Annotated in this window: 83 protein-coding genes and 2 pseudogenes (2 of these 85 running past the window's edge); 44 read left to right on the forward strand and 41 right to left on the reverse strand. The window is 70.6% G+C overall.

Going from position 1 to position 115,343, the window contains the following annotated elements:
- Positions 1-854, reverse strand: the 5' portion of a protein-coding gene (locus SY2F82_RS19940) for a 6-phospho-beta-glucosidase (RefSeq protein ID WP_200420452.1). 484 nt of this gene lie to the left of the window's left edge; the window shows 854 of its 1,338 coding nt (coding positions 1-854); its start codon is at positions 852-854; its stop codon lies off the left edge, out of view.
- Entirely contained in the window at positions 851-1,615 is a 765-nt protein-coding gene (locus SY2F82_RS19945; protein WP_200420604.1) for a DeoR/GlpR family DNA-binding transcription regulator, read from the reverse strand. Before SY2F82_RS19945 ends, SY2F82_RS19940 begins: the two co-directional genes overlap by 4 nt.
- Positions 1,616-1,744: 129 nt before the next feature.
- Here SY2F82_RS19945 and SY2F82_RS19950 point away from each other — a divergent pair, with 129 nt between their 5' ends.
- From SY2F82_RS19950 to SY2F82_RS19980, 7 genes are all read left to right on the forward strand, one after another.
- Positions 1,745-2,797 (forward strand): carbohydrate kinase family protein, encoded by a 1,053-nt coding sequence (locus SY2F82_RS19950; RefSeq protein ID WP_200420453.1) that lies wholly within the window; start codon positions 1,745-1,747, stop codon positions 2,795-2,797.
- A gap of 49 nt (positions 2,798-2,846) precedes the next feature.
- The gene (locus tag SY2F82_RS19955; RefSeq protein WP_200420454.1) at positions 2,847-4,121 is read left to right on the forward strand and encodes an ABC transporter substrate-binding protein; all 1,275 of its coding nucleotides are present in this window, start codon (positions 2,847-2,849) and stop codon (positions 4,119-4,121) included.
- A gap of 124 nt (positions 4,122-4,245) precedes the next feature.
- Positions 4,246-5,130, forward strand: a complete 885-nt coding sequence (locus tag SY2F82_RS19960) for a carbohydrate ABC transporter permease (RefSeq protein ID WP_200420605.1) — start codon at positions 4,246-4,248, stop codon at positions 5,128-5,130.
- Entirely contained in the window at positions 5,127-5,996 is an 870-nt protein-coding gene (locus tag SY2F82_RS19965) for a carbohydrate ABC transporter permease (RefSeq protein WP_200420455.1), read from the forward strand. The genes SY2F82_RS19960 and SY2F82_RS19965 overlap by 4 nt, the downstream gene beginning before the upstream one ends.
- A gap of 84 nt (positions 5,997-6,080) precedes the next feature.
- Positions 6,081-7,013, forward strand: coding sequence for an alkaline phosphatase family protein (locus SY2F82_RS19970; protein ID WP_200420606.1), 933 nt, complete (start codon positions 6,081-6,083; stop codon positions 7,011-7,013).
- Positions 7,010-9,928 carry a glycoside hydrolase family 2 TIM barrel-domain containing protein gene (locus SY2F82_RS19975; RefSeq protein ID WP_200420456.1) on the forward strand — a complete coding sequence of 973 codons (2,919 nt, stop codon included), beginning with the start codon at positions 7,010-7,012 and terminating at the stop codon, positions 9,926-9,928. The genes SY2F82_RS19970 and SY2F82_RS19975 overlap by 4 nt, the downstream gene beginning before the upstream one ends.
- A gap of 41 nt (positions 9,929-9,969) precedes the next feature.
- Positions 9,970-11,832: a LamG-like jellyroll fold domain-containing protein gene (locus SY2F82_RS19980; protein WP_200420457.1), complete on the forward strand. Its 1,863-nt coding sequence runs from the start codon at positions 9,970-9,972 to the stop codon at positions 11,830-11,832.
- Positions 11,833-11,846: 14 nt separating this feature from the next.
- Here SY2F82_RS19980 and SY2F82_RS19985 read toward each other — a convergent pair whose 3' ends face one another.
- From SY2F82_RS19985 to SY2F82_RS20005, 5 genes are all read right to left on the reverse strand, one after another.
- The gene (locus SY2F82_RS19985) at positions 11,847-12,563 is read right to left on the reverse strand and encodes a DUF4232 domain-containing protein (RefSeq protein WP_200420458.1); all 717 of its coding nucleotides are present in this window, start codon (positions 12,561-12,563) and stop codon (positions 11,847-11,849) included.
- 261 nt (positions 12,564-12,824) lie between these two features.
- Complete coding sequence (locus SY2F82_RS19990; protein WP_200420459.1) at positions 12,825-13,280, reverse strand: MaoC family dehydratase; 456 nt, start codon at positions 13,278-13,280, stop codon at positions 12,825-12,827.
- Between the two features lie 23 nt (positions 13,281-13,303).
- Positions 13,304-14,809, reverse strand: coding sequence for an o-succinylbenzoate--CoA ligase (menE, locus tag SY2F82_RS19995; RefSeq protein WP_200420460.1), 1,506 nt, complete (start codon positions 14,807-14,809; stop codon positions 13,304-13,306).
- A 12-nt stretch (positions 14,810-14,821) separates the two neighbouring features.
- Entirely contained in the window at positions 14,822-15,697 is an 876-nt protein-coding gene (locus tag SY2F82_RS20000; RefSeq protein ID WP_200420461.1) for an amidohydrolase family protein, read from the reverse strand.
- Complete coding sequence (locus SY2F82_RS20005; RefSeq protein ID WP_308437777.1) at positions 15,697-16,614, reverse strand: SDR family NAD(P)-dependent oxidoreductase; 918 nt, start codon at positions 16,612-16,614, stop codon at positions 15,697-15,699. The genes SY2F82_RS20000 and SY2F82_RS20005 overlap by 1 nt, the downstream gene beginning before the upstream one ends.
- 261 nt (positions 16,615-16,875) lie before the next feature.
- On the opposite strand from SY2F82_RS20005, the gene SY2F82_RS20010 reads away from it, so the two are divergent.
- Positions 16,876-17,301 carry a MarR family winged helix-turn-helix transcriptional regulator gene (locus SY2F82_RS20010; protein ID WP_200420608.1) on the forward strand — a complete coding sequence of 142 codons (426 nt, stop codon included), beginning with the start codon at positions 16,876-16,878 and terminating at the stop codon, positions 17,299-17,301.
- A 10-nt stretch (positions 17,302-17,311) separates the two neighbouring features.
- Positions 17,312-18,088, forward strand: coding sequence for an IclR family transcriptional regulator (locus SY2F82_RS20015; RefSeq protein ID WP_200420462.1), 777 nt, complete (start codon positions 17,312-17,314; stop codon positions 18,086-18,088).
- 17 nt (positions 18,089-18,105) lie between these two features.
- Here SY2F82_RS20015 and SY2F82_RS20020 read toward each other — a convergent pair whose 3' ends face one another.
- Both SY2F82_RS20020 and SY2F82_RS20025 read right to left on the reverse strand, forming a co-directional pair.
- Positions 18,106-22,305: a serine protease gene (locus SY2F82_RS20020; RefSeq protein ID WP_200420463.1), complete on the reverse strand. Its 4,200-nt coding sequence runs from the start codon at positions 22,303-22,305 to the stop codon at positions 18,106-18,108.
- Positions 22,302-22,643 (reverse strand): CU044_2847 family protein, encoded by a 342-nt coding sequence (locus SY2F82_RS20025; protein WP_200420464.1) that lies wholly within the window; start codon positions 22,641-22,643, stop codon positions 22,302-22,304. Before SY2F82_RS20025 ends, SY2F82_RS20020 begins: the two co-directional genes overlap by 4 nt.
- 296 nt (positions 22,644-22,939) lie before the next feature.
- Here SY2F82_RS20025 and SY2F82_RS20030 point away from each other — a divergent pair, with 296 nt between their 5' ends.
- Complete coding sequence (locus tag SY2F82_RS20030) at positions 22,940-24,343, forward strand: glycoside hydrolase family 16 protein (RefSeq protein WP_200420465.1); 1,404 nt, start codon at positions 22,940-22,942, stop codon at positions 24,341-24,343.
- A gap of 65 nt (positions 24,344-24,408) precedes the next feature.
- Here the strand turns inward: SY2F82_RS20030 and SY2F82_RS20035 are convergent, their stop codons facing one another.
- Positions 24,409-25,296 (reverse strand): AraC family transcriptional regulator, encoded by an 888-nt coding sequence (locus tag SY2F82_RS20035; protein ID WP_200420466.1) that lies wholly within the window; start codon positions 25,294-25,296, stop codon positions 24,409-24,411.
- Positions 25,297-25,441: 145 nt separating this feature from the next.
- On the opposite strand from SY2F82_RS20035, the gene tkt reads away from it, so the two are divergent.
- The 7 genes from tkt to SY2F82_RS20070 are packed head-to-tail and all read left to right on the forward strand — an operon-like array spanning position 25,442 to position 34,379.
- On the forward strand, positions 25,442-27,517 hold the full coding sequence (tkt, locus tag SY2F82_RS20040) for a transketolase (RefSeq protein WP_200420467.1): 2,076 nt from the start codon (positions 25,442-25,444) through the stop codon (positions 27,515-27,517).
- Positions 27,518-27,536: 19 nt separating this feature from the next.
- Positions 27,537-28,682 carry a transaldolase gene (gene tal / locus SY2F82_RS20045; protein ID WP_200420468.1) on the forward strand — a complete coding sequence of 382 codons (1,146 nt, stop codon included), beginning with the start codon at positions 27,537-27,539 and terminating at the stop codon, positions 28,680-28,682.
- Positions 28,679-30,292 carry a glucose-6-phosphate dehydrogenase gene (zwf, locus tag SY2F82_RS20050; protein WP_236041633.1) on the forward strand — a complete coding sequence of 538 codons (1,614 nt, stop codon included), beginning with the start codon at positions 28,679-28,681 and terminating at the stop codon, positions 30,290-30,292. Before tal ends, zwf begins: the two co-directional genes overlap by 4 nt.
- Entirely contained in the window at positions 30,289-31,227 is a 939-nt protein-coding gene (gene opcA, locus SY2F82_RS20055) for a glucose-6-phosphate dehydrogenase assembly protein OpcA (protein ID WP_200420469.1), read from the forward strand. Before zwf ends, opcA begins: the two co-directional genes overlap by 4 nt.
- On the forward strand, positions 31,220-32,878 hold the full coding sequence (gene pgi / locus SY2F82_RS20060; RefSeq protein ID WP_200420470.1) for a glucose-6-phosphate isomerase: 1,659 nt from the start codon (positions 31,220-31,222) through the stop codon (positions 32,876-32,878). Before opcA ends, pgi begins: the two co-directional genes overlap by 8 nt.
- Position 32,879: 1 nt before the next feature.
- The gene (gene gnd / locus SY2F82_RS20065) at positions 32,880-33,761 is read left to right on the forward strand and encodes a phosphogluconate dehydrogenase (NAD(+)-dependent, decarboxylating) (protein ID WP_200420471.1); all 882 of its coding nucleotides are present in this window, start codon (positions 32,880-32,882) and stop codon (positions 33,759-33,761) included.
- A 6-nt stretch (positions 33,762-33,767) separates the two neighbouring features.
- The gene (locus SY2F82_RS20070) at positions 33,768-34,379 is read left to right on the forward strand and encodes a histidine phosphatase family protein (RefSeq protein ID WP_200420472.1); all 612 of its coding nucleotides are present in this window, start codon (positions 33,768-33,770) and stop codon (positions 34,377-34,379) included.
- A 13-nt stretch (positions 34,380-34,392) separates the two neighbouring features.
- Here the strand turns inward: SY2F82_RS20070 and SY2F82_RS20075 are convergent, their stop codons facing one another.
- A complete protein-coding gene (locus SY2F82_RS20075; protein WP_200420473.1) occupies positions 34,393-36,183 on the reverse strand; it encodes a bifunctional sugar phosphate isomerase/epimerase/4-hydroxyphenylpyruvate dioxygenase family protein in 1,791 nt (596 codons plus the stop codon).
- 13 nt (positions 36,184-36,196) lie between these two features.
- Positions 36,197-37,072 carry a shikimate dehydrogenase gene (locus SY2F82_RS20080; RefSeq protein ID WP_200420474.1) on the reverse strand — a complete coding sequence of 292 codons (876 nt, stop codon included), beginning with the start codon at positions 37,070-37,072 and terminating at the stop codon, positions 36,197-36,199.
- A 157-nt stretch (positions 37,073-37,229) separates the two neighbouring features.
- Between SY2F82_RS20080 and SY2F82_RS20085 the strand changes: the two genes are divergently transcribed.
- The 4 genes from SY2F82_RS20085 (at position 37,230) to SY2F82_RS20100 (ending at position 41,792) form a co-directional block, all read left to right on the forward strand.
- Positions 37,230-37,895, forward strand: coding sequence for a TetR/AcrR family transcriptional regulator (locus SY2F82_RS20085; RefSeq protein ID WP_200420475.1), 666 nt, complete (start codon positions 37,230-37,232; stop codon positions 37,893-37,895).
- 173 nt (positions 37,896-38,068) lie between these two features.
- Entirely contained in the window at positions 38,069-39,427 is a 1,359-nt protein-coding gene (locus tag SY2F82_RS20090) for an MFS transporter (RefSeq protein ID WP_200420476.1), read from the forward strand.
- A gap of 201 nt (positions 39,428-39,628) precedes the next feature.
- The gene (locus SY2F82_RS20095; protein WP_200420477.1) at positions 39,629-40,492 is read left to right on the forward strand and encodes a glycosyltransferase; all 864 of its coding nucleotides are present in this window, start codon (positions 39,629-39,631) and stop codon (positions 40,490-40,492) included.
- 160 nt (positions 40,493-40,652) lie between these two features.
- Entirely contained in the window at positions 40,653-41,792 is a 1,140-nt protein-coding gene (locus SY2F82_RS20100) for a PP2C family protein-serine/threonine phosphatase (RefSeq protein WP_200420478.1), read from the forward strand.
- On the opposite strand, the gene SY2F82_RS20105 is transcribed toward SY2F82_RS20100, so the two are convergent.
- Entirely contained in the window at positions 41,789-42,394 is a 606-nt protein-coding gene (locus SY2F82_RS20105) for a TetR/AcrR family transcriptional regulator (RefSeq protein ID WP_200420479.1), read from the reverse strand. The genes SY2F82_RS20100 and SY2F82_RS20105 overlap by 4 nt on opposite strands.
- Positions 42,395-42,505: 111 nt before the next feature.
- Between SY2F82_RS20105 and SY2F82_RS20110 the strand changes: the two genes are divergently transcribed.
- Entirely contained in the window at positions 42,506-43,390 is an 885-nt protein-coding gene (locus SY2F82_RS20110) for an NAD(P)-dependent oxidoreductase (RefSeq protein ID WP_200420480.1), read from the forward strand.
- 19 nt (positions 43,391-43,409) lie between these two features.
- On the opposite strand, the gene SY2F82_RS20115 is transcribed toward SY2F82_RS20110, so the two are convergent.
- Positions 43,410-43,859: a PPOX class F420-dependent oxidoreductase gene (locus tag SY2F82_RS20115; RefSeq protein ID WP_200420481.1), complete on the reverse strand. Its 450-nt coding sequence runs from the start codon at positions 43,857-43,859 to the stop codon at positions 43,410-43,412.
- A gap of 273 nt (positions 43,860-44,132) precedes the next feature.
- On the opposite strand from SY2F82_RS20115, the gene SY2F82_RS20120 reads away from it, so the two are divergent.
- Positions 44,133-45,389, forward strand: coding sequence for a serine hydrolase (locus tag SY2F82_RS20120; RefSeq protein ID WP_200420482.1), 1,257 nt, complete (start codon positions 44,133-44,135; stop codon positions 45,387-45,389).
- Positions 45,390-45,445: 56 nt separating this feature from the next.
- Here the strand turns inward: SY2F82_RS20120 and SY2F82_RS20125 are convergent, their stop codons facing one another.
- The 3 genes and pseudogenes from SY2F82_RS20125 to ribA all read right to left on the reverse strand — a co-directional run bounded on the left by SY2F82_RS20125 (position 45,446) and on the right by ribA (position 47,395).
- Complete coding sequence (locus SY2F82_RS20125; protein ID WP_200420483.1) at positions 45,446-46,501, reverse strand: saccharopine dehydrogenase; 1,056 nt, start codon at positions 46,499-46,501, stop codon at positions 45,446-45,448.
- Positions 46,498-46,641: pseudogene (locus SY2F82_RS39020) on the reverse strand (sarcosine oxidase subunit beta); the annotation flags it as partial. The gene SY2F82_RS20125 and the pseudogene SY2F82_RS39020, both read right to left, overlap by 4 nt.
- A gap of 70 nt (positions 46,642-46,711) precedes the next feature.
- The gene (gene ribA / locus SY2F82_RS20130; protein ID WP_200420484.1) at positions 46,712-47,395 is read right to left on the reverse strand and encodes a GTP cyclohydrolase II; all 684 of its coding nucleotides are present in this window, start codon (positions 47,393-47,395) and stop codon (positions 46,712-46,714) included.
- 55 nt (positions 47,396-47,450) lie between these two features.
- Here ribA and SY2F82_RS20135 point away from each other — a divergent pair, with 55 nt between their 5' ends.
- On the forward strand, positions 47,451-48,263 hold the full coding sequence (locus SY2F82_RS20135; RefSeq protein WP_200420485.1) for a creatininase family protein: 813 nt from the start codon (positions 47,451-47,453) through the stop codon (positions 48,261-48,263).
- A 215-nt stretch (positions 48,264-48,478) separates the two neighbouring features.
- Here the strand turns inward: SY2F82_RS20135 and SY2F82_RS20140 are convergent.
- The 5 genes and pseudogenes from SY2F82_RS20140 to SY2F82_RS20160 form a co-directional block, all read right to left on the reverse strand.
- Positions 48,479-49,462, reverse strand: a pseudogene (locus tag SY2F82_RS20140) (YbhN family protein); the annotation flags it as partial.
- Positions 49,459-50,391 carry a class I SAM-dependent methyltransferase gene (locus SY2F82_RS20145; protein ID WP_200420486.1) on the reverse strand — a complete coding sequence of 311 codons (933 nt, stop codon included), beginning with the start codon at positions 50,389-50,391 and terminating at the stop codon, positions 49,459-49,461. The gene SY2F82_RS20145 and the pseudogene SY2F82_RS20140, both read right to left, overlap by 4 nt.
- A complete protein-coding gene (locus SY2F82_RS20150; RefSeq protein WP_374707184.1) occupies positions 50,388-51,599 on the reverse strand; it encodes a glycosyltransferase family 4 protein in 1,212 nt (403 codons plus the stop codon). Before SY2F82_RS20150 ends, SY2F82_RS20145 begins: the two co-directional genes overlap by 4 nt.
- On the reverse strand, positions 51,596-51,994 hold the full coding sequence (locus SY2F82_RS20155; protein WP_200420487.1) for a 6-carboxytetrahydropterin synthase: 399 nt from the start codon (positions 51,992-51,994) through the stop codon (positions 51,596-51,598). Before SY2F82_RS20155 ends, SY2F82_RS20150 begins: the two co-directional genes overlap by 4 nt.
- A 165-nt stretch (positions 51,995-52,159) precedes the next feature.
- Entirely contained in the window at positions 52,160-53,140 is a 981-nt protein-coding gene (locus SY2F82_RS20160) for a zinc-binding alcohol dehydrogenase (RefSeq protein WP_200420488.1), read from the reverse strand.
- Positions 53,141-53,247: 107 nt separating this feature from the next.
- Here SY2F82_RS20160 and SY2F82_RS20165 point away from each other — a divergent pair, with 107 nt between their 5' ends.
- Positions 53,248-54,027, forward strand: coding sequence for a CDP-alcohol phosphatidyltransferase family protein (locus tag SY2F82_RS20165; RefSeq protein WP_200420489.1), 780 nt, complete (start codon positions 53,248-53,250; stop codon positions 54,025-54,027).
- A gap of 22 nt (positions 54,028-54,049) precedes the next feature.
- Here SY2F82_RS20165 and SY2F82_RS20170 read toward each other — a convergent pair whose 3' ends face one another.
- Entirely contained in the window at positions 54,050-54,505 is a 456-nt protein-coding gene (locus SY2F82_RS20170; RefSeq protein ID WP_200420490.1) for an RpiB/LacA/LacB family sugar-phosphate isomerase, read from the reverse strand.
- Positions 54,506-54,594: 89 nt separating this feature from the next.
- Here SY2F82_RS20170 and SY2F82_RS20175 point away from each other — a divergent pair, with 89 nt between their 5' ends.
- Positions 54,595-55,209, forward strand: coding sequence for a DNA polymerase ligase N-terminal domain-containing protein (locus SY2F82_RS20175; protein ID WP_200420491.1), 615 nt, complete (start codon positions 54,595-54,597; stop codon positions 55,207-55,209).
- Between the two features lie 158 nt (positions 55,210-55,367).
- Here the strand turns inward: SY2F82_RS20175 and SY2F82_RS20180 are convergent, their stop codons facing one another.
- Complete coding sequence (locus SY2F82_RS20180; RefSeq protein ID WP_200420492.1) at positions 55,368-56,804, reverse strand: MFS transporter; 1,437 nt, start codon at positions 56,802-56,804, stop codon at positions 55,368-55,370.
- A 305-nt stretch (positions 56,805-57,109) separates the two neighbouring features.
- Between SY2F82_RS20180 and SY2F82_RS20185 the strand changes: the two genes are divergently transcribed.
- Positions 57,110-57,691 carry a TetR/AcrR family transcriptional regulator gene (locus tag SY2F82_RS20185; RefSeq protein ID WP_200420493.1) on the forward strand — a complete coding sequence of 194 codons (582 nt, stop codon included), beginning with the start codon at positions 57,110-57,112 and terminating at the stop codon, positions 57,689-57,691.
- A 61-nt stretch (positions 57,692-57,752) separates the two neighbouring features.
- Here SY2F82_RS20185 and SY2F82_RS20190 read toward each other — a convergent pair whose 3' ends face one another.
- The 6 genes from SY2F82_RS20190 to SY2F82_RS20215 form a co-directional block, all read right to left on the reverse strand.
- A complete protein-coding gene (locus SY2F82_RS20190) occupies positions 57,753-58,514 on the reverse strand; it encodes a TIGR03943 family protein (RefSeq protein WP_200420494.1) in 762 nt (253 codons plus the stop codon).
- Positions 58,511-59,524, reverse strand: coding sequence for a permease (locus SY2F82_RS20195; RefSeq protein ID WP_200420495.1), 1,014 nt, complete (start codon positions 59,522-59,524; stop codon positions 58,511-58,513). The genes SY2F82_RS20190 and SY2F82_RS20195 overlap by 4 nt, the downstream gene beginning before the upstream one ends.
- A 155-nt stretch (positions 59,525-59,679) precedes the next feature.
- Positions 59,680-61,521 carry a phosphatidylglycerol lysyltransferase domain-containing protein gene (locus SY2F82_RS20200; RefSeq protein ID WP_374707185.1) on the reverse strand — a complete coding sequence of 614 codons (1,842 nt, stop codon included), beginning with the start codon at positions 61,519-61,521 and terminating at the stop codon, positions 59,680-59,682.
- 211 nt (positions 61,522-61,732) lie between these two features.
- On the reverse strand, positions 61,733-62,386 hold the full coding sequence (locus tag SY2F82_RS20205; RefSeq protein WP_200420496.1) for a hypothetical protein: 654 nt from the start codon (positions 62,384-62,386) through the stop codon (positions 61,733-61,735).
- A gap of 144 nt (positions 62,387-62,530) precedes the next feature.
- The gene (locus tag SY2F82_RS20210; protein ID WP_200420497.1) at positions 62,531-63,334 is read right to left on the reverse strand and encodes an XRE family transcriptional regulator; all 804 of its coding nucleotides are present in this window, start codon (positions 63,332-63,334) and stop codon (positions 62,531-62,533) included.
- A gap of 226 nt (positions 63,335-63,560) precedes the next feature.
- Positions 63,561-64,055 carry an SH3 domain-containing protein gene (locus tag SY2F82_RS20215; protein WP_236041635.1) on the reverse strand — a complete coding sequence of 165 codons (495 nt, stop codon included), beginning with the start codon at positions 64,053-64,055 and terminating at the stop codon, positions 63,561-63,563.
- Positions 64,056-64,556: 501 nt separating this feature from the next.
- Between SY2F82_RS20215 and SY2F82_RS20225 the strand changes: the two genes are divergently transcribed.
- From SY2F82_RS20225 to SY2F82_RS20245, 5 genes are all read left to right on the forward strand, one after another.
- On the forward strand, positions 64,557-65,111 hold the full coding sequence (locus SY2F82_RS20225; RefSeq protein ID WP_236041636.1) for a Gfo/Idh/MocA family oxidoreductase: 555 nt from the start codon (positions 64,557-64,559) through the stop codon (positions 65,109-65,111).
- A 112-nt stretch (positions 65,112-65,223) separates the two neighbouring features.
- Positions 65,224-68,103, forward strand: coding sequence for a SpoIIE family protein phosphatase (locus SY2F82_RS20230; RefSeq protein ID WP_374707186.1), 2,880 nt, complete (start codon positions 65,224-65,226; stop codon positions 68,101-68,103).
- Positions 68,090-69,757 carry a sugar ABC transporter ATP-binding protein gene (locus tag SY2F82_RS20235; protein WP_236041679.1) on the forward strand — a complete coding sequence of 556 codons (1,668 nt, stop codon included), beginning with the start codon at positions 68,090-68,092 and terminating at the stop codon, positions 69,755-69,757. Before SY2F82_RS20230 ends, SY2F82_RS20235 begins: the two co-directional genes overlap by 14 nt.
- Positions 69,754-70,833 carry an ABC transporter permease gene (locus SY2F82_RS20240; protein ID WP_200420500.1) on the forward strand — a complete coding sequence of 360 codons (1,080 nt, stop codon included), beginning with the start codon at positions 69,754-69,756 and terminating at the stop codon, positions 70,831-70,833. The genes SY2F82_RS20235 and SY2F82_RS20240 overlap by 4 nt, the downstream gene beginning before the upstream one ends.
- Positions 70,834-70,885: 52 nt before the next feature.
- Positions 70,886-72,031 carry a substrate-binding domain-containing protein gene (locus SY2F82_RS20245; RefSeq protein WP_374707187.1) on the forward strand — a complete coding sequence of 382 codons (1,146 nt, stop codon included), beginning with the start codon at positions 70,886-70,888 and terminating at the stop codon, positions 72,029-72,031.
- A 50-nt stretch (positions 72,032-72,081) separates the two neighbouring features.
- Here the strand turns inward: SY2F82_RS20245 and SY2F82_RS20250 are convergent, their stop codons facing one another.
- Genes SY2F82_RS20250 through SY2F82_RS20260 form a run of 3 tightly spaced genes read right to left on the reverse strand, consistent with a single transcriptional unit; the run spans position 72,082 to position 76,504 of the window.
- Positions 72,082-74,136 (reverse strand): Hsp70 family protein, encoded by a 2,055-nt coding sequence (locus SY2F82_RS20250; protein ID WP_200420501.1) that lies wholly within the window; start codon positions 74,134-74,136, stop codon positions 72,082-72,084.
- Entirely contained in the window at positions 74,133-74,942 is an 810-nt protein-coding gene (locus SY2F82_RS20255) for a hypothetical protein (RefSeq protein ID WP_200420502.1), read from the reverse strand. Before SY2F82_RS20255 ends, SY2F82_RS20250 begins: the two co-directional genes overlap by 4 nt.
- Complete coding sequence (locus SY2F82_RS20260) at positions 74,942-76,504, reverse strand: hypothetical protein (protein ID WP_200420503.1); 1,563 nt, start codon at positions 76,502-76,504, stop codon at positions 74,942-74,944. Before SY2F82_RS20260 ends, SY2F82_RS20255 begins: the two co-directional genes overlap by 1 nt.
- A gap of 679 nt (positions 76,505-77,183) precedes the next feature.
- Between SY2F82_RS20260 and SY2F82_RS20265 the strand changes: the two genes are divergently transcribed.
- The 5 genes from SY2F82_RS20265 to SY2F82_RS20285 all read left to right on the forward strand — a co-directional run bounded on the left by SY2F82_RS20265 (position 77,184) and on the right by SY2F82_RS20285 (position 92,387).
- On the forward strand, positions 77,184-77,573 hold the full coding sequence (locus SY2F82_RS20265; RefSeq protein WP_200420504.1) for a hypothetical protein: 390 nt from the start codon (positions 77,184-77,186) through the stop codon (positions 77,571-77,573).
- 154 nt (positions 77,574-77,727) lie between these two features.
- Positions 77,728-84,018 (forward strand): protein kinase, encoded by a 6,291-nt coding sequence (locus tag SY2F82_RS20270; protein ID WP_200420505.1) that lies wholly within the window; start codon positions 77,728-77,730, stop codon positions 84,016-84,018.
- Between the two features lie 29 nt (positions 84,019-84,047).
- Positions 84,048-87,014 carry a DEAD/DEAH box helicase gene (locus SY2F82_RS20275; RefSeq protein ID WP_200420506.1) on the forward strand — a complete coding sequence of 989 codons (2,967 nt, stop codon included), beginning with the start codon at positions 84,048-84,050 and terminating at the stop codon, positions 87,012-87,014.
- On the forward strand, positions 87,014-91,069 hold the full coding sequence (locus SY2F82_RS20280) for an Eco57I restriction-modification methylase domain-containing protein (protein ID WP_200420507.1): 4,056 nt from the start codon (positions 87,014-87,016) through the stop codon (positions 91,067-91,069). Before SY2F82_RS20275 ends, SY2F82_RS20280 begins: the two co-directional genes overlap by 1 nt.
- A gap of 67 nt (positions 91,070-91,136) precedes the next feature.
- Positions 91,137-92,387, forward strand: coding sequence for a hypothetical protein (locus SY2F82_RS20285; RefSeq protein WP_200420508.1), 1,251 nt, complete (start codon positions 91,137-91,139; stop codon positions 92,385-92,387).
- 115 nt (positions 92,388-92,502) lie between these two features.
- Here the strand turns inward: SY2F82_RS20285 and SY2F82_RS20290 are convergent, their stop codons facing one another.
- Together SY2F82_RS20290 and SY2F82_RS20295 are read right to left on the reverse strand one after the other, a co-directional pair.
- A complete protein-coding gene (locus SY2F82_RS20290) occupies positions 92,503-92,688 on the reverse strand; it encodes a DUF397 domain-containing protein (RefSeq protein ID WP_200420509.1) in 186 nt (61 codons plus the stop codon).
- Entirely contained in the window at positions 92,685-93,551 is an 867-nt protein-coding gene (locus SY2F82_RS20295; protein WP_200420510.1) for a helix-turn-helix transcriptional regulator, read from the reverse strand. Before SY2F82_RS20295 ends, SY2F82_RS20290 begins: the two co-directional genes overlap by 4 nt.
- A gap of 183 nt (positions 93,552-93,734) precedes the next feature.
- Between SY2F82_RS20295 and SY2F82_RS20300 the strand changes: the two genes are divergently transcribed.
- The gene (locus SY2F82_RS20300; protein WP_200420511.1) at positions 93,735-94,211 is read left to right on the forward strand and encodes an ATP-binding protein; all 477 of its coding nucleotides are present in this window, start codon (positions 93,735-93,737) and stop codon (positions 94,209-94,211) included.
- Positions 94,212-94,274: 63 nt separating this feature from the next.
- Here SY2F82_RS20300 and SY2F82_RS20305 read toward each other — a convergent pair whose 3' ends face one another.
- The 3 genes from SY2F82_RS20305 to SY2F82_RS20315 form a co-directional block, all read right to left on the reverse strand.
- The gene (locus SY2F82_RS20305) at positions 94,275-100,448 is read right to left on the reverse strand and encodes a hypothetical protein (protein WP_200420512.1); all 6,174 of its coding nucleotides are present in this window, start codon (positions 100,446-100,448) and stop codon (positions 94,275-94,277) included.
- A 129-nt stretch (positions 100,449-100,577) separates the two neighbouring features.
- Complete coding sequence (locus SY2F82_RS20310; RefSeq protein ID WP_236041638.1) at positions 100,578-102,845, reverse strand: hypothetical protein; 2,268 nt, start codon at positions 102,843-102,845, stop codon at positions 100,578-100,580.
- A 502-nt stretch (positions 102,846-103,347) separates the two neighbouring features.
- The gene (locus tag SY2F82_RS20315; RefSeq protein ID WP_200420514.1) at positions 103,348-103,845 is read right to left on the reverse strand and encodes a DUF262 domain-containing protein; all 498 of its coding nucleotides are present in this window, start codon (positions 103,843-103,845) and stop codon (positions 103,348-103,350) included.
- Positions 103,846-104,336: 491 nt separating this feature from the next.
- Between SY2F82_RS20315 and SY2F82_RS20320 the strand changes: the two genes are divergently transcribed.
- Positions 104,337-105,329, forward strand: a complete 993-nt coding sequence (locus SY2F82_RS20320) for a phospholipase D-like domain-containing protein (protein ID WP_200420515.1) — start codon at positions 104,337-104,339, stop codon at positions 105,327-105,329.
- 24 nt (positions 105,330-105,353) lie between these two features.
- Positions 105,354-105,926, forward strand: coding sequence for a YceI family protein (locus tag SY2F82_RS39935; protein ID WP_374707188.1), 573 nt, complete (start codon positions 105,354-105,356; stop codon positions 105,924-105,926).
- On the opposite strand, the gene SY2F82_RS20330 is transcribed toward SY2F82_RS39935, so the two are convergent.
- Positions 105,923-106,426: a hypothetical protein gene (locus SY2F82_RS20330; protein WP_200420516.1), complete on the reverse strand. Its 504-nt coding sequence runs from the start codon at positions 106,424-106,426 to the stop codon at positions 105,923-105,925. The two genes, SY2F82_RS39935 and SY2F82_RS20330, sit on opposite strands and share 4 nt — an antisense overlap.
- A gap of 98 nt (positions 106,427-106,524) precedes the next feature.
- Positions 106,525-106,923, reverse strand: a complete 399-nt coding sequence (locus tag SY2F82_RS20335; RefSeq protein ID WP_200420517.1) for an EVE domain-containing protein — start codon at positions 106,921-106,923, stop codon at positions 106,525-106,527.
- A 167-nt stretch (positions 106,924-107,090) separates the two neighbouring features.
- On the opposite strand from SY2F82_RS20335, the gene SY2F82_RS20340 reads away from it, so the two are divergent.
- The 3 genes from SY2F82_RS20340 (at position 107,091) to SY2F82_RS20350 (ending at position 112,923) form a co-directional block, all read left to right on the forward strand.
- Positions 107,091-109,178 carry an AAA family ATPase gene (locus SY2F82_RS20340; RefSeq protein ID WP_236041639.1) on the forward strand — a complete coding sequence of 696 codons (2,088 nt, stop codon included), beginning with the start codon at positions 107,091-107,093 and terminating at the stop codon, positions 109,176-109,178.
- Positions 109,171-110,445, forward strand: a complete 1,275-nt coding sequence (locus SY2F82_RS20345; RefSeq protein ID WP_200420519.1) for an McrC family protein — start codon at positions 109,171-109,173, stop codon at positions 110,443-110,445. The genes SY2F82_RS20340 and SY2F82_RS20345 overlap by 8 nt, the downstream gene beginning before the upstream one ends.
- Before the next feature lie 240 nt (positions 110,446-110,685).
- On the forward strand, positions 110,686-112,923 hold the full coding sequence (locus SY2F82_RS20350) for a serine/threonine-protein kinase (RefSeq protein ID WP_268980399.1): 2,238 nt from the start codon (positions 110,686-110,688) through the stop codon (positions 112,921-112,923).
- Between the two features lie 34 nt (positions 112,924-112,957).
- On the opposite strand, the gene SY2F82_RS20355 is transcribed toward SY2F82_RS20350, so the two are convergent.
- The gene (locus SY2F82_RS20355) at positions 112,958-113,638 is read right to left on the reverse strand and encodes a DUF6308 family protein (protein WP_200420521.1); all 681 of its coding nucleotides are present in this window, start codon (positions 113,636-113,638) and stop codon (positions 112,958-112,960) included.
- A gap of 183 nt (positions 113,639-113,821) precedes the next feature.
- Here SY2F82_RS20355 and SY2F82_RS20360 point away from each other — a divergent pair, with 183 nt between their 5' ends.
- Positions 113,822-115,343: the 5' portion of a DUF4357 domain-containing protein gene (locus SY2F82_RS20360; protein ID WP_200420522.1), read on the forward strand. Its footprint extends 299 nt past the window's final position; 1,522 of the gene's 1,821 nt are visible here — the first part of the coding sequence; the start codon lies at positions 113,822-113,824; the stop codon falls past the right edge of the window.

Genomic DNA, 115,343 nt, shown 5'->3' on the forward strand with positions numbered 1-115,343 from the left:
GCGTCCGGCCGCGCGACCTGTTCGTAGAACTGCGCCTGCTGGTCGCGCAGGAAGGCGCCACGGGTCTTCTCGGCGTGCTGGTAGGCGCGGACGGCTTCACGGTTGAAGTAGTAGTAGTGCAGATACTCGTTGGGGATCGCGCCCAGCGACTGCAGCCACTCCGTCCCGAAGAGCTTGCCCTCCTCGAAGGAGCCGAGCAGGTCGGGGTCGGCGAGCAGGCGCGGGAGTTCGTCCCGGCCGGCGATGCGCAGGCCGCGGACCCAGCCGAGGTGGTTGAGCCCGACGTAGTCGATCCACGCCTCCTTCGGGTTCGCGCCGAGCACACGGGCGATACGGCGGCCGAGGCCGACGGGTGAGTCGCAGATGCCGATGACGCGGTCGCCGAGGTGGCGGGACATGGCCTCCGTGACGAGGCCCGCCGGGTTGGTGAAGTTGATGACCCAGGCGTCGGGGGCGAGCCGGGCCACCCGCCGGGCGATGTCGACGGCGACCGGGACCGTGCGCAGCCCGTAGGCGATGCCCCCGGCGCCGACCGTCTCCTGGCCGAGGACGCCCTCCGCGAGGGCGACGCGCTCGTCGTTCGCCCTGCCCTCGAGGCCGCCGACGCGGATCGCGGAGAAGACGAAGTCGGCGCCGCGCAGGGCCTCGTCGAGATCGGTCGTGGCGGTCACCTCGGGCGCGTCGGGCACCCCCGCGGCCTGCTCGGCCAGGACCCGGGTCACGGCCGAGAGCCGGCCCGCGTCCAGGTCGTGCAGCACGACCCGGGTGACGCGGCCCTCGGCGCGGTCCGTCAGGAGCGCCCCGTACACGAGCGGGACGCGGAAGCCGCCACCGCCCAGAATCGTCAGCTTCACGCTTGCACCTTTCCTGCCACGATCACCTCGACGCCCGCCTCGTCCAGCGAGGAGCGGGTCGCCGCGTTCACCGGCGCGTCCGACACCACCACGTCCAGGTCCTCGGGACCGCACACCTTCGCCATACCAGTGCCCGGGAACTTGGCCGAGTCGGCGAGCAGCACGACCTTGTCGCTCGCCTTGATCATGGCGCGCTTGACCGGCACCTCGACGACCGTCGTGTCCATCACCTGTCCGCCGGGCCGGACCCCGCTGGTGCCGAGGAAGAGCCAGTCCGCGTGGAGCTGGCGCAGGTTGTCCTCGGTGAGGAAGCCGACCAGCGAGCGGTACTCGCGGCGGACCATGCCGCCGAGCAGCACCAGCTCGATGCCCTCGTCGTCGGCGAGCTCCTCGTAGACGACGAGATTGCTGGTGATCACGGTGAGCCGGCGGCCGTGCAGCCGGCGGGCCAGGCGGTAGGCGGTGGTGCCGATGTCGAGCAGTACCGACTGCCCGTCCGTGATCATCTCGGCGGCGTGCGCGGCTATCGCGTCCTTCTCGGACACGCGCACCTCAGCGACCTCGGCGAAGGGCTGGTCGCCCTCCTCGACGACCGCGCCGCCGTGCACCCGCGTGAGCAGGCCGTCCTCCTCCAGCTTGACGAGGTCGCGCCGGATGGTGGCCGGGCTCACGCCGAGCTGCTCGGAGAGGTCGGTCACTGACGCGGGCCCGCCGGAGCGCAGGACCCGCAGGATGAGTTGGTGTCGTCGTTCTGCCAGCACGCCGCGAACACTACTCGTCATCTTCAATCATTTCTATGCTCACTTCTGCTTGAGTATTGACCAATCTCGTCGATGAGCGCACGATTCCGTGCACCGAGTTTGAGCAGTTCTGACGAGAGGACCCACGCGGTGGACGACGACCGGCCCGAGGTGCTGTTGACCGGGCTGCTCTTCTACGACCTCGTTCTCACGGGCCTGGGCAAAGCACCGACGCCGGGCGAGGAGATCTGGACGGCGGGCATGGGCTGCGGCCCGGGCGGCATCGCGAACCTCGCGGTGGCCGCCGCCCGTTTCGGCCTGCGGACCTCCCTGGCCACGGTCTTCGGCGACGACTTCTACGGCGCGTACTGCCGGGAGGTCATCGGCGACCAGGAACGCATCGACCTCTCGCTCTCCCGCACCGCGAACGGCTGGCCCACCCCCGTCACCGTCTCGCTCGCGCACGGTGACGACCGGGCCCTGGTCACGCACGGCCAGGAGCCCCCGTATTCGCAGGACGAGCTGATGGGTGAGGTGCCCGAGGCGCGCACCGCCCTGGTGCACCTGGAGGCCGAGCCCCGCGCCTGGCTCGCCAAGGCCGCCGCGAACGGCACCCAGATCTACGCCGACGTCGGCTGGGACCCCACCCAGCGGTGGTCCCGGGACCTGCTCGACCAGCTCTCCCTGTGTCACGCCTTCCTCCCCAACGAGACCGAGGCGATGGCCTACACCCGCACCGGCAGCGCGGTCGCGGCGCTCGGCACGCTCTCCGAGCTGGTGCCGGTCGTCGTGGTCACGCGGGGCGGCGACGGCGCCATAGCCGTCGACCAGACCACGGGCGAGTACGCCGAGGCCCCCGCCCTCGACGTGGACGTACTGGACGCGACGGGCGCCGGCGACGTGTTCGGCGCGAGCTTCGTCGCCGCCTCGCTCGGCGGCTGGCCGCTCCAGGAACGGCTGCGGTTCGCCGTGCTCGCGGCCGGCCTGTCCGTACAGCACCACGGCGGGGCCCTCGCCGCCCCCGGCTGGTACGGCGCCGACCGCTGGTGGCGCTCCCTGACCGACCCCGGCCTCAAGCAGGCGTACGGCTTCCTGGCGGACCGCCTCCCGGCGGACGTCGGCCCACCCGTACGCCGCGCCCCCGTCACCCCGCCGATCCCTCGCACGCCCGTCGGCCCACGGGCCTCCGCACGGCAGCACTGACTCTCATCACGCCCCTCAGCACCACGTACAGGAACAACAGGAGTGACCCGTGGACCTTTCTCGTAGAGGCTTCCTCCAGGCCGCCGCGCTGACCGCGGCCGCGTCCGGCCTGACCGTCGCATGCGGCGGCTCCGGATCGAGCGGTACCAAGAACGGCAAGGACCTCACCTTGTGGTACTGGGGCGGCGCACTCAGCGACAAGGTGGTCGCGGAGGCCAGGACGCACTTCAGCAGCCAGGTCAAGCTGACCGTCTCGTCCATCGGCGGCGACTTCAAGCAGAAGCTCACCACCACCCTCGCGGCGGGCACCTCCGTGCCGGACATCACCGGCATCAAGGGCGAGGACATGGCGTCCTTCCTGCCCAACGCCGGCCGCTTCCTCGACCTCAACGACCTGGGCTTCAAGAAGATCTCGTCCCAGTACCTGGACTGGAAGACCAAGCTCGCCCAGACCACCGACGGCAAGCAGATCGGCTTCCCGATCGACATCGGTCCCACCGCGCTCTTCTACCGCGCGGACCTGTTCGCCAAGGCCGGGCTGCCCACCGACCCCGACAAGGTCGCCGCCCAGGCCAGGACGTGGGAGGACTACTTCGCGCTCGGCACCGAGCTGAAGAAGAAGGTCCCCGGCACCTACCTGGTCAACAACATCAGCTCGGTGTTCACCATGACCGTCGGCCAGGGCACCCAGCGGTTCATCGACAAGAACAACCACTTCATCGGCGACCAGGACCACATCCGCACCGCGTGGACCACGGCGGTGCGCCCCTGCACCCTCGGCCTCGACGCCAAGATCAACGACAACACCTGGAACGCCGCCATCGGCAAGAGCCTGACCACCGAACTCGGCGCGGCCTGGCACGCGCTGGACATCGAGCAGGCCGCCCCGGGCACCAAGGGCAAGTGGCGGGTGTGCGCCATGCCCGGTGGACCGGCCAACCAGGGCGGCTCCTACCTGGCCCTGCCCAAGCAGTGCCGCAACCCCGAAGAGGCGTTCAAGATCATCAGCTGGATCCTCAGCCCGGCCAACGACGCCCGCGGCTTCACCGACGCCGCCATCTTCCCCGCTGCCCCGGCCGCGTACGCCATGCCGGCCATGACGGGCCCCGACGCCTTCTTCGGCGGGCAGAAGATCATCGAGGTCTTCGGCCCGGCCGCCAAGGCCATACCGGACAGCTACGAGGCGCCCGCCGACGCCGCCGTCATGGCCCCCTACATGACGGAACTGACCAACATCGAGGCCAAGGGCAAGAAGCCCGACGACGCCTGGAAGGACGCGGTCAGCCAGGCCAAGCAGATCGCCCGGCGACAGGGGGTGAACTGAGGTGGCGTCACCTCCGGTCACCGGCCCCGCCACGGTGCGCGAGCACCGTGGCGGGCCGGGCCCGGCCCGGTTCCGCCCGCGGCGCGCCACGCCCGCGGGCACCGCTCGGCCCAGGCGGGGTGGGCTGTTGTCGTACTGGCGGCAGTACCTGGCGATCTCGCCCTTCTACCTGATCTTCATCGCCTTCTCCTTCTTCCCCGTCTTCTACTCGCTGTATCTGGCCTTCCAGCGCTGGGACGGCATGGGCACCATGCAGTTCGTGGGCCTGCAGCAGTTCCGGTTCCTCTGGTCGGACCCGGTCTTCTGGCTGTCGATCCGCAACACCCTGGTGATCTGGGTCCTGTCCACCGTTCCCACGCTCTTCGGCGCCCTGGTGCTGGCGACGCTGCTGCACTCGGTGCGCCGCTTCAAGGGCTTCTACCGCATCGCCCTGTACGTCCCGAACGTCACCTCGATCGTCGCGGTGGCGATCTTCTTCGGCGCGGTGTTCAGCAACAACTTCGGTCTGGTCAACGCGATCCTGGGCACGGTCGGCATCTCGCCCGTCCCGTGGCTGAGCAACCCGTGGCTGATCAAACTGGTCATTGCGCTGCTGATGACCTGGATGTGGACCGGCTACAACATGATCATATATCTGGCCGGTCTCCAGGCGATCCCGACGTCGATCTACGAGGCCGCGAAGATGGACGGCGCCGGGCCCGTCCGCACCTTCTTCCAGATCACCATCCCGATCATGCGGCCCATCATCCTGTTCACCGTCATCATCTCGACCATCAACGGCCTGCAGAGCTTCAGCGAACCCCAGGTCCTGTTCGCCAACAACGCCGCCAACGCGAACCTCGGCGGCCCGGGCCAGGCCGGTCTGACCACGTTGCTGTACTTCTACCAGTCGGCCTTCCTGAACAACGACTACGGCTACGGCGCGGCCATCGTGTGGGCCTTCTTCGTACTGATCCTCGTGCTGGTCGCCGTCAACTGGCGCATCACCCGAGGAGGGAGGAAGTCATGACGACAGCGGACACGACGCGGCCGGCCACGCGCGCGCGGCGGCTGCGCCGCCCCAAGGGCCTGACCGCGCACATCATCCTCATGCTGGCCGTCCTGATCTCGGTCTTCCCCTTCGCGTGGACGATCGTCATGGCGACCAACACCACCGAGGAGATCTACAAGAGCCCGCCGAAGCTGACGTTCGGCTCCCACCTGCTGGAGAACATCCGGCATGTGCTGAACACCATCGACTTCTTCGGGTCGATGCTCAACACGGTCATGGTCGCGTGCGTCACCACCGCCCTGGTGCTGTTCATCGACTCCCTGGCGGCCTTCACCTTCGCCAAGTTCGACTTCCCCGGACGCAAGGTGCTCTTCGGCACGCTGCTGTTGTTCATGATGCTGCCGCTCCAACTGGCCATCCTGCCCCAGTTCATCCTCATGTCGAAGATCGGCTGGGTCGGCATGCTCAAGGCGCTGGCGCTGCCCTCCCTCGCCAACGCCTTCGGCATCTTCTGGCTGCACCAGTACATCCAGAACGGGGTGCCCGACGAACTCCTCGACGCCGCGCGCATCGACGGCGCCGGGTTCTTCCGCCAGTACTGGAACATCGCGCTGCCGATGATCAGGCCCGCGCTGTCCTTCCTCGCCATCTACGCCTTCGTCAACTGCTGGAACGACTACATCTGGCCGCTCGTCGTGCTCACCAACCCCGACCATGTGACGCTCCAGGTGGAGCTCGCCCAGCTCAACGTCGGCCACACCACCGACTACAGCATGGTCATGGCCGGTGTGCTCATGGCGGCCCTCCCGCTGGTCGTGGTCTTCAGCATCTTCGCCCGCGGGTTCATAGCGGGCGCCACCGAAGGAGCGGTACAGGGCAGCTGAACCGGTGTCGCGAGGAGGAGGTGACCAGTGACGTACGACGTCGGCGGAGGGCGACCGGGGCGCGGCAAGGTGCTCGTGGTGGGCATGGACGGGGTGCGCTTCGACCGGCTGCCCCTCCCCCGGCCTCCGGCCGGGGGAGCCCCCGTCTCGCTCCGCCCGCCGTCCACGGCACCCGTGCTGCACGGCCTCATGGCAGCGGGCGCCTTCGGCAACAGCCTGCTGCCCTACGGCGAGGTGGACGGTCAGGCCGAGAACGGGCCGTCGACCGGCATGGCCTACACCGACTCCGGGCCCGGCTGGTCGAGCGTGCTGGCCGGGGTGTGGCCCGACCGCCACGGGGTGCGGGGCAACGACTTCGCCGGCGCCGACTACGCCCGCTACCCCGACTTCCTCAGCCGCGCCGTCACCGCCCGGCCCGGTCTGCGCACCGCGGCCGCGGTGTCCTGGCCCGAACTGGTCCACCGCGGCGCCCTCGGCCCCGCCATCGGCCGGCGTGTGCACCACGACGGCGAGTCCGACGGTTACGACACCGCCGACCGCCTCGTCGCCCGAACCACCGCACGCTGGCTCACCGAGGACGACCCGGACGTCGTGTTCGTGTACTTCGGTGCCACCGACGAGGCCGGCCACGCGACAGGCCCCCTCAGCCCCGCCTACGACCACGCCCTCCTCACCCAGGACACCCACCTCGGGCGGCTGCTGGAGGCCATCGACGCCCGGCGCTCCGACCCCGCCCGTGCGGACGAGCACTGGACCGTGCTGGTCACCACGGACCACGGACACCTCGACGCCGGTGGCCACGGAGGCGACACGCGTGCCGAGCGAGAGGTCTTCGTAGTTCTCGCCGAGCCCGGTGTGCCCGGCGGCACCCGGCTCCCCACGCCCCGCCTCATCGACATCGCCCCCACCGTCCTCGACCGACTCGGCATCCCCGCCGGCCCCGCCTGGGGCATGCAGGGCCGTGTCCTGCCCGGCTCCACGTCACTCACGTCACCACCGACTTCGGAATGGTCATGACCGACGCACTCTTCGCCCTGCGCCCCTGGCGGGCCCCCGAACTGACCTCCTGGGGGCGCCTGCCGATGAACGCCGTCGACCGGCGCTCCGGAGCGCTCCCCCTGGACGGCGACTGGCGCTTCCAGTTGCTGCCCACTCCGGACGCGCCGGTCGGCGGTCCCTGGTCCTCGGCCCACGTGCCCGGCGCCTGGACCCTGCAGGGCACGGACGACCTGCCGCAGTACACCAACGTGCGCATGCCGTTCCCCGACTTCCCGCCCGGCTCGCCGGACGCCGACCCGACGGGCGTGTACGAGCGTGAGGTGGACGTGCCCGCCGAATGGGCCGGGCGGCGGATCGTGCTCCAGGTCGGGGCCGCCGAGAGCGTGCTGCTGGTGCACGTGGACGGGCGGCCCGTCGGCCTCTCCAAGGACTCCCACCTGGCCGCCGAGTTCGACCTGAGCGGGGTCGTACGGCCCGGGGAGCGCGCCACCGTGCGCCTGACCGTCGTCAAGTGGTCCGACGCCTCCCACATCGAGGACCAGGACCAGTGGTGGCACGGGGGCGTCACGCGGTCGGTACTGCTGTACGCCACCGACCCCCTGCACCTCGACGACGTGACCGTGCGGGCGCGGCAGGACGGCGAGCTGCGCATCGACTGCCGGGTGCGCGACGCGCGCGGGGCGCTGCCCGAAGGGTGGTACGTCAGCGGCGAGCTGGAGGGCCACCTCCTCACGCAGGACACGGAGTTCGACCGCCTCAACGCCGAGGACGACCGCGTCTCCGACTTCCTCGGCGAGGCCCGCATCCACACCACCGTCCCCGGCGTGCGGACCTGGAACGCCGAGACGCCGGAGCTGTACGACCTCACCGTCCGCCTGCACCGCGCCGACGGAACGGTCGCCGACACCTCGCGGCACCGCGTCGGCTTCCGCGACGTCGAGATCGTCGGCCGGGACCTGCTGGTCAACGGCGAGCGCGTGTTCATCCGGGGCGTGAACCGGCACGACTTCCATCCGCTGACCGGCCGCTCGGTGTCGTACGACGACATGCGCGCGGACCTGGTGCTGCTGAAGCGGTTCGGCTTCAACGCGATCCGCACCTCCCATTACCCGAACGACCCCACCCTGTACGACCTCACCGACGAGCTCGGCTTCTACGTCGTCGACGAGGCCGACATCGAGTCCCACGACCACGCCCACGAGATCGCCGACGACCCGCGCTATCTCAACGCCTTCGTGGACCGGGTCTCGCGGATGGTGCTGCGCGACAAGAACCACCCGTCGATCATCATCTGGTCGCTGGGCAACGAGTCCGACTACGGCGCGAACCACGACGCGGCGGCCGGGTGGGTGCGGCGGCACGATCCGACGCGGCCGATCCAGTACGAGGGCGCCGCCAAGCTCGACTGGGCGGCGACCGACGACGCCTCCGACATCGCCTGTCCCATGTACGCGCCGCTCGAGGACTGCGTGGCCCACGCCCTGTCGGGCCGGCAGACCCGGCCCCTGATCCAGTGCGAGTACTCGCACGCCATGGGCAACAGCAACGGCACGCTGGCGGACCATTGGGCGGCCATCGAGTCCACGCCGGGTCTTCAGGGCGGGTTCATCTGGGAGTTCTGGGACCACGGAATTCTGCAACGCGTGAGCGACGGCAGACCCGCCGGGCGCGCGGGCGCCGGGCTGTACGACAACGGTGTCGCCGCGCCCGGTCATCGCTGGGCGTACGGCGGCGACTTCGGCGAGACCATCCACGACGGCGCGTTCATCGCGGACGGTGTCGTCTTCCCGGACCGCACCCCGAAGCCCGCTCTGTACGAGCACCGGGAGATCGCGGCGCCGGTGCGCATCGAGTGCTTCAAGCACGAGGGCATCGTCCTCGGCAACCACCAGCACTTCCGGGGCCTGGACTGGCTGACCGGCCAGTGGGAGCTGTCCCTGTCGGACGGCCGTACGCTGACCGCGCCCGCCGAACTGCCCGCGCTGCGGCCCGGCGAGACGGCGGCGGTACCGCTGCCCTTCGAGGTGCCCAGCGACGGCGGCGAGGCCTGGCTGACGCTGCGGGTGACCGTGGCCGAGGACCAGCCGTGGGCGCCGCGCGGCACCGAGGTGTGCGTGCCGCAGGTCCGGCTGCGGGGGCCCGACCTGACCGGGGACGCCGCCGTGGACCGGCTCGTGGAGGTCGACGGCGAGGGCCTGCTGGTCCATCCCCTGCTGACGGCCGCCCCGACGCTGTCGCTGTGGCGGGCGCCCACCGACAACGACGAGCTGGGCGGCATGGCGCTGCGCTGGCGGGCCTGGGGGCTCGACTCGCTGGTCCGCAAGGTCGTGTCGGTGCGGCAGGACGGCGGCCGGGTGACCGTGGACGCCGAGTACGCCGGCACCGTCGGGGTCGTGCGGCACCGGCAGGTGTTCACGTCGGTCGAGGGCGGCGTCCGGGTGGACGAAGAGGCCGAGCTGCCCGAGGAGTTCGACGACGTGGCGCGGGTCGGTTCGGTGTTCGAGACGACGCCGGGTCTGGACCTGCTGGAGTGGTTCGGGCAGGGGCCCTGGGAGTCGTACCCCGACCGCGGCGCGGGCGCGCCGGTCGGCCATCACTCCGTCCGTGTCGACGACCTGTTCACCCCTTATCTGCGTCCGCAGGAGAGCGGCGGACGGCACGGCGTACGCCGGTTCACCCTGTCGGCGCCGGACGCGACCGGCCTCGCGGTCGTGCTGGACGAGCCGCGCCAGGTCTCCGTCACCCGGCATCGCGCCGAGGACCTGACGGCCGCCACGCACCACGACGAGCTGGTGCCGCGTCCCGGGTGCGTGGTGCACATCGACGCGGCGCACCGGGGGCTGGGCACGGCGTCGTGCGGCCCCGACACCTTCCCCGAGTACCGCATCCCACCGGGCGTCCACCGCTGGAGCTGGATCCTGCGCGTTCTGTAACCCCCCGCCTTTCCTGTCACGTCACCTCTCACGGAGCACACGTGTGTACGTCGCATGACCACCATCAGGGCGAGGCCGCGCAGGCCGGTGCCGGAAGACGCAGTTTTCTCAGGGCCACCGCGCTGCTGGGAGCCGCCGCCACGACCGGGGTCGCACTGCCGGCCGTCGCCGAGGCGGCCGAGAGGAGCAGCCGGCGGCCCGACGCCGAGAGCCGGCGCTTCACCCTCGCGGTGATGCCCGACACCCAGTATCTCTTCGACGGGCCGAGCATCGACCCGGCGCCCGTCGAGGCGTCCCTGCGCTATCTGCTGGAACACGGCAGGGACGAGAACATCGTCTTCCTGTCCCACCTCGGCGACCTCACCCAGAACGGCGCCGAGGAGGAGTTCGCCGCCATCAGCGAGGCGTTCGAGCTCCTCGACCGGCGGGGCGTCGGCTACAGCGTCCTGGCCGGCAACCACGACATCAAGTCGTCGACGGACGACCAGCGCGGCTCGACGCCGTACCTGGACGCGTTCGGCCCGCAGCGCTTCAGGAGCAAGTCGACGTTCGGGGGCGCCTCCCCCGACGGCTACAACACCTACCACCTGTTCCGGGCGGCCGGACGCGAGTGGCTGGTGCTGGCGCTGGACTGGCGGCTGTCGGCGAAGGGGTACGCCTGGGCGAAGGACGTGCTGGCCCGGCACCCGAGGACGCCGGTCATCCTCACCACGCACGAACTGGTCGTCGAGGACGACCAGTTGTCGGCGTACGGCGGGCAGCTGTGGGACCAGCTGATCGTGGACCACGACCAGATCTTCCTGACCCTGAACGGCCACTACTGGCCCGCGGGCCGCGCCACCCGCAAGAACGCGGCGGGCAACGAGGTGCACCTGCATCTGACGGACTACCAGAACCGCTACTTCGGCGGGGCGGCGATGATCCGCCTCTACCACTTCGACCTCGACCGGAACGTCATCGACGTGGAGACGGTCTCCCCGTGGATCCTCGGGCGGGCCGCGAAGGGCCTCAACGAGCTGGAGCGGCAGGAGATCGAGCTGAGCGGTGACGCCGACCGGTTCTCGGTGGAGATCGACTTCGCGGAGCGCTTCTCCGGCTTCGACCCGGTGCCCGCGCCCCCGGCGCGGCCCGTGTCGCAGATGCTGATACCGGGCACGGTCGCCTACTGGCGCTTCGAGTCGCCCGTCTCCGGCACCGTCCGCGACCTGTCCGGCCGCGGCAACGACCTCACCGTTGTCTCGGTGGGCGGCGGCTCGCTCGGCTGGTCGCCGGACCGCCACCCCGACCAACCGGGCCACGGCAGCCTGGAGCTCCAGGGCTTCAAGTCGCCGCTGAGGGGCGCGTACCTGCGCACGGTGGACGGAGCTCCGCTCAACTCGGCCACCTTCGGGGACGGCTACACCATCGAGGCCTTCTACCGGCTGCCCGCTGACTGGGACCCCGACCACAACGCCTGGTCGGGCATCGTCAGCCGTACGGGCACGGGCGGCGCGGCCGGGAAGACCGCCGACGACCCCGACGAGCCACTGGCCACCCTCTCGTTGTCCAACGACCGCGAGCCGCAGTGGGCGATGCGCCCGCTGAACCAGGAGGGCATCGCCACCAACTGGGGCCAGGAGACCCCGCTGGAGACCTGGTGGCACCTCGCGGTCGTCAACGACGGCCGGCACACGACGCTGTACGTCGAGGGCTGCCCGGTCGTCCGCAACCCGAAGGCCGCCGCGGTCGGGATCACCTCCGTCGGGCTGCCGTGGCTGCTCGGCGGCTACGAGTACGCCGGGAAGATCGACCAGATCCTGCACGGCCGCCTCGGGGACGTACGGATCGTCGAACGGGCGCTGCCTGTCACGTCGTTCATGAACCAGCCGACTGCCCGCCGCCGGAACGTGGGGCTTGCGGGCTAGTGCCGCAACAGGCGCTATCGGGTGACGGGGCCGACGGTCACGGTGTGGTCGTCGGGGCCGTCTCCCTTGGCGGGCAGGTTCACCCTGAGTCGCAGGATGTGCGGGTGGATCTCACCCGGCAGGGTGATCACCGCGCGGGTGAAGGTGACTCCGCTGCCACCACCGTAGTTCTGCGGCACGACCAGCACGAAGGTCGCGCTCCGGCCCGGGGGGAGGACGACGGTGTGCGCGGCCTCGACGCTTCGCCGGGCACGGACGTGTCCGTCCTTGCCCGCCAGGTCCACCCCCGGGAAGCCGTTCAGGGAGCAGGGGGCGGCACCGGAGTTGGTCAGTCTCACGGGAATGTTCGAGTACGGGCCCTTGCCGTACGCGTCGCCCTTGGCGAAGGTCAGATGCGCGGTCCTGCACCGGGCGGCGGCCCTCGCGGTGGTCCGCGGTCCCGCGGACGCCGTGGCCGAGTGGGACCCCGTGGTCGAGCCGGGCGCCGTGGCCGAGCCGGTCGCGCTGCTCGTGCCGCCGGTCGCGGCCCCGGAGGTGGCCGTCGCCGAGGTGCCGCCGCTTGCCGGAGCGCTGCCGGAGCTCTGAGTGGCGCCTGCCGTGGACGCCGTGGCGGACGGAGCGGAGTTCGCCCCGTTGTGCTTGCCGTCGTCGCCGTTGCAGGCGGTGAGCGCGAGTCCCGCCGCGAGCACCACGGCGGCGGCCGGAACCTTGCGGAACTGCTGGACGCGCATGGGCTTCCCCCTGGTCTGGATGCGGGACCCGCCACGCGGGCCCTGCATGTCAGTTAGACGGGGGAAGGGGAGGCGAGGTTGCGGCGGGCGCGGGGAGGACTCCCGTGCGTATTGTCACCCGCCACCGGAGCAACCCGGGCAGGGCTTCGGACGTGCGTCCCGCGCCCCTGCCCCGGACCGAACGCGTCCGCCTCAGAACCCGTGCCCGAGGCAGACCGCCTGCTGCGGCGGGCCGCCCTGCCCGAGGCAGACCGCCCTGCCTCAGGCGTAGAACCGCGACAGGCTCTGCAGGACGGCCGCGGGCTTCCCGCCGCCGTCGATCTCTATCGTGCCGTCGACGGCGATCTGCACCCCGCCCGGCACGTCCTCCACCGAGGCGAGCTTCGCGACCAGCCGGATGCGGGATCCGACCTTCACCGGTGCCGGGAAGCGCACCTTGTTCAGGCCGTAGTTGACCTTCGTCGACACGCCCTCGACCTCCAGCAGCTCGGTGAAGAGCGGGATGAAGAGGGACAGGGTCAGATAGCCGTGTGCGATGGGCGCGCCGAACGGGCCGTCCTTCGCCTTCTGCGGGTCGACGTGGATCCACTGGTGGTCGCCCGTGGCGTCGGCGAAGGTGTTGATCCGCTCCTGGGTGACCTCGATCCACTCGCTGGTGCCGAGGTCGCTGCCGGCCAGCTTCTTGAGTTCGTCGAGGCCGTTGACGGTGATGCTCATGTGGCGTTCCTTGTCTGGGAGATCTAGGAGTCGGTGCCGTACCGGGAGCGGACCCGGGACTTGAGGAGCTTTCCGGAGGCGGTGCGCGGGAGGGCGTCCGCGACCACCACCGACTTGGGGATCTTGTACTTGGCCAGCCGCCCGGAGAGCGAGGCGATCACCTCGTCCGGGTCGAGCGTGGCGCCCTCGCGGGGGACGACGACCGCGCGCGGAACCTCGCCCCACTTCTCGTCGGGCACGCCGATGACGGCGCACTCGACGATGTCGGGGTGCGCGAGGAGCTGGTCCTCGATCTCGGCGGGGTAGATGTTCTCGCCCCCCGAGATGATCATGTCCTTGATGCGGTCGACGATGTAGACGTACCCGTCCTCGTCCACACGGGCCGCGTCCCCGCTGCGGAACCAGCCGTCGGCGAACACGGTCGCGGTCTCCTCCGGCAGCCCCCAGTAGCCGGGCATGACGTGCGGTCCGCGCACCACGACCTCGCCGGTCTCGCCGACGTCGACCGGGGCGAGGTCGGGCCGCACCACCCGTACGTCGCTGAAGAAGTGCGGCACACCGGCCGAACCCGCCTTGCTGACCGCGTGTTCGGCGTCCAGGAAGAGCGTGCCGGGCGCGGCCTCCGTCATGCCGTAGCCCTGGAGGAAGGTGAGCCCGCGCTCCTGGTACTTCGCGATCAGCGGGGTCGGCACCGGGGAGCCGCCGCAGGTGAGGATGCGGAGGCTGGACAGGTCGGCCCGGTCCCAGCGTGGATGCCGGGCCACCTGGTCGAACATGGTCGGCACCCCGAACATGAAGGTGATCCGGTGGCGTTCGATCAGGTCGAAGGTGGCCTCCGGGTCGAAGGACTCGACCAGGACGCAGGTGCCGCCCTTGAGCAGGACGGGCAGGGTGAGCATGTTCAGCCCGGCCGTGTGGAACAACGGGGCGGAGACCAGGGCGCGTTCGTCGGCGATCAGGTCGTGGTCGACGAGGACGTTGAAGGCGTTCCAGACCAGGTTGCCGTGCGTGAGCATGGCGCCCTTGGGCCGGCCCGTGGTCCCCGAGGTGTACATGATGATGCAGGTGTCGTCGAGGGGGACGGGCTGGTCGATCGGTTCGTCGCTCGCGGCGGCCAGCAACTCCTCGTACTCGGCGCCCACTTCGACGTACGCGCGGACATCGGTGCTGCCCGGCAAGCCGGCCACCAGCGCGGTCGAGGAGGGCGCGTAGACGAGGGCCTTGGCGCCCGAGTCGGCGAGCTGGTAGGCGATCTCGGGGCCGGCGAGGCGGATGTTGAGCGGGACGAAGACCGCGCCGAGGGTGCCGGCCGCGAACAGTGTCTCCAGGTAGGCGGGGTGGTTGGGGCCGAGGTAGGCGATCCGGTCGCCGCGGCGGACGCCCCGGGCGCGCAGGGCGTGCGCGAGGCGGGTGGTGCGTTCGTACAGCTCCGCGTAGGTGACGCTGCGGTCGCCGTGGATCAGGGCGGTGCGGTGCGGGGTCTTGCGGGCCCGGCGTGCGGGCCACGACCCCAGTCCCTCGTTGCGCATCTCACGGCCCCTTTACGCTTTCGTCAGCCCGAGCAGACGGGCGGCGTTCTCCTTGAGGATCTTCGGACGGACCTCGTCCTTGATCGACAGCTTCTCGAAGTCGGCGAGCCAGCGGTCGGGGGTGAGGACGGGGAAGTCGGAGCCGAAGAGCACCTTGTCCTTGAGCAAGGTGTTGGCGTACTGCACGAGCTGCGGCGGGAAGTACTTCGGCGACCAGCCGGACAGGTCGATGTGCACGCCGGGTTTGTGCGTGGCGACCGCGAGGGCCTCGTCCTGCCAGGGGAACGACGGGTGCGCCAGGATGATCTTCAGATGGGGGAAGTCGGCGGCGACGTCGTCCACGTGCAGCGGGTTGGAGTACTTGAGCCTGATCCCGCCCCCGCCGGGCACGCCCGCGCCGATGCCGGTCTGACCCGTGTGGAACAGGGCGATGGCGCCGGTCTCCTCGATGACCTCGTACAGGTCGTACGCCACCGAGCGGTCGTTGGGGAAGAAGCCCTGGATGCTGGGGTGGAACTTGAAGCCCTTCACCCCGTACTCCTCGACCAGACGGCGGGCCTGCTTGACGCCGGCCTTGCCGCGGAAGGGGTCGATGGAGGCGAACGGGATGAGCACGTCCGGGTTGGCGGCGGCGGCCTCGGCGACCTCCTCGTTGGGGACGGGCTCGGTGCCGGTGGCGGACTCGGCGTCGACCGTGAAGATCACGGCGGCCATCCTCCGCTCGCGGTAGTACGCGGCGGTCTCCTCGAGGGTCGGCTTCCGCTTGCCCTCCACCTTGAAGTAGGCGGAGGAGGCGTCGTGCAGGTCGTCGTCCAGGGACGAATGGCCCTTGGAGGAGACCTCGGCGTGGGTGTGGACGTCGATCGCGACGAGTTCGTTCAGGTCCATCACGCCTCCGGGAACTTCGGCGCGGGGATGCCGACGGTCTGCGGTTCGGCGCCGACCGAGGTGGCCCACACGTCGGCGAGAGTGTCCGGGGACCAGCCGCCGTCCGCGTACGCCGTCCTGATCTCCTGCGGATGCGACCAGAGTGCCACCTTGTCGCCGCCGATGCCGATGCACTGGCCGGTCACGCCGCGCGCCGCCTCGGAGGCGAGGAAGGGCACGAGGGCCGCGCAGTCCTCGGGGGTGCCGAAGCCCTCGCCCTTGCGGAGGAAGGCCGGCAGCGGCTCGCCGTTCTTCATCGCCTCGATGTACGGGGCGAAGGCCGGGATGGTCTCCGTCATGGCGGTGGCGGCGACCGGCACGATCGCGTTGACGGTGATGTTCGCGCGGGCCAGCTCCATCGACCAGGTGCGGGCCATGGCGGCGATGCCGGCCTTCGCGGCGGCGTAGTTGGTCTGGCCGAAGTTGCCGCGCTGGCCGGCCGGGGAGCCGACCAGGATCAGGGTGCCGCCCTCGCCCTGTTCGCGCATGCGGACGGCGGCGGCGCGGGCGCAGGTGAAGGTGCCGCGCAGATGAGTGGTGATCACCGCGTCGAAGTCGTCGTCGGTCATCTTCCACAGCACCTTGTCGCGCAGGATGCCGGCGTTGGTGACCAGGACGTCCAGTCGGCCGAACTCCTCCACGGCACGGGCCACCAGCCGGTCGGCGGCCTCGCTGGTGCCGACCGCGACCACCTCGGCCACAGCCCTGCCGCCCGCCTCGGTGATGGACTTCACGGCCTGCTCGGCCACGGCCTCGTCGACGTCGTTCACGACCACGGCGGCGCCGTGGGCGGCCAGGGCGTGGGCGTAGGCCAGGCCGAGGCCACGGCCGCTTCCGGTGACGACGGCCACCTTGCCGGTGAGATCGATGCTGGGCACGAGGGGGTCCCTTCCAGACGGGTCGGCCACCGGGCGCGCTGTGGCGAGGCGCCTGCTGCTCCGGCGGCGGTGCGGCTTCGAGATCGAAGCTAAGGACAATCATTGTTTTCGTCAATAGTTGTTGCCGACCGGTCCGTGCGGCATGCTGTGGGCAGCAGTCCGTACCGCCTCCCTCCGGAGGCCCGGCCCAGGGAGCCCGTCATCGCCGGCCAGCAGCACGCCCCGACCTCCGCCGACCCCATCGACGCCCGGGAGCCGTGGATGCGCGGGCTGCACGCTGACACCGGCTATCTGCTGTACCGGCTCGGGCTGCGCTCGGGTCAGCTGTTCAACGCCTTCCTCCAGGAGTCCGGCCTGCGGCTGCGCCACTACGCCCTGCTGCGCTTCCTCGCCACCTCCGAGGGCGCCCTCCAGCGGGAGCTGAGCACCTCCCTCGGCTACGACCCGAGCGCGATCGTCGGCCTGGTCGACGATCTGGAGAAGCTGGGGTTCGCCGAGCGCCGCCCCTCCCCGGACGACCGGCGCAGCCGTATCGTCGTGCTCACCGAGTCCGGCCGGGCCTTCCTGCGCGACACCGACGAGGCCGGACTGCGGGTCACGGGCGAACTGCTCCGGCCGCTCGACGCCGGCGAGCGGGAGGTCCTGCACGCGCTGCTGCTCAGAGTCGCCGAGACCGGGCTCGGGTGACCCGATACCGATGACCGCCGACGCCCTGCCCCCGCAGACGGTGCGCTCCGCGCCGGACCGGCTGCTCGCCGTGCTCGCGGCCTTCGACCACGCACATCCGGCGCTCTGCCTCACCGACATCAGCCGCCGGGCCGGGCTCACCCTCACGACCACGCACCGATTGGTGGGGGCGCTGACCGAGTGGGGCGCGCTGGAGCGGGACGCGGACGGTGTCTACCACGTGGGCCTGAGGCTGTGGGAGGTCGCGGCCCTCGCCCCGCGCGGGCTCGCGCTGCGGCAGGTGGCGTTGCCGTACCTGGAGGACCTGTACGAGGCGACGCACGAGAACGTGCAGCTGGCGGTGCGCGACGGCGCGGACGTCGTGTACATCGAGTGGCTCTCGGGGCGCTCCGCCGTCGGCGTGCACATCCGGGTGGGCGCCCGCTGGCCGCTGCACGCCACCGGGGTGGGGCTGGCACTGCTGGCCCACAGCGAGCAGGCGTTCCAGGACCAGTACTGCGAGGGACCGCTGGCCGCGTTCACCCCGTACACCCTCACGGATCCGGTCCGGCTGCGCCGCGAACTGGCCGAGGTGCGGCGCTCGGGAGCGGCGGTGAGCAGCCGTCAGGTCACGGACGACGCCCTGTCGGTGGCGGCCCCGGTACGCGGCCGCGGCGGCAGGGTGACCGCCGCGGTGTCGGTCGTGGTCCCCCACGCGACGGCCCAGGTACCGGCCCTCGTCCCGGCGGTGCGGCTCGCCGCGCGGGGGATCTCACGAGCGCTGGGGTGGCAGCCGGAGGCGCGGTGAGACGCGGAAGCGCGGCTTCAGGCCTTGGGGCAGGGTGCTGAGGTGTCGGCACCCCCGTTGGACAGTAGCCGGTGTTCGTCAGCGGTCAGCGGACGGTTGAAGGCGCGGCAGAGCCCCCTGTACCAGGTGTCGGGGTCGAGCGGGAGCGTCAGGGCACCCCAATTGGTCGCGCCCACGGCGGTGTCCCCTTGCAGGCTCCACTGGGCATAGGCATTCTGCACGGAGATATTCGCGATCTCCAGTGTGCTTCCTTGCTGCCACACCTCGAGGCTCTCGAAATCGGTGGAGAGCAGGTGTCCGTCCGGGGTGAAGCCGATCAGGTGGCTGGTGGCGCCTGCGGAGATCGCGGGTGACTGCAGACGGAACTCGGGCACGCTACGGAACTCGATCCGCCCGGAGTGCAGGATCTTGATGTTGTCGAGCGTGGCCAGCGTGTTCCCCGACGGGTCGAAGACCTCCGTCTCCGACGTGCTGATCGCGTCGGGGTTGGCCTGGAACTCCCCGACCGGCCGGCGTTCTCCGAGATCCCACAGGCTCATCTCTCCGTCGCGGCCCCGGACCAGGACCTGCCGCGGGTGCCCTGGGCGCGGCCACAGCGACTCGCCGTTGGCCGCGAACCATCGCTGCGTCGTGTCGTGCGTGTGCAGCGGAAGCGGTGCGCCGATGGCCCGTCCGGTGGAGGGGTTCCAGCGTGCGAGGACGCCCGCGTAGAGGGTGATGACACTGCCGTCGTCGGCGGCGGCGACGGCCCCGGTGGCGTCCTCGCGCACCTTCGCGGGGTCCGGCAACGGCAGGAGATGCTCCAGCGACAGACCGGGCAGGGAGTAGACGGCGAGCCGGTTCCCGATCCGGGCGACCAGATGGCGGCCGTCGGAGGTGACGGCGTTCTGGCGCACGGCCATGAACGTGGGCAGGAGTTGCTGGCGTGCCGCCGTCCCGGCCTGGTACCTCCGTCCGGTCCGCGTGTCGAGGACCGCGAGTGCCTCGTCGCCCGCGTTGGAGTTCTCCAGGATGCGGAAACGTCCGTCCGGCGTGAACAACGGAAGAGGCCCGTTTCCCGGTGTGGGCAGGTCCGGGTTGGCGCCCGGCCGCGGCAGCGTGAAGCGCAGCACCGTTCCGGCCCTGACGCCGAGCACGGTCAACTGCCCGTCGTCCCGGGGCAGTACGACGTAGTCCGCGTCCTTGGCACCATCGGTGACCGGGACGGGGCCGTGGGACACTCTGCCCGTCCGGAGGTCGATCGCCGCCACCGAGTCCACCCCCTCGTCCCGGACCGGCATCACGGCGTAGCGGCCGGTGGCGTCCAGGGGCGCACCTCCACAGTTGATCCCGCCGACCTCGTACCGCGGTGTCCGCCCGGTCAGCGGCCGCACCCGGAAGGAGTCGGAGGGGCAGTCGACGACCGCCTGGGCGTCGAGGCCGATGGCGTCCAGGCCTTCGACCGGGACCTTGCCGAGCTGGGCACCGGTGCGCAGGTCGAACCGCTCGTAGCTTCCCGTCTCCTTGAGGGCGACGGTCCCGGAGGGCTGGGAGAAGCGCGCGGTGTAGAAGGCGCGGCCCGCCGGCAGCATCGTGGTCGACACGAGCGCCCGGCGCTCCAGGTCCCAGACGCCGAGCCGTTCCCTGGCGTCGGCACCGTCGGCCGCGAACAGGGCGAGCACCCGGGAGCCGTCGGAGGAGAAGTCGATGTCCCGGGTGTTCTCGGCCGCGTTCCAGGAAGCGGGCACGGGCAGCCGCACGGGACGGTCCGGGTGCGCGACGTCCCACACCGACAGCCCCTCCCTGTCGTCGAGCACACCGACCTTCCGGCCGTCGCGGCTGAGCCGCACGGTCGGCTCGTGGGCGGTGATCGACCTGATCCGGGGCAACTGGTGCACGGTCATCCGGCCGGTGAGGTTCGTGAGGACCTGCACCGCCCCCACCTGGTCGACCACCGCCGCGGCCCGGCCGTCGGGGGTGGCCGTCAGCAGCAGCACGTGGTCGGTGCCGGGCAGATCCAGGGCGTACTCGGTGTTGCGCAGTTGCGAGTACAACGTCAGCAGGGCGCCGTACGCCTCCGGCTGACTGGAGTCGGTGCGCCAGGCCGTCAGGGCCAGCAGAGCCGCGGTACTCGGACTGTCGGCGGCCCTGCGCACCGCGTCCTGGCCGAGCAGACGCGACGCCTGGGCGCGCAACTGCCGGTTCAGGTCCTGGGAACGCTGATACGTCAGCCCGGCCATGGTGCCGGCCAGCACGGCGAGCACGGTGATCACCGCGGTGATCACCCGCCACCGCCGCACCTCCCAGCTCTGACGGGCCTGGGACGCCTGGATGTACGCGTGTTCCTCGGCCGTGATCTCCTGTGGCCGCTGCTCCCGCCACCGGACGGCCTCCGCCAGCGGAGCTCCCCTCAACAGCGCTCCTCTGCTCCCGCCGTCGAGCTGCCGCCACTGGCGCAGGCTCTGCCTGAGCCGTTCCTGCCAGTCCCGGAAGTCACGGTCCGCCGCCAGCCAGGACAGCAGCCGGTCCCAGTGGTGGATCAGCGCTTCGTGGGCGACGTCGATCATCTCCGCCCCGTCCACCGCCTGGGTGGAGACCAGCAGTTTGCGGTCCGTCAGCAGGCTCGCCACCCGCCTCTGGTCCTCGGGAAGGGAGTCGACGCGCACGGTGCGCCGGACGAAACCGCCGTCGTCCTCCGGCCGGGCGAGCTGGACGAGCAGGCGTCTTACGGCGTCCCGTTCCGCGTCCCGCAGGTGGCGGTGGTACACCTCCTCGGCGTATCCGGCGACCGCACCCGAGACGCCGCCCATGGCGTCGTAGGCCTCATGGGTGAGTGTCCCGCCGCGGCGCCGGTCCCACAGCCGGGTCAGCGTGAACTCCACCAGTGGAAGCCGTCCGGGGCCGTCGCCCGCGTCGTCGAGGATCCGCTCGACCAGGCCCGCCTCGTGAGCGACGCCGGGAGCGGCGGCGAGTGGCCCGGTGATCGCCGCCCGCAGCTGGTCCCGGTCCATGGGAGCCAGCAGCATGATGCCTTCCTGCAGCCCGCTCTGGTTGTCATGGGTCAGCAGGCGGTCGAGGGAGCCGGACCGCACCGTGAGCAGCGCCCGCACCGGCCGGGAACGCGGACTGCCATCGGCCAGTGCGGTGACGAGCCTGAGCAGTTCCCGGCCGGTGACCGGATCGGTGGTGACGATTTCCTCGAACTGGTCGACGAACAGCAGGACACCCTCGGGGTGACGGCGTGCCAGGCGTGCGGCCACCTCGGCGGTGTCCCCGGCGGACAGCCTCTGGGCCAGCTCGGCGCGGCTCAGTTCGCCGTCCAGCAGCGGCTGCACCGCGCCGGCCAGCGTCTCCTCGGGGCCGAGCCCCGGAGTGGGCCGGAAGTCCGCCGTCACCTGGCCGGCCCGTCTCAGCCGGGGCAGCAGTCCGGCCCGCACGAGTGAGGACTTGCCGCTGCCCGACGGCCCGGACAGCACGACGACCGGTTGCCGGGTGACCAGGTCCTCCAGGTGCAGGGCGTCCTTCTCACGGCCGCAGAAGACCGGTTCGTCCTCCTCCGTGAACGGTCGCAGACCGCGGTAGGGAGAGGAGGGCTGTGCGTGCTCCGCCAGCTCCGGCCAGGCCCGCAGGATCGACGAGGCGGGGTGCAGATAGGCCGTGCCGACGGCGCTTCCCTGCCCGGCGGCGACCGCCATGCCGACGACTCCGCCGAGGTCCACGTCCCACACCGGCGTACCACTGAACCCCGGCTCCACCCGTGGTCCGGCCTCGCCCTGCATCTGCAGCCAGCCGGCTCCCTGCACGGCTCTCAGCCGGCCCCCGACCCACACCCCGTGGTCGCTGCCGGAGGGGAAACCGAACAGGCGGACGCTGTGGTCCCACAGCTCGTCCGCCTCCACCAGCCACGGTGTCACCGTGCCGGAGGGCACATCCCCCTCGATGCGCAGCAGCGCCATGTCCCCGGTCTCGTCGGGGAGTACGGGGTGCCAGCCCGCCACGGCGGCCCGGACGAGCCGCGGACCGTCGCCCGTGCCCTTCGCCGCCGCCAGCGGGAAGTCGAGTCCGACCCGGCCGGGCGGCGGGGCGGGGTCCCGCGCATCCGTGCCCAGCGCACGCGCCACGACATGGGCGCAGGTGCAGAGCAGGCCCGGGGCCACGAGAAAGGCGGCGCCGACGATGCCGCCCCGGCCGTGCACCCGGGCGACGGCATCGGCGAGCACGGACTCCCCGGCGGTCACGGTTCGGCGGGGCGTTCGGCCGGGCGGTTCCACTCCACCGCCACGGTGAAGTTCGCCTCGGTGGCCGTCCGCGCGACCACCACGCCCGCGTCGGCGGAGAACTTGATCCCGAACTCCAGACTGATCCTGTCCGGCGGCGCGACGCCCGCGCGCAGCTGACTGACCACCGCCTGCATGGCCGGCCGTATGGGGGCGAGCACCTCTTGCAGGCTCCTGCCGGCCGCAAGGGCGGCGTCCTGCGCCCGGCCGGCCCGGGCCCAGCCGTTCTCGTCCCGCTGTTCGACCTCGACGTGCAACTGCTCCCCGCCGTCGAGCGGAATGGTCAGGACGTTCGGCATCGTTCCCCCAACTCCGGTGGCGCCTGGCTCGTTTGAGGATAGTAGTCAGCCCCGGGGTCCACGGGACCCACGGGACCCACGGGACCGGTTACGGCCGGACCGTCCTCCTTCATGCCTCCCTTCATGCTCTGAACTCCCTTCCCTCCGAGGGACTTTCTCTGCTTCACCTCTTGACGACCGGAGTGACGGAGAGCACATTGAGCGCGCAACCATCGCGTGAGAGCGCTCTCAAAGAGCCGCGAGCGCTCTCCGGCAGGCACCCGCGCATCGACTCCCCGTACCCGAGAGGCACCCCCATGAGCGATTCCCCCGGCATACCCCGCAGACGGCGCAGTGTGAGGCGGGCGCTCGTCGCCGCCCTCGGCACGACGGCGCTGGCCGTGGCCGCCGCCACGTTCGCCACGCCGTCCGCCAACGCCTCCGCTCCCGCTCCCCCGTCGGGCTGGAGCCAGGTCTTCCTCGACGACTTCAACGGCGCGGCCGGCTCCGGCGTCAACACGTCCAACTGGCAGTACGACACCGGGACGTCGTATCCGGGCGGCCCCGCCAACTGGGGCACCGGCGAGGTCGAGACGATGACCTCCAGCACCGGCAACGTCTCGCTGGACGGCAACGGCAACCTGCTCATCACCCCGCGCCGCGACGCCTCCGGCCACTGGACCTCGGGCCGCATCGAGACCACCCGCACCGACTTCCAGCCGCCGGCCGGCGGCAAGCTGCGCGTCGAGGCCCGGCTGCAGATGCCGAACGTGACCGGCACCGCCGCCGAGGGTTACTGGCCCGCGTTCTGGATGCTGGGCGCGCCCTACCGGGGGAACTATCAGAACTGGCCCGGTGTCGGTGAGTTGGACATCATGGAGAACGTCCAGGGCCTGAACAAGACATGGGCCACGATGCACTGCGGCACCAACCCGGGCGGCCCGTGCAACGAGACCAGCGGCATCGGCAACTCCACCGCCTGCCCGAACACGACGTGCCAGTCCGGCTTCCACACCTACACCATGGAGTGGGACCGCTCGGCGAGCCCGGAAGCGATCCGCTTCTACGTGGACGGCGTCAACTACCACACGGTCACCGCGAACCAGGTCGACGCGACGACCTGGACCAACGCCACGAACCACGGGTTCTTCGTCATCCTGAACGTGGCGATGGGCGGCGCCTTCCCGGACGCGCTCGGCGGCGGCCTGGACAACGACACGCAGCCCGGGCATCCGATGGTGGTCGACTATGTGCAGGTCCTCCAGTCCGCAGGCGGTGGGAGCGGTACCACGCCTCCGCCGTCGGGCAACCGGGACGCCTACAGCGCGATCCAGGCCGAGTCGTACGACAGCCAGTCCGGCGTGGCCACCGAGACGACCTCGGACACGGGCGGCGGCCAGGACATCGGCTCACTGGCGAACGGCGACTGGGCCCTGTACAAGGGCGTCAACTTCGGCTCCACGGCCGCGAAGCAGTTCTACGGCCGGGTCGCGAGCGGCGCGGCGAGCGGGGTGAGCGGACTGGTCGAGGTGCGCCTCGACAGCCGGAGCAACGCACCGATCGGCAGTTTCGCGGTGGCCAACACGGGCGGCTGGCAGAGCTGGAGGACGGTACCTGCCAACATCGCTTCCGTGACCGGCACGCATGACGTCTATCTGACCTTCACCAGCGGCCAGCCGAACGACTTCGTGAACGTGAACTGGTTCGACTTCGGGCACTGACCACCTCCCTCCCCCACGGGAAAGGGGCCCCACGCGCGCGTGGGGCCCCTTTCCCGTGCACGAACTCAGCGCAGCTCCGCCCGGAACGCCGCCGGCGTCGTGTCCGTGTGCTGGTGGAAGAACTTGGAGAAGTTCGCCGCGTCGGGGAAGCCCACGGCGGCGCCGACGCGGCCTATCGGCAGGTCCGTGTGCGCCAGCAGGCGCTTGGCCTCCAGGATCACGCGCTTGTCGATGAAACCCTTGGGGGTCTGACCGGTGGCGGCGCGGACGGCGCGGACCAGGGTGCGGCGGGAGTAGCCGAGGGCGTCGGCGTAGGCACTGACGCTGTGGTTGGTGGCGAAGTCCTTCTCGACCGCGTCTCGGAAGCGGGTGAAGGTGGTGTCGATCTGGCCGCGGGCCGCCTCGGCGGAGCTGGTCGCGAGGTGCGCGAGACGTACCAGGAACGCTGTCAGCGAGTGCCGCAGCACCTCGGTGTGCAGACCGAGCGGCAGCGTGGTGGTGTCCTCGTACTCGCGCCGGAGCTGGGCGAGGGCCGCCCGGAGCGCGGCGAGCTGGGCCGGGTCGGGGTGCAGCAGGGGCGGCAGATCGTAGCGGTAGAGGCCCGTGGCCTCCACTGTGGCACGGGGCAGGAAGCCGGGTTGCATGGTGAGCACGGTGCCGCGGTACTCGCTCGCCCGGGAGAAGCGGTGGACCTGCCCGGGGCGGATCCACAGAAGGTCGCCGTCGGTCATCTGGTACTCGGCGAAATCCACCATGTGTGTCACGGGGCCGCCAGTGAAGAGCATCAGGACATGGAAATCGATGCGGTGGACACGGTCCAGCGGCGCGTCCTCGTGCCAGGTGCGCCCGGGCTCCATGGGGCCCACCTGCATACCGACGCCGCAGACGCTCCGGTCGACCGGGAACGCGTATGTCCTGATCCCGTCGCCGTCTCGCATGGTTATGTCCGCCATGTCCTTCTCGTGCCGCCTCGGTACCGCTGTCGATGTCCCACTTTCACCGAAGGCTGACACAGGCGCACCTTCCCCGGCAAAAGTCAGACTTTTACTTTTGAACGCGTTCCACCAGCGATTCCGCATCCAGTGAGGACCCTTGAAGATGAGTGCGCAGAGCACCGACGGATTCGAATGGACCGAGCTCGACCGGCGTGCCGTCGACACCGCCCGCGTCCTGGCGGCCGACGCCGTGCAGAAGGTCGGCAACGGTCACCCGGGCACCGCGATGAGCCTGGCCCCGGCCGCGTACACGATCTTTCACAAGGTGATGCGCCATGATCCGGCGGATCCGGAGTGGACGGGCCGTGACCGTTTCGTCCTCTCCCCCGGCCACACCTCGCTGACCCTCTACACGCAGCTCTTCCTGGCCGGCTACGAACTGGAGCTGGACGACCTCAAGGCGTTCCGGACCCACGGTTCGAAGACGCCCGGTCACCCCGAGTACGGGCACACGGCCGGTGTCGAGACCACCACGGGCCCGCTCGGCCAGGGTGCCGCGAACGCGGTGGGCATGGCGATGGCCGCCCGCTACGAGCGCGGTCTGTTCGACCCGGAGGCCCCCGCGGGCGAGTCCCCCTTCGACCACATGATCTGGGCCATCGTCTCCGACGGCGACCTGGAGGAGGGCGTCTCCGCCGAGGCCTCCTCGATGGCCGGCCACCAGAAGCTGGGCAACCTCGTCTTCCTGTACGACGACAACCACATCTCCATCGAGGGCGACACCGCGACGGCGTTCTCCGAGGACGTCCTCAAGCGGTACGAGGCCTACGGCTGGCACACCCAGCGCATCGAGCCCGCCGAGAACGGCGACATCGACGTCCACGCGCTGTACGCGGCGCTGAAGGCGGCGCAGGCCGAGACCGAGCGCCCCTCGATCATCGCGATGCGCACGATCATCGCCTGGCCGGCTCCCCATGCGCAGAACACCGAGGCCGCCCACGGCTCGGCGCTCGGCGCGGACGAGGTCGCCGCCACCAAGCGCGTCCTCGGCTTCGACCCGGAGAAGTCCTTCGAGGTGGCCCCCGAGGTCCTCGCCCACACCCGTCAGGCCCTGGACCGGGGTGCCGAGGCGCACGCCGCCTGGGACAAGCGGATCGCCGAGTGGCGCGGCGCCCAGCCCGAGCGCGCGAAGCTGTACGACCGTGTCGTGGCCGGGCAGCTCCCCGACGGCTGGGAGCAGGCGCTTCCGGAGTTCGAGGAGGGCGCGTCCGTGGCCACGCGTGCCGCCTCCGGCAAGGTGCTCCAGGCCCTCGGTGCGGTCATCCCCGAGCTGTGGGGCGGCTCCGCCGACCTCGCCGGGTCGAACAACACGACCATCGACAAGACCTCGTCCTTCCTGCCGAAGGGCAACCCGCTGCCGGAGGCGAGCCCGTACGGCCGCACCATCCACTTCGGTATCCGCGAGTTCTCCATGGCCGCGGAGATGAACGGCATCGCCCTGCACGGCAACACCCGTATCTACGGCGGCACGTTCCTCGTGTTCTCGGACTACATGCGCAACGCGGTCCGCATGTCCGCCCTGATGCAGCTGCCGGTCACGTACGTGTGGACGCACGACTCCATCGGCCTCGGTGAGGACGGCCCCACCCACCAGCCGGTCGAGCACCTCGCATCCCTGCGCGCGATCCCGGGCCTGAACGTCGTCCGCCCGGCCGACGCCAACGAGACCGCCGTCGCCTGGGCCGAGATCCTCAAGCGGCACTCCACCAACCCCGCCCCGCACGGGCTCGCGCTCACCCGCCAGGGCGTGCCGACGTACGCCCCGAACCCCGAGGCGGCCAAGGGCGGTTACGTCCTGAAGGAGTCCTCCACCGGGACGCCGGACGTCATCCTGATCGCCACGGGTTCCGAGGTGCAGCTCGCCGTCGCCGCGCGGGAGCGCCTGGAGGCCGAGGGCGTGGGCACCCGGGTGGTGTCGATGCCGTCCGTGGAGTGGTTCGAGGAGCAGCCCGCCGAGTACCGCGAGCGCGTCCTCCCGCCGTCCGTGAAGGCCCGGGTGGCCGTCGAGGCCGGTATCGGCCTGACCTGGTACCGGTACGTCGGCGACGCAGGGCGCATCGTGTCCCTGGAGCACTTCGGCGCCTCCGCCGACGCCAAGACCCTGTTCGCCGAGTTCGGCTTCACCCCCGAGAACGTGGCCGCCGCCGCCCGGGAATCCCTTGCCGCCGTCCGCGGTTGATCCGATCGCCAGAAAGAAGATGATCACAGTGACCGAAGCAACCGCAGCAGCGGAGCCCCTGAAGCGCCTGTCCGAGGCGGGCGTGTCGATCTGGCTGGACGACCTGTCCCGCAAGCGGATCGCGTCGGGCAACCTCGCCGAACTCATCGAGACCCGGCACGTGGTGGGCGTCACCACCAACCCGTCCATCTTCCAGGCCGCCATCGGCTCCGGAGAGGGCTACGAGGCGCAGCTGGCCGACCTGGCCGTGCGCGGGGTGACGGTCGAGGAGGCCGTCCGCATGATGACCACCGCCGACGTCCGGGCCGCCGCCGACATCCTGCGGCCGGTGTACGACGCGACGGACGGCCGGGACGGCCGGGTCTCCATCGAGGTCGACCCGCGCCTCGCCCACAACACGGCGGCGACCGTCGCCGAGGCCAAGCAGCTCGCCTGGCTCGTCGACCGCCCCAACGTGATGATCAAGATCCCGGCGACCGAGGCTGGTCTGCCGGCCATCGCCGAGGTCATCGGCCAGGGCATCAGCGTCAACGTGACGCTGATCTTCTCCCTGGAGCGCTACCGCGAGGTCATGGACGCCTACCTCGCCGGCCTGGAGAAGGCCCGTGCGGCCGGCCTCGACCTGTCCGCCATCCACTCCGTCGCCTCCTTCTTCGTCTCCCGCGTCGACACCGAGATCGACAAGCGCCTGACGAAGCTCGGCACCGACGAGGCCCTGGCTCTCAAGGGCCGGGCTGCGCTCGCGAACGCCCGACTCGCCTACGAGGCTTATGAGAAGGCGTTCGCCTCCGAGCGGTGGAGCGCGCTGGAGACCGCGGGAGCGAACAGGCAGCGCCCCCTGTGGGCCTCCACCGGTGTGAAGGACCCGGCGTACAAGGACACCCTGTACGTCGACGAACTGGTCGCGCCGGGCACGGTCAACACCATGCCGGAGGCCACCCTGAAGGCCACCGCCGACCACGGCGACATCCAGGGCGACACGGTGACCGGCGGCTACGAGCAGGCCCGCGCCGACCTCGCGGCCGTGGAGCGGCTCGGGATCTCCTACGACGAGGTCGTCAAGCAGCTCGAGGACGAGGGCGTCGCGAAGTTCGAGACGGCCTGGCAGGACCTGCTGGACGCCGTGACGAAGTCCCTGAACAGCAAGGGAGTTGACGCGGAATGAGCGACGAGACCATGGCACAGGGCGCGGCTCCGGCCGAGAGCACGTCGGTGCTCGAAGCCGCCCTCACCCCTCCGGACAGCGGTTCCTCCGCCTGGGAGAACCCGCTGCGCGACCCCCGGGACCGCCGTCTGCCTCGTATCGCGGGCCCTTCCGGACTGGTCATCTTCGGTGTCACGGGCGACCTGTCCCGCAAGAAGCTGATGCCGGCGGTCTACGACCTGGCCAACCGCGGTCTGCTGCCGCCGGGCTTCTCGCTCGTCGGGTTCGCCCGGCGTGACTGGGCCGACCAGGACTTCGCGCAGGTGGTGCACGACGCGGTGCGCGAGCACGCCCGTACGCCCTTCCGCGAGGAGGTCTGGCAGCAGCTCGCCGAGGGCATGCGGTTCATCCCCGGTGACTTCGACGACGACACCGCGTTCAAGCAGCTGAAGTCCGCCGTCGACGAGTTGGACGCCTCCCGGGGCACCAGCGGCAACTACGCGTTCTACCTGTCGGTGCCGCCGAAGTTCTTCCCGAAGGTCGTGAAGCAGCTGAAGAAGCACGGCCTCGCCGACGCCCCGGAGGGTTCCTGGCGGCGCGCGGTCATCGAGAAGCCGTTCGGCCACGACCTGGCGAGCGCCCGCGAGCTGAACCGGATCGTGCACGAGGTGTTCGAGCCGGACCAGGTGTTCCGCATCGACCACTACCTGGGCAAGGAGACCGTCCAGAACATCCTGGCGCTGCGCTTCGCGAACCAGATGTACGAGCCGATCTGGAACCGGTCCTTCGTGGACCATGTGCAGATCACCATGGCCGAGGACATCGGCATCGGCGGCCGCGCCGGCTACTACGACGGCATCGGCGCCGCGCGGGACGTGATCCAGAACCACCTGCTCCAGCTGATGGCCCTGACGGCCATGGAGGAGCCCATCGCCTTCGACGCCGGGTCGCTGGTCACCGAGAAGATGAAGGTCCTGAAGTCGGTGAAGCTGCCGGAGGACCTCGGGGCGCACACCGTGCGCGGCCAGTACGCGGCCGCGTGGCAGGGCGGCGAGAAGGTGCGCGGCTACCTTCAGGAAGAGGGCATCGACCCCGCGTCCACCACGGACACCTACGCGGCGATCAAGCTGGAGGTCGACAACCGCCGCTGGGCGGGCGTGCCTTTCTACCTCAGGACGGGCAAGCGGCTGGGCCGCCGGGTGACCGAGATCGCGGTCGTCTTCCAGCGGGCCCCGCACTCCCCCTTCGACACCACGGCCACCGAGGAACTGGGCCAGAACGCGATCGTCATCCGGGTGCAGCCCGATGAGGGGATGACCGTTCGCTTCGGTTCGAAGGTGCCGGGTACCTCGATGGAGATCCGGGACGTCTCGATGGACTTCGCCTACGGCGAGTCGTTCACCGAGTCCAGCCCGGAGGCGTACGAACGGCTGATCCTGGACGTACTGCTCGGCGACGCCAACCTCTTCCCCCGCACGGAGGAAGTGGAGGAGTCCTGGAGGATCCTCGACCCGATCGAGGAGTACTGGGCGACGCACGGCAAGCCCGCGCAGTACGCCTCGGGCAGCTGGGGTCCCGGGGAAGCCGACGAGATGCTCGCACGAGACGGACGGAGCTGGCGCAGGCCATGAAGATCGACCTGACCGACACCACGGCAAGCAAGATCAACAAGGCGCTGGTGCAGGGCCGCCGGGCCCTCGGCACCCCCGCCGTGGGCATGGTCCTGACCATGGTCATCGTGACCGACGAGGAGAACGCCTACGACTCGATGAAGGCGGCCGAGGACGCCTCGCACGAGCACCCCTCGCGGACCCTGGTGGTCATCAAGCGTCAGGCCCGCACCCCTCGCGACCGCACCCGGTCGCACCTGGACGCCGAGGTCCGGGTGGGCGCCGACGCCGGCACCGGCGAGACGGTCGTGCTGCGGCTGTACGGCGAGGTGTCCGACCACGCCGACTCGGTGGTCCTGCCGCTGCTGCTGCCCGACGCGCCCGTCGTCGTCTGGTGGCCGGTGGACGCGCCGGACAACCCGGCCAAGGACCCGCTGGGCGCCCTCGCCCAGCGCCGTATCACCGACCTGTACGCCGTCGAGGACCCGCAGCGCGTGCTGCAGGCCCGGGTCGCCTCCTACGCGCCGGGCGACACCGACCTCGCCTGGACCCGGCTGACGCCGTGGCGGTCGATGCTGGCCGCCGCGCTCGACCAGGCCCGTACGAAGGTGATCTCCGCGGCCGTGGAGGCCGAGGCGGAGAACCCGGCCGCCGAGCTGCTGGCGCGCTGGCTGGAGGCCCGCCTGAAGGTGTCCGTGGACCGGGTCGTCACCGCGGGACCGGTCGTCACGGCCGTCCGGCTGGGCACCGACAAGGGCGAGATCGTCATCGACCGTCCCGAGGGCCCGCTGGCCACGCTCACCCTGCCGGGCCAGCCCTCGCGCACCCTGGCGCTGAAGGTACGCCCGACCTCCGAACTGATCGCCGAGGAGCTGCGCCGCCTCGACGCGGACGAGATGTACGCCATCGCCCTGCGCGGCGGCGACGGTGCCGAGGAGGGTGCCGCTCATGTCTGACAGCCCGAGGCTCACCCGGCGGCCCGAGTGGGCCGAACTGGAGGACCACCGCGCCCAGTGGCACGCGCACCTGCGGGACCTGTTCGACCAGGACCCCGGGCGTGCGGAACGCTACGTCGTGCGCGTCGGTGATCTGCGCATCGACTACTCCAAGCACCTGATCACCGACGAGACCCTGGCGCTGCTCCAGGAACTGGCCACCGCCACCGACGTGTTCGGGCTGCGCGACGCCATGTTCCGCGGCGAGAGGATCAACACCACGGAGCGCCGGGCCGTGCTGCACACCGCGCTGCGCGCCCCGCGTGATGCGGTGATCGAGGTCGACGGCGAGAACGTGGTGCCCAAGGTGCACGCGGTGCTCGACAAGATGACCGACTTCGCCGACCGGGTCCGCTCCGGCGAGTGGACCGGCCACACCGGCAAGCGCATCAAGAACGTCGTCAACATCGGCATCGGCGGTTCCGACCTGGGCCCCGCGATGGCGTACGAGGCGCTGCGCGCCTACACCGCGCGGGAGATGACGTTCCGGTTCGTGTCGAACGTGGACGGGGCCGACCTGCACGAGGCGGTGCGGGACCTGGACCCGGCGGAGACGCTGTTCATCGTCGCATCGAAGACGTTCACCACGATCGAGACGATCACGAACGCCACGTCCGCCCGCTCCTGGCTGCTGGACGCGTTCGACGGCGACCAGAAGGCGGTCGCCAAGCACTTCGTCGCCCTGTCGACGAACGCCGGGAAGGTCACCGAGTTCGGCATCGACCCTGACAACATGTTCGAGTTCTGGGACTGGGTCGGCGGCCGGTACTCCTACGACTCGGCCATCGGACTGTCGCTGATGATCGCGATCGGTCCCGAGCGGTTCCGGGAGATGCTGGACGGCTTCCGCATCGTCGACGAGCACTTCCGCAATGCGCCGGCCGAGGCGAACGCGCCGCTGATCCTGGGTCTGCTGGGCGTCTGGTACGGCAACTTCTTCGACGCCCAGTCGCACGCGGTGCTGCCGTACTCGCACTACCTGTCCAAGTTCACCGCCTACCTCCAGCAGCTGGACATGGAGTCCAACGGCAAGTCGGTGGACCGCGACGGGCACCCGGTGCAGTGGCAGACCGGCCCCGTGGTGTGGGGCACCCCGGGCACCAACGGGCAGCACGCCTACTACCAGCTCATCCACCAGGGCACCAAGCTGATCCCGGCCGACCTCATCGGCTTCGCGAACCCGGTCGCCGAGCTGAGCGACGAGCTCAAGGCTCAGCACGACCTGCTGATGGCCAACCTGTTCGCGCAGGGCCAGGCGCTCGCCTTCGGCAAGACGGAGGAGGAGGTGCGCGCGGAGGGCGTGCCCGAGGAGCAGGTGCCGCACCGCACCTTCAAGGGCAACCACCCCACCACCACGATCCTGGCCACCGAGCCGACCCCGTCGGTCCTCGGCCAGCTGATCGCCCTCTACGAGCACAAGGTGTTCGTCCAGGGCGCGATCTGGAACATCGACTCCTTCGACCAGTGGGGCGTCGAACTCGGCAAGGTGCTCGCCAAGCGCGTCGAGCCCGCCCTGACCCGGGGCGCCGATGTCCCCGGCCTCGACCCGTCCACCGCCGCCCTCGTGGCCGCCTACCGCACGCTCAAGAACGCTCAGGAAGAAGTGAACTGACATGCAGCTCGGACTCATCGGTCTCGGCAAGATGGGCGGCAACATGCGCGAGCGGATCCGCCGCGCCGGCCACACCGTCGTCGGCTACGACCGCAACCCCGAGGTCTCCGACGTCAAGAGCCTGGGTGAACTCGTCGAGAAGCTCGAGGCTCCGCGCGTGGTCTGGGTGATGGTCCCGGCCGGCGCCGCCACCCAGTCCGTCATCGACGAACTCGCCGCCCTGCTCTCCCCCGGCGACATCGTGGTGGACGGCGGCAACTCCCGCTGGACGGACGACGAGAAGCACGCCACCGAACTCGGCATCAAGGGCATCGGCTTCGTCGACGCGGGCGTCTCCGGCGGTGTGTGGGGCCTGCAGAACGGCTATGCGCTGATGGTCGGGGGCGACAAGGAGCACGTCGACCGGCTCCAGCCGATCTTCGACGCGCTCAAGCCGGAGGGGCCGTACGGCTACGTCCACGCGGGCAGGGTCGGCGCCGGCCACTTCTCGAAGATGGTCCACAACGGCATCGAGTACGCGATGATGCAGGCCTACGCCGAGGGCTGGGAGCTGCTGGAGAAGATCAAGTCCGTGGACAACGTCCGCGAGGTCTTCCGCTCCTGGCAGGAGGGCACCGTCATCCGCTCCTGGCTGCTCGACCTCGCGGTCAACGCCCTGGACGAGGACGAGCACCTGGACAAGCTGCGCGGCTACGCCGAGGACTCCGGCGAGGGCCGCTGGACCGTCGAGGCCGCCATCGACAACGCCGTCCCGCTCCCGGCGATCACGGCGTCCCTGTTCGCCCGGTTCGCCTCGCGGCAGGACGACTCCCCGCAGATGAAGATGATCGCCGCGCTGCGCAACCAGTTCGGCGGCCACGCGGTCGAGTCCGCGAAGGAGTAACGAGCCGTGGGCGACCTCCTGCTGGTCCGCCACGGCGAAACCGAGTGGAGCGTCTCGGGGCAGCACACCAGCTTCACCGACCTCCCGCTCACCCAGCGGGGCGAGGAACAGGCCAAGTCCCTCGCCCCGCTGCTCGCCGGACGCACCTTCGCGCGTATCCTCACCAGCCCCCTCGGCCGCGCGATACGCACGGCCGAACTCGCCGGACTCTCCGGCGCCGTCCCCGACCCGGATCTGCACGAGTGGGACTACGGCGGCTACGAAGGCATCACCACCGTCGAGATCCACCGCACCCGCCCCGACTGGTACCTGTGGACCGACGGCGTCCCCCAGGGACCGCCCGGTCACCCCGGTGAGTCACCGGACGAGGTCGGGGCACGTGCGGACCGGGTACTGGCCCGCATCGCGCCCGATCTCACCGAGGGCGACGTGATCCTCGTGGCCCACGCCCACTTCCTGCGCGTCCTCACCGCGCGACACCTCGGCCTCTCGGCCGCCGAGGGGCGGCTGTTCCAGCTCGCCACGGGCACGCTCAGCCGGCTCTCCACCGAGCACGGCCGGCCCGTGATCGCGGAGTGGAACACGACCGGGGCGTCCGCGACCCCCGGCCCGTTCTAGTCGGCACGGCCTCTCAACGCACCGGCCGGCTCGCGTGCTGCGCCGCCAGCCGAACCGGTGCGTTCCGGGCGCCGTACCCCCGGTAGCCGCCGTCCCGTTGGACCAGTTCGAAGAAGACGCGGCCTACGGTGTGCGTGTAGCAGTGCAGGAAGGCGCCGTCCGCGTCACGGTCGTAGAGGATGCCGAGGTCGCGGTACGTCTCCAGCTCGCCGTCGGTCAAGTCGTACTGGGCGGCCAGGTCGTCGTAGTAGTTGGCGGGCACCTCGAGGAGCCGGCCGCCCGCCTCGCGGAAGCGGCGGGCCGCCGCGACCACGTCTTCGGTGGCGAGCGCGATGTGCTGGGCTCGGGCGCCGTCGTCGGTCGGGGCGGGCCCGATGCTCAGGGCGATGCGCACGCTGCCGTCGGCGTCGGTGACCGCGCGGCTGCGGTGCAGTCCGTAGGGGTCGGCCACGTCGACGCTTTCCTGGGCGTGCAGCCCGAGCACGCTGCGGTGGAAGAGGGCCGCCTCGTCGAACTGGTGCCAGGGCTGGGTGAGGGCGAGATGGTCGACGCGGTCGATGCCGCAGGCCCGGGCCTTGTGCGGGACGTCCTCGAAGTCCTCACGCCAGTCGGGGAGTCGGGATCGTCCGGTGGCGCAGAAGAACAGCTCCGTGCCGTCGGGCGCGGACACCGCCTCCAGCGGCGCGTCCTGCGGGGCGCGCCGGCGTGGCAGGACCGGGGCGAGCAGTGCCTCGGCGCGCCGGGCGGCTCCTTCCGGGTCCGGGGACTCCAGGCCGATGGCGGCGAGGGCGGTGCCGTCACGACGTGCGGCCGGGCCGGTGTTGACGAGGACGCGGGCAGCGCCCTGCTCCCACAGGTCCACGGGTTTCGTCCGGTGCCGGGCCGTGCGGGCGAACCCGAGCGCGCCGAGGACCGCGGAGACCGGATCGACGTCCGGGGTGACGAGTTCCACGAAGGCGACACCGGTCGGCACCACGGGCGGGGGCGGGGCCGCGAGTCCGGTCGCCTCCTGGAGGACGAGCAGCGAACGGCGGGCGTCCACGGCGGTGGGGGCGGCCTCGGCCTGGCGGAAGACGTCGTTGAAGACCTCCAGGGACAGCGGGCCGGTGTAGCCGGCGCGCACCACATGGGTGAGGAGCCCGGCGAGGTCGAAGCCGCCCTGACCGGGGAAGCAGCGGTAGTGGCGGCTCCACTGCAGGACGTCCATCGCCATCAGCGGGGCGTCGGCCAGTTGCAGGAAGAAGATCTTCTCGCCGGGGATGTCCTCGATGCCCTTGGGGTCACTGCCCCGGGCGAGGATGTGGAAGCTGTCCAGACAGACGCCGAGCGCCGGGTGGTCCGCGGCCTCGACGACGCGCCACGCGTGGTCGTACGTGCTCACGTGCCGGCCCCAGGCCAGTGCCTCGTAGGCGATGCGGATCCCGAACTCCTGGGCGAGGTCGGCCAGTCGGCGCAGATGCCAGGCGGCGAGAGCGTCGTCGTCCTCGGCGTGCGGGGAGACGCTGGAGCAGACCAGGACCGTGTCCGCGCCGAGCCGGTTCATCAGCTGGAACTTGTGGCGGGCCCGGCGCAGATTGCGCTCGAACTCCTCCGCCGGTACGGCCTCGATGTCCCGCATGGGCTGGTAGAGGTCGATGCTCAGGCCGAGGTCGGCGCAGCGGGCCCGGATCTCCTCGGGGCGCAGCGGGCTGGCGAGCAGGTCGTTCTCGAAGATCTCGATCCCGTCGAACCCGGCGCGGGCCGCGGCGGTGAGCTTCTCGGTGAGGGATCCGCCGATCGAGACGGTGGCGATGGAGGTACGCACCTGGGGTCCTTCCCTACTGACGGGCGGCCGTGGCCCCGGCCAGTTCGGTGATGTCCGTGAGCATGCGCGTGCTGTCCGGTTCCCGCCCGGTGAACAGGCGGAACGCGTCGGCCGCCTGGAAGACGGCCATGCCGCCGCCGTCGAGCGTGGCGCAGCCGAGCGCGCGGGCGGTGCGCAGCAGTTCGGTCTCCAGCGGGCGGTAGACCACCTCGGCGACCCACAGCCCGGGGTGGAGCAGCCGGGCCGGGAGCGGCAGCCCGGGGTGGGCGGCCATGCCGGTGGGCGTCGCGTGCACGAGGCCGTCGGCGCCCGTCAGGACCACCGGCAGCGCGTCGAGGCCGGCTCCGGCCGCGCGCTCGGCGCCGAAGTGCCGGCCCAGGGAGGCGGCGAGGTCGGCGGCGCGCTCGGGCAGGGCGTCGACGACGGTGACGTGACCGGCGCCGAGCGTCAGCAGGGCGTGCGCGACGGCCGCGCCCGCGCCGCCCGCGCCGAGCTGCACCACGCGGTCCAGTGGGGCGTCGCGCAGCCCGCGGGCGAAGGAGGCGGCGAAGCCGGTGACGTCGGTGTTGTGGCCGACGGCCCGGCCGTCCTCGAAGACGACGGTGTTCACGGCGCCGAGTGCCTCGGCCTGGGGGGCGAGCGCGTCGAGGTGCGGGATGACCAGCTGCTTGCACGGGTGGGTGATGTTGAGCCCGTCGAAGCCCAGGTCTCGGGCGGCCCGGACGAGATCGCCCACGGCTGCCGGACCGGCTCCGAGACGGTCGAGGTCGATCAGCCGGTACAGGTAGCGCAGGCCCTGCCGGTCGGCCTCCCTCTCGTGCAGGGCGGGGCTGAGCGAGGGACCGATGCCCGAACCGATGAGACCGACGAGATACGAGTCCTTGGGCACCGGCGTCCTCCTGGCAGCAATGTACGAACTAGTACGTTAGTCATAGCAGCAGCCACGGGCCGGCGGAAGCCCTCCGGGGAGCGGAGGGCTTCCGGGCTTCTACAATCGCGGGCACGCGAACGAGTCAGACAGCCCTCCCCTCGCCCCAAGGAACCCCATGACCAGCGTCGACGAACCGGCACGACCGAACGGCCGCATCCGCGACGCCGCCCGCACGAAGGCCGAGATCCTCGACGTGGCCACCCAGGAGTTCGCGCGCGCCGGGTACGACGGGGCGCGGGTCGACGAGATCGCCGCCCGCACGCGTACCACCAAGCGGATGATCTACTACTACTTCGGCGGCAAGGAGCAGCTGTTCACGGCCGTCCTGGAGCGGGCGTACGGGGTGATCCGCCAGGCCGAGCAGGAGCTGGACGTCGAGCACCTGGACCCGGTCGCGGCCATCCGCAGGCTCGCCGAGGTCACCTTCGACCACCACGAGCGGCACCCCGACTTCATCCGCCTGGTCAGCATCGAGAACATCCACGGCGCCGAGCACATCGCCGCCTCCGAGGAGCTGGGGACGATCGGCTCGCCGGCCCTGGAGGTGACCGGGCGCATCCTCGCGGCGGGCCGGAAGTCCGGGCTGTTCACGGCCGACGTCGACGCCGTCGACCTGCATGCCCTGATCAGTTCGTTCTGCTTCTTCCGGGTCGCCAACCGGCACACCTTCGGCGCCCTGTTCGGCCGGGACCTGGTCGCCGCCGACCAGCGCGAACACTACCGCCGGATGCTCGGGGACATGGTGATCGCGTACCTGACGGCGGACCGCACGGAGGACTGACCGCCGCACCGGCGGTCCGGGCGCAACCTCTTGACACCGGGGAAACGCGGGCGCAACATCCCACCCACCGCTACTAACTATCCAGTGGGTTAATTAGCCGAATCCGGCGCCTCTCCCCATCCCGCTCACTCCACCCGTTCGTCTACGGTTGGTGTCCCTCGAAGGAGCCCGTCGTGTCCGTCCCCGCCCCGCCCGACGACGCCGCCGCCCCGCCCGGCCAGCCGAGGAAGGCCGCGACGGCCGCCTGGATCGGCAGCGCCCTGGAGTACTACGACTTCTTCATCTACGGCAGCGCGGCCGCGCTGATCTTCCCGAAGGTCTTCTTCGACGCCTCCGACCCGGCCACCGCGACCCTGCTGTCGCTGGCCACCTTCGGTGTCGCGTACGCGGCCCGTCCCCTCGGCGCGCTGTTCCTCGGCCACTACGGCGACCGGGTCGGCCGTAAGAAGATCATGGTGTTCACGCTGGTCCTGATGGGCCTGTCGACGTTCCTCATCGGCTGTCTGCCCACCCGCGCCGAGGTCGGCAGCCTCGCCCCCGTCCTGCTGGTGCTGTGCCGCGTCCTGCAGGGAATCTCGGCGGCCGGCGAGCAGGCGAGCGCCAGTTCCATGAGCCTGGAGCACGCGCCCCCGCACCGGCGCGGGTTCTTCACCAGTTTCACGCTCAGCGGCACCCAGGGCGGCCAGCTCATCGCCACGCTCGTCTTCCTGCCGGTCGCCGCGCTCCCGGAGAGGCAGTTGCTGTCCTGGGGATGGCGCATCCCGTTCTGGCTGAGCGTCGCCGTCGCCGTCGCCGGCTATGTCATCCGCCGCAGGCTCGCGGAGACACCGGCCTTCGCCCGGCAGGCCGGCGCCGAGGGGCCGGCCCGGCTGCCGCTGGCGGTGCTGCTGCGCGAACACTGGGCGGACGTGCTGCGGGTGATCGCGGGCGCCCTCATCGCCTCGGTGAGCACCATCTTCACGGTCTGGGCGCTGGCGTACGCGACGAGCGACGCGGTGGGTGTGCCCCGCTCGTCCATGCTGTGGGTGGGCGCGCTCGCCAACCTCGTCGCCCTTGCCGCGATCCCGCTGTGGGCGGCACTGTCCGACCGCATCGGCCGCCGCCCGGTGTACCTCATCGGTGCCGTGGGCAGCGCGGTGACGATGTTCCTGTACCTGTGGGCGATCTCCAGCGGCTCCTACCCGCTGATCCTGCTGACCGGGATCGTCGCCTTCGGTGTCGTCTACAGCGCCGCGAACGGCGTGTGGCCCTCCTTCTACGGTGAGATGTTCTCCACCCGGGTCCGGATGTCGGGCATGGCGATCGGCACGCAGATCGGCTTCGCGGTCGCCGGGTTCGCGGTGACGTTCGCCGCCGAGATCGCCGGCCCGGACGGCACCGACTGGGCGTCGGTGGCCCTGTTCACCGCGGCCCTGTGCGTCCCGCCGGTCGTGGCCGCGCTCACCGCCCGCGAGACGCACAAGGTGCCGACGGAACGGCTCGGCGAGCGCCCGGCGGGCGAGGCCGCGACCCGGGAGACGGTCACGGCCTGAACCCCGCTCGTCCGAGTCCCCGACCGCGCCGGCGGTTCCGGGACTCGGACGCGCCACGCTCGCCGCTCCTGCGGCGAGCGCCCGCGCACCACCGCACCCCCGCGCCCGCCCCGCCCCGGGCCGCACACCCGTGCGCCCGCCGTCCGAGTGGCCCGCACACCGTGTGACCCGCCCGTCATCCGCGCACCCTAGCCTGGCCGTATGCCCCGTCGCCCGTCCCGTCGTCCCGTACGTGCCCTCACCCTGGCCGCCTCCCTCCTCGCCACGCGGGCCCGCCCGTCCGGACCGTCGGCCGAGCCGTCCTGCGCACCCGTACCGGCACCGGCCGGGCGCCCGATCCGGCCCGTGCCCGGACGTGTGCTGCACCTGGTCACCAACGGGCTGCCGCACCAGCTCACGGGTTACACCCTGCGCACGCAGGCGCTCGCCCGGGCGCAGTCAGAGGCGGGGCTCGATCCGCACGTGGTGACGCGCATCGGATTCCCGGTCACCCACGGTGTGTTCGACGCTCGCTCGCTGGATCTGCTGGACGGAGTTCCCCAGCACCGGCTCCTGCCCCGGTGGCTGCCGCACGGCGACGGGCCGCTCCTCGCGCGCAACGCCGAACTGGCGGCGCGGCTCGTCGAGCGACTGCGGCCCTCGGTGCTGCACGCCGCAAGCGACCACGGCAACGGCAGGGTGGCGCTCGCCCTGCGCGAGACGTACGGGCTGCCCGTGGTCTACGAGGTGCGCACCCTCCCGGCGGAACCCTGGCCGGCGCGGACCCCCGGACGTTCGGGCGCGGACGAACCGCGCCTCACCCTGCACCCGTCGGAGACGTACTGCCTGCGCGAGGCCGACACCGTGCTGGCTCCGAGCGAGGCGCTGAAGGCCGAGATCGCCGCGCGCGGGGTGCCCGAGGAGTGGGTACGTGTCGTCCCGGACGTCGTTGATCCCGTCGTCCTTCAGCCCCCGTCCGACGGCAGCGCTCCGCACGCCCGCTTCGGCATCGTGGCCCGTGACCGCACCTGGTCGCAGATCGCCGCCACGACCCGCGCGGTGTATCAGTCACTCGGTTGCCTGTGAGACGTCGGACTCCGTATCCGGCGTGCTCGCCCGGCCCGGCATAGAGCGCGGCACCGATCTGTTGGCACAGCTGAGGGATGTGGTGTCGGCGGCACCCTGATCCCCCGAGCGCGGCTCCCCCAGTGCCGTGGCCCCCCACCAGGCCGCCACCGGAGCAGGAATGAGCGCTGCGACCATCGCTACATCCGCGACCAGGTTCCTCCAGGTCTGGCGCCGGGCAGCGCCGCATCCGCTCTTCCTGGTCATCCCTCTGGTCTTGATCATCTCCATCCCGGCGGCCGACGCGTTCCTGCCGCCGGACATCCATCTCGCCCCTCTCCTGGTCGTCGCCACCGCGGTGACCGCCATCGGTGCCGGTCCGCGACCCACGGCGCTCATCGGCGCCCTCGCGGTCCTCGCGCTGATCGCCGCGGGGGCGGAGCGGCGGACCCTGATCACCGAGAGTGTGCTGGTCGAACTTTCTTCACTCGCCGCGCTCTCCGTCCTCCTGGTCGCCTTCACCCACCTGCGGGACCGGCACCATCGGGAACTCGTCAGGGCGCGCGCGGTCTCGGACACCGCTCAGCGCGTCGTCCTGCGCCCGCTGCCGGAGCGGGCCGGGCCGGTGTCCCTCGCCGCCGAGTACCACAGTGCCGAGGCCGACACCTACATAGGCGGCGACCTCTACGCCGCGGCCCGCACCACCGACTCCACCCGCCTGATCATGGGAGACGTGCGCGGCAAGGGCCTCGCGTCCATCAGCGACACGGCGATCGTGCTGGGTGCCTTCCGCGCCGCGGCCCACCGGCAGATCCCGCTGACGGAACTGGTCGCCTACGTCGAGGACGCCGTCCGCTGGGGCCTCGCGGAATTCTCGCAGTGCGAGCCCGACGCCGCCGAACGCTTCGTGACCGCCGTCGTGCTCGACATCCCGGACGACGAGCCGGTGGTCCACATGATCAGCTGCGGCCATCCGCCGCCGCTGCTGCTGCGCCGGGCGACCGGGACCGCCACCGCGCTCCATGTGACCGAACCCGCCCCGCCGCTCGGCCTCGGCGCCATGTCCGACAGCACGTACACGGCGGCGACCTTCCCCTTCCACCAGGGGGACAGGATCCTTCTCTACACCGACGGCGTCACCGAGACCCGCGACGGCGAGGGCACGTTCTACCCGCTCGCCGAACGCGTCGTGCGGTGGAACGACCAGGCCCCCGGGCCGCTCCTGAAGGAGATCACCACCGACCTCCGGGCTTACGCGGGCGGCCTGCTCAACGACGACATGGCCATGATGCTCGTGCAACGGGGCCCCGGGACCGCCTAGGGCCGCCCAGTGCCGTCGTCGACGCCCGCGTCGAGCAGCGGTCCGAGTTCCCGCACCACGGTCGTCAGGGCCCGCTCGTCCCGTTCGGCGCGGGCGATCAGCAGGGCACCCTCCAGGGCGCTGATCATGAGCGTCGCGAGCGGTTCGGCCCGGGCCGCCGGGACTCCCATGCCCGTCAGCGCCTCGGCGACCGGGCGCGTCCAGTGGGCGAACGCCGCCGCGGCCGCCGCGCGCGTGGAGTCGGTGGACTGTGCACAGTCCACGGCCGCCGCGGCCACCGGGCAGCCGCCCTCGAAGCCGGTTCTGGCGTACTCGTCCGTCCACTGCCGGACCATCTCGGCGAACAGCCCGCTCGGTGTCGGCTCGGCCATCGAGGCGAGGAAACGGGCGATCCGATTGGCGGCGTACCGGCCGGCCCACTCCACCGCCTCGTTGACGAGCTGTTCCTTGCCGCCGGGGAAGTAGTGCTGGAGCGAGCCGCGCGGCGCCCGCGCGTGGGCGGCGACGTCGCGCATGCCGGTCGCGGTGACGCCGTCGCGCCGGATCAGCTGGGCCGCACTGAAGACCATCCGCTCGCGTGGTCCGCGGTCGGACACCGCCATCGTGACCTCCGTCTCGACACTTCGGCACCCACCCTATGACCGGTGTCATAGAGCCCGCTACTATGACCGCTGTCATAACTCAGGACGACGCCTCGCAAGGAGGGCGGTCCCATGGACGTCGGTTTCATCGGTCTCGGGGTCATGGGTCAGCCGATGGCGCTCCGGCTGGCCCGGGCCGGCACCCCGCTCCTGGTCTGGAACCGCACGGCCGCCCGCACCGATCCGCTGCGCGCGGCCGGCGCCGAGGTGGCGGCCGATCCCGCCGAGGTGTTCGCGCGGACGGACGTCGTGATCCTCATGCTCGCCGACGACCTCGCGATCGACGCCGCCCTGGGCCGCGGCACCCCGGACTTCGCGACCCGCGTCGCCGGACGCATCGTGGTTCACATGGGCACGACGTCGCCCGGATACTCGCGCGCCCTCGAGGCCGATGTGCGCGCGGCGGGCGGGCGCTATGTCGAGGCACCGGTCTCCGGGTCCCGGGTGCCCGCGGAGAACGGGCAGCTGGTGGCGATGCTGGCCGGGGACGAGGCTGCCGTGGAGGTCGTACGGCCGCTGCTGGCACCCCTGTGCCGGGAGACGTTCGTCTGCGGCGCCGCGCCGAACGCCCTGCTGATGAAGCTGTCGGTCAACCTGTTCCTGATCACGCTGGTGACCGGGCTGTCGGAGGCGTACCACTTCGCGGACCGGCACGGTCTGGACCGGCGGCTCTTCCTCGACGTCCTGGACGCGGGCCCGATGGCCAGCGGGGTGTCCCGCATGAAGGCGCCGAAGCTGTACGCCCGCGACTTCGCGGTGCAGGCGGCGGCCCACGACGTCCTGAAGAACAACCGGCTGATCGCCGAGGCCGCCCGGAAGGCGGGGGTCGCCTCCCCGCTGCTCGACGTCTGCCACGCCCTGTTCGAGGAGACCGTGACGCTGGGCCACGGCCACGAGGACATGGTGGCCGTCCTGCGCGCGATCGAGTCACGCACGGACGAGGGCCTCCAGGGCTAGCCCCGGATGCCGTCCCGGGTCAGCCCGGGTTCGCCCCCTTGGGGATGCCGTACGCGCGTTCGACGCGCAGGCGCAGCACCAGGCGGCGGTCGCGGACCATGGCGGCGCGGTACTCGTCCCAGTCGGGGTGCTCGCCCAGGACGTCGCGGTAGAGCCGGATGAGCTCCTCGACCGTCGCGTCGTACGGGTCCTTCGCGACGGGTGAGAGCTCGGCGGTGCCCTCGACGACCGTGTACGCCCGCCGGTCGGCGCTCGTGACGTGGTAGGAGGCCCTGGGATCCCGGCGCAGATTGCGGGTCTTGGCGCGGTCGTCGGTGATCGAGACCCGGATGATCCGCTCGCCGGGGTCATAGGCGTGGCTGACATTCGACAGCTGGGGCCGGCCGTCCCGCTTGAGGGTGACCAGCACCCCACCGTGCCCTTCGGAGAGCAGCGCGAGCAGCGCGTTCTGAGTCCCGTCCTGAGTCATACACGGGTCAACTGCCCGGGCCGAGCCGCGCATTCCCGAGTGGGCACTGTCCACGCACGTCTGGTGGACACCCTCTGCGCCGGGGCAGCGCGACGATCGGGGTGGCACCCGGCATCAGCTGGGTATTGAGCAGATACCTGCTGCAGGAGGGTGCTCGGCCCCGCCCCGGGGCGGACCGCTCCGCCAAGGAGGGACCGGCCCCGGTTCGGCGGCGGAGCATGAAAGGTTGGACCCGGAAGCCCGGGACCGCACCGGGAGGACCGGAGGAGAACGATGGGACACCTGCGGCAGGAGGTCGAGCCGGAGGAGGTCGGCCTCGACCCGAAGGCGCTGGCCCGCCTCGACCAGCACTTCGCACACCAGGTCGACGACGGCCGGCTGCCCGGCTACCTGGTGGCCCTCTCCCGGCACGGCCGCATAGCCCACCTCACCACGTACGGACACCGGGACGTCGCCGAGCGGCTCGCGGTGGAGACCGACACCTTGTGGCGGATGTACTCGATGACCAAACCGGTCACGTCCGTCGCCGCGCTGATCCTGATGGAGGAGGGCCGCTTCGGGCTGGACACGCCCGTCGCCGACTTCCTGCCGGCGTTCGCCGAGCCGCGGGTGTACGTCGACGGCACCGGCCCGGCCGTCCGGACCCGCCCCGCACAGGGGCCCATCCTGGTCCGCCATCTGCTCACGCACACCGCCGGCCTGACGTTCGGCTTCTACCACTCGCATCCCGTGGACGCGCTGTACCGGGAGGCGGGCATCGACTCGTCCGTGGTGCCCGGCACGGACCTCGCCGAGACCTGTGAGGTGTACGCGCGGCTGCCGCTCCAGTTCGAGCCGGGCACGCAGTGGAACTACTCGGTGGCGACCAACGTCCTGGGCCGGCTGGTCGAGGTCGCCTCGGGTCAGGACCTGGACGCCTTCCTCGCCGAACGCGTCTTCGGGCCGCTGGGCATGGACGACGCGGGCCTGCACGTCACCGAGGACCGGGCGCCGCGCCTCGCGGAGCTGTACGGCGAGACGGAGAGCGGCGGCATCACCCCGATCCCGGGTCTGCCGCTGCACGGACGGCCCCGTTTCCTCTCGGGCAGCGGCGGCATGGTGGCGTCGGCGTACGACTACCACCGCTTCATGGAGTTCCTGCGGCGCCGCGGCGAACTGGACGGCGCCCGGCTGCTGGCCCCCGACACGGTCACCGCGATGACCTCGAACCACCTCCCGGGCGACGCCGATCTGCGGTCGTACGGCAGCCGGGTGCACCGCGAGCCCGGCAGGGCGGGCCTCGGTTTCGGTCTGGGCGTCTCCGTCGTCACCGACCCGGAACTCACCCGGTCCCCGGCGGTGCGGGGCGCGTTCGGCTGGAGCGGGGTGGCCACCACCACGTTCTGGGTGGACCCGCAGCACGACCTGACGGTCCAGTTCCTCACCCAGCTGCGGCCCACCGGCTCGCACACGGTGTACCCGGAGCTGAAGCAGCTCGTGCACGAGGCCCTGCCGGGAAGGGTCGGGTCCGCGGCGAGGTCCGGCAGGTAGTCCGGCAGATGGCGGCCCCGCCAGGCATGCACCGGTCCGGCCCGTACGTCGAGGACTCAGACCTCGCCCCGCCCCTCTCCCCCGGCACCGAGTGCCCGGACCGCCGCGTCGAAGTACTCCCGGCAGCGGCCCCAGGCGCCGCCCACCTCGAATTCCAGCAGCAGCGGGGTGAGCGCGGCCGAGAAGTCGGTGCTGGCCTCCAGGGGCAGCAGGGACGGGAGGTTGTCGATGGCGATCAGGTCGAGCACGGGGTGCTCACGCAGCCGGCGTACCGGATGGTCCCAGTCGGTCGCGGTGTCGTAGACCGGCAGGAGGTTCAGGGGCGAGCCGACGTCGGCCGTCACGTCGCACAGGGTGCGCAGCCGGCGTCCGGGGTCGTCGAGGTCCTTGTCCGTCAGGAAGGGCGGGACGGGCCGGGTCGTCAGGACGGTGTTGACCATCAGCTCGTGGGCGAGCAGGGCCTGACGGTCCAGGTTCCGGGTCTCGGCCAGATCCCAGCACGTGGGGTCGGCGCCCGCGACACCGAGCGCGACCCGGGCGCCGCGCCCGCTGCGGCCGAGGGCGCCGATCACGAGCGCCCGCACCTCGCCCGAGGCGGCGCGCAGTCGTTCGTCCAGCTCCTCCTTGGACGTCGGCCGCAGCGGCGCGGTCAACCGGCCCTGGTGCTGGAGCAGGGCGAGGGCGGCGCCCAGGTATCCGGCCCAGTAGCCGAACGCGACGAGCCGCCGCCCGTCCTCGTCCACCAGGTACTCCAGGTCCAGCAGGGCGCCACCGCCGGCGACGAACCGGCGCAGCAGGGCCTCTGCGCCCGGCTGCCCCTTGAAGGCATGCCCGAAGAACAGGTGACGGTGGACCAACGCGGAAGGCTCCTCGGGCAGTTCCTTCAGCCCGGCGATCAGCGCCTCGGGCGGCGCCGACACCCAGGAGCCCGGCTCGGCGACACGGCAGCCCACCTGCTCGTACGCCTCGGCCGGGAACACCCGCTGCGGGGAGTCCTCGACCGTCACGGTCACGCCGCTCTCGACCAGGCGCCGGGCGTCGGACGGCACGATCGGTGTGCGCCGTTCGGTGGTACGGGACTCGTGGCGGAGCCACAGGTGGAGTGCGGTCATACGCGGTTGACCTCCGGGCGCGGGGCGTCGGCGGCGAAGCGTCCGACGCTCACGGGGCTGACGTCGACGAAGGGTACGCGCCCCGGGAGGAGATCCCTCAGGATCTCGCCGACGGCGGGTCCCAGCGGGATGCCGTGGCCGCCGCGCTCGGTGGGCCGACGGGGGCGGGCTGCGCGGCGGCCGGCGCCGGACGGCCGCCGCGCGGGCCGCTCACGAGGACTGCACCACCGCGTCCAGGTGCGGCAGGTAGTGGTCGAGCCGCTCCCGCTTGGTGCGCAGGTAGGTGATGTTGTTCTCGCACGGCGGTATCAGCAGCGACACCTGCTCGTCGACCTTGATGCCGTGCCGCAGCAGCGCCTCCCGCTTGCGCGGGTTGTTGGAGAGCAGGCGCACGGACCGTACGCCGAGGTCGTGCAGGATGTCCGCGGCGACCCGGTAGTCGCGGGCGTCCACCGGCAGACCGAGGGCGAGGTTGGCCTCGACGGTGTCCAGGCCCTCCGACTGGAGCTTCATCGCGCGCAGTTTGGCCAGCAGGCCGATGCCGCGGCCCTCGTGGCCGCGCAGATAGACGACGATGCCGCGGCCCTCGGCCACGACCTGCCTGAGGGCGGTGGAGAGCTGGGGCCCGCACTCGCAGTGCGTGGACCCGAAGGCGTCCCCGGTCAGGCACTCGGAATGCAGGCGGACGAGCATGCCCTCTTCCTCGATGTCGCCGTACACCAGCGCCACTTGTTCGTCGCCGCGGTCGTGGTCGAGGTAGCCGACGGCCTGGAAATCACCGTACTTGGTGGGCAGGGGCGCATTCACGACTCGGGTGACCCCGGTGGGCACGTTCGCGATCCGGGTGACTCCCGAGGGGGCATTCCCGCCGAGCACGCCGTCAATGTCTGTCATGATCTGATTCCTATCTGGTAAGCGCAGGCGGTACGAGACGAAAGGCCGTGAAGTGATGAGCGGTTCGGGAACTGCGGACACTGCCGGGGGCCACACCGCGGGTGTGCTGCCGTCGGACACCTCGCGGGACGTGCGGGAGCGGGCGAAGGGCCCGCACCGTCAGGTGGCCGTCCTTCCCGTGGGCAGTTTCGAACAGCACGGCCCGTACCTTCCGTTGGCGACCGACACGCTGGTCGCCTGCGCGATCGCCCGCGAGCTGGCCGCCGCGTATCCGGTTCACCTCCTTCCTCCGGTGACGATCTCCTGCTCGCACGAGCACGCGGCGTGGCCGGGAACGGTGAGCATCTCCTCCGTCACTCTCCATGCGGTGGTACGGGACATCGCCGCGTCGCTCGAACGCTCGGGCGTTCAGGCCCTGGTCCTGGTCAACGGTCACGGCGGTAATTACGTCCTCGGCAATGTCGTCCAGGAGGGCAATGCCGTCCGGGATTCCTCGGGCAGCGGTGTGCGGATGGCGCTTTTCCCGGCCCCGGAGGACTGGGAGGCGGCCCGGGAACGGGCCGGGGTGCGCACCTCGCTGCTCAGCGACATGCATGCCGGGGAAATCGAGACCTCCATTCTTCTGCACTGTCATCCCGAATTGGTCAGGCCTGGTTACGAGACCACGGATTTCATCGCCGACGACCGACGGCATCTGCTCACCCTCGGCATGTCGGCCTATACGGAGTCCGGTGTCATCGGGCGTCCTTCACTGGCTTCCGCGGACAAGGGGAAGCAGTTGCTCGCGACGCTCGCGGAGTCCTTCGAGCCGTATTTCTCCCTGGTCGGGTCGGACGGCGACGAGGACGGTGTGACACATCGGCGGTGACCCCGCGTCAGGAAGGGCGCGGGGGCGTATCGGCCGCGGCGGGTGTGCGGACGGGGGGCGCGGAGCGCGTGGGGGAAACGCTCCGCGCCCGGTACGGGGGGCCGGGAGGGTGCCGCGGGGGCCTGGTCCTCCTCGGCGGCGTTCTCCGTCGCGGTGCGCGGGTGCCGCAGACCCGTGTACCAGCGGGCGAGGAGGACGAGCAGGCCGGGCAGGCTCGCCACGAAGCTGAGGACGCCGTAGAGGACCGCGACGCCCAGCCCGGTGTCCGCGCCGAGGCCCGCCGCGCCGAAGGCCCAGGCGGTGACGCCCTCCCGGGGGCCGAAGCCGCCGATGTTCAGCGGCAGGCCCATCGCGATGAGCGCGAGCAGGGCCAGGGGCAGCAGCGTGACCGGAGAGGCGTGCGATCCGGCGACCCGCGCGGCCACCAGGAACATCAGCAGGTGACCGGCGAGCACGACGACGGACGACAGCAGGACGGAGGGCCAACTCCCCCGCGCCAGCAGGGCGGTGCGCGCCTCGGTGAGCGCGGCGCCGAGAGCCCGGCGTCGGCGCGAGGGGCGGGGGGTGCGGCCCATGCGGACGGCCACGACGATGGCGAGCGCACCGAGCGTGGCGAGCGCCGTCAGGCCGGCCAGATGACGGGCCTGGGTGAGCACCGGCGAGGGCAGCGTGAGCAGGACCGGTACGCCCACCGCCACCAGGGCGACCTGGCCGGCGGCGCGTTCCAGGACCACGGCGCGGACACCGCGGCCGACGTCACCGGCGCTCTGCCCGTGCCGCACCGCGCGGTGCACGTCGCCGAGGACGCCGCCGGGGAGCGCCGCGTTGAGGAACAGGGCGCGGTAGTAGTCGGCGACGGCGGCGCCGAACGGCAGCCTCATGCCGAGCGCGTGGGCGACCCGGCACCAGCGCCAGGCGCTGAACACGGTGGTCAGCGCGCCGATCCCGAGCCCGGCGAGAAGGGTCGGCACATCGATCCGCCGCAGCCCGTCGAGCAGCACCCCGGTCCCGAGCCGCCACAGCAGCACCCCGAGGATGAGCGCCCCGGCGACGGTCCCGAAGTGGGTGCGCAGGGCGCGCAGGACCCGGCGGCGCGGGGGTGCCCCGGTGTGGGCGGCGACCGCCGCGGGGACGGTTTCCGTCACGGGCACGCGCATCTCCTCCGCAGCCGTCGCCAAGGCCGCCGTCCGCGTCGTCATCGCGCGCCTCCCGTCGGGCGGGGCAGGACCAGTACGTCGCTGTGGTGGACCGTCACGCGCAGATCGCCCGCCGCGCAGGCGGCCAGGCGGTCAGGCAGATACGTCTCTGCGCGGGGCGCGAGGTCGGGGCGCTGCTCCACGGCAGCACCGACCCAGCCGCGCAGCCACTCCTGCGTCAACTCCCGCTGCTCGGCGCCCAGTCGCCAGGGGCTCGGATGGACCCGTACGCTCGCGCCGAGCCGGTCGAAGGCCTCGCAGGCCGCGCCCAACGCGTCGGGGCCGAGGAGGTCACCGCGCCGCTGGTGGGCGTTGAACGCCTCGCTGATCTCCCGGTCCAGGGGGTGCTCGGGCGCCAGTTCCACGCGGCCCACGACGGACAGCGTCAGCAGCGCCGGGCAGCCCGCGCCCACGCAGGCCCGGGCGAGCGTGTCGATCTCCTCGGCGGTGAGCACGTCCAGCAGCGCGGACGCGGTCACCAGCGACGCCCCGGTCAGCGCGTCCGGGGTGAGCCGTCCGATGTCGCCGCGCTGGGTGGTGACCGTCACCGGGCTGTCGTCGGCCGCCGCGCGGGGCGCCCCCACCGAGGCGAAGTGCAGCAGGTAGGGGTCACGGTCGTGCAGCACCCAGTGCTGGGGGCCGTCGAGCAGCGGGGCGAGCCAGCGGCCCATGGAACCGGTGCCGCAGCCCAGGTCGTGCACGATCAGCTCGGTGCCGTGCCCGGGCCGGTTCGCGAGGCGGATCCGCAGCGGGTCGAGCAGTTCGTGCGCCCGCGCCTCCGCGTCGGCGGGCTCCCGCAGCCTCAGCCACTGCGGGGCGTATCGCGGCACCTCGGTCTCGCCGCCGCCGGGCGCGGGGATCGCGGGGAGCACCCCGGGCCCCGGTTCCGCGGACGTCTCGGACCCCGCCTCCGATGTCGTACCCGTGCTCATGCCGCCCTCCGAGGATCGTGCAGCCGGCCCAGCACACCCGCCAGGCTGCGTGCCGTGGTCGCCCAACCGTCCAGTGCCGCCCGGCGGCCGCGCGCGGCGGCCTTGAGCCGGCGCCGTACGTCCGCCTCGCCGAACCAGCCGCGCAGCTCGGCGGCGATCGCGGCGGGGTCCTCCGGCGGGACGAGGATGCCGGGCACCCCGCCGTCCGGCGCGCGCCCCACCGCCTCGGGCAGGCCGCCGACATCGGTGGCGAGGACCGGGATGCCGCGCGCCAGGGCCTCGGTGACGGCCATGCCGTACGTCTCGGCGTACGAGGTGAGGACCATGAGGTCGGCGGAGGCGTAGCTCGCCTCGAGTTCGGCACCGGACCGCGGTCCGGCCAGGTGCAGCCGGTCCGCCAGGCCGTGTTCGTCGATGAGGGCGCGCAGCCGCTCCACGTACGCCGGGTCGTGGCCGAGCCCGCCGACGCACACGCAGGTCCACGGCAGGTCCTTGACCGCGGCGAGGGCCTCGATGAGCCGGTGCTGCCCCTTGCGGGGGGTCACGGCGGCGACGCACAGCAGCCGGGAGACGCCGTCGGTGCCGGGGGCGAGGGGCGCGATGTCGGCGCCGGGGGCTGCGACATGGACCCGCTCGGGGGCGAGACCGTGGTGGGAGACGAGCCGGCGCACGGCCCAGTCGCTGGTGGCGATCACGGCGGGCACGGCCCGCAGGGTGGCGCGCTCCTCGGCGTCCAGTTCGGCCGCGGTCCCGGGGTCGAGACCGGTCTCGTCGCCGAGCGGCAGGTGCACCAGGACGGCGAGGCAGAGACGTTCGGCCTCGGGTACGACGATGTCGGGGACGCCGCAGGCGACCAGGCCGTCGAGCAGGACGACCGTGCCGTCGGGCAGGTCCCGCAGTGTACGGGCGAGTTCGGCCCTCGCCTGCGCGCCGGGCCGGGGCCAGGAGCCCTCGACCAGGTGCCTTTCCACCTGCCAGCCGAAGCCGGGCAGGTCCAGGCAGACCCGGCGGTCGTAGGCGTTGCCGCCGCTGGGGGTTGCCGGGTCGTCGACGCCGCCCGGCATCACGAAGTGCACGGTGCGCAGGGACATGGGGATGATGTCGGCGTTCCTGAGGGCCGTGTTCTGCACGGGCACATAGCCCAGACGGGGCTGGGCCGGCTGCCCGGCGGTGTGCACGGACGCGTGGTCGATGGTCGTGTCGGTCACAGGGCACGCTCGTAACTCGCCCAGGCGATGTGCGACTCGTGCAGCGTGACGGTGATGCCGGCGATTCCGCGGGCGTTCTCGCCCAGGGCGCCCTTGTGGATCCGTTCGGCGAGGCGGTCGGCGATCACCTTGGCCAGGAACTCCGTCGAGGTGTTGATGTTCGCGAAGTCCGGTTCGTTGTCGAGGTTGCGGTAGTTGAGCTCGCTCACCACCGCGCCCAGCTCCTGCGTGGCCAGTCCGATGTCGACGACGATGTTGTCGTCGTCCAGCTCGGCGCGGCGGAAGGTGGCGTCCACGAGGAACGTCGCTCCGTGCAGGCGCTGCGCGGGTCCGAAGACCTCGCCGCGGAAGCTGTGGGCGATCATCAGGTGATCGCGGACGGTGATGCTGAACAACGGACGACCCTCCAGGTGCGGTGCGTCTGGTCCCCTTCCGGGGTATGCCGTGTAGTACGGCTGACCCCTCCGCGTTGTTCAGCTGCCCGTTCTCCTTGTTCGGAGGTTCCTTGGGAGTTCCTTGGGAGTTCCCCCCAAGGTCGGGCAACTCGGGCGGGGCGGGACTCAGTCGGTGGGATACAGGATGCGGTGGCACAACCCCTTGAGCTCACCACGGGTGAGGCGTGGCAGCACGTCGGGGAGGTCTTCGAAGGGGGACTCGCCGGTGACGAGCGCGTCGAAGGCGGGGTCGGCGAGCAGGTCGAGGGCGAGGGCCATGCGGTCGGCGTAGTCACGTCCGGTGCGGGCGCGCGGCGAGACGGTGCCGACCTGGCTGCTGCGGATCGTGAGGCGGCGGGAGTGGAAGGCCTCACCGAGCGGCAGGGTGACGCGCCGGTCGCCGTACCAGCTGAGTTCGACGACGGTGCCCTCCGGCGCGAGGAGTTCCAGGGAGCGTACGAGCCCCTGTTCACTGGCGCTGGCGTGGACGACGAGGTCGCAGTCGCCGAGGGCGCCCTCGGGCAGGGCGAAGCCGACGCCGAGCGCGCGGGCGGTCGCGGCGCGCTCCGGGTCGGCGTCGACGAGCTGGACGCGGACGCCGGGGTGGCGGGCGAGGAGGGCGGCGACGGAGCATCCGACCATGCCGCCGCCGACGACCGCGATCCGGTCGCCGAGCTGCGGGCCCGCGTCCCACAGGGCGTTGACGGCGGTCTCGACGGTGCCGGCCAGGATGGCGCGGTGGGCGGGCACGGCGTCGGGCACGACGGTGACGGCCGAGGCGGGGACGACGTACCGGCTCTGGTGCGGATACAGGCAGAAGACGGTCCGCCCGACCAGCTCGTCCGGCCCCTGCTCCACCTGCCCGACACTCAGATAGCCGTACTTCACGGGGGCCGGGAAGTCGCCCTCCTGGAACGGGGCACGCATGGCGGCGTGCTGGCTCTGCGGCACACCGCCGCGGAAGACGAGGGTCTCGGTGCCGCGGCTGACACCGGAGTACAGCGCGCGCACCAGCACCTCGCCGTCGCCGGGCTTCGGCAGCTCCACGTCACGCAGCTCCCCGTGGCCCGGCGAGCGCAGCCAGAAGGCGCGAGCTGTGAGGTCCATGTGCGTCTCCCTGAACGATCCGGCGTTTCACCACGTACGCAGCTACGAGAAGTCGCGCACAAGGTACGCGCGAAGATCGAATCTGTCACTTGGCCGGAGGGTGAGCGGTGGCCCTGAACCACACATACGAGGCGAGGCTCTTGCAGCAGGAGACGACCGTGGGGGCGGGCGTGCAGGTACTGCTGCTGACCTTGCTGGGCACGGCGATCGGCATGGGTCCGGCCGGCTGGCTGACGGGCCTGGCGTTCGCGCTCGCCACCTGGGCCGTGCTCACCCGGGCCGTGCTCCGCTCCCGGCTCAGCTCGTTCGGCCCGGCCAACCGGGTGACGCTGGGCCGGGCCATTCTGGTGGGCGGGGTGACCGCGCTGGTCGCGGACTCGTTCGAGAGCGCGCCACCGGTGACGGTGTTCGTGGGGCTGACGGCGGTGGCGCTGATCCTGGACGGCGTGGACGGCAAGGTGGCCCGCCGCACGGGCACGTCGACCGCGTTGGGCGCGCGTTTCGACATGGAGGTCGACGCGTTCCTGATCCTGGTGCTGAGCGTGTACGTGTCGATGGCACTGGGCCCGTGGGTGCTGCTGATCGGGGCGATGCGGTACGTGTTCGTCGCGGCGGCCCGGGTGCTGCCGTGGCTGAACGGCGAACTGCCGCCGAGCATGGCCCGCAAGACGGTGGCGGCGGTGCAGGGCGTCGCGCTGCTGGTGGCCGCGTCGGGGCTGCTGCCGTATGCGGCGGGAGCGGCGGTCGTCGGGTGCGCGCTGGCGTCGCTGGTGTGGTCGTTCGGGCGGGACGTGCTGTGGCTGTGGAGCGTGCGGGGCGGCACCGCGGTGGCGATCTCCGCCGAAGTGGCGGTGGAGCCGGTCGCGGAACTGGTGGCGGGCGGCTGACCGGCGCCATGGCTTCAGGTCGTCAGGAGGTGGCCCTCGGGCCGTCGAGCCGTCCGATGCGGGCCACGTTCTCCCGGTCCTCGGGGTCCTCGCTGGGGCGGGCGGCGAACCAGGCGTCGAGGATCTCCTTCAGGAGCGGCTCGGAGGTCAGACGCAGGCTGAGCGCGAGCACGTTGGCGTCGTTCCAGCGGCGGGCGCCGTCGGCCGAGTACGCGTCCGTGCACAGCGCGGCCCGTACGCCCGGGACCTTGTTCGCGGCGATCGACGCGCCGGTGCCGGTCCAGCAGCACACGACCGCCTGGTCGCAGGTGCCGTCGGCGACCTCGCGGGCCGCCGCCTCGGAGCACGCGGCCCACTGCGGGTCGTCCCCGGCGCGCAGCGCACCGTGCGTGAGCACCTCGTGGCCACGGCCGCGCAGTTCGGCGACCAGGCTGCGGGCCACGGGTTCGTCCATGTCCGAGGAGACGGAGATCCGCATGTCTCGGAGGGTACCCGCTCGCGCCCACCTGGTGGTTCCGCCGGGCTGCGGGGTACTCGGCTCCCGGACCGAGGCGGAAGGAGCCGGACGTGGGCGGCAGCGATCGGCTGCGGGAGTACCGCGGCAAACGTGACTTCGACCGGACCGCCGAGCCCCGGGGCGACACGGCGGCATCCGGCGCGGAGCCCCACTTCGTGGTGCAGATCCACGACGCGAGCACCCTGCACTTCGACTTCCGGCTCCAGGTGGGCGACGTCCTGAAGTCCTGGTCCGTCCCCAAGGGCCCGTCCGCCGATCCCGGCGACAAGCGGCTCGCCGTGCCCACCGAGGACCATCCGCTGGAGTACGAGGACTTCGAGGGCGTCATTCCCGCCGGCGAGTACGGGGGCGGCACCGTGATCGTCTGGGACCGCGGCACCTATCGGCCGCTCAGCCACGACCGGCGCGGGCGCCCCGTGCCCTTCGAGGAGTCGCTGGAGCGCGGGCACGCCACGTTCCGGCTGAACGGGGCGAAGCTGCACGGCGAGTACGCGCTCACCCGGTTCCGCGGTGGCGAGAGGGGCGGCGAGCAGGAGGCCTGGCTGCTGGTGAAGGCGGGGCATGCGGGATCCGGCGGCCACGGGACGCCCGACCCGCGCCGCGCCCGGTCGGTCCGCAGTGGACGCACACTCGCGCAGGTGGCCGCGGACGGCGGTGAGAGGTGAGGAGCCATCAGCGGCCTCCTCCAGACGCTGCCCGGCGAGCAGCGGGCACGGGTGGGCGCCGGGGGTACCCCCTCTGGGGGAGGCACCGGCCGGCGCCGAAAGCGAGCCCTCCCCCCGGCCCGCCCCGGCACCGGCCACCTGGTGGCCGCCGGGCGACGTCACGTGCCCGACGTGGCAGCCTCCCGCTCCGGGCGCGCAGCGGCTCGCGGCGCACCCTCGGTGCGCACCGCGCGCCTGCCGGGCACCAGCAACGCGGCCAGCGCAGCGCCGAGGCACAGCACCCCCAGCAGACCGAAGCCGTGCGTGTACCCGGAGCCGTACGGCAGCCCCGTCGGCTGCAACCGACCCGTCACCAGCACACTGGTGACCGCCGCGCCGATGGAGCCGCCGATCGTCCGGATGTTGGCGTTCATTCCGGTCGCCGCACCGGTCTGCTCGGCCGGAACGCTGCCGACGATCAGGTTGGCCATGGAGGCGAAGGCCAGTCCGATGCCGAAGCCGAACACGCCCGCGACGAGGGCCACCTGCCACTGCGCGTCGTGCCACAGGGTGAGGAACCCGCAGGCGACCGCACCCAGCGCAGCCCCCGCCGTGAGCAGCGCCTTGGCTCCCAGCACCGGCTCCAGGCGGCCGCTCAGCACGCCCGAGACGAACATGGCCACCAGCATGGGCAACATGAGCAGCCCGGACGCGGTGACGGACGCACCGAAGCCGTATCCGGCGGCGCGGGGCGTCTGCACGAAGGCGGGCAGGAAGGACCAGATCGCGTACATGCCCGCGCCGAACAGCAGCGCGGCCGTGTTGGTCGTCCACACGGCGGGCAGCCGCAGGACGCGCAGATCGATGAGCGGGCTGCGGGAACGCGCCTCGGCCGACAGCCACAGCGCGAACAGCACGGCGGCCGCGAGGAAGAGACCGATCACCGGGGCCGATCCCCAGCCCCACCTGGTCGCCTGGCTGAGTGGCAGCAACAGCGCCACCAGCCACGCGGACAGCAGAACGGCACCGAGCCAGTTGACGCGTCCCTCGGCACGGCTCGGCGACTCGGGCACGAAGCGCGCGGCGATCAGCGTGGTGACGGCGACGACGGCGACCGGGATCCAGAACAGCCAGCGGTAGTCGAGCGCGGAGACGATGGGACCGGCCGCCACGATGCCCACGCCGCCACCGGCGGCGATCACGGCGGACAGGTTGCTGATGCTGCCGCTCACCTCGGCCGGGGCGAACTCGTCCCGGATGATGCCGAACGACAGCGGGAACAGCGCGCCGCCGGCGCCCTGGACGACACGGGCGACGATCAGCACGCCGATGTTCGGCGCGAGCGCGGCGAGCAGACAGCCGGCCAGCAGCGTCAGCAGCACCGCGACAAGTGTGCGTTTCCTTCCGACGAGGTCGCCGACCCGGCCGAGGATCGGTGTGAAGACCGAGGCGGACAGCAGGTACGCCGTCATCACCCAGGTCGCGGTGGATTGGGAGGTGTGCAGCGCGTGCTGGACGGTCGGCAGGGCCGGCGCGATCAGGGACTGCAACATGGAGAACACGCCCGCACCGGTCGCGAGGACCGCGAAGGTGAGGCGGGTGGACTTCCGGGGCATGAAAAGCCTCTCCGAACAGGCGCGGCCGAGATCTTCCGGCCGCGGTCGTAGGACTCCGTCGTGCGGCAGGGCAGCGTGGAGCACGCCGACGGCCGCGGGGAGCGGTCGCGGAGCGGATGGACAGACGGGCGGGCGGTGCGATCGACGCAGGGCCCGCGGTACGAGGTCGGGGGTACGAGGCCGACGAGGGGGCGTGCGGCCGCACGCGCCCAGGGCGGGCGCACCCCGACTGCTAAAGTGGAGGTGTTCCTCCACTCTATCGGAGGCACACCTCCGCTTCAACCGGCCGGCCTCGGGAGGCAGCAGTGACGACCCCGCCCTTCCCCGTCAGTGAGATCGTGGCGTCCCAGCGGCCGCACCGTAAGGACGCCGCCCGCAACTACGACGCCCTGATCGCCGCCGCCCGCGACGCCTTCGCGGAGCACGGCGCGGAGGCGTCCCTGGAGGACGTCGCGCGCCGCGCGGGCGTCGGGATCGGCACGCTGTACCGCAACTTCCCCACCCGCCGCCATCTCTTCGAGAGCGTCTACGCGGGCGAGGTGAACGACCTGTGCCGGGTGGCTCAGGAGGTCGCGGACCGTGAGCCGTGGGAGGCGCTCACCTCGTGGCTGCGCCGGTTCGTGGACTACACGGTGACCAAGCGGGCGATCCGCGAGGCGATGGACGACGAGTCGGAGATCTTCCTGGCCTGCCGGGAGTCCATGTACCGGGCGGGCGGCCCGCTCTTCGAGCGCGCGCAGCAGGCCGGCGAGGCGCGCCCGGACATGACCTTCGACGACCTGCTGCGGATGGTCGCCGGCATCACGGCGACGAACTTCCTGGACGACGCCCAGCGGGACCGGGTCCTGACCGTGGCCCTGGACGGGGTGCGGGCGTCCGGCGCCTGACGTGGCCCTGGACGGGGTGCGGGCGTCCGGCGCCTGACCGTGCTCAGGCGCCGGATCACGCTCAGCTGTTCCAGCTCTCGTCGTACGGGTCGCCGGGGGTCGCGACGGGCTTCGCCTGTATGACGTCGAGGTAGGGGATGATCCCGCCGTTGACGGGGTCCTTGGTGCGCTTCGCGGTGTAGGTGCCGGTGACGTCGAGCCAGGAGTCCGGCTGCAGGACGGGCGGCAGCTTGCCGGTCAGGCCGATCTTGACCGGCTGGGCGTCGGCGGCGCAGCAGTTGAGGGCCATGCGGACCAGGTAGGGCGTCCCCGTGTGGTCCAGGGCGACGAACCCGGTGATCTCCACCTTCCGGCCGCCGAGGGAGCGTCCGTGGCCGTACGCCGCGCGGCCCGCGTAGTCCACCAGGCCGAGCCTGACCGGGTCGCCGGACGGCAGGGCCGGATAGGCCAGGGGCTGCTGGAGGGCCGTACCGGAGCGCACGGCGCTGTAGGAGCCGAGCGCGGGCGGGGCGACCAGGATGAGCGCGAACAGGGGGAGCACGAGGAGCCAGGAGATCCGCGGCTCGCGGTGGGCGTGGCCGTCTTCGTGCTCGTCGTCTTCGTCGTGCGCCTCGCCGCCGCCGGGAACCTTCCGGGCCGCCCGCGCTCGGCGCAGCTCGTACCAGAAGGTGGCGGCCGCCGCCACGATCAGGACGACGCCGGCCGCGAGCAGCAGCGGCTGCAGGCCCGCCTTGACGTAGCGCAGGTACAGGCTGGTGGTCCCTGCGTGCAGCAGCGCCCCGCCGACCAGGAACAGGACGGCCGCTTGGGCCTGCCGGTTCACAGCAGCACCGCCCCGGTCAGGACCGACACCAGGACCGCCAGCGCGAAGGTGGCGGGTGCGAACCGCAGCGCGAAGGAGCGGCCGAAGGTGCCGGCCTGCATCGCGAACAGCTTCAGGTCGATCATCGGCCCGACCACCAGGAACGCCAGCCGCGCGGTCAGCGAGAACTGCGACAGCGAGGCCGCCACGAACGCGTCGGCCTCGGAGCAGATGGACAGCAGCACCGCGAGCACGGAGAGCGCGAGGACCGCCACCACCGGGTTGCCGGCCGCCGTCCGCAGCCAGCTCGCAGGGGCAACGGCCTTGAGGGTCGCCGCGGCCATGGCGCCGACGACCAGGAAGCCCCCGGCGTGCATCACGTCGTGCCGTACGGACCCCCAGAACGCGGCCCCCTTGCTCTGCCCTTCGTACGACGCCCGGGCCGGCGGCCGCAGCCAGTCGGTGCGGCCGAGCCGCTGCCACAGCCAGCCCATCGTGCACGCCACCAGCAGGCTCGCCAGGAACCGGGCGAGGACCATCTCCGGGTCACGGGGGAAGGCCACGGCGGTGGCGGTCAGCACGATCGGGTTGATCGCGGGCGCGGACAGCAGGAAGGCCAGCGCCGCCGCGGGCGTCACCCCCCGGCGGACCAGCGCCCCGGCGACCGGCACCGAGGCGCATTCGCAGCCGGGCAGGACCGCCCCGGCCACCCCGGCGACGGGCACCGCGAGGGCGGGCCGCTTCGGCAGCGCGCGGGCGAAGAACGAGGGCGGGACGAACACCGCGAGCGCCGCGGACAGCAGCACGCCGAGCACGAGGAACGGCAGCGCCTGGACGACCACCGCGAGGAACACGGTCATCCAGCTCTGCATCACCGGCGCACCCAGCGCCCGGCGGATCGGGCCCTGCCCGACGACCAGCACGAGCAGCAGCAGGGTCAGGCCGAGGGAGGAGTTGAACTGCCAGCCCTGTGCAGGCTCCTCGTCGTGGCCCCGGTCGACCGGGGCCGGAGGTGCTTTGACGACGGTCACGGGCGGGGTACCTCCGGAAAGGAGCGGGCGGCGCGGGGGGCTTCCCCCCTCCCGACCCATACGAAGTCCCGGGCGCGGTGTCTCACCGCGGACCCGGGACTTTGCCGCTCAATGACCTTCCGCTCGATGACCTTCCGCTCGATGACCTTCCCCGGTCACCGGCCGCTGCTGTACGCCGGTTTCGGCTGTCCCCCGGCGACCGGGGCGTGCCGGCGGCGGAAGAGGGACGGCAGGCTCGGCACGGTCAGGAAGCCCTCGGCCCGTGCGCTGGCGATACCGATGCGCGGTATGTCGCGGGTGTTCTCGAACAACAGGAAGCGGGGCTCCCAGACCGGCCGGTACTTGGCGTTGGCCCGGTACAGGGACTCGATCTGCCACCAGCGGGAGAAGAACGTCAGCACCGAGCGCCACAGCCGCAGTACGGGGCCGGCGCCGAGGCGGGCGCCGCGTTCGAAGACGGCGCGGAACATGGCGAAGTTGAGCGACACCCGCTCGATGCCGAGGTCGCGGGCGCGCAGCAGCAGCTCGATGACCATGAACTCCATCAGGCCGTTCTCGCAGTCGCGGTCGCGGCGCATCAGGTCGAGGGAGAGGCCGTGCTCCCCCCAGGGGACGAAGCTGAGCACGGCCCGTGGCTCGCCTTCGCTGTCGCGGCACTCCAGCATCATGCAGCACCCGTCGGCGGGGTCGCCGAGGCGGCCGAGGGCCATGGAGAAGCCGCGCTCGGTGGCGCCGTCGCGCCAGTGGTCGGCCTTCTCGATCAGCTCGGCCATCTCGGACTCGGGGATGTCCTCGTGGCGGCGGATCGTCACGGTGTAACCGGCGCGCCGGACCCGGTTGTGCGCCTGCCGCACGACCCGCATCGCGCGTCCCTCGAGGCTGAAGTCGGCGACCTCCACGATCGCCTCGTCGCCCAGTTCGAGGGCGTCCAGTCCGTGCCGGGCGTAGATCGTGCCGGCCTCTTCACTCGCGCCCATGACGGCGGGCGTCCAGGCGTGCCTACGGGCCTCCTCCAGCCATTCCTCGATGGCGCCGGGCCAGGCCTCGGGGTCACCGATCGGGTCGCCGGAGGCGAGGGTGACACCGCCGACCACCCGGTAGGCGATGGCGGCCTTGCCGCTCGGGGACCAGATCACGGCCTTGTCGCGGCGCAGCGCGAAGTAGCCGAGGGAGTCCCGCTCGCCCTGCTTGGCGAGCAGTGCGCGCAGCCGTCGCTCGTCCTCCTCGCCGAGGAGTTCGCGGCCGCGGGGCGCGCGGAAGCAGGCGTACAGGACGAGGAGGAAGGTCGCCGCGGTCAGGACGTTGATGGTGATGTCCACCCAGCGGGGGGCGTGCACGTGCTCGATGTGGTCGGCGAGCGGCCCGACGCTGACGCCGCGCAGCAGCGCGTACACGATCTTGTCCGCGAGGGAGGCCGAGGCCTCGCTGTGCGCCTTGTTGGTGGCGTCCACCAGCAGGGTGCCGATGCCGCCGCTGACGACGATGCCGCAGGCGGCGACGATCAGCGCCAGCTTGGGGTTGGAGCGGTCGCCCAAGGCCCGGAACTCCTTGCGGCCGAGCAGCAGCGCGGCCACGAACAGGCCGGTGAGCAGGGCGGAGATCCAGTTGAAGACGTGCCGGTTGTACTGGTGCTGGGTCAGGGCGGCCGCGTAGAGCGCGAGCAGCGGGCCGGCGAGCAGGATGTTCGCGATCCAGGCCGCCCGCTTGCGGCGCCGCATGACCATGGCCAGGAACAGGGCGAGGACCGCCGAGACCAGTCCGGCGGTGGCCAGGTACGGGGTGAAGAACTGACCGCCGTTGTGCTCGTGCACCTCCTTGCGGAAGGGCAGCGAGACGACGGCCACGATGTTCAGCAGGGCCATCAGCCGCAGGTACCAGACCGTGGCGACGGCCGCCCCGGGGCCGAGGCGCGCGGGCAGGGAGGGACCCTCCCCCGCCGCGCCCTGCGGGCGCCGGGCGCGCTGCTGGACGATCTCTGCTTGCTGCTGTGGGGGCACCGCGATGACTCACCTTGACGAGAGAGAGGCCGGAGCGACCGGCGTGGACGGAAGCACTCGCATCGACCCTACATTTCGTAGGGGTAACGGTGGCTTTTCCTAGGGTAGGAGTCCGGCAAGGACGATCCGGTTCCCCCCGAACCCGGCAAGGGTGGGGCGGGACGGCCGCCGGGGGGCCGACAGGTTCACCCGTACGGGAACCCCTGGAAGTCTACGGGGCCACCCAGGGTGCTCTCTTCTCGGCGTGCTCCAGCCCCGCGCGTTCGAGGTTCGCGTGTTCGAGCAGGAACGGTATGATCGCCCGCTCCAGCAGGGCGCGCTCCCAGACCTCGCGGGCCCGGCGCACCCGGGGATCGCGGTCCATGGGGTCCTCGCCGTCGTCGCGGCGGGTCCGGGCGCGGGCCGCCAGAAGCCAGGCGAGGTCCCCGAGGGCCGCTCCCGCCGTCACGACGGCGGCGATCACCCCGGACATCACGAGCCCGTCGCCGATGTGCGGGCGCACGGCGAAGGCCCGCAGTCCGAAGCCGCACAGCAGGAACACCCCTGTGGCCGCGGCTCCGAGGCTCGGCACCAGGATCGCGAGCGCCGGCAGCAGTCTTTTCTGCATACGATCGTCGCCGTCCCCCTCCGGCCTGTCACGGTGGGCTGCCGCGGCCCGCAACGCGAGGTAGTGGCGGTACTCGTCGGCGGCGATCCCGGCGAGACGGTCGCGCGCCTCCAGCGCCCGCGCACGCAGCTGCTCGCGCGTCGGTCCCGCACCGGTGACGCCGATCGCAGCCGTGATCCCCGGATGGCCGAGGGCCCGGTCCACCATCCGCTCGAAGATCGGGCCGCCCGCTGGTGACGGCTCCTCGGACTCCCGCACAGATCCCCCGATAGGCGCACAACGGGCCGGCCGATACCGACCGGCGGACGGACGAGCCAAACCCTACAACATGTAGGTCCCGCGGCCGGGGCAGAGTGCGGAGACCGTACATTCCCCGGAGCGGCGGCCGGCTCGGGCACGTGGTCAGTGCTCCTCGGCCGGCTCGGCGTCCAGGCCGGTGCACGCCAGCTTGCCGTCCACCTTGGCGCACGCCTCCACGTCGTCGGGTGACGTCACGGCGAGCATGGGGCTCGCCGAGCCGCCGGAACCGTCTCCCGGATACGCCGCGGACAGCACGTCCCGCCCCTTGCGGACGGAGATGACGCGGGCGTCGGAGGCGTCCGCGTCGACCTCGGCCCAGGCGGTGCCGCAGGTCGCGGAGTACTCGAGGCGCACCGCGTAGGAGGTGTCGCGGACCTTGCTCTTGGTCTGCGCGTCCCGGTCGCAGGCGGACACGTCGGGCAGCTGCCCCTGGCAGGCGTCGCCCCGGCACCGGGGCGACGCCGCGGCGAGCCGTCCGCCCGGGGCACCGGAGCGGTCGGAGGCGAGGAGGGCGACGGCCACCGCGGTGACCGTGACGATCAGGGCGACCGCCGACAGCGGCAGCCGGCGCGGCCGGGCGGTCCGCGGCGGGGGCCCGTCGTGCGGCGGCGTGCCCGCGGGCGGCCGGCGGGCGGCCGCCTCCCACAGGGCCAACGCGGGTGCGGGGTCGGCGCCGGCGAGGGCGGCGAGCGCCTCGACCGCCGAACGAGGGGGCCGTTGGGCGCCGGTGAGATAGCGGTGCCAGGCGGACTTGCTGTACGGGGTGCGCGCGGCGAGGGCCGCGAGGCTGAGACCGGTGCGCTCCTTCAGATCGCGCAGCGTGGTCACGAACGCCTCGTCCGTCTGTGCGGGCGGTGCGGCCGAGGGGCCGCAGGGCGCCGCCGTCCGTGCCGCGCCGGCTTTCACGGTCTGGATCCTTGGGGCTGTCGCATGACCTGTCCCTCAACACCTAATCCTATTTGGGCTGTTCGCCCTGGTTGGTGAAATGTGTTCCCGGGGGTGCGGTGCCGCCACACATCGGGACCGGTATGAGAAATGCGAAACGCGAGCCGGAACGGAGCACACCGACGGCCTGCCCGGTCACGTGCGTGACCGGGCAGGCCGTCCCTTGGAGGGGAGAGCGGTCGCGGTGTCAGCACCAGGGCAGGGTGCCCCGCATGCGGACGTAGTGGGCGGAGACGTAACCCTGGTTGCCCGAGAGCTTGTACCAGCGCCGGTTGCCGAAGACGTACGAGCCGTTCTTCTTGCAGACCAGTACGAGGCGGCCGTTGACGTGCGCGTGGCCGACGACGCGGTGGCGGAAGCCGGGACCGGAGCGGACGTTCAGCCTGGCGTGACGCGTGGCGACGTATCCCACGAGGCGGACGGGGCGCCGGTGGTGGACCACGCGCGTGACGTGCCGGGTGTGGCGGACGGGGTGGGAGCACCGTGTGGAGCGGTGCGCGCGGTGCCGGGCCGGGACGTGCCGGGCCGGGGCGGGGAGCAGGATGTGCGGGCGGTGCGGAACCGTCCGCACGACCGGCGCCGAGGTGGGCCGGCCGCCGTCGGCGGCGACGGCGGCCGTGGGCACCAGCGCGAACATCGCGACCGCGGCCACCAGGCCGCTCTGCAGTGTCCGGCGAATCATGGGAACCTCCGTGCTGACGATGCCGATCACGGTCTGCGTGATCTCATGTCGCCCAGCGTTTCCGTGTGGACGGCCGGGGATTCCGTCCCGTTGTGCCGGGGATGGGGGAAACGTCCCGTGGGACGACCGGAGGCGGCGAGTCACCGCAGCGCGGGCCGCACACGACGGCGCACGGCAGGGGCGGGGGCCTGCGCGACGCAGGCGTGGCCACGTGCGGACATGTGCGGACGTACGGATGTGGTGGGCGCTCGACCGTGCAGATGTGCGGACGGTCCCGTCCCAGGCGCGGGGCGGGGCCGTCGTCGAACTACGGGTTGGCTCGTCGTCGGGCCGCCGGGGACCGTCGTCGGGCTACCGGGTCGGTGTGTCGTGCGGGGCCGGGGCGTACCCGGCGGGGCGGGTGGCGGAACCCCCGGCCCTGGGTGCGGCTGCGCAGGCGGGTCGCGTAGCCGCACAGCTCGGCCGGCGGCACCGTCGCGGTGACCACCGTCGCGCCGGCCCGTGCCGGGGTTCGACTTCGACACCCTGCGCCACCTCAACCCGGGGGCCGCGCCGGTGGAGGTCTTCGCCTGGGCCGACGCCCTGATCCGTCCCGATTTCAAGGAGCGCGGCCTGCTGGACACGGCCGTCGTCACGATCCGCTTCGACAACGGCGCCCTCGCCACCGCGGAGGCGAGCTTCCAGGCCGGCTACGGCTACGACGTGCGCGGCGAGGTCCTCGGCTCCGCCGGCATGCTGACGATGGGCGACCTGCGCCGCACCCATCTGACGACCCACGGACCGGACGGCATCGCCGCCGAGTGCGTCACCTACGACCAGGACCTCTTCCGCGACGCGTACGTCGCGGAGCTGGCCGACTTCGCCGACAGCGTCCGCACCGCCCGTACCCCGTCGGTCACGGGCGGAGGACGCCCGTGCGGCCCTGACGATCGCGCTCGCGGTCATACGGTCGGTGGAGAGGGGAGAAGCCCGTACGCATCGCGGAGATCGAGGGTCACGCCGACGCGGACATCACGGGACAGACCGACCCCGTCGACGACGGAGTGGCCGAATTGAGCAACTCGTCTCTTTTGTCAAGATAAGTTCTAAAATTACGTACGGCATCCAGCCGTTCTCCAACGAGGGCGGCGGAGCACCCAGCGGCGAGCCGGCGAGGGGAGTGATGCACATGGTCGTGGACAACGGCATCGACCTCGCCCCGGTTCGCGAGCGGTTCCTGCAGGGCGGGACCGTCGGGAGCGGCGTACGGAGCATGATCCTCAACTCCTGGCAGCGTTCCGTGCTGCTCGGCCTCTCCCCCGACCAGGCCGAGCTCCCCTACCGGCCGGACGTCGACACGGACGTACAGCTCGTCCGTGCGGCCGACCCCGTGCTCGACTGGCTGCAGAACCGGTTCGCCGGCAGCCGGATGAACATCGGGCTGGCCGACGGGGAGGGAACGGTGCTCGCGCGCCGCTTCGGGCAACCGTCGCTGCCGCGCAGGCTGCCGCCGTTCCAGGTCGATCCGGGGTTCGTGTTCGCCGAGCACGTCGCGGGCACCAACGGCATCGGCCTCGCCCTGGCGGAGCGGCGGCTGTGCCGGCTGTACGGCGCGGAGCACTTCGCCGAGCGGTCGCAGGGCAACGCCTGTTCGGCCATCCCGATCCGGGACCTGCTCAGCGGACGCATCGAGGGCGTCCTGTCCTTCGGCTGCCCCCGCACCGACGCCACCCCGGTCATGGACACCCTGATCACCCAGGCCGCCCGCGCGATCGAGCGCCGGCTGCTGGAACAGAGTTCGGCACGCGAGCGTGCCCTGCTCCAGGCGTACCTCGACGCCCGGCGTGGCGCCACGGTCGGTGCGCACCTGCTCGACGCCGCGGGGATCGGCGTGGACGAGCCGGCCCTGAGCGGGCTGAACGGGCGCGACCGGATGATCGTCAGGGAGAAGGCCGCCGAGCTGATCTCCGCCGCCCAGTGCGGCGCGGTCGAGGTGGCCCTCTGCGACGGCCGGCGGCTCACCCTGCTGAGCCAGGTGGTGACCGGCCCCGGCGGCACGGAGGGCGTCGCCGTCGAGGCGGTCCTGCACGAGAACGGGCCGCAGCTGCTGCTCACCCTCCCCGGCCGGCCCTTCGAGCGCGACCTCGCCCCGCCGGACACATCCGTCATTCCGGTGCCCCGGCACCTTCTCGGTGTGCCGTCCGGCCAGGCGACCACGGCCCCGCCCATCACCGTCCGTACGCCCGAGCAGTCCCACGAGCAGTCCGTCCGCAGCGCACCCGCCCCTACGACGGCCGACGGCCGGCTGGTCCTCGTCGGGGAGCCCGGCGTGGGAACGTACGCCGTCGCGGCGCGCCGCCGTCTGGAGCTGCTGTCCGAGGCGAGCGCCCGCATCGGCACCACCCTGGACGTGCGCCGCACGGCTCTCGAACTCGCCGAGATGGCCGTACCGCGTCTCGCGGACCATGTCGCGATCGACCTGCCCGAGGCCGTCCTGCGCGGCGAGGAGGCGGCCGACCCGCGCACCGGCATGGTGCGCGCGGTGAGCCACGGCATCCGTGACGACCTCCCCTTCTACGCGGTCGGCGAGCGGGTGGACCCGCGCCCCGCGACGCCCCAGTCCCGGTGCCTGGACCGTGAGCAGGCCGTGCTGGTACCCGATCTGCGGGTCTCGACCGGCTGGATCTCCCAGGAGCCGGCGCACACCGAACGCCTCGTCGCCGAGGGCGTCCACTCCCTGATCGCCGTCCCGCTGCTCGCCCGCGGCGTCGTCCTGGGCATCGCCAGCTTCTACCGTTGCCAGTCCCCGTCGCCCTTCGACGACGACGACCGCTCCCTGGCTCAGGAGCTCGCCACCCGCGCCGCGATCTGCATCGACAACGCCCGCCGTTACACCCGCGAGCACACCATGGTTCTGGCGCTGCAACGCAGCCTGCTGCCGCAACGGCTGCCGGAGCAGAGCGCCCTGGAGATCGCCCACCGCTACCGGCCCGCCGAGTGGGAGGTAGGCGGGGACTGGTTCGACGTCATCCCCCTCTCCGGTACCCGGGTCGCGCTGATCGTCGGCGACGTGGTGGGCCACGGTCTGCACGCCGCGGTCACGATGGCCCGGCTGCGCACGGCCGCGCGCAACTACGCCGAACTCGACCTCGCCCCCGACGAGGTCCTCACCCACCTCGACAACCTTGTGGGGCGCATGGACCGGGACGAGACGGCCTGCACCACCACCGGCATCATCGGCGCGACCTGTCTGTACGCCGTCTACGACCCCACCTCGCAGCGGGCCACGGTGGCGCGCGCCGGCCATCTGCCGCCCGCGCTGGTGCACCCGGACGGCAGCGTGACCTTCCCCGACCTGCCCGCCGGGCCTCCCCTGGGCCTCGGCGGCCTGCCGTTCGAGTCCACCGACATCCCCCTCCCCGAGGGCAGCGAACTCGTGCTGTACACCGACGGGCTCGTCGAGGACCGCGGGCGGGACCTGGACACCTCCTTCGAGCTGCTGCGCCGGGCGCTCGCCCACCCGGACCGCGCACCGGACGACACCTGCCGCGCGATCCTGGACACGGTGGCGCCGGAGCACCCCGACGACGACATCGCGCTGCTGGTGGCCCGCACCCACGCCCTGGACCCCGGCCGGATCGCCGACTGGTCGCTGCCGGCCGACCCGGGCCGCGTCAAGGACGTCCGCGCCGCCGTCATCCGCCGCCTGGCCGACTGGGGCCTGGACGAGGTGTCGTTCACCGCGGAACTGCTGCTGAGCGAACTGGTCACCAACGCCGTCCGCTACGGCAGCGGCCCCATCGACGTACGCCTGATCCACGACCGCACCCTGATCTGCGAGGTCGCGGACACCAGCAGCACAGCACCGCACCTGCGCCACGCGGCCACCTACGACGAGGGCGGCCGGGGCCTGTTCCTCGTGGCGCAGCTCGCCCAGGCCTGGGGCACCCGCTACACCGCCGAGGGCAAGGTCATCTGGGCGGAGTGCGCACTTGGGGCGCCGTCCGGCGGTCTGCCGGAGGCGACGCCGACGGACATGGACTGGGGGGACCTCGCTGGCCTCGCATGACGTCCCGGACTTCGCCGCGAACGACAGCGGTGCGGAGCCCCTCCTGTGCATCCGGGGGCTCGGCAAGCGGTTCGGCGGCACGCTCGCGCTGGACTCGGTCGACCTCGACGTCCACCGGGGAGGGGTCCTCGCGCTGCTGGGTCCCAACGGAGCCGGAAAGTCCACCCTCATCAAGGTGCTCGCCCAGGTCCACCGCGCCGACGAGGGAGAGGTGACGGTGGCCGGACACCCACTCGGCACGCAGGCCGCCGCGCGTGCCATGTCCTTCATCCACCAGGACCTCGGGCTCGTCGGGTGGATGACGGTCGCGGAGAACATCGCGCTGGGCACCGGGTATCCCCGGCGCCTCGGGATGATTTCGTGGCGACGGGCTCGCGAGCGCTCCGTGGAGGCCCTGGAGATCGTCGCCGGCCACCTGGACCCGGACGCCCGGGTCGCCGACCTCGGCCGGGCCGAGCGTTCACTGGTCGCGATCGCCCGCGCGCTGGCCACCCGAGCCCCGCTGATCGTGCTCGACGAGCCCACGGCGAGCCTGCCCGCGACCGACTGCGCGCGCCTGTTCGACGTATTGCACGCCCTGCGCGACCGCGGCCACGGCATCGTGTACGTCAGCCACCGGCTCGACGAGGTGTACCGGGTCGCCGACCGCTTCGCCGTACTCCGCGACGGCCGCGTCGTCAGCCGGGGCCGCCTCGCGGACCATCCCCCGGCCCGGCTGGTGCAGGACATCGTGGGCCACGGTCCGGCGGTGCCCCACGGGCCTACGCCGGCCCCCACCCACGGACCAGTCGTCCACCCGCCCACGACGGCCCCCACCCACGGACCGGTCGGCCCCCGGCCCACGACGGCCCGCACCCACGAACCGGCCGACCCCCGACCCACGACGGCCCCCACCCCCAGACCGGTCGTGCTGCGCCTGGAGGACGTCCGCACCGAGACCGCGGGGCCGGTCAGCCTGCAACTGCGGTCCGGTGAGCTGCTGGGCATGGTCGGGCTCACCGGTGCCGGTCACATGGCTCTGGGGCGCGCGCTCGCCGGCTCGGGGACGATCGTCAGCGGACGGATCCTGCTGGACGACCACCCCTACCACCCGCGGACGGTCGCCGCCGCCGTCGGCGCCGGGGTCGGTTTCGTGACCGACGACCGGCAGGAGGAAGGCTGCCTGCACGACCTCACCGTCCGCGAGAACCTCCTGGCCAACCCCCGGGCACAAGGCCCGCGCGCGCCCCGCTGGATCGTCCCGCGACGCGAGCGCGCCACGGCCCTGTCCCTGCTCGACCGGTACGGGGTGCGGCCCCTCGACACCGAGGCCCGTATCGACACCCTGTCCGGCGGCAACCAGCAGAAGGTCATGGTGGGCCGGTGGCTCGGGCTCGGCCGGCGCCTGCTGATCCTCGAGGAGCCGACCGCAGGCATCGACATCGGCGCCAAGGCGGCCATCCACCGCCTGCTCGAGGAGGCGGTGACCGCCGGGGCGGCGGTGCTGCTGTGCTCCACGGACTTCGAGGAGGTCGCCGACGTGTGCCATCGCGCCCTGGTGTTCGTCCGCGGGACCGTGGCGGCCGAGCTGGCCGGCGCGGCTCTCACCGTCCCGGAACTGACCCGCACGGCGTCGGCCATGCCGGGCATCACCGGGACGGCGACGGAACGATGACCGGCGCCGCCCCGAGGCCCCCGCGGGGACCGTCCCGCCCGCCCCGGTGGCGGCCTGTCCGTGCGCGGGGCCATCTCATCGGCGCGTACGGCCTGCTGTTCCTGACCGCCCTGCTGTTCCTCGTCTTCTCGCTCGCCCTGCCGGGCACGTTCCCGACGCTGGACAACGTCTCCTCGATCCTGTTCAACCAGTCGGTGCCGGCGATCCTCGCGCTCGGGGCGACGGTCCCCATCGCCACCGGCCGGTTCGACCTGTCCATCGGGTACGGCCTCGGCCTCGCCCATGTGATGGTCCTGCACCTGATGGTGGCCGGCGGCTGGCCCTGGCCGGCGGCCTGCCTGGCCGTCGTCGCAGGCGGCGGGGTCGTCGGCGTCTGCAACGGTCTGCTGGTCGAGTTCGCCCGCATCAACTCCTTCATCGCCACCCTCGGCACGGGCACGGTGATGTACGGGATCACCGGCTGGATCACCGGCGGCGCCCGGATCGTCCCCGGCCCGGGGGGCCTGCCGCCCGCGTTCACCGGCCTCTACGACGCCACGTTCCTCGGCCTGCCGCTCCCCGCCTTCTACGTCCTGGCACTGGCCGTTCTGCTCTGGCTGCTGCTGGAGCGTCTGCCGCTCGGCCGGTACCTCTACGTCATCGGCTCCAACCCGCGCGCCGCCGACCTGGTCGGCATCCCCACCCGCCGGTACGGCGTCTACGCCTTCACCGCCTCCGGCCTGGTCGTAGGCTTCGCCGGAGTCCTCCTGGCGGCGCAGCAAGAGCTGGGCAACCCGAGCGTGGGCATGGACTACCTGCTCCCGGCCTTCGTCGGCGCGCTCCTCGGCTCGACCGCCATCAGGCCGGGCCGCGCCAACGCCGCGGGAACCCTCGTCGCCGTCGCGGTGCTGGCGATCGGCCTGGCCGGCATCCAGCAGCTCGGCGCGGACTTCTGGGTCACGCCGCTGTTCGACGGCGGCACCCTGCTGCTGGCGGTCGGTCTCGCGGGCTATGCGGCGCGCCGCCGCCTACGCGCGGCCACGACGGACGGCCGCCCCGCGCCGACGACCGGCGAAGGCCGTCCGCGGAACCCTTGAGGTGGACGCAGGGCCTCCGCGACCCCCGTGACGTGCCCGAAAGCGGGAAACTGTGCCCGTGAACCGCGCAACCGCCGCCGGGACCGCCGCCCTGGCCGCCGTCGTCGTCCTCGTCGTCGGCTGCGAACACGGCTCGCGGCCGGGCACCGGGACCTCCGCCGAGCCGTCGATGTCCGGCTGCCCGGCTGCCTTCGCCCGGGCGCAGTCGGCCGTACGCCAGGCGGAGCAGCCCCACACCGCCTGGAACGGTCCCACGACCGGCCCGAAAGCGGCACGCGGCCGGACCATCATCTACGTCGCGCAGACGATGACCAACCCGGGCGTGGCCGGCACGGCGAACGGCGCGCGGGAGGCCGCGAAGGCCATCGGATGGAAGTTCGAGGTGATCGACGGGGGTGGCACACCGGCCGGCATCCAGGCGGCGCTCAACCAGGCGATCGCGCTCAAGCCGTCGGGCATCGTGCTGGGCGGCTTCGACCCGAAGTCCACGGCGCAGCAGGTGTCCAGGGCGAACGCGGAGGCAATCCCGCTGATCGGCTGGCACGCGGTCGACAAGCCGGGCCCCAGCGAGAACCCGAGGCTGTTCACGAACATCACCACGCACGTGGGGGACGTCGCCAGGATCACGGCCGACTGGATCATCGCGCATTCCGGCGGCCGGGCGGGCGCCGTCCTGTTCACCGACGACTCGATCCCGTTCGCGAAGCACAAGGCGGAATCGATCAGGAAGGAACTGGCCACGTGCGGCGGCGTGCGGCTCCTGTCCCACGAGAACATCCCGCTCCCGGACGCGAGCAGCCGCGTCCCCCAGGAGGTCTCCTCGCTGACCTCCCGCCTGGGCGACCGCTGGACCTACTCGGCGGCCATCAACGACCTCTACTTCGCCGACGCCGCCCCGGCCCTGCGCGCCGCGGGAAGGAAGGGCTCGGGTCCCCCCTTCAACATCGGCGCCGGAGACGGGGATCCGTCCGCGTTCCAGCGCATCAACAGCGGCGGCTACCAGGCGGCGACGGTCCCGGAACCGCTCACACAACAGGGCTGGCAGATCGTGGACGAGTTCAACCGCGCGTTCGCGGGGAGGCCGGCGAGTGGGTACGTGGCTCCGGTGCACGTGGCCACCGCCGGGAACACGGGAGGGGCCACGTCGTGGGATCCGGTGGGGTATCGGGAGGCTTATCGGGGGATCTGGGGTAGGTAGGGCGATGCCCGGAGGCCGCGGGGTTGGGTGTTCAACCCAACCCCCGCCCCTTACACGAAGACCCAGTTGCGCTCCACTCGAGCAAGTTTCACGAACCGCCCCTTCTCCACGACCCAGGGATGAGGGACGCGGAATCGCGTCATGTCCTCCATCGACACCACGAGGGCGTTCAACTGTTGCGCCACGTTGAGCACCAGTTGTGGCGAGGCCGAGGGCGCGGTCACGATCAGGCCTTCCGCGATTCCTTGCTCGACGATGTGCTTGTCGCCGTACTCGACCGCATCGACGATGTCCGTCCCCAGCACGGTCACCACGCGGTGGTCCGGGTAACGACGTTTGATGGCAGTGAGGGCCGAACCGAGCAAACGAACACTCGGGGGGCGAGGCGACGCCGCCGTACGGCCGGCAGTCATGATGCCGCGACCGTCAACCACCAGACTCGGCTTTTCATCTCCCTCCGGGGCCTCCTGTGACAGCAGATCACCAAGTGGTCTCTCGAGTAGCGGAGAGACCGGCACGGCGCTACCGGCAGCCGGTTCTACGATGCGTTCCTGCAGTCGTTCGAGCTCCCGGTCCAGCCCATGAGCGATGGGTGTGCCATCCGGGCCGAAACAGTCCAGTTCCTGGTCGAGGATCACTGCCCCGGTGTGCCTCGCCTTGGCATGGACCTTGAGGATGCCGCTGCGGTCGTAGTGATAGTCAACGTCGAACACGTTGCTCGAAGTCTCGGCCTCCGGCTGCGGCACGGGAAGTGGCAGCCGGGCCAGAGGGAACGTCCGCTCGTCGTCCGCGGCCCGCTTGCCGTCACCTTCGACGATTTCCAGGACGACCTCGGAGGCTCCTCGGACAGCGGGCATGGCACTGCGTGTACCTCGTGCCGGGAGTGTCGAGTAGCGCGGGATCAGGGTGGCGAAGCCCCGGCGTCCGTTCGCTTCAAACGACAGACCGAGATCGTGGCTCGTAGCCACCGAGATAGTCGTATCGGGAATGAGGCCGTCGATCTCAGCGGCCGTGATGGCCGCTCCCCTGGCCACAGCCGTCATCGGCTTGCACAGCTGGGCATCGACCACCTCTCGCCCCAGGACTCGCTCGACCTCCCGCCGCACGAGCGGGATCTGCGAGGTGCCGCCGATCATCAGAACGGCGTCCAGGTCATGAGCGGTGAGGCCGACGTCCTCCAGGCACTCCTCCAACGGGACAAGCGCCCGGCGCACCAGCGGTCGCACGGCCTCTTCGAATTCATTCCGGTGGATCACCACCGATGGAAAGCCCCCTAGTGGCTCGAAGAGGACCTGGTCCGTGTCCGGCTGCGACAGCACGATCTTCGTCAGTTCGACATGCCGTCGCCAGCGGCGCGCCTCCTGCCGGGTCAGTCTCTCCGGATGGCTGCCGAGTTTGGCGAGGACCAGTTTCACGAGTTCCTCGTCGAACTCCAGCCCGCCGAGCGCAGTGATGCCTCGCGATGCCATCTCGTCGAAGATGCCGTCGTAGTGCTCGAGGACGGTGACGTCGATCGTGCCGCCGCCCCAGTCGAAGACGAGGAACCTGCCTTCGCCGGGGAAGTCGTGGGCGTAGCTGATCGCGGCCGCCGTCGGCTCGTTGATCAGCGCCTTCACCTTGATGCCGGCGAGTCGCGCCGCGGCCCGGGTGCGATAGCGCGCGGCTCCGGTGGCGTTCGCCGGCACCGTGACAACAGCTTCCTCCATCTCGCGGAGGTTCCGCCGCACTCCCGCCCTCATCTGGTCGAAGAGCGCGGCGGCCACGGCCGTACTGCGGAACGGTTCGTCGCCGAGCCACACTTCGTGCTCCTCGGGGACCGCACCGGCATGGGTGAGGTCGCCTTCGTCCATGGCCCTCGGCCGTGAGGCCAGCATGCGCTTGACGGCGTCCTGCGGCTCGGCCGTCTCGCACTTGGCGGACCAGCCGAAGCACAGCGTGCGCTGGATGTCCCGCAGGGAGACGACGGACGGGAACAGTTCGTCGAAGCCCGGCCTGTTCCACTCCGCGGGCAGGGCAGCAGAGTCGACCCGGACCACCTCGGTTGCGCTGCCGGTCCACCGGGCGACGACGGAGTTGCTCGTGCCGAAGTCGATGCCGTAGGTCATCGGTCCTCCCCGCTCTGGGCGACGGGGACGGCTGCGGACGGCATGCGTCTCATCTCACCCCGCTGGATGATGCGGCCGCTACGGCTGTCCGCGTAGGCGGGGGCCAGCACTTCGTACGCCGTGCTGCCCGCATGCTCTGTGGGGTTGACCAGGTTGAACGACTCAGGATCCGGAGCGGTGACCCTCGTGAGACCAGACCGGCGCATCTCCTCCTCGATGCGCATTCTCACAGCACCGATGTTCTCCGCCGTATGGGCCGTGCGGTCGATCAACGCCAGTTGCGCCAGATGCTCTTCGTGCACACGCGTCGCATTGAGCACAGCCGTGCGCAACGCCTCGTCCACTGCGGCCTGAACCGCCTGCTGCACCAGGCTGCCCATCTTTCCGGCGGTCGACTGGGCTCCCGCGATCGCGGCGTCCAACTCGGCAGTGAGTCTGCGGCCCACCTCCTGCGCGGCGCTTGCGCCCGCCTTCATCGCCGCCCGGTCTACTTTTGCCGCGATCTTTTCGCTGAGAATCCGGAACATCACCTCGGGATCGGAGCGAGGGTCGACCAGCGGCCCGGCGTCGCCAACATTGCTTGACGCGTCGTCGATACGTTTGTCGGGGCCTTGGTCGCGTACTCGCTCCGCCGGCCGCGTCCCGGCATCAGCACCCTGGTGTCGAGGAGTCGGCTGATCCTCCTCACTGTTGTTCAACCGGGCACGCCCTCCACCGCCTCTGGCGGGCTTGCTGCGTACCCCCTCGAATTCCTTGATGCGTCGGGGTTCGGCCGCGGGCCTGCGTGGCTTCTTGTTCGCGGGCATCAGTGGTCGTTCCTCAGTCTCCCGGCACAGCGGCCGATGATCTCCCGGGCCGCCTCACTGGCGGTGCAGGACTTCTCTTCCTCATTACTGGGCTCGGTGCGGCGTGTAAGGGGCCGCGGCCTGGGTTGGAGCAGCTCACTACGGTCGTCGGGCACCCACAAGGACATCTCGTCCAAGGGGATTTCGTAGAGGGGCTCTGCTTCCTCACCCAGGCGTCGTGCCGTCTCGATACGCCGGATACGGTCCTTGGCCCCGTTGATGTACTCAAGTTGTTCAGTCGGCACTTGCCGGCGCAGATCACGCCATCCCTGCCCCCACTCAATGGAGCCGTGTTCGACACACAGCGCGAGGTAGGGATTAAGGACGTCTCGCGGCTTGCCCTTGAACCGCAAGGACTGCAGGAGGTCGCTGAGTGCCCTCATGCGCCGCCGTTGCGTCCCGTCCACTCCGCCACGCCGTCTGCCTCCTCGCTTGAGTACGTCTTCAAGGAGACCGATGCCCCGGTCGAGCCGGTCACTGTCGCCGGGGCGTGCACGCAGGAAGGTCAAGTAGGCCTGAACGGCCCGTGCCTCTCGGTCCGCCGCGCCTGCGGCTCCATGGGATTCCCAATTGCGCAGTGTCGCGGCCTGTTGCAAGGCGGCACCCAGCACATGGTCCGTCTGTTCCGGTTCGCAGGCCATGGCCCAGTGGATGTCGTCCAGAAGCTGGTACAGACGCCGGGTTCCCGCCCAATAGTGGAACGGCGTGCTCCCGGAAATGAGACGGTCTTCGGGGAGGCAGTCCTCCAGCAGGCCGAAGAGCGACCGGTCGCGGCCCAGACGGCCGTCGACCTGACCGCCTTGCCGGATGCGCCGCAAGGACACGACCAGATCGGCGAGGTCTGGGGGCAGTTCCCGGTCTCCGTACGCTTGAACGGCGTCCAGCACGGATACCTCTCCGTTGAGGAGAGCCGAGCGCAGACTCCACTCGCCGTGCCGCCCGTCGACCGCGTCCACCGTACCGCCAGCCTCAAGAATCCGCCGACAGGCTTCGTCCCACCAGTGCAGGGCTTCCACATCGGCGTCGCTGAGCCGCCCGGGGTCAAGGCGTGCAATCACATACCGCACGCGGTCGGTCTGCTCCGGCCAGGTGTCTGGTGCCGTGTTCCTACGGAGGGTGCCTTGATCGATCAAGTCGTCGACGACTGGTAGCGGCAGGCGTTCGATGAGCCGTTGCCAGGCCGCGGCCGAGAGCACAGCGCGTCCCTTGGCCTCGGTGGCTTCCAGGTGTAGCTGCCAGGCGTCGACGGATCCAGGTTGCGTCTCCGGCGCCGGGAGGCGGCCGGAGCGGATCGCTTCGGCACGCACGCGATCTTCTTCGGTGAGAATGGGCAGGCCCCCTGCCGCCAGATCGAGCAGGTGCCCCAGGGCGGACAGAGGCGCAGCCCGGCTCAGCAGTTCGACGGCATCGGAAGCCACAGCCCGCAGCGGATCCGCGGTGAGAGAGGCCCGCTCCGACAGGCTGTCGACAAGCGTCGGTCTCTCTCCCAGCTCATCAACGACTCGCTGGAGAACGTGGATCACGCGCGGAGGCAACCGCATCGGCTCGGGAGTCGGCTCGTTCGTGGCCAGGTCGGTCCGCAGCCCCGACGGAGCGGCACCTGCAGCGGCACGGCGCCGAGCACGCAGAGGGGCGATAGCGCCGCTCTCCCGGGCCCGGCGACGCTGCACCCGCCGCTCCAGTTCCGCACGCCTCAGGTCTTCCAGTTCCCCTGAGGCTGCAGGCTCCGTTGTCATCGAACAGTCCTCCCCCTCCACCGTGCACGCCCGGTTCCCTCCCCAATCGGTCCGGTCACGGTGATCGCCCTGATGGTAAAGCAGGAAATTGCCGCCTTCGTAGTCCTACGGCGGACGTCACCAGCGAAAACGCCCGCCGACTGGGTGCTATGCGGGTCGGTCGCCGTCCGACGGCCGTTCAACCGACCCGCTTCCACTCCTGGCAGCCATTCGTCTTGAAGTACTCGCCGTTGCTCAGCGCCACGCGCCCCGTCCGCGGATCTTGCGGCTCGCCTCGGTGGCCGAGTGGAGAATTGCGTCGGTTACGCGGCCGCCGGAGTCTTGACGCCACCGCTGAAGTCGAGAAGCCCAGCGTCGTCTTAGCGGCGGTGCAGTCCCGGACGCCGCCTCGCCTCTCCAGCTGCGACTGCCTCCTACGGTCAACCGAGCCCGGCCGTACCACATCGTCCGGGGCCCGGGATGTCACATGTCCCTCGGCATCTGTGTAGCGCAACAGCAGCGCCCCGACCGGATCAAGCCAGGGGAACACATTTTCTCCACGGTTCCGTGCAACCTTTTCCACACTCGGACGGTCGATGTCTGTATGCACCACCGATTTCCGGACAGGGAGCCCCACCCTGCCCAGCTCATCTCGCAGCCGCCGACGTTCGGCGTCGCCGAGCCCGAGTCGCTGCGCGTGCGCCGTGAACACCTCGTCCGGCACCGCGCCGTCAACGGCAGCGCGCCGAAGGCGAGTCAGCAGCTCGGCCAGTACGGCTTTCGTCACGGGCGCGCCCTGGGCTCCGGCCACCTGATGCCGCATATCGTCCACCCCCCAGCCCAACTACACGGGCGCAGCGTAGAGGTGACGCGTTGACAGTGTCAACGGATCGTACGCCTATAAAAGATGGCACCTTTCGTGTACGGTACCCGGGATCGCACTGCGCTCTGTGACACCACATGAGCGAAGCGGCGTCACGTGCAGGGGGTCAAGACCCTTGGGGCAGCGAGATGAGCGCAGAGGAGAGCCCGTGAGCCACGAGCTGATCGATGGCAGGTTCCGCATCGGACAGGTCATCGGCAAGGGCAACATGGGGGAGGTTCACCGGGCCGAGGACCTCCAGGCCCCCGAGGGCAGCCCCGAACGCATGGTCGCGGTGAAGACGATCCTGCGACGCCGGACGGGCGCGCTGATCGACACCGGTGCGGACACCAAGGCGGTCGAGCGCTTCGCCCGCGAGGTCCGCATCATGCGTCGTCTCGAACACCCGAACCTGACCCGGCTCATCGCCGGCGGCGTCAGCGAGGACGGTGGACTGCCGTACCTGGCGATGGAGTTCCTGGACGGCGAGACGCTGCGCGACCTCATCGAGGAGGAACGTCAGCTGCCCATCTCCTGGGTGGCCGCCGTCGGCGCACAGATAGCCGACGGCCTCGCCACGGCACACGCCGCCGATGTGGTGCACCGCGACCTGAAGCCCGCGAACGTCATGCTGACCCGAGGCGGGACCGTGAAGGTCCTCGACTTCGGCATGGGCCGCATCGTCGACGATCCGGACGAGGCACGGCTCACCAGCACGGGTGTCAGCGTCGGCACCGCCCGCTACATGGCTCCCGAGCAGTTCCAGGCCCGGCAGGTCACTCAGGCAGCCGACCTGTACGCGTTGGGCTGTGTGCTGTACGAGATGCTCGTCGGCGTACCGCCCTTCACCAGCGAGTCGCCGTACGAACTCGCGCGCAAACACCTCGAGGCCGAACCGACGCCCCTCGCCGTCATCCGCAGCGAGATACCCGCCGAACTGATCCGCCTCGTCGGACGGCTGCTGGCGAAGGACCCGGCGGACCGTCCGGCCGACGCAGCCGAAGTCCGTGACACGCTGCTCCCGTTGGCCGTGCAGGACGGGGACACGGCTCGGCTCCCCCACTGGAGTGCCCTCGACCCGACGCGGCCCCTGCGCACGACCGGTACCCGCACGACCACAACCGCCTCCGCCCCCGCCCCGCGGCCGGCCCCGGTCACCGCCTCCGGCACGGCGATGGACGTGTTCGGCGTGCACCGCGCACTCATCAAGGACTACCGCTCCTTCACCGAGGGTGGCACGGTGATCCGCGACGACCGCATCGCCGCCTTCGTGGAGAAGGACCTCGACGACAAGTCCCAGTGGCCCGACCCGTGGCTGTCGCTCAACCCGTTCTTCCAGAGCGGCGGGACGGTCGCGGAACTGGTCGGCGAGAAGGTCCTGCACCCGGAGTGCGCCCGCATCTTCCAGGCGGGCAAGACGGAAGGCGGCACGGTCCCGGACGGCCGGCCGCTCACCCTGCACCGGCATCAGCGAGAGGCGATCGAGGCCGCCGACCGCGGTGCCTCGTACGTGCTGACGACCGGCACCGGTTCCGGCAAGTCGCTCTCCTACATCGTCCCGATCGTCAACCGGGTGCTGCACGAGCGGGACGCCGAAGGTCCCACGGCACTGAAGCGGGTGCGCGCCATCATCGTGTATCCGATGAACGCGCTCGCCAACAGCCAGCTCAAGGAACTGGAGAAGTACCTTCGGGACGGCTACGGCCCGGGCCGCGAACCGGTCACCTTCGCCCGCTACACGGGCCAGGAGGACGACGAGAAGCGCAAGGAGATCCGCGACAACCCGCCGGACATCCTGCTCACCAACTACGTGATGCTGGAACTGATGCTCACCCGGCCCGCCGACCGGGCCAGCCTCATCAGGATGGCGAAGGGCCTGGAGTTCCTGGTCTTCGACGAACTGCACACCTATCGCGGCCGGCAGGGCGCCGACGTGGCCCTGCTGATCCGCCGGGTCCGCGAGGCCTGCCAGGCACCGCACGTGCAGTGCATCGGCACCTCGGCCACCATGTCGACCGAAGGCACCGTCGAGGACCAGAAGAAGGTCGTCGCCGGTGTGGCGAGCACGCTGTTCGGTACGCCCGTCAGTTCGGAGCACGTCATCGGCGAGACGCTGGTTCGCGCGACGGAGGAGGCGCCCGACGCCGTTCCCGCCGAACGCCTGACCTCGCCGGCCTCGCCCCGCGCGTACGACGAGCTGGTGCGCGACCCGCTGGCCCGCTGGATCGAGACGCGCTTCGGCCTGGCCACGGACGAGGCGACGGGCCGGCTGGTGCGTCGGCAGCCCACGAAGATCGAGGTCGCGGCGCGTGAGCTGGCCGAGCAGTCGGGCGTCCCCAAGGACGACTGTGTGAAGGCCATCGAGGCGACCCTGGAGGCCGGTTCGCAGGCCAGGCATCCGGTCACGGACCGCCCCCTGTTCGCGTTCAGGCTGCACCAGTTCCTCTCCAAGGGCGACACCGTGTACGTCACCCTGGAGGACAAGCTCTCCCGCCACCTCACCCGCTCCTACCAGCTGGAACAGCCGGGCAGCGGCGGCAAGGTGCTGATGCCGCTCGCGTTCTGTCGGGAGTGCGGCCAGGAGTATCTGACGGTCTGGCGCACCGAGAAGGACGGCGAGGTCCGCTACGAGGCCCGCCGGGACACCTCCGCCACGGGCGGGCGCCAGGGCGACGGCTACCTCTACATCGACCACGAGCGGGCCTGGCCGTCCAGCGTCCAGTACGCCGTCGACGACCGCCGGCTGCCGGAGTCCTGGCTGGAGCTGGACGACAAGGGTCAGGAGATCGTCAAGAAGGCGTTCCGCGACCGGGTGCCGCGCGCCGTGACGGTCGACCCGCGCGGCTACGAGGGCCGCGGCGAGTTGCACGCCGCGTTCATCCCGTCGCCGTTCCTGTTCTGCCTGCACTGCGGTGTGGCGTACGAGCAGACGCGCGGCCGGGACTTCGCGAAACTGGCGACCCTGGACCAGGAGGGCCGCTCCTCCGCCACCTCGCTCATCTCCGCATCGGTGGTGCGGTCCCTGAAGTCCGTGCCGGAGGAGGCGCTGGACAAGGAGGCCCGCAAGCTCCTCACGTTCGTGGACAACCGCCAGGACGCCTCCCTCCAGGCCGGCCATTTCAACGACTTCGTGCAGATCACCCAGCTGCGCGGGGCCCTGTACCGGGCCGCTCTGGACGCGGGCGAAGACGGCCTCCACCACGAGGAACTGGCCTCCGCGGTGACGAACGCGCTCGCGATCGAGCCCGCCGACTACACGGGCGACGGCGACCTGCCGCCGTCGCTCGCCAAGGCCGCGGCCAAGACGCTGCGCGACGTGATCGCCTTCCGGCTCTACCTCGACCTGGAGCGCGGCTGGCGCATCACCATGCCCAACTTGGAGCAGACGGGTCTGCTCGAGATCGACTACGAGGACCTGCGATGGCTCGCGGACAAGCAGGACCGCTGGGATCACACCCACGCCGCGCTGCGGGACGCCGATCCGGCGCTGCGGACGGAGATCATGAAGGCGCTGCTCAACGAGATGCGCCGCTCCCTGGCCATCGACGTGTCGTACTTCCGTGACGACTTCGACTCGTTGCAGCGGGCGAGCGAGGAGCGGCTGGTGGACCCGTGGGTGCTGTCGGCCTCCGACCGGCCGCGCGTCGGCACGGCCTATCCCCATCCGTCCCGCCCCGGTCTGGACCGGTCGGCTCTGTTCCTGTCCGCCCGCGGCAAGTTCGGCAAGTACCTGAAGCGCGCCGACACGTCGTTCAAGGCTCTCCCCCTCGAAGACCTGCAGCTCGTCATCGAGGAGCTGTTGAAGGTCCTGGCCAAGGCGGGCCTGGTGAAGGAGGTTTCGGAGGCCCCGCAGCGAGCGGGGCGCTACCGCAGGCCCAGTACACCGTCCGCGACGGGCTACCGGGTGGCCGCCCAGTCGCTGATCTGGCGTGCGGGCAAGGGCGAGACGGGCACGCACGACCCGTTGACGCGCACCTATCAGAGCGGCGACGGTCCACGGGTGAACACCTTCTTCCGCGACCTGTACAAGGAGGCGGCGAGCGCGCTGTCCGGCCTGTTCGCGCGCGAGCACACCGCGCAGGTGGCTCCGGAGGAGCGGGAGCGGCGCGAGGAGGCTTTCCGCAAGGCGGAGTTGAAGCTGCTGTACTGCTCGCCGACGATGGAGCTGGGCGTCGACATCTCCTCCCTCAACGCGGTGATGATGCGCAACGTGCCGCCCACGCCCGCGAACTACGCGCAGCGCTCCGGCCGTGCGGGCCGCAGCGGCCAGCCTGCGCTGGTGACGACGTACTGCGCGACGGGCAACAGCCACGACCAGTACTACTTCCGCCGTTCGGAGCGGATGGTGGCGGGCGCGGTGGCACCGCCGCGTCTGGACCTCGCCAACGAGGACCTGGTCCTCTCTCACCTCCAGGGCATATGGATCGCGGAGGCGGGCCTGAAGCTGGGCCGCGCGATACCCGAGGTCCTCGACGTGTCCTACCCGGACACCGGCGACCGCCCGAACCCCGCGCTGGAGCTTCAGCCCGACATCCTCGCGGCCTCCCTGGACGAGAGCGCGCAACACCGCACGGTGGACGCGGCGCTGCGGGTGCTCGGGCCGCTGCTGCCCGACTTCGCCGAGACCACGTGGTGGCACGACGACTGGGTCCAGGACCGGGTACGGACGGTTCCGGAGCGGTTCGACCGGGCCTTCGACCGGTGGCGGCAGCTGTTCCGCGCCGCACTCGACGACCAGTACATCCAGAACAAGCGGCGCCTGGACTACAGCCTCACCGAGGGCGACCGCAACCGGGCCAACACCCGCCGCCGCGAGGCGGAGACGCAGCTGAACCTGCTGATGAACGAGAGCGTCGACAGCAAGTCGGTCCTGTCCGACTTCAACCCGTACCGCTATCTCGCCTCCGAGGGTTTCCTGCCCGGCTACAGCTTCCCCCGCCTGCCGCTGGCCGCGTACATCCCCACGGTCGGCCGCCGCCGCGGCGAGGGAGACTACCTCCAGCGGCCCCGCTTCCTCGCCATCCGCGAGTTCGGGCCCGGCGCGCTCATCTACCACGAGGGCGCCCGCTACCAGGTGACCCGTATCCAGCTGCCGCCGGACTCCTCCGGCGACCTGGCGACCAGCGAGGCGCGCCGCTGCGCGCACTGCGGCTACCACCACGATCCGGAGGAGCGCCAGGACCGCTGCGAGATGTGCGGGGAGCCGCTGGGCGCGGCGACCTACGGCCTGCTGCAGCTGCACACCGTGTACACCACGCGGCGGGAGCGGATCTCCTCCGACGAGGAGGAGCGGCGCCGCGCCGGCTTCAGGCTGGAGACGTCCTACCGCTTCCAGGACCACGGAACCCGCAGGGGCCGTCTCGACGCGTCGGTCTCCGACACCTCGGGCGCGCCGATCGCCGACCTGGCGTACGGCGACTCGGCGACCGTGCGCATCACCAACATCGGCCGGGTGCGGGCCAAGCGGGACGAGCCGCCGGGTTACTGGCTCGACCTGGCCGACGGCCGCTGGATGAACGACAAGGACGCCGCCGAGGCGTCCGGCGACTCCAGCGAGCTGCCGGTGGTCGACGAGGACGGCAAGGAGCGGCGCCGCAAGAAGCGGGTCATCCCGTACGTGGAGGACCGCCGCAACATCCTCGTCGTCACCCTCGACGAGCCGCTGGACGAGCCGGTGGCGCTGTCCCTCATGTACGCGCTCGAGCGGGGCATCGAGGCCGCGTTCGAGCTGGAGGACGCCGAGCTGACCGGCGAACTGCTGCCGCCGGAGGACGGACCGCGGGGCCGGATCCTGTTCACGGAGGCCGCCGAGGGCGGCGCGGGTGTGCTGCGCCGCCTCCAGGCGGAGCAGGACGCCCTGGCGAAGGCGGCCCAGTACGCCCTGTCGATCTGCCACTTCGACGAGAACGGCACCGACCTGGGCGGCCCGCACCCCGACCGGCCGTGCGCGCTCGGCTGCTACGAGTGCCTGCTGACGTACGGCAACCAGCTCAACCACGCCCTCATCAACCGCCACGCGGCACGGGACCTGCTGATGCGGCTCGCCTCGGCGACGGCGCGGCGCGACCCGCGCGGCGAGTCCCGTTCGGAGCAGTACCGGCGGCTGCTCGACGAGGACCCTGCCGAGCCCACGGCCGTCGAGGCGTCGGCCGCCGAACTGGCCGCGCAGGGTGACTTCCTGGGCTGGGCAAAGGCCCGCGGTCTGCGCCTGCCGGACGAGAAGGACGTCTTCCTGCGGGAGGCGAACGCCGGCCCGGACTTCGTGTACCGCCTGCCGGGGGTGAAAGTCGCGGTCTTCGTCGACACCCCGGACAAGGAGCGGAACACGCTGCGGGACGAGGACGCCGAGGACCGCCTGTTCGACGCGAGCTGGGAGGTCGTCCGCTTCCCGCACGACGGCGACTGGGACGCCATCGCGGCGGCCCACGCCCGCTACTTCGGCACGCCCTCCACCAACTGATCCCGTATCGCAAGGACTTGGCTACGTACATGGCACTCACGTACTCCGTCGGCTCTCTGGTGACGGCCCGCGGCCGCGAATGGGTGGTCCTCCCCGAGAGCGAGCCCGACCTGCTGGTGCTGCGCCCGCTGGGCGGCTCCGACGACGACATCGCCGCCGTGTTCCCGGCGTTCGAAGAGGTGAAGGGCGCCGAGTTCGCTCCTCCGGAGCCCGGCGACCTCGGCGACCAGCGCGCGGCGGGCCTGCTGCGCACGGCACTTCGGGTCGGCTTCCGCTCCGGCGCGGGCCCGTTCCGCTCGCTGGCCGGCATCGCGGTGGAACCCCGCGCGTACCAGCTCGTACCGCTCCTGATGGCCCTGCGGCAGAAGACGGTCCGCATGCTGATCTCCGACGACGTCGGCATCGGCAAGACGATCGAGGCGGGCCTGATCGCGAGCGAACTCCTCGCGCAGGGCGAGGCGACCGGCCTGGCAGTGCTGTGTTCCCCGGCGCTGGCCGAGCAGTGGCAGCAGGAGCTGCGTACCAAGTTCGCCATCGACGCGGAGCTGGTCCTCGCCTCTACCGTGTCCCGCCTCGAACGGGGCCTGGACCTGGGCCAGTCCTTGTTCGACAAGTACCCGAACGTCGTCGTCTCCACGGACTTCATCAAGTCCACGCGCCACCGTGACGACTTCGTACGCCACTGTCCCGACCTGGTGATCGTGGACGAGGCACACACTTGTGTGGCCGCCGACGACACGTCTGCGAGCGCCCAGAACCAGCTCCGCTACGAACTGCTGCGCCGGGTCGCGGAGGATGCCACCCGCCACCTGATCCTGGTGACGGCGACGCCGCACAGCGGCAAGGAGTCGGCGTTCCGTAATCTGCTGGGCCTGGTCAAGCCCGAACTGGCGTCCGTGGACCTGGAGACGGACGCGGGCAGGAGGCTCCTGGCCCAGCACTTCGTGGCGCGCAAGCGGGCCGACGTACGCCAGTACCTCACCAAGGAGGACGGCCTCGGCGACGACTCGCTCGCCGAGCGCACCGCGTTCCCCTCCGACCGCTACTTCAAGGACGAGACGTACAAGCTGTCGCCGGAGTACCGGGCGCTGCTGGATGACGCGATCGCGTACGCGAGTGAGCGCGTGGAGGCGGCCGACAGCCGGGGTCGGCGGGAGGCGCGGATCGCCTGGTGGTCGGCGATCGCCCTGCTGCGCTCGCTGGTGTCGTCGCCCCGGGCCGCCGCCCAGACGCTGCGTACGCGCTCCGCGGCGGCGGTGGCGGCATCGGCGGAGGAGGCCGACCGGCTCGGCGCCCCGCTGACCAGTGACGCGGCGGACAGCGACGCGCTGGAAGGCATGGACGTGGCGCCGGGTGCGGAGACGGAGGAGAACGCCGGCTCGCGGCTGGCCGAACTCGCCCGGCGGGCTGAGCAGTTGGAGGGACCGGACGGGGACCTCAAGCTCAAGGCGCTCATCAAGCATCTCAAGGCGTTGCTGGCCGACGGCCACAACCCCATCGTCTTCTGCCGCTACATCCCCACCGCCGAGTACCTGGCGGAGCAGTTGGGCAACACGAACGCAGACGGTAACAAGAAGCGCGGCCCGCTCGGTGCGAAGGCCGTGGTCAAGGCGGTGACGGGCACGCTGTCCCCGCAGCAGCGCGTGGAGCGCATCGAGCAGCTGGCGGCGGAGGCGGGCGAGGACGCCGCCGCGCGCCGGGTCCTGATCGCCACGGACTGCCTGTCCGAGGGCGTGAACCTCCAGCACCACTTCGACGCAGTCGTCCACTACGACCTGGCCTGGAACCCGACCCGCCACGACCAGCGGGAGGGCCGCGTCGACCGCTACGGCCAGAAGCGGGACCAGGTCCGCGTCATCACCCTGTACGGCGAGGACAACGGCATCGACGGCAAGGTGCTGGAGGTGCTGATCAAGAAGCACCGGCAGATCAAGAAGGACCTCGGCATCTCCGTCTCCGTTCCGGACGAGATGTCCACGGGAGTGACGGACGCGATCGTCGAGTGGCTGCTGCTGCGCGGCCGGCAGGGCGAACAGGAAGCGCTGTTCGAGTCGGACGCCTTCCAGCAGAGCTTCGCGGACCTGGAGAAGGACTGGAACTCGGCGGCGGAGCGCGAGAAGGCGTCGCGGTCGCGGTTCGCGCAGCGGTCCATCCACCCCGAGGAGGTGGCCCGCGAGGTGGCGTCGATCAGGGAGGCGCTGGGCGGCGCGGGTGAGATCCACACCTTCGTACGGGAGTCGCTGGCGGCCCTGAACGCGGTGATCCGGGACAGCGGCGAGGACTTCACGGCCGAGGTCGGCGGCACGCCGGCGGGACTCCGGGATGCCCTGGCCGCGGTGGTGGGTGCGGACACGATCGAGAAGGACCGTCCGATCCCGTTCCGCAGCGATCCGGCGATCGGGCGCGGCGAGGCGGCTCTGGTGCGCACCGACCCGGTGGTCGGCGCTCTCGCCGCGCACGTCCTGAACGCCGCCCTGGACACCCAGGCGGATGGTGCACGCCCGGCGCGCCGCTGCGGCGTCATCACGACGGACGCGGTGGCGACGCGCACGACGCTTCTGCTGGTCCGCTACCGGTTCCATCTGACCTTGCCGTCGCGGAGCGGCGAGAAGCAGCTGGTCGCAGAGGACGCGCGGCTGCTGGCCTTCCAGGGTTCCCCGAAGAACGCGGTGTGGCTGCCGCAGGAGGAGGCGGTGGCGCTGCTGGAGGCGACGGCGTCGGACAACACGGACGCGCACTTCGGCGAGCGCACGATGACCCGGATCCTGGGGCAGCTGGACGAGGTGTCCTCGCACTTGGAGGCATACGGCGAGGAGCTGGCCGCCGAGCTGGACGCGTCCCACCGCCGAGTGCGCGCCGCGTCCGGTGAGATCGTCCGCGGCTTGTCCGTCACCGCGCAGAAGCCCGCCGACGTCCTCGGCGCGTACGTCTACCTGCCCGCCACCCCCGCTGATTCCGCTGCTGGTTCCCCCGCTTCCGCTGGAGTGTCCGCCTGATGTCCGCCACCACCCGCAACCAGGTGTTCTCCGCCGTCCACACGGTCGGCGCGCTGCTCCCGGCCGACATGCTGGTCCGGATCTCCGAGGGCAAGGACGTGCCGGGCTCGAAGCCCGCCGACTACGGCCTGCCGTCCTCCCGTTCGGTCCGGGACGAGGCCGAGCGCAGCTGGGAGTACCTCAAGCCGCTCTGGCGCGACCTGCGCAAGCGTCTGCCGGAGGACCCGGACACGGGTCTCCCGGCCGCCGACCCGACGGGCGTCGCAGACACCGACTGGCTGGCGCCGCTGTGGCGGGAGCTGGGCTTCGGCCGGCTGACGGCGCTGGGAACGACGGGCGTGACGGCCGACTCGGATGCGGAGAAGACCTTCCAGGTCTCGCACCGCTGGCGGCACGTGCTGATCCACCAGACGCCGTGGAACGCCAACCTGGACAAGCGCCCGGGCGGCGCGGGCACGGTCCCGCCGCAGTCGATGCTTCAGGAGTGCCTGAACCGGACGGAGGCCCACCTGTGGGGCGTCCTGACGAACGGGCGCCAGGTGCGGTTGCTGCGGGACTCCAGCGCGCTGGCCACGGCGTCGTACGTCGAGTTCGACCTTGAGGCGATCTTCGACGGCGAGCTGTTCAGCGAGTTCGTGCTGCTGTACCGGCTGCTGCACGTGTCGCGGTTCGAGGTCGCGGAGGACGCGGCGCCGTCGGCGTGCTGGCTGGAGAAGTGGCGGACGGAGGCAATCGCGTCTGGGACGCGGGCGCTGGACCAGCTCCGCAAGGGCGTGCAGACGGCGATCACGACGCTGGGCACGGGCTTCCTGAAACACCCGGACAACCGAGAGCTGCGGGAGGAGCTGGACGTCAAGACGTTCCACTACGCGCTGCTGCGCCTGGTGTACCGGTTGCTGTTCCTGTTCGTGGCGGAGGACCGGGAGGTCCTGCTGTCGCCGTCGGCGGATGAGAGGTCCAAGGAACGGTACGCGGCGTACTTCTCGTCGGCCCGGCTGCGTCGGCACGCCCAGCGACGCCGGGGCACGGCTCATGGGGACCTGTACCGGGCTCTGCGCTTCGTGCTGTCGGGGCTCGGCAACGACGACGGCCTCCCGGAGCTGGGTCTGCCGGGCCTGGGCGGCATCTTCGACGACACGGAGGCGGACAAGGTCCTGCACGGGCTGTCGCTGTCGAATGAGCCTCTGCTGAAGGCGGTGCGGGCGCTATCGATCGTGCGGGACACCGACTCGCGGCGGAACCGGGTGGTGGACTACCGCCACCTGGACGCCGAGGAGTTGGGTTCGATCTACGAGTCGCTGCTGGAGCTGGTCCCGAAGCACAACGCGACTGAGCGCACCTTTGAGTTGGTGGAGCTGGCGGGTAATGCGCGTAAGACGACGGGGTCGTACTACACGCCGTCTTCGCTCATCGAGTGCCTGCTCGATTCGGCGCTGGACCCGGTGATCGACGACGCGGTCAAGCGCGGCGAGATCCGAGCGACGCGTTCGGGCCAGCCGGACGCCGGCCCGGCAATCGTCGAGGAGCTGCTGAACCTGACGGTGTGCGACCCGGCGTGCGGGTCCGGCCACTTCCTGGTGGCTGCGGCGCGTCGTATCGCGAAGCGGGTTGCGGCGGTGCGGGAGCAGAACCCGGAGCCGACGATCGATGCGGTGCGGCATGCGTTGCATGAGGTCGTCGCACGGTGCGTCTACGGCGTGGACCTCAACCCGATGGCGGTTGAGCTGGCCAAGGTGTCGTTGTGGCTGGAGGCCCTGGAGCCGGGCAAGCCGCTGGGCTTCCTCGACGCGCACATCAAGCACGGCAACGCACTTATTGGGGCGACGCCGGCTCTGCTGGCCAAGGGCATCCCGGACGACGCGTTCAAGCCGATCGAGGGCGACGACAAGAAGATCGCGGCGGCGATTAGGAAGCGGAACGCCGCCGAGCGGGGCGGGCAGCTCAGCTTCCACACCGAGGAACGCATCTGGGTGTCGAACGCTGCCTTTGCCGAGAGCCTGCGCGAGATCACCGGGGCCCGCGCCGACACCCTCCGGGATGTCCGCCTCCAGTCCAGCCGCTTCCGGGAGCTGGAGCAGTCGGCGGACTACCTCCGCGCGATGCACATTGCCGATGCCTGGTGCGCGGCCTTCGTGTGGCCGAAATGGCCAGGGGCGCCTACGCCGGTGACGGAGGGGGTGTTCCGCGACCTTCAGAGCCCGGGGGCTGGGATACCTGTCAGCACGAATGAGGAGATCATCCGGCTGGCGGGGCGGTACAGGTTCTTCCACTGGCATTTGGAGTTCCCCGAGGTCTTCCAGGTCTCCGAGACGGCAGAGCCTGAAACGGACTCCTCCACGGGGTGGACTGGTGGCTTCTCCTGCGTGCTGGGCAACCCGCCGTGGGAACGCATCAAGCTCCAGGAGCAGGAGTTCTTCGCTCAGCGCGACGCAGCCATCGCAACGGCACCGAACGCGGCAGCCCGCAAGAAACTCATCGCAGTTCTGGTGAAGACAAATCCTGAGTTGCACCAGGAATTTATCTCTGCCAAACGCCAGGCGGAAGGCGAGAGTCAAATCTTGCGCAGCTCTCAGCGATATCCCCTCACCGGCCGAGGCGACATCAACACATATGCGGTCTTTGTAGAGACCAATCGGTCGCTACTGGACATGACAGGACGTCTCGGAATGATTGTGCCGACCGGCATTGTGAGCGATGCAACGACGGCTCCCTTCATTCGGGATGTTATTGATTCTCACCAACTCGTGCACGTTCTCGGGTTCCGCAACAATCGTGGACTCTTCAGAAATGTGGGCCACGGAGATGTTAGGTTCTGCTTGATTTCAATCAGCGGCCGTGCCGTAAGACAACGGACAGTCAGGTTCGCCTTCGACCTCGGGCTACCCAGCGAACTTGACGACGCCGGCAGGACCTTCGAGCTTTCTCCGGAGGAAATTGCACTAGTTAATCCAAACACTGGAAGCTGCCCCGTATTCAAGACGAGCCGAGATGCTGATATTACCCTTGGCATCTACCGGCGCGTGCCTGTTTTGATCAAGGAGTCCAATGCGAATGGCCATGAGGGCGGCAACCCCTGGGGCCTAACCTTCATGCGCATGTTCGACATGGCGAATGATTCTGGACTCTTCCGCACTCGCGAGGAACTAATAGGCGACGGATGGGCTCTTACCAGCAACACCTTCACCCGCAATGATCGGCGATTTGTGCCATTGTATGAAGCGAAAATGGTGCACCACTATGATCACCGATTCGGCGACTACCGCGATCGTCCCGCCGGGCGTGTAGATGCTGTCCTCCCACGGACCGCACCCGAATCCAAACAGGACGCACATTTCTCAGTACTCCCCCGCTATTGGGTTCCTGGTCACGAGGTCAAAGCCAAGCTTCACAGCAAGGGCTGGGAAAAAGAGTGGCTTCTTGGCTGGCGCGACATCTGCCGTGCCACCGATGAGCGAACAACGATCAACGCGGTAATTCCTCTCGCCGCCGTAGGTCATACTTACCCGATTTCGTTCACAGGAGCCGCTGAGAACTGCAGTCTTCTCACCGCGCAACTCTCCTCCTTTGCTCTCGATTACGCTGCTCGTCAGAAGATCGGCGGAACGCATCTCACGTACGGCTACATCATGCAACTTCCCGCGTTGACACCTACCCAGCTCGACCCTCACAAAGCATTTATCAATCCGCGGGTCCTAGAGCTCACGTACACCGCCTATGACATAGCCCCCTTTGCCAAGGACTTGGGCGACGATAGCGAACCGTTCCGATGGAACGAAGACCGTCGTGCGATCATCCGGGCGGAGCTGGACGCACTATTTTTCCACCTTTACGGTATCCAGCGTGAAGACGTCGAATACATCATGGAGACGTTCCCGATCGTCATGCAGAAAGACGTCACAAAGTATGGCACCTACCGCACCAAGGAACTAATCCTCGCCGAGTACGACCGCATGGCCGCAGCCGGAGTCAGCCTGGAGAACCCATTGGTGGACGGCGAGAACTACACCTCCACCCTGACCCCGCCCCCGGGCCACGGCCCCCGTCACCCCGCCTGACCGCCCGGCGATCGCCGCGCGCACCCAGACCACCCTCAACTGCGAGAAGCCACTTCAGGAGCGGGCAATGGACAACGAGATTCAGCTGATCAGTGACGGTGATGGACTGGCGGTCATCGGGAATGCGACGGATGTCGAACGCTTCCTCGTCTCGGAGGGACTGCCGTCGAAGGACCTCGGACTGCAACGGCTCAAGTCCGTCTTCGGCACCGGGGCTGAAGTCGCGCAGGCAGGCTCGGAGATTGCCGCCAACTCCGGTCGCTGGGTGAAGCTGACCCAGGAGTCCGCAGAGCGTGTGAAGAAGTTCGGGCTGATGGAAAGCAAGACGCCAGGCGTCAGCCATGCGATGGTGGGGAAGCCCGGCTCAATCAAGTCATGGCTCCAGATCGAAAAGGGGGCCGGCTCGTTCCTGACCAACCCGGCGCTTCTGTCTGGTGCCGCGGGGATCATGGCACAGCTCGCGATGCAGCAGACCATGGACGAGATCACCGACTATCTCGCCACGATCGACGAGAAGGTCGACGACGTGCTCCGCGCCCAGAAGGACGCTGTGTTGGCGGACATGATCGGAGTGGACCTCGTCATCGAGGAGGCCATGACCATCCGAGAGCAGGTGGGCCGGGTCTCCGAGGTCACGTGGTCGAAGGTGCAGGCCACGTCGGCGACGATCGCGCGAACCCAGGCCTACGCGTTGCGTCAACTCGACGCACTCGCGGAGAAGATGGAGCGCAAGACCAAGATCGGTGACCTCGCCACGACGGCCAAGGAAGCAGAATCCAAGGCTCAGGAGTGGCTCGCTGTTCTGGCTCGTTGCTTCCAACTGCAGGACGGGATCGCCGTGCTCGAACTCGATCGAGTGCTGGACACGACTCCGGAGGAGCTGGACCGGCATCGCCAGGGACTTCGGGCCGCCCGGCAGAACCGGCTGGATCTCATCTCGCGGAGCACTGAGCGTCTGGTGGCCCGGATGAATGCGGCCGCCGGAACGGCCAACGCGAAGGTGCTGCTGAACCCGACCAAGTCCCCGGCTGTAGTCCAGTCGAGCAACCATGTCACAACCAGCGTCCATGACTTCCACGGACGGCTCGGGATTGAGTCTGGTCGCCCGTCATCGGAGGCGAGACGATGGGTGGACGCGGCCGCAGAGGCGAGAGACAAGGCGCTCGAGACAGGAGCAAAAGGCGTCGAAGCCGCCATGAGCCTCGGCAACGAGACCCTCGACCGGGCCAGCTCGGTAACGGGCAAACTCTCCAGCGGGATCGCCGAGCGAGCGCGCCGTCTGCTCAGGGACGAGGAGAAACGCGACGCGGAAGGCTGAGAGAGCGCCGCCCGTCAGCCACGTGCGCAGCGCGTCTACACCCTCAACTGCGAAGAGCCGAGTTACGCGTCACGGTGACATGCGCCTGCGAGCCTGCCACCGTGACGCGGTGCCTTCAGGCCGCCGCCACAAAGTCCAGGAAGCGCAACCAGCCGTCTCGGCCCACGGCAAAGGGGGTGCGCATCGCATCCTTGGAGTCCCGCACATAAATGTCCTGCTCGGTGACGGCCACCTCCACGCAGTCGTCCCCCTGGCTGCCGCTGTAGCTGGACTTGAACCAAGCGAGTTCCGTCGTGTTCATAACTCTCCTCGCAGTCGCTCCAGCAGACCCCGTGAGTCTTTGGGGTTCAGGGCCTGCGAGCGCAGTGTGTCATAGCGTTGTTGGAGAAGGCTCACCTCATTTACGTCGGCGATCAAGCGGCCGTTCTGCTGTCCCTCGGAGTACGCGAACCGCCGCCCTTCGGGAGTTTCCAGAAGCCGTACAGGACCGTCCAAGCAAGCGTGCAGCCCGGCATCCAACGGCACAAGTTGCAGCGTGACATTGCGTGGTGCGCTGTGCTCCAGCACGTGGTCGAGCATGCCCCGCATCAGCGCCACGTCTCCGAACCGGCGTCGGAAGACGTGCTCCTCAACGATGAAGCTGAATGGTACGGTCGGCCGCTCGTACAGCATCTGCTGTCGCTCCAAGCGAGCGGACACCAGGGCTTCCAGCCGTTCGTCGGGCACCACCGGAATAGTGCCCTCGAACACGGCCCGCGCATATCCCTCCGACTGCAACAGCCCAGGCACCAACCGACACTCATACGTACACAGACTCACGGCCACCCGCTCCAGCCGAGCCCACCGCCGGAACCAAGTCGCCAGCCCCGCCTCACCCCTCGTCAGAAACCGAGCCGCCCTTCGCAGCGCCCCGGTGTTCCCCAGCACCTCCTCCGCCCGCTCCACGAACGACTCGTCCGGCATCCGCCGCCCCAGCTCCACCGACTCCACGGTGTGCTTCGAGAACCGCACCAGCTCGCCGAACTCGGCCCGGCTGAGCCCCGCGTTCTCCCGCAGGGCCTGGACGACCGCCCCGAAGGTCCGCAAACTGTCCGACGGGGCCGGCTCCCGTTCCGCCTCGCAGACCGTCAGCTCGTCACTCGCCCCCACGCCACCGCCCGTCATACGCGGTCACCTCCGATGCCTGCCTGCATGGCCGCCGACGGCCGTTGCCGTCGTCCCCGCACTGGACAACACCCAGAGTGACCGGAGGTTTCGGGTACCGTCCACGGAATGCGCCCGTACGCTGACGCAGCGTACGGGCCGTACCCCTGGATCACGCTCCCGCGCGCCCGCCACCGTGGCCCCATGAACGCGACCACACCTCAGCTCCGCTCCCCTCTGCGCACCTTCGCGCAGCAGCTGTCGTCCACGCGCCGCGGAGCCCGACTCGCCCGCCTGCTCACCTACGAGCAGCTGCGCTCCTGGGAGGTGTCCGCCACCGTCACCGAGCGTGCCGAGCAGATCGTCGCCGAGCTGGCCGCGAACGCCGTCCTGCACGGCCGCGTCCAAGGCCGCGACTTCCGCCTCACACTCACCCTCGGCCACCCGTCCGCCGACGTCGTCGTCCTCCGCATCGCCGTCACCGACGCCCGGGGTGACCAACTGCCCGCCACGTCGACGGACTTCGAGACGCCACCGGACGCCGAAACGGGCCGTGGTCTCCTGCTCGTCACCGCCCTGGCCAACCGATGGGGCACCGAGCCGTATCCGCCCGGCGGCAAGACCGTATGGGCAGAGGTGGACATCACCGTCCCCGGTCGGCCACCAGCCACCGAACCGTGAACCACACCAGTCCGGCCGCCCGGTGCGCGGACGGCCTGTACGTTCACACACTGCCCCCGGCTGTCACCCGCGGAGCGCCACGCACTGGCGGAGCAGCGGTTCCAGGTGCAGCTGGGTGCCTTCACGGTCGAACACCTGGAGGGCGTCGAGGCAGGTGACGATCCAGCGGGCCTCGTCCTCGTCCTCGATCCGGACCGCCACGGCGGTCACCGCACTCTCCAGATCGAACGAGCCGTCCTCGAACTCGTCGTCAAGGGCCCGGTACCCGGTCGCGACCAGCGGGTCCGCATACACACCGGTCGCCTCGGCGAAGGCGCGTGCCTCAGCCCGGTCCGTGCGCAGGCCGGCCAGGCGGCGCAACACCTCATCGGGATCGCCCAGTTCGGTGTGCAGGCGGTGCGCTCGGCCGACCATGAGCGGCCAGCCGCTGGTCAGCTCATGGAGGCGGTCCAGCCGGTCCTCCGTGTGGAACATCTCGACGCGCTGGGCCCAGCCGCGCAGGCTGCGGCGATCATGGCGGCGCAGCACGACAGGGGCGGCCGAGGTGGGTTCCGTGCCCGTCAGCAGGGTGCGCCACAGGGCCAGCTGGGTGGGGTCGGTGACCAGGACGGCCGCGCGGGTAACCCCCGGGGTGGTGGGCAGCAGCGTCTCGGCCAAGTCGACGGCTTCCCGGCAGGTCTCGGGCCGCACCGGGTAGCGGGCGAAGTCGCTGATGACGACGCGCCGTTCACGGGGACGTCCGCCCATGAGTTCCTGCTTGTAGACGCTGGGCTTGCCGACGGGCGGCAGCTTCCAGTCAGCGATGCGTCCGGCGACCGTACGCAGGGTGTCACCGACATCGGTGACACCGGTGGCGGAGGTGCCGAGGACGACTCTCGTCTGGTTGCATCGCTCGCCGAGAAGATCGTCCAGCTGGGTGATGGTGAGTGGAGCCGGCCGACCGTCGGGCAGCTCGGGACGGCCCTCCTGCACGATGCTCTCCTGGAGTTCGCAGTCCTGTTCGGCCCTGAGCAGGCGGGCGTCCACCTCGTGGGAGGTGCCGATCATGCGCAGGGCGTTCGGGCCGCGCAGATGCCAGCCCTGGCCGTCGTGATTGGGAGCGAGGATCCCGAGGCCCACCATCTCGGAGAGATAGGCGCGGAAGCCCTCGGTGTCGAGCTGTTCGAAGCCCTTGCGCCAGAACGTCTCGCACTCCTCGCGCAGTTCGGCGTCGCTCAGCCGTACCTCCAGGCCGTGGTGGCGGGCGTGGTACGCCAGCACGTTGGCAATCACGTCGTAGCGGTGGTCGAGGCTCAACGTGTCCTTGAAAGCGGCCGAGATACTGTCCCTGAGCCCGGCGTCCGACTCCACGATCTCGATGTCGGCGAGCTCCACCGGGTACGAGGGTCCCTCGGCTCCGCGTCGCACTCGCTTGCGGTGCATCAGTTCGACCAGCCGGTGACCGAACATCTGGAGCAGGAACGGCTGGTAGGAACAGTAGCCGAGCACCCGGTTCACGAGGTCCATGTCTTGGAACTCGAAGCCGAGTGCCCGCATCGGCTCGACCAGTAGTTCAGCGGCGAACTGGGGAGCGAGCGGGCCGATCACCTTTGGGGTCTGCGCGAGGTGGCCGAACGGCCCGTTGCTCGCGAGCTTGGAGAACCGCTGCACGGAGTGCAGCCCGGCGAAGACGACCTTGGCGCGGTCCTGCGTGTCGTCTCCGAGGCCCTTTAGCTTCTTCGTCTGGTTGAAGCGGGGCGCGTCCGCCTCGAAGAACTGGTCGCACTCGTCGAGCAGGATCAGCAGTCGGCGGCGCGAGTCTCCGTCGAGCCAGGCCCTGATGTTGGCGCGCACCCGTTCGGAGGTGTCCTTCTGCGACCTGCGGCCCTGAGGCCGGCCCAGTACCTGCGCCTCGGCCAGTTTCCTGTCCAGGACGCTCCAGAGCGCTTCCGGTCCCAGCGAACTGCCCTTGCCGATGTTCTCCTGGTCGAGGTTCACATACACCGCGTGGTGGTAGCCGGAGCGTTGCTCCCTGAACCGTTCCCCAGCGTCGGCGAGCAGTGCTGACTTGCCCAGGCCGCGGCCGCCGAAGATGACCTGTGTGCCGTGCCGGTCGATGATGCTCTTGCGTTCGGCGTCACGGCCGTAGAACATCTCCCCGCCGATCCGGCCGCGCTTCTCCCTGATGTACGGGTTGACGCCGGAGAACGGCAGCAGGGTCTGCGTGGCCGTGCTGACCTGCCGGTTGCCGCGGGCCGCGAGATAGGCGAGGGCGGCATCGTCCACGACCAGCAGCGGCTGCAAGCCACTGGAGCCTACGGCGAGTTCGACACGTGACTCGCGGCTGAGGGTGCCGAAGTAGGCAACGAGAAGACTCGCCCCGCTGGTGTCGGGCTCCGCTAGGCTCATGACGACCTTGGCGGGCGGACGGCCCCAGACCATCAGCACCCGCAGGGTGCCGCCCTGCTCTTTGATCTGCGAGCCGAAAGCGGGTGCCTTGGCCCTGCCGTTGATCTCCACCTCAGTCAGCTCGAACAAGCGGTGCTCGCGTCGGCGATGCGACCGCTCGTCCAGGGGCCTTGCACTCTTGGCGTCGTAGCCGAGCAGCTTGAGGGCCGGAAGCAGCTGCCGTTTTGCGGACACGAGGAGCCGGTCCTTCGGCTCAGTCGCGGCCAGCTCCCGCCACTCGTCGAGGGCGTCGGCCGCCAGTGCAGCCTCGTCGGTGGAGAGGGCGCCGTAGTCCAAAACCGGGAGCATCGAGTGCTTGCCGCCGGACCGGACGAGGTCGACGAGGCCGCGGTCGATGCCCCCCGGCAGGCCGTCGGGCACGGCCGGGAAGAACTCGGTCAGGTGGGACTCGCCGGTCTCGATCTCCGGAACGGGTTCGCCGATCTCCAGGAAGTAGACGAGGTCGGCGGCGGTGGCCAGGCCACCGGTGTCCAGGTGCCGCAGGACCTGGGCGCGCTCGTCCGCGGTGAGGTCCAAGGCGTCAAGCCGGGCCCGGATCCGGTCGGCCGCCTGTTCCCGGAAGGCGGGCAGGTCGCTGCGTACGGTGTCGAGCGCCCGCCGTACGTCCATCAGGTCGTGGGTGTCGGTGCCATCGAGCCAGCCGCGGGCGTCGGCCAGCAGCTCTTGAAGGCGCAGGTCCTGGTCGTCGGTCACGGCGCCATCGGCCTGCGCGCGGTGCAACTCGGCGACAAGTCCGTCGTGTTCCTGGCGCAGCTCCGTGCGCCTAGCGGCCTCCAAATCCTCGATCTCGGCGAGTGCAGGCTGGGTGAACATCCCGGGCTGCGCGGCGGGCAGCATCCCTCGTTCGGCCAGCTCAACGATGGTACGGGCGGCGGCGAAGGCGTCGTGGGCGAGCCGCTCGGCGAAGGCGTCCTGCCAGCTCCGGTCGACCGCTGTGAGGAGCCGGTCGAACGACGGCTGCTCGTCACGGGTGTCGCACACCTTCAGCAATTCCACGTCCAGCAGGAATTCGGGGGCAATGGAACCGCCGGGGCGCGTGGTCACCGCGGTGTCACCAGCCAGAAGAGCGAACAGCTCCTCCATCGAGGCCCGTGCCGCCCATGCCGTCGCCGCGGCGAGGGCGCCCGAGCGCCGTGCCAGCTGCTCCAGTTCGCCCAGTACTGCCTCCCTGCCGTCCAGCAGGGACTGGCGCAGAGCCGAGATCTCCTTGACCGCCCGGTTGCCGTCGAACCGGTCGCCGCGACGGATGCCGTCGACCGCCAGGGACCATTCTTTCACCAGGCCGACGGCTCGCTCCACGAGATGCACCAGGTCCTGCCGCCCGGAGCCCTGGAGCGGTTTGCCGCTGGACGAGCGGTGCTTGCGGTCCATGCGGTCGATCTCGTTGTTGATCTCGTTCAGTTTCGACAGGCGTTCGGCCTGCTCCCGCGCCTGCGCTACCGCGTCGCGGTTATCGCGAACCACGGTCGTGAGCAGCGTTCCGAGCATCCCGTCTTCGGGGGCCAGCCATCGCTTGGCAATCTCCGTCGCCCGCGCGAATCGCAGCCTCGGCGGCGCGAGCAGGGCACGGCATTGCTCGCGCAGCTCCCTCAGCCGGGCCTCCGTCTCGGAGACGTCGGCGATGACGACGAGCGGGGAGGCGATCATCAATGCACCGCTGAGGGCACGGTCGGCCACGGCGGTCGCCGCCTCCCCGAGCCGGTACGGCAGCCGCGGCGCCAGAGCCTTGAGCTGAGCGCCCGCCAGGTGATCGCCGGTGATCAGCGCCGTCCGCAGCAGGGCGGGCAGCAGGAGGAGTTCGCTGCCCTCCGCGTCACGGCCCGCGTATCCGCCGTACTGCCGGAGCAGGTCCGTGGTCAGCCGGACGCCCTGGCTGTCACCGGCGGTGAGTTGCGCGGCGGCACCGGCCAGGCGGAGCACCGCCACCTGCGGCTCGGGCCAGCCGGCGGCCTTCGCCACATGGTGGGCGAGTCCGAAGCGCCGTTCCACGACGAGCTGCGCCAGGGCCCGCTCGGCGGCGGCCTCGTCTGTGTCCTCGCTCTCGTACGCGGACGTGGCCGAGCCGAGGTCCGCGGGCGTTTCCGGTGCTGGTGCATCCTCGCCGCGCGGTGCGACGGAAGTGAGCGTGAGTGCGGGCGCCGAGTTCGACGCGGCCGGGGAGCCGGCGTCCGCGTCCGCGGGTCGTGCCGGGTCGCTATCGGCGGGTGTCGCGGCCTGTGCGTCGTCGGCGCGGACCGGTTCTGAGGCCGTCGTCCGGGCAGGTGCGGTGGCGTCCGGTTCAGCGAAGGAGTGGAGCGCGGACCCTTCTGCGTGGTGATCTACGGTCTCCCCCGCCGGGCTGCCATCTATCGGCTCGGCCGACTGTGCGGCACCGTCTTCCACGGTCGTTGTGCAGCCAGCGGGCAAGGTGATGCCCGCCGTGTCGTCGTCGGTGCCGTCCGCCTCGGCCTCGACGTGTCCGCGGTCGGCGCCCTGCGGCTGGGCCAACGTCAGCTCGGGGGCCATGACCACGGCCATGGCACAGGCGGGCAGCACCCGCACGACCTGCTCCTGCAGAGCCAGGATCTCCGTCGCGGCGTCCGTCTGCCGCCCGAGGCGGATGAGCCGCGCCAAGGCGCCGAGCGCAGCGCTCTCCTGCCGTTGCGTCTGCTCCCACGCCGGTGCGTCCAGCAAGCGGCGGGCCGCGCCGCGCACGGCTTCAGCAGCAGGGGCGGCGGGGCTGTCCGGACGGCATGCGACGTCCAGCAGTTCTCGCAGCGTCTCGCGTGCCTCGAGATCACGTTCGAGTGCCGCGCGGTGCACCTGTGCGGCGTGCGTCATGTCCTCAAGGCGGCGGCGCACTCCCTCGATCCCTGCAGCACGGAACACCGCTTGGGCGCTCTCGAAGACAGAGCCCAGTGCGGTCAGCGCAACCAGGTCCTCATCCTGCGGAGGGCGGCCGTCCGCGACCGCACCGCTCACGCCCTCCGCGGCTCGCCGGGCCACCGCAAGGGCCGACTCCAGCTGTTGGCAGGCGGCCTCCGGATCCGTCAGCTTCTCGGTCCGAGCGTCTTCGGGCGCCGGCGCGGGCATGTCGTTCGAGGCAGCAAGGCCCGCTGCGGCGTTCTCAGGTGCGGGGGCGTTCGTGGTCTGCCCATCGGCGACGGCAGCGCGCTCATACTTCCCGTCGGCCACGGCTGGCCGCTCGTGGTCTTCCGATACCCCGGGCGCGAAGCCCGGGTTCGCCCCCACAACGGACCGCGCCGCGTCACCGACAGCGGCGAGCCATGCCGTCTCCTTCTCGTCAGCCGCCGCGAACCAGTCCTGGTCGGCCGCCCAAGCGAGGACATAGGCGTCGGCGACGGAGGCGTTGCACCACGCGAACACCGCGGCCCGAACCAGCGTCGCACCCCACCGGGAAACCGGGTCGGGCACCGTCTCGCCGTCTTGCGCGAAGACGAACCTGCCCACCTGGTTCATCACGGTGACGGTGAGGTCCCTGACGCCGCAGGTGCAGGTGTGCTGCCGTGACTCCCGGCGCAGCCTGGCGAGGACGTCCTGGCACAGGGCACTGCCCGCCCGTCGAGGGGCTGCCATGCGGATTCCGAGGCTGCCGAGCAACTCCTGCCGGTCCTTGGGCTTCAGTGAGTTGAAGGCGAGTTCCACCATGCCGACCGTGAGGTCACTCAGGGCTGCGGCAGCCGGGTGTTCCAGGGCGTTGAGCGCGGCGGCCAGGGCTTCAAGGCCCTCGACCGAGACGCTCGGCGGGGACAAGGGCGGCCCCGTCACGACGCGGTAGCGGTCCTGCATGTACACCTACTCCATTCGTGTGGCTGGTTTGCGAGATCGGCTCACTCAACGCCGAGGAGACTTGAAGAGGGACGAGAAGAGACGAACGAGACAAGGGCCGATGAGCTGGAGGGCGAGCGGGATTGCGGATCAGCGGCCGCGCGTGTGCTCGGTGACGAACGTGTACCCTTCGGGCAGTTCCCAGCCGTCCGCCTTGCCGAGCCTGCGGCAATGCTCTCGAAAGGCCGCTCGCTGAGCTTCGCTGGGCGAGCAACCCGGCCGCAGACGGCGCAGATGGCCGGGGACGAACTGGACGCCGCGCAGCCCACCGCCGCCCGGTTCTGTGCCGCCCCATGGGCGTATCACCCGCCGTTGAGCAGGACAGTAGCCGATGAGGGGGATGGTCGGCTCCCCGGCGCGTGCCGGGAAGTGCGGCTGGCCCCAGGGGTCGCGGCTACCGAAGGCCGGCTCCAGCAGCCGTTCGGCGAGCAGTTCCACGACGGCCGATTCCAGGGCTGCTGCCTGCGACCGTGCCGGCCTGCGTCCGTAGACCGCGCTCGGCAGGACCGAACGGTCCAGGAGAGCGTGGCCGTCCAGGGTGAGCAACCCGCAACGGCGCACCGTGCGCATCACCAGTTGCCGCGGGCCGAGCCCGACTGCCGTGTCACCGTGGCGGTCACTGCCCGGAGCGTCCTCCCTCGTGAGAACACGGGGATCGAAGCAGTGCCCGATCACACGATCGCCGACCTGCACCGGTTCTTCGAGCCGAATCGTGGCCGCGCGAACCACCAGGCCGCCGCGGAGCCACCGCAGCTCAAGCATCAGTCCCGGGAAGAAGTCGCAGGGCCAGGCGACTCCGGTCAGCCGACCGGTGCCGTCACCGAGTTCGGCGGCGACGTCGTGAACCATCGCGCGCCCATCCAACGCCGGGCCCGAGTGGTCAAGTTCCAGGCGTGCCGTGCAGCGTCGGCCGTACAGCCGGCGAAGTTCCCGCGCGACCTCCGAGTGCAGAGGAAGCCAGCCATTGATGAGATGGGCCAGCCGCAGGGGCAACCGCCAAACGATCTCCTGCGCGTCGGTCCGCAGGAGCTCGCTGGGGCCGAGGGCGGTATCGTCGGCGAGGGGCAGGTCGACCGGATCCACATCCGCTTCCGGCTGCCGCTGCGGTTCTGCGTCCGGCTCCGGTTCTGGCTCCGGTGGCGCACAAGTCGTGGACTTCCACCCGCGTCCGGCCGGGACCAAGGGCTCTCTGAGGGTTTCCGCATCACCGGGATGATGGGACCGCCATACGCCTCCGCCCTCGAAGGCGTCATCGAGCGTGATCCGGGAACCGTTCTCGAACAGGCCATGATCGCTGTCACGTTGGACGACGTCGGCGAGCGCCACATTCGCGCGGCACACCGCTGCGGCGTACCCCACTCCCCTTAGCAGTTCGGTTGCCCCGGGGAACCCGCGAAGCCGCGGTCCGACCGCTGTGTACACAGAGACCGGAGTGGTGAGGCCATAGCGCCGCCTCGCCGGGGTGGCCGCGTGTTCCACCGCTGCCGCGAGGGACCTCAAGTCATCGCCGCCCAGCGGTCCAGTGTCGCGCCAGCAGTCCGCGAGCGAGGTCCGGGCCATGGCGTAGTGACGCCATGTGCGCAGCGCGTCGCTGGAGTTGAGGACCCCCCGCACCGTGTCGAGGAGACCGAGTAGACCCGTCCGCAGATCGTCGTCGCGTGTGCCGCCCACCAGTTCGGCGAGGGAAACGGGAACAAAGGGACTGAGCAACTGCTCCCGGGCCGTTGTCATGAGGTAATCCGCATAGGCCGTCAGGTCGTCGCTCCGGGCCGCATCCCGAGACGGATAGGAGACGTCGACGACGACATGGCCGTCGCTGTTGATCCAGCGCTGGCGTGTGCGTAAGCGGTGGAGCTGGGCCGGTGACAGGCTCAGGCCCGGTCCGAAGGCGTGGAAATCCGGGACCAGGAGCTCCCTTCGCCGGGGAGCGGCACTGCTCCCCGGCCTGCCCGGCCCCTCGGCGCCGGCAGGAGCCCCCGACACCCAGGCCGGTACGTCACCGAGGACGCCCACCTCCGGGTGTGCGCCCTCCCGGTAGACGATCTCAGCGTAGAGCGGGTCCGACCCGGTGGCGACGCACACCATGGCACCGACCGGGAGCACAGGAGCGCACTCACCGAAGGTGATCATGGGGAAGTCGTCGAGACGCAGCGGGCTGCCGCCATAGCCGTCGCCGCCGAGTTCGTAACCGAAATACACGGCGTTGAATGCGACGGTGGTGTGCACCGGCGCCCGGCGGACCGAGACAACCGCTTCGAGATAGCGCAGTAGCCGATCCCGTTCCGGTTCGGGTACGGCGTCGTAGCCCCTTGTCATGACAGAGGTCAGCAGGGCCCGGTCGCCATACGGGTCAGGCACCTCCGAACCGTCGCGACGCATCAATGACGCCTGCGGCTCCCGACGCTCGCCGACCGCTGCCGATACATAAGGGTCCCCACCCATGACACCTCCGCCGCACTACAGGCCGCCCCAGCCCGACGTGCGGTAATTCCCGCAGACTATGCCTACGCGCGGCATTCCGGCAGTACTTCGTCACTTCACGATTGGTTGGCAGCGGCTGACGCTCAATGCATTCCACGTGCCGCATCACATCGCGCTCACACTGGAGAGTACGGCGGTCCTGTTGACACCGTCAACGAGTCAACACAGAAGATATCACCGACCGTGTGCCCAGCTCATTCGCACGCAGGTCGCTCCGAGCCCACCACTCGGACCAACAGCCCTCGGGAAGTCGGACTGTGTGCATCCGGCTCGGGGCGCCCTGGGCACAGGTGATCAGCAAGTGCGGCGAGGACAACAGGCCGTTGGGTCCGTCCGGCACGCACGGGCACAGGCTGGGATCGGATGCTGGGCCCACTCATCAGCCGGAATAGCGGCGCCCCTCGGCCGAAGACAGCGCGTCAGGGGAAAGAGAGCGCGGCCGGGGCGCCATGCATGAGTGCGACGAACTCGTCGGCCTGCGCTGCCCAGCCGATTCCGGCGACCGCAATCGGTACTTCTTCGGGTAGGCGAGCGGGTTGTTCGCCCACAAGCGCGGGAGCTTCGCGGTGAACGACCCGTACAGGCCGATGTTCAGGGCCGTCAGCCGCTGCTGGCCGTCCAGGATCGCCGTGACCGCCCGGCTGCCGAGGGGGCCCGTCGGCGCGCAGTGGGCGTTGTCGCGCTCGTGGTAGTCGCGCATGAAGTCGTAGAAGGTGAAGCGGCCGGCGTTGCCCTCCTGGACCTGCCACATGAGGAAGGAGCCGATGGGATAGCCGCGCATCAGGCTGTCGAACAGTCGGTTGATCTTGTCGCGCGACCAGACGAACTCCTGCTGGATCGCCGGCAACACGTACTCACGGCGATGGATCCTCTCCACCGCGCTCGCGATCGGGCGTCTGGAATGACATGCGCCCCCCACAGGACTCAGACTTCGTCCACACCGTATCGCCCCCGGTCGGGGCCCCGCAGCGAACGGCGACGATCAGAGCGACGCAGGCTCCCACCGGTACCCGTTCGCGGACTTCGCCGTACGGCCGCAACAGCGGCTCCGACGCCGTACGCACGAGGTCGGCATCACCCGGCAGCAGCGACAGCCACGCCCGCCGCATCTGGACGCTCGCCCCTCGACGCACCGGCGGCATGATCCTCCCGGCGTACGGGGATCGTGGGCCGTCGCATACGAAACTTTTGCGCTTTCGAGGGGATCGCTCGCACCGCCCGCCACCTGCGCGGAGTCCACTTTGTCCGTACGCGCGACCTGCCGGTCACGCCAAGTTCACCGCACTGCCCTTCCTCGACGTCTACGCGCGTGGTGTCATGCACGCGCCCACCCCCCACTCCGAACGTCAACTCGACTAGGAGTCAGGCATGCTGTGGAAGGTCATCGGCCGGGCAGGTGTCGCCCTGGCGGCCGGCGCAACCGTACTCGCCACCGCCCTCCCCGCGAACGCCGCGAGCTACGCCGCGTTCGCCTTCTCGCAGAACGGCAGCCAGCCCACCATCTACGACTTCATCAACTCGGCCACCACCTCCCTCGACATGACCATGTACGAGCTGGAGGACACCACGGCGGTCAACGACCTCATAGCCCTGGAGAACAAGGGCGTCACCGTGCGGGTCATCCTGGACCGCCAGCACCAGTCCGCCAACAGCTCGGCGTACAACTCCCTGAAGAGCGCCGGTGTGGGAGTGGTGTGGTCGCCGTCCACCTTCGTCTACACGCACCAGAAGACCATCACGGTGGACGACGTCAAGTCGCTGGTCCTGACCGGCAACCTCACCTCCCAGTACTACACGACCAGCCGTGACTACGGCGTGTTCGACGACGACAGCCGCGACGTCGCCTCGATCGAGAAGGTCTTCAACGCCGACTACGCCGACACCTCGATCACCCCGACCGACGGTGACCACCTGCTCTGGTCCCCCACCGACTCCCGCAACCGCCTGCTGTCCGTCATCAACGGCGCCACCGCGAAGCTCGACGTCGAAGAGCTGGAGTTCAGCGACAGCACGGTGGTCAACGCCATCGTGGCGCGGGCGAAGGCGGGTGTGGCCGTGCGGGTGGTCCTGGAGAACCCGTCCAGTTACTCCAGCCAGGTGTCCGCGATCAAGGCGGCGGGCGGGACGGTCGTCGGCTACTCCGACCCCAACGGCTTCTACATCCACGCCAAGGCGATGGTCGCCGACTACGGTCTGTCCACCCAGAAGGTGGAGGCGGGTTCCATGAACATCAGCAGCAACTCGCTGAACAACAACCGCGAGCTCGGCCTCATCCTCACGGGTACCGGGGTGGCCGAGCCCGTGGCCACCACCATCGAGACCACCTTCAACAGCGACTACGCGGGCGGCACTCCCGCATGACCCGGAGCCGGTGATCCTGTCCCGATGCCTGCGGCACCTCTGCACCGCGGGCATCGGGAGCGGACCCGCCCTTCAGCGCCGGCCCCGCCACCGGTGTGCGGCAGACGCCGCCGGCCCCAACCGCCTCGCAGACCCGCCCAGTCCAGCATCACCACGGGCAACAAGACCCGTGACAACCACCTGCGTTCCGCGGACTTCCTCGACGTCGAGCGCTATCCGTACATCAACTTCGTCAGCACGCGGTTCGGCTACCGCGGCGGCTCGAAGTGGACGCTGCACGGCACGCTCACCATGCACGGCATCAGCCGCTCCGTGAGCCTGGACACGACCTACCTCGGCACGGTGAACGGCGGTTACGACCAAGAACTGCGCTGCGCGGCCCTGGCGAAGGCCGAACTGCGCCGCGAGGACTTCACCCTCAACTGGCGCTCGATGCCGGCCCGGGGCATCGCGGTCGTGGGACCGACCGTACAACTGGAGCTGGATGTCCAGGCGATGTACCGCACCCCCGAACCCCCACGCCCCCGGAGTAGGCGACACGCCGGTCTTCCGGGCTTCCGCAGGCCCGGGGCGCCCGGCCGGGACGCTCCCGGCTAACCGGACACGGGTGCCTCCCAGCGGTAGCCTTCGGCCGCCTCCTCGTAGGGGCGCAGCAGCGGCTCCAACTCCGCGCGCACCAGGTCGGCGTCGGCCGGCGGCAGCGTCAGCCAGGCGCGCCGCATGCGAACGCTCCAGGTGGCAGGGTCGGGGAACACCGACAGGCGGGGAACCATGTCGCGCAGGACCAGCCCCTCACGGAAGGAGGCCAGGCCGGAGAACTTCAGACGGCAGCCCTCCGGGAAGGTCCGCTCACCGAAGACGACCGGCTCGTCCAGGGCCCGCACCGGGCCCGCGAGCGTGGCCCGGCCGATGATCCGCCCCAGGTCCCGCGTCGGATTCCGGAAGCAGCCGCGCGTGGTGTAGAGGAAGATCTCGTCGCCTTCCGCCAGCGTCCGGGCCGCCTCCGACCGGCCCGCCGGGAACGCCATCCGCTGCTCGGTCACCACCCAGCTCAGGGCGGCCCGGTCTCCGATGATCAGCAGGTGCGAGGACGGCATACCGATCACGATAGCCGGGCGGCGGGTACCGGCTGCTCGACGGGCGCAGGGTTCTCGCGCCGTAGCGCCCCGTCCCGCCTCGTGTCCGTCCCGTCGTCCTACAATCCCGCCCTCGCCAGCAGCACCGGCAGCGCCTCGGGTTTCACCTTCTGCACCGACCTCACCTGGCCGAGCCCCAGTTCGTCCCGGCCGACCGGGCTGCCGCACAAGGCGTCCGTCGCCTCCGGCAGCAGGGTCACCTCGACCCGGTACGAGAACTCCGGGTCCTCGGGATCCTCGTACGGCTCCTTGTCGATCTCGGCCAGCGCCGCTACGGCCGACTCCGGCTGGCTGAAAAAGAACCACAGGCGGTCCCCCGGGTTCATACGGTTGCGCCGGCTGAGCCAGAGATCGAGTTCGGGTTCTTCGTGGGCGAGGCGGCGGATGGTCTCCTTGGTGGAGGGTTCCCCGTCCAGCGTGTCCTTGTTCGGGTTGAGGATGTAGATCCAGTCCGCCATGGCTTCCCCCGATCACCTGCGTCGCCGCGCTCCGCGAGTACGGAGCTGGAGCTGCACCTTCCGGTCCATGGTGTCAGCCGACAGAGCCGTCCGCAGACGAACCACCAACAACAGGCAGCGGGCTCAAGGTCGTCCGGCATCATGGCGGCATGACAGGTGGGGTGGATGTGAGCACCGCAGCGGGCCAGTTCGATCGGACGGCCGTCGCGGAAACGGAGTCAGCCGCCGGGGAGGAGCGCAAGCGGGTGCTCGCCCTCTTCCCGTTGGAGGGGTGGAAGACGCTGCCGCTCGAGCGCTATGCCCTCGGCCAGCCCGCGCCCGCCGGGTCGGAACCGACGTACTGCCGGCTGCTCGAGTTCCTCACTCCGAACCTGGGCAGCATCAAGGGCGGCAGCGCCGCGAAGCACATCATGTACCGCCACAACTCGGGCGAGTGGCGCCTGGCGGCCCCGCTGCGCAAGGCGGATCCGCGAGACGCGTGGGAGGAGCTTCGGGGTCAGTTCGTCGCAGCGTTCGACGCGGTCGCCGCCGGGGACTTCGAGGCCGTGGACGAACTGTCCGCGCTGAGGTTCGGTCCGGCCCTGGTGACCAAGTCACTGGCCGTCTACTTCCCCGAACACTTCCTGCCGGTCTACTCCGCCGAACACCTTCGGCAGTTCCTCATCCGGCTCGGCGGGACGACGGATGCCGACTCGCCCGCCTGGCGCAGCAACCGCAGGCTCCTCGAACTCGTCCGGTCGAGGCCGGAGTTCGAGGGCTGGAGCGGGCTCGAGGTGATGACCTTCCTCTACCGGGAATTCGACCCGCGTCCCCAGCAACGCACGATCTGGAAGATCGCTCCCGGCGAGCGCGGGCGGCTCTGGGGCGAGTGCCGCGACGGTGGCTTCATCTGCGTGGGCTGGGACGAACTGGGTGACCTGGGCCAGTACCAGAGCGACACAGAACTCAAGGAGGCCCTTGACAGGGGCTATCCCGGCGGTAGCGGCGGCAGTCTGACCACCGCCCGCAGGCTCCTCGCCTTCCGGGACCTGGAGCCCGGCGACCGGATCGTGGCCAACCGCGGGATCGACGAGGTCCTGGCCACCGGCACCGTCGCCGGAAGCTACCAGTTCGTTCCGGACCGGCCGGAGTACCAGCACATCGTCCCGGTGACGTGGGACCTTTCCCACGCACAGAAACTGTCAAAGCCCCAGCGCGGCTGGCGGTCCACCTTCGCCAGGGTCGACCCGACCACGTTCGCCAAGTTCACCGCGCAGCGGTCCGACTCCGCTCCGGGCGCCGGTGTGGAGTCGGAAAGTAGGCCCGTCGCCCTGCCCGAAGACATTCAGGCAGTCCTGGACGCCGTCGAACGCAAGGGACAGGTCATCCTGCACGGACCGCCCGGCACCGGCAAGACACGGCTCGCCCTGGGCGCCGCCCTCGCCCTGGCCGGCCGCGTCGACGTGCTCGACGGTTCGGAACCGGAGCGACGTATGGAGGCGCAGGCCGAGGTGCTGAGCAGTGACCAGGTCCGGCTGGTCACGTTCCACCCGTCTTACGGATACGAGGACTTCGTCGAAGGATTCAAGCCCGACCTCGACGCCAAGGGGCCCGGGCTCACCCTCGCCCTCGCGGACGGCCTGTTCCACACGCTCTGCAGTCGCGCCGCCGGCCATCCCGACCAGACCTTCCTCCTGATCATTGACGAGATCAACCGAGGCGACCTGCCGAGAATCTTCGGTGAGCTGATCACACTCCTCGAACTCGACAAACGGAACCTGCCTGTGGACCTGCCGGTCAGCAAGCGCAGCTTCTCCGTGCCGCCGAACGTCCGGATCATCGGCACGATGAACACGGCCGACCGGAGCATCAGCCACCTGGACGCCGCGGTGCGCCGCCGCTTCGCCTTCCTGCCCGTGGGTCCCGACCCGGACGCCGTGTCGGGAACGGTCGGCCCCCTCGACCTGGCGGCCTTCTTGGAGTCCCTCAACAGCCGTATCGCCCACCACCTCGACACGGATCACCAGATCGGGCACGCCTACCTGATGCGCGACGGAGAGCCGATCGCCACCGAGGAGGACCTGGCCGCCGCCTTCCACCACGAGGTGGTGCCTCTCCTGGAGGACTACTGCCTCGGCCGCGCCGACCTGCTGCACCGCATCCTCGGCGGCCTGGTCGACCCGCACACCGGGCGGCCCGTGCTCATGTCCCCTCAGGATCTCCCGGACGCGCTGGCCACCGAATTCACCAGTGACGCGATGGGCCCTGATGCCTGACCGCCGCCCCGAGGTCCGGCTCGGCGAGTACGAGTCCGCCGAGCTGGGCCCTGACCAGCTCACCGCCCGGGATCTCGACCGGCTGAACGCCCTGCAGGCACGCGGCTGCCTGACTCTGATCACGGCCCGCGCAGGGTGGAGGCTCAAGGCCGAGGCCACCGTAGGCGTACTGGCCCTGGACCGGGTCCGGCTGCTCATAGAACCGAAGTTCGCCATTCCGGGCGAACAGCTCATGACCTGGCTCGCCTACGCGCTCCACACCCCTGTCCCGACGGCGGCCAGGCGCTGGTCCACCGCCCCTGACGGCTACGCCGACCTCGTGGCCGCCGCGCTGCTGGAGGAGTGCGAGAAGCTCCTGCGGGAGGGGTTGCGCCGGGACTACGTCCGCCATCAGAGCCTCGAGCCGGTGCTGCGCGGGCGCCTGGACGTCGCCGCGCAGGCCACCCGCCGCTTCGGGCAACTGGACCAGCTGCATGTCCGTACTTTCGACAGGGAGGCGGACATCTGGGACAACCGCGTCCTCGGAACGGCCCTGAAAGCCGCTCTCGGCCTGACGACCGACTCCCGGCTGGCCCGCAGCCTGCACGGCGTCGCCGACGCGTTCCCGGATTCCGGCACGCCCGCCACCGCATTGCGCGCCCTCGAGCGCACCCAGTACACACGCCTCAACGCCCGCTACCGTCCCGCTCACACGTGGGCCCGCCTGCTGTTGCGCGGCGGAGGTGTGAGCGACCTGCTGACCGACCACGGCACCACGGCGGGCGGCCTCCTGCTGGCCATGCCCGCGCTCTGGGAAGCCGTCGTCCGGCGGCTCGCCACCGATGCGGCCACCCCGCACGGAGGCCGTCCCGTCCCCAGCAACGGAGGGACCGGCATCACCGTCCGAGGCGACCTCGGCAGTACCTCGACGTTCCGCCCCGACCTTCTGCTCAACCTGCCCCACCCCGGTATGGACCATCACACCCTGCTGCCCATAGACGCCAAGTACAAGCGCTACGACCGCCATGGCGTGAGCGCGGGCGACATCCACCAGCTCCTGACCTACAGCGCCGGGTACACACCCGCCGAAGCCCCGAGCGCGGTCATCGTCCATCCTCAGCCGGGCGGATACGCCCGACGCACGCTGCGGATCGGCAGCCCTCAGCGCGGTCTTGGCGTCATCCACGTACTCGGCATCGACACACACGCCCCACCGGAGCGGGCGAGCGCGTGGATGCGGACGGCATACAACGCCGCCCAACAGCCCCCTTGTCGTCCCGCCCGATAGTTTGGCATTAAAGTGTCTCCGCCGATGAGGGGGGAGCTTCGTCGAACCGCTGTGCCGTGCCACCCGGGCGGAAGGCGGACCGGCGCCAATGCACGGACCTCCCGGAGTCGGTCGAGCGCTGGGCCAATCGGTGGCCACGAATGGGCGCAGAGCATCAGGGGGGTACATGACTCATCTGTCCGGTCTCCGCGAACGGACTACTTCTCGCAGGCGGCCGTTCATGGTGACGGGAGGCGAACCATGCCGGTGAACCCGCCCGAAACCCCCCGTCCGTCCCAACCTTCCGAGCTCCCCGAACAGATAGGTCCCTACCGGCTGATCCGGCGTCTCGGATCCGGCGGCATGGGCACGGTCTACTACGCAACCGACCCCGCAGGAGGGGAGCCGCTCGCCGTCAAGGTGCTGCACCAGAGCTTCGCTGCCGACCCCGCCCACCGGGCCCGCTTCCGGCGCGAGACCACGACGCTTCGCAAGGTCACAAGCCCGTACCTCGTCCCGCTGATCGCTGCTGACCCCGATGCGCCCCTGCCTTGGCTGGCGACGGCCTACGTGCACGGAGACACCCTGCACGAGCATGTCCAGAACCACGGGGCGATGGCACCCGGCAATCTGCTGACTTTCGCGGCGGCTGTCGCCCACGCACTGGCCTGCATCCACGATGCCGGGGTCGCCCACCGCGACCTGAAGCCGACGAACGTGCTCCTGTCCGCCGATGGACCACGCGTCGTGGACTTCGGCATCGCCCACCACTTGGACGCCACCGCGATCACCGAGACATCGGTGACGACCGGCACTCCGGGATGGATGGCGCCGGAGCAACTCACCGACGGCCTCACCCTCCCGGCCTGTGACATCTTCGCCTGGGGGCTGCTCGTCGCCTACGCCTCGGCCGGCTCTCATCCGTTCGGTACGCCTACGGGTATCACGCACCGCATCATCAGCGCGGCGCCCTCTCTCAGGGGTGTGCCCGACGCACTGCTGCCCCTCGTCCGTGAGGCCCTGGACAAGGAACCCGAGCGTCGGCCGAGCGCGGCGGAGATCGCCGAGCGGACGGCCTCCGCCTACGGGCCTTCGGGCACCCTCGTGTTCCCGACCTTGGCGTACACCCGAACCTCCGGCCGAAGTGGGCAACAAGGAGACTCGCCCGCAGCCGACACCGGCGTCACGGTTCCGCCGGCGCGTGCCCGCTGGGATGTTCCGCTGCCCGTCGGCCAGCCGGGCGAAGCACAGCCCGGGACAGCCCAGATTCCCTCCGGCTCACCGGCGGCCGTTGAACCCACGCCGCCGAAGGCTGGCATCCCGCAGGTCTCATCGGCGCCCACGCAGACGGCCCCGCCGCCTCGGCCGACGGCTCCCTCACCGCAGGCTCCCTCCTCGCCCACATCCCCGGGATCGGACGGCCCTTCCGCAGGGCGGCCACTCAGACCCGCTGAACGCCGACGCCACCCGCGACGCCGCGCCCTGTATGCCCTGGCCGCCGCCGTGGTCGTGGGCTCTGCTGCGGGGGGCGTCGCTGCCGCCATGGCTGGAAGCAGTTCCACCCACCGGCACCAGGCTGCGGGCCCCGTCAAGGAGTCGAAGCCCGCGGCGTCGAACTCGCGTACGCCCAGCGCAACTCCGGCCGTGGACAGCACACCGGACGCACAGGAAACCACCTCACCGGCGCCACAACCGATGTCCGTGTTCGGCGGCCTCCATGTCACCGTCCCTTCGGATTTCGAGCAGGCAGCTCAGCGCAGCGATGACAACCAGCAGGTGGACGGGGAGCAGGATTCCACCACCGCCACGGCGGAAGCCGACTTCTCCCTGGTCGATCACCCGGACTCCGGCATACGCATCGTGTACTCCCCGACGCTGACCGTTGACCAGATCCGTGATGGCCAGCGCGACGCCGGCGCGATGTGGTCCGTCGAGGACGACAACGGCAATACCACGGACGAGTCGGTGATCGCCGTGCACGACGGTCCGTTGACCGGCATCGGCGGCAAGAGGGCCATCAGCTGGGTCATGACCACGGACGTTCTTCCCGACTACGACGGCGCCCGGAAGAACACCTACCGCGTGTGGTGGCTGCCCTACAGCAAGTACCTCCTCTATACCTACGGTAAGCAGGACAAAGCCGCCGACACGGCAGTGGACGAGCTGATCAGGGCAGTCACCTTCGAGCGCACCAAGATGCCTCGAGACTGCGCGGACGCCGTCGTGGCTCTGGACAAAACAGCCGCGAGCGGCGACACCGCGGACGACCACGGGGCCCTGGGCAACTGCCTGGATGCCGCCGTGAACGGTGCAGACCAACTGGACCCGGGAACGGTCAGCACCAAGGGCGAGGCCGCCTGTGTGGCCCTGGCCGAGTCGTACAGGATGAATGGACCCGACCTCAGCTACGACGGGGCCAAGGCCTACGAAGAACTGCGGCCGTGGTGCGACCTTCCCGGAGCCGTCAACCATCCCCGGTTGCCCGACTGGACGTCTTGACCGTCGGGTTGTCACCCCAAGCCGCCGCTACGTCTCAGCTCGTCCGATTCGGGCCTTCTCCGCCCTTCATCCAGGCAATGACGTCGAAGACTCTCAGAATGCCGATGTCCTCACCGATGCCCGCCTTGCTACGGAGGTGAATCAACCGGTCGCGGAAGGCGCCACCATCTGCTCGCAGAGCGACTGCCAATGCGGGCCAGAAGGAGTGGTCCATCTTCGGCCGTTCCAACAGCTGCTTGACGCGGATGTCATAGATCGGAATCAGGTGGGGGCGCTTGCGGGCCAGCAACTTGCCGGCGATGACCGGCCCGCTGCCGTCCGGTTTGTTCGGGTACTTGTTGCCGTCTGCCAGTCGTTCCCACAGTTCCCACGCCGGTCCCCCAGGGGCGATCAGTTTGTCGCTGGCGGAATCCTCCAAGCGCGCGTCGCGCGGAATCTGCGTCAGCAGACGCGAGAAGTGCCCGTCGCGATCCGCCAAGAGGGTGAGGGCGCCATGGGCGTCCAGAGAAACGCTGAGCGTGGTGATGGCCACCACGTCGGTGCTGTCGAATCGGTTGGCGACATGTTTGGCATCCCCACCTCCGCCCAGCCGCTCGAAGTGCGCGCCTGAATAGAACAGATCACCCCGCGAACGGCGACGGGTGAAGTACTCCACGAGCAGGCTGACGGCCCCCTCGTCGTCCCAGTAGATCTCCGGTATCTTCAAGCCGATCACTGTCCCCCCAGCGGTCGCACCGATTTGCCTGCCGCGCGGTACGTTCGTGCGTCTCCTCAACGCCCTGGGGCCAGTCGGAGGAGCGCCCCGGCCGTCCGCCCGTGCGTGAAGGACCCGACCGGCCCATTGTCGGTGGGTGGCCCTACCGTAGTCGGTGGATCTGTGCGCGGGGAGGGGCCAGCCATGCCGGCTGAAGAAAGCAGGGAGTACCCGGAGTTCTATCTGCGTCTGCCCAACGGCGGACCACTGGCCCAGGGGCGGCCGGCGGATGAACTGGGGACGAATGGAAGCCGGAAGTTCGTTGTTCCCGCGGGCCAACCCGTGCGACCGGAGGTCGTGCCGTCGTTCCCCACCCGCGTGGCCGGTGCCCACATGGAGCGCGAGGAGCTGATCCGGCAGGGACGGATCAAGCCGTCCGAAAGGTGGCCCGGCTGGCTGGAGACAGCCGAAACGATCACCTTCGACTCCTCTTCCAGAGCCGCAGCGGTGTTGAAAGGCCATAGTGCCAACGGTTGGCTCAATTGGAAGACGAAGGACGGTCGTCCCCTTGGCGACTTCATGCCGGGTATGTGGCCGGGCCCCAACCGCCCCTGGCTGGTTCGCGGGTCGAACGTGAGTGGACTGGACCTGGTGCAGCGGATGTGGTTGCCGGAGGGACGCGTCACGCTCGCCGCCTCCCGGCTGCGCCAGGGTGTGGGGCAGGGCATCAGCAAGGATCAGCTTCGCCTCCTGGTCCAGGAGGACTACGAGTCCACCGCCACCTACAGCCAGAAGCAGCAACTGGTGGAGGAACTGCACGCGTTCCTGTCTCGGATGAAACCGGGTGACACGGTCTGCACCATCTCCGGCGGCCATCTGTACGTGGGCGAGATCACCGGTGGGGCGGAACAGAGCGAGTCCGAGGGTGCGCGGTCCAACCTGCACCGCCCCGTGGAGTGGCAGCCGGACGGCTATCCGTACGACGAACTGCCGGAGGAACTGCAGCAGAAGCTGTCCATCCAGCACGACGTGGTCGACCTCTCCTCCGTCCAGGCTCTGGTCGACGGGCTTGGCCTCAGCGATCAGGAACTGGCCGAGGGAGCCCAGGCCATGGAGCGGGACCCGACCGTGGAGATCCCGGTCATTGCCGTGCGCCGTGAGCTCGAGCTGCCCGAGCCGACGGACGGGCTCGCCGCGGACCTTCTGGTGCACGACGTGAGTTGGCTGCACGAAGTACGCGATCTGCTGTGGGACGAGCGCCAGCTGGTGTTCTACGGGCCCCCGGGAACGGGCAAGACATATCTGGCGCTGAAGCTCGCGGAGTTCCTCGGCGGCGGTCCCGAGCAGGTGAAACTCGTGCAGTTCCACCCGTCGTACGCGTACGAGGACTTCTTCGAAGGCTTCCGGCCGCAGGAGGACCCGGAGACCCGGGATGTCGCCTTCCGGCTCACCGCCGGGCCGCTGCGCGAACTCGCCGACCTCGCCTCCCGCGAGGGCAACCGGCACATCCCTCACTTCCTGATCATCGACGAGATCAACCGCGCCAACCTGGCGAAGGTCTTCGGCGAGCTGTACTTCCTGCTGGAGTACCGGAACAAGTCGGTGCGGCTGACCTACTCCGGTGACGACTTCGCGCTGCCGCCGAACCTGTTCGTGATCGGCACCATGAACACCGCGGATCGGTCCATCGCGCTCGTGGACGCGGCGATGCGCCGCCGTTTCGCGT

This window comes from Streptomyces sp. Y2F8-2, from assembly GCF_014905555.1.
GTDB lineage: Bacteria > Actinomycetota > Actinomycetes > Streptomycetales > Streptomycetaceae > Streptomyces > Streptomyces cynarae.

Coding starts and splice junctions, on each gene's coding strand:
- SY2F82_RS19965 (WP_200420455.1), top strand. CDS start 5,127: ATGACGACAGCGGACACGACGCGGCCGGCCACGCGCGCGCGGCGGCTG.
- SY2F82_RS19970 (WP_200420606.1), top strand. CDS start 6,081: ATGGACGGGGTGCGCTTCGACCGGCTGCCCCTCCCCCGGCCTCCGGCC.
- SY2F82_RS19975 (WP_200420456.1), top strand. CDS start 7,010: ATGACCGACGCACTCTTCGCCCTGCGCCCCTGGCGGGCCCCCGAACTG.
- SY2F82_RS19985 (WP_200420458.1), bottom strand. CDS start 12,563: ATGCGCGTCCAGCAGTTCCGCAAGGTTCCGGCCGCCGCCGTGGTGCTC.
- SY2F82_RS19990 (WP_200420459.1), bottom strand. CDS start 13,280: ATGAGCATCACCGTCAACGGCCTCGACGAACTCAAGAAGCTGGCCGGC.
- menE (WP_200420460.1), bottom strand. CDS start 14,809: ATGCGCAACGAGGGACTGGGGTCGTGGCCCGCACGCCGGGCCCGCAAG.
- SY2F82_RS20000 (WP_200420461.1), bottom strand. CDS start 15,697: ATGGACCTGAACGAACTCGTCGCGATCGACGTCCACACCCACGCCGAG.
- SY2F82_RS20010 (WP_200420608.1), top strand. CDS start 16,876: ATGCGCGGGCTGCACGCTGACACCGGCTATCTGCTGTACCGGCTCGGG.
- SY2F82_RS20015 (WP_200420462.1), top strand. CDS start 17,312: ATGACCGCCGACGCCCTGCCCCCGCAGACGGTGCGCTCCGCGCCGGAC.
- SY2F82_RS20025 (WP_200420464.1), bottom strand. CDS start 22,643: ATGCCGAACGTCCTGACCATTCCGCTCGACGGCGGGGAGCAGTTGCAC.
- SY2F82_RS20030 (WP_200420465.1), top strand. CDS start 22,940: ATGAGCGATTCCCCCGGCATACCCCGCAGACGGCGCAGTGTGAGGCGG.
- SY2F82_RS20035 (WP_200420466.1), bottom strand. CDS start 25,296: ATGGCGGACATAACCATGCGAGACGGCGACGGGATCAGGACATACGCG.
- tkt (WP_200420467.1), top strand. CDS start 25,442: ATGAGTGCGCAGAGCACCGACGGATTCGAATGGACCGAGCTCGACCGG.
- tal (WP_200420468.1), top strand. CDS start 27,537: ATGATCACAGTGACCGAAGCAACCGCAGCAGCGGAGCCCCTGAAGCGC.
- zwf (WP_236041633.1), top strand. CDS start 28,679: ATGAGCGACGAGACCATGGCACAGGGCGCGGCTCCGGCCGAGAGCACG.
- opcA (WP_200420469.1), top strand. CDS start 30,289: ATGAAGATCGACCTGACCGACACCACGGCAAGCAAGATCAACAAGGCG.
- pgi (WP_200420470.1), top strand. CDS start 31,220: ATGTCTGACAGCCCGAGGCTCACCCGGCGGCCCGAGTGGGCCGAACTG.
- gnd (WP_200420471.1), top strand. CDS start 32,880: ATGCAGCTCGGACTCATCGGTCTCGGCAAGATGGGCGGCAACATGCGC.
- SY2F82_RS20085 (WP_200420475.1), top strand. CDS start 37,230: ATGACCAGCGTCGACGAACCGGCACGACCGAACGGCCGCATCCGCGAC.
- SY2F82_RS20095 (WP_200420477.1), top strand. CDS start 39,629: ATGCCCCGTCGCCCGTCCCGTCGTCCCGTACGTGCCCTCACCCTGGCC.
- SY2F82_RS20100 (WP_200420478.1), top strand. CDS start 40,653: ATGAGCGCTGCGACCATCGCTACATCCGCGACCAGGTTCCTCCAGGTC.
- SY2F82_RS20105 (WP_200420479.1), bottom strand. CDS start 42,394: ATGGCGGTGTCCGACCGCGGACCACGCGAGCGGATGGTCTTCAGTGCG.
- SY2F82_RS20110 (WP_200420480.1), top strand. CDS start 42,506: ATGGACGTCGGTTTCATCGGTCTCGGGGTCATGGGTCAGCCGATGGCG.
- SY2F82_RS20115 (WP_200420481.1), bottom strand. CDS start 43,859: ATGACTCAGGACGGGACTCAGAACGCGCTGCTCGCGCTGCTCTCCGAA.
- SY2F82_RS20120 (WP_200420482.1), top strand. CDS start 44,133: ATGGGACACCTGCGGCAGGAGGTCGAGCCGGAGGAGGTCGGCCTCGAC.
- SY2F82_RS20125 (WP_200420483.1), bottom strand. CDS start 46,501: ATGACCGCACTCCACCTGTGGCTCCGCCACGAGTCCCGTACCACCGAA.
- ribA (WP_200420484.1), bottom strand. CDS start 47,395: ATGACAGACATTGACGGCGTGCTCGGCGGGAATGCCCCCTCGGGAGTC.
- SY2F82_RS20135 (WP_200420485.1), top strand. CDS start 47,451: ATGAGCGGTTCGGGAACTGCGGACACTGCCGGGGGCCACACCGCGGGT.
- SY2F82_RS20145 (WP_200420486.1), bottom strand. CDS start 50,391: ATGAGCACGGGTACGACATCGGAGGCGGGGTCCGAGACGTCCGCGGAA.
- SY2F82_RS20160 (WP_200420488.1), bottom strand. CDS start 53,140: ATGGACCTCACAGCTCGCGCCTTCTGGCTGCGCTCGCCGGGCCACGGG.
- SY2F82_RS20170 (WP_200420490.1), bottom strand. CDS start 54,505: ATGCGGATCTCCGTCTCCTCGGACATGGACGAACCCGTGGCCCGCAGC.
- SY2F82_RS20180 (WP_200420492.1), bottom strand. CDS start 56,804: ATGCCCCGGAAGTCCACCCGCCTCACCTTCGCGGTCCTCGCGACCGGT.
- SY2F82_RS20215 (WP_236041635.1), bottom strand. CDS start 64,055: ATGATTCGCCGGACACTGCAGAGCGGCCTGGTGGCCGCGGTCGCGATG.
- SY2F82_RS20230 (WP_374707186.1), top strand. CDS start 65,224: ATGGTCGTGGACAACGGCATCGACCTCGCCCCGGTTCGCGAGCGGTTC.
- SY2F82_RS20240 (WP_200420500.1), top strand. CDS start 69,754: ATGACCGGCGCCGCCCCGAGGCCCCCGCGGGGACCGTCCCGCCCGCCC.
- SY2F82_RS20250 (WP_200420501.1), bottom strand. CDS start 74,136: ATGACCTACGGCATCGACTTCGGCACGAGCAACTCCGTCGTCGCCCGG.
- SY2F82_RS20255 (WP_200420502.1), bottom strand. CDS start 74,942: ATGCCCGCGAACAAGAAGCCACGCAGGCCCGCGGCCGAACCCCGACGC.
- SY2F82_RS20265 (WP_200420504.1), top strand. CDS start 77,184: ATGTCCCTCGGCATCTGTGTAGCGCAACAGCAGCGCCCCGACCGGATC.
- SY2F82_RS20275 (WP_200420506.1), top strand. CDS start 84,048: ATGGCACTCACGTACTCCGTCGGCTCTCTGGTGACGGCCCGCGGCCGC.
- SY2F82_RS20280 (WP_200420507.1), top strand. CDS start 87,014: ATGTCCGCCACCACCCGCAACCAGGTGTTCTCCGCCGTCCACACGGTC.
- SY2F82_RS20285 (WP_200420508.1), top strand. CDS start 91,137: ATGGACAACGAGATTCAGCTGATCAGTGACGGTGATGGACTGGCGGTC.
- SY2F82_RS20290 (WP_200420509.1), bottom strand. CDS start 92,688: ATGAACACGACGGAACTCGCTTGGTTCAAGTCCAGCTACAGCGGCAGC.
- SY2F82_RS20295 (WP_200420510.1), bottom strand. CDS start 93,551: ATGACGGGCGGTGGCGTGGGGGCGAGTGACGAGCTGACGGTCTGCGAG.
- SY2F82_RS20300 (WP_200420511.1), top strand. CDS start 93,735: ATGAACGCGACCACACCTCAGCTCCGCTCCCCTCTGCGCACCTTCGCG.
- SY2F82_RS20305 (WP_200420512.1), bottom strand. CDS start 100,448: ATGCAGGACCGCTACCGCGTCGTGACGGGGCCGCCCTTGTCCCCGCCG.
- SY2F82_RS20320 (WP_200420515.1), top strand. CDS start 104,337: ATGCTGTGGAAGGTCATCGGCCGGGCAGGTGTCGCCCTGGCGGCCGGC.
- SY2F82_RS39935 (WP_374707188.1), top strand. CDS start 105,354: ATGCCTGCGGCACCTCTGCACCGCGGGCATCGGGAGCGGACCCGCCCT.
- SY2F82_RS20330 (WP_200420516.1), bottom strand. CDS start 106,426: ATGCCGTCCTCGCACCTGCTGATCATCGGAGACCGGGCCGCCCTGAGC.
- SY2F82_RS20335 (WP_200420517.1), bottom strand. CDS start 106,923: ATGGCGGACTGGATCTACATCCTCAACCCGAACAAGGACACGCTGGAC.
- SY2F82_RS20345 (WP_200420519.1), top strand. CDS start 109,171: ATGCCTGACCGCCGCCCCGAGGTCCGGCTCGGCGAGTACGAGTCCGCC.
- SY2F82_RS20350 (WP_268980399.1), top strand. CDS start 110,686: ATGCCGGTGAACCCGCCCGAAACCCCCCGTCCGTCCCAACCTTCCGAG.